This window comes from Streptomyces sp. SudanB25_2051 (assembly GCF_964272635.1).
GTDB lineage: Bacteria > Actinomycetota > Actinomycetes > Streptomycetales > Streptomycetaceae > Streptomyces.
This window is the reverse complement of record NZ_OZ186787.1, coordinates 1,412,056-1,527,398: the sequence shown is the minus strand read 5'-3', so window position 1 is coordinate 1,527,398 and position 115,343 is coordinate 1,412,056. Positions and strand designations below refer to the sequence as shown.

At 72.5% G+C, this 115,343-nt stretch carries 96 protein-coding genes and 1 tRNA gene (2 of these 97 only partly in view); 69 read left to right on the top strand and 28 right to left on the bottom strand.

Annotation, left to right across the window (positions count from 1 at the left end):
- From rsmH to ACSUPT_RS06675, 16 genes are all read left to right on the top strand, one after another.
- Positions 1 to 752, top strand: the 3' portion of a protein-coding gene (gene rsmH, locus ACSUPT_RS06750) for a 16S rRNA (cytosine(1402)-N(4))-methyltransferase RsmH (RefSeq protein WP_403503311.1). Its footprint begins 175 nt before the window's first position; 752 of the gene's 927 nt are visible here — the last part of the coding sequence; the start codon falls outside the window, past its left edge; the stop codon is at positions 750 to 752.
- Positions 749 to 1,519, top strand: coding sequence for a septum formation initiator family protein (locus ACSUPT_RS06745; RefSeq protein ID WP_436943690.1), 771 nt, complete (start codon positions 749 to 751; stop codon positions 1,517 to 1,519). Before rsmH ends, ACSUPT_RS06745 begins: the two co-directional genes overlap by 4 nt.
- A gap of 3 nt (positions 1,520 to 1,522) precedes the next feature.
- Positions 1,523 to 3,550, top strand: a complete 2,028-nt coding sequence (locus ACSUPT_RS06740; RefSeq protein WP_436943689.1) for a peptidoglycan D,D-transpeptidase FtsI family protein — start codon at positions 1,523 to 1,525, stop codon at positions 3,548 to 3,550.
- Between the two features lie 17 nt (positions 3,551 to 3,567).
- A complete protein-coding gene (locus ACSUPT_RS06735; protein ID WP_351965616.1) occupies positions 3,568 to 5,253 on the top strand; it encodes a UDP-N-acetylmuramoyl-L-alanyl-D-glutamate--2,6-diaminopimelate ligase in 1,686 nt (561 codons plus the stop codon).
- A gap of 4 nt (positions 5,254 to 5,257) precedes the next feature.
- The gene (locus ACSUPT_RS06730) at positions 5,258 to 6,688 is read left to right on the top strand and encodes a UDP-N-acetylmuramoyl-tripeptide--D-alanyl-D-alanine ligase (RefSeq protein WP_361657506.1); all 1,431 of its coding nucleotides are present in this window, start codon (positions 5,258 to 5,260) and stop codon (positions 6,686 to 6,688) included.
- Positions 6,685 to 7,755: a phospho-N-acetylmuramoyl-pentapeptide-transferase gene (gene mraY, locus ACSUPT_RS06725; protein WP_351965618.1), complete on the top strand. Its 1,071-nt coding sequence runs from the start codon at positions 6,685 to 6,687 to the stop codon at positions 7,753 to 7,755. Before ACSUPT_RS06730 ends, mraY begins: the two co-directional genes overlap by 4 nt.
- Entirely contained in the window at positions 7,737 to 9,218 is a 1,482-nt protein-coding gene (gene murD, locus ACSUPT_RS06720; RefSeq protein WP_436943688.1) for a UDP-N-acetylmuramoyl-L-alanine--D-glutamate ligase, read from the top strand. The genes mraY and murD overlap by 19 nt, the downstream gene beginning before the upstream one ends.
- A gap of 50 nt (positions 9,219 to 9,268) precedes the next feature.
- Positions 9,269 to 10,828, top strand: a complete 1,560-nt coding sequence (gene ftsW / locus ACSUPT_RS06715) for a putative lipid II flippase FtsW (RefSeq protein WP_436943686.1) — start codon at positions 9,269 to 9,271, stop codon at positions 10,826 to 10,828.
- Between the two features lie 6 nt (positions 10,829 to 10,834).
- On the top strand, positions 10,835 to 11,923 hold the full coding sequence (gene murG / locus ACSUPT_RS06710) for an undecaprenyldiphospho-muramoylpentapeptide beta-N-acetylglucosaminyltransferase (RefSeq protein WP_351965621.1): 1,089 nt from the start codon (positions 10,835 to 10,837) through the stop codon (positions 11,921 to 11,923).
- 30 nt (positions 11,924 to 11,953) lie between these two features.
- Positions 11,954 to 12,766: a cell division protein FtsQ/DivIB gene (locus tag ACSUPT_RS06705; RefSeq protein ID WP_436943684.1), complete on the top strand. Its 813-nt coding sequence runs from the start codon at positions 11,954 to 11,956 to the stop codon at positions 12,764 to 12,766.
- A 279-nt stretch (positions 12,767 to 13,045) separates the two neighbouring features.
- A complete protein-coding gene (gene ftsZ, locus ACSUPT_RS06700; protein WP_351965623.1) occupies positions 13,046 to 14,266 on the top strand; it encodes a cell division protein FtsZ in 1,221 nt (406 codons plus the stop codon).
- A 42-nt stretch (positions 14,267 to 14,308) separates the two neighbouring features.
- Complete coding sequence (gene pgeF / locus ACSUPT_RS06695; RefSeq protein ID WP_361657675.1) at positions 14,309 to 15,052, top strand: peptidoglycan editing factor PgeF; 744 nt, start codon at positions 14,309 to 14,311, stop codon at positions 15,050 to 15,052.
- 3 nt (positions 15,053 to 15,055) lie between these two features.
- Positions 15,056 to 15,775 carry a YggS family pyridoxal phosphate-dependent enzyme gene (locus ACSUPT_RS06690; protein ID WP_351965624.1) on the top strand — a complete coding sequence of 240 codons (720 nt, stop codon included), beginning with the start codon at positions 15,056 to 15,058 and terminating at the stop codon, positions 15,773 to 15,775.
- A 124-nt stretch (positions 15,776 to 15,899) separates the two neighbouring features.
- Positions 15,900 to 16,517, top strand: a complete 618-nt coding sequence (locus tag ACSUPT_RS06685; RefSeq protein ID WP_023589136.1) for a cell division protein SepF — start codon at positions 15,900 to 15,902, stop codon at positions 16,515 to 16,517.
- 66 nt (positions 16,518 to 16,583) lie between these two features.
- Positions 16,584 to 16,880 (top strand): YggT family protein, encoded by a 297-nt coding sequence (locus ACSUPT_RS06680; protein ID WP_023589137.1) that lies wholly within the window; start codon positions 16,584 to 16,586, stop codon positions 16,878 to 16,880.
- A gap of 49 nt (positions 16,881 to 16,929) precedes the next feature.
- Positions 16,930 to 18,003: a DivIVA domain-containing protein gene (locus ACSUPT_RS06675; protein WP_351965625.1), complete on the top strand. Its 1,074-nt coding sequence runs from the start codon at positions 16,930 to 16,932 to the stop codon at positions 18,001 to 18,003.
- A 188-nt stretch (positions 18,004 to 18,191) separates the two neighbouring features.
- Here the strand turns inward: ACSUPT_RS06675 and ileS are convergent, their stop codons facing one another.
- Positions 18,192 to 21,329 (bottom strand): isoleucine--tRNA ligase, encoded by a 3,138-nt coding sequence (gene ileS / locus ACSUPT_RS06670; protein WP_351965626.1) that lies wholly within the window; start codon positions 21,327 to 21,329, stop codon positions 18,192 to 18,194.
- Positions 21,330 to 21,886: 557 nt separating this feature from the next.
- Between ileS and ACSUPT_RS06665 the strand changes: the two genes are divergently transcribed.
- The 5 genes from ACSUPT_RS06665 to ACSUPT_RS06645 all read left to right on the top strand — a co-directional run bounded on the left by ACSUPT_RS06665 (position 21,887) and on the right by ACSUPT_RS06645 (position 27,148).
- Positions 21,887 to 23,314 (top strand): TraR/DksA family transcriptional regulator, encoded by a 1,428-nt coding sequence (locus ACSUPT_RS06665; RefSeq protein ID WP_436943681.1) that lies wholly within the window; start codon positions 21,887 to 21,889, stop codon positions 23,312 to 23,314.
- Positions 23,315 to 23,371: 57 nt separating this feature from the next.
- A complete protein-coding gene (gene lspA / locus ACSUPT_RS06660) occupies positions 23,372 to 23,932 on the top strand; it encodes a signal peptidase II (protein WP_351965628.1) in 561 nt (186 codons plus the stop codon).
- A 154-nt stretch (positions 23,933 to 24,086) separates the two neighbouring features.
- Entirely contained in the window at positions 24,087 to 25,028 is a 942-nt protein-coding gene (locus ACSUPT_RS06655; protein WP_351965629.1) for an RluA family pseudouridine synthase, read from the top strand.
- Positions 25,025 to 25,492, top strand: coding sequence for a GNAT family N-acetyltransferase (locus ACSUPT_RS06650; RefSeq protein ID WP_351965630.1), 468 nt, complete (start codon positions 25,025 to 25,027; stop codon positions 25,490 to 25,492). The genes ACSUPT_RS06655 and ACSUPT_RS06650 overlap by 4 nt, the downstream gene beginning before the upstream one ends.
- Positions 25,493 to 25,561: 69 nt before the next feature.
- The gene (locus ACSUPT_RS06645; RefSeq protein ID WP_365726838.1) at positions 25,562 to 27,148 is read left to right on the top strand and encodes a Na+/H+ antiporter; all 1,587 of its coding nucleotides are present in this window, start codon (positions 25,562 to 25,564) and stop codon (positions 27,146 to 27,148) included.
- A gap of 35 nt (positions 27,149 to 27,183) precedes the next feature.
- Here the strand turns inward: ACSUPT_RS06645 and ACSUPT_RS06640 are convergent, their stop codons facing one another.
- Positions 27,184 to 28,410 (bottom strand): mechanosensitive ion channel family protein, encoded by a 1,227-nt coding sequence (locus ACSUPT_RS06640; protein WP_361657532.1) that lies wholly within the window; start codon positions 28,408 to 28,410, stop codon positions 27,184 to 27,186.
- A gap of 37 nt (positions 28,411 to 28,447) precedes the next feature.
- Here ACSUPT_RS06640 and ACSUPT_RS06635 point away from each other — a divergent pair, with 37 nt between their 5' ends.
- The gene (locus ACSUPT_RS06635) at positions 28,448 to 29,017 is read left to right on the top strand and encodes a dienelactone hydrolase family protein (RefSeq protein ID WP_351965633.1); all 570 of its coding nucleotides are present in this window, start codon (positions 28,448 to 28,450) and stop codon (positions 29,015 to 29,017) included.
- Positions 29,018 to 29,233: 216 nt separating this feature from the next.
- On the opposite strand, the gene ACSUPT_RS06630 is transcribed toward ACSUPT_RS06635, so the two are convergent.
- The 7 genes from ACSUPT_RS06630 to ACSUPT_RS06600 form a co-directional block, all read right to left on the bottom strand.
- Positions 29,234 to 30,241: a zinc metalloprotease gene (locus ACSUPT_RS06630; RefSeq protein ID WP_351965634.1), complete on the bottom strand. Its 1,008-nt coding sequence runs from the start codon at positions 30,239 to 30,241 to the stop codon at positions 29,234 to 29,236.
- Between the two features lie 299 nt (positions 30,242 to 30,540).
- The gene (locus tag ACSUPT_RS06625; protein ID WP_351965635.1) at positions 30,541 to 32,202 is read right to left on the bottom strand and encodes an alkaline phosphatase D family protein; all 1,662 of its coding nucleotides are present in this window, start codon (positions 32,200 to 32,202) and stop codon (positions 30,541 to 30,543) included.
- 141 nt (positions 32,203 to 32,343) lie between these two features.
- A complete protein-coding gene (locus ACSUPT_RS06620) occupies positions 32,344 to 32,922 on the bottom strand; it encodes a hypothetical protein (protein WP_436943677.1) in 579 nt (192 codons plus the stop codon).
- A gap of 282 nt (positions 32,923 to 33,204) precedes the next feature.
- Positions 33,205 to 33,372: a hypothetical protein gene (locus ACSUPT_RS06615; RefSeq protein WP_404142377.1), complete on the bottom strand. Its 168-nt coding sequence runs from the start codon at positions 33,370 to 33,372 to the stop codon at positions 33,205 to 33,207.
- A 399-nt stretch (positions 33,373 to 33,771) separates the two neighbouring features.
- The gene (locus ACSUPT_RS06610) at positions 33,772 to 34,611 is read right to left on the bottom strand and encodes a DsbA family protein (protein WP_351965637.1); all 840 of its coding nucleotides are present in this window, start codon (positions 34,609 to 34,611) and stop codon (positions 33,772 to 33,774) included.
- A 68-nt stretch (positions 34,612 to 34,679) separates the two neighbouring features.
- Positions 34,680 to 35,357, bottom strand: coding sequence for a hypothetical protein (locus ACSUPT_RS06605; protein ID WP_361657543.1), 678 nt, complete (start codon positions 35,355 to 35,357; stop codon positions 34,680 to 34,682).
- Positions 35,358 to 35,431: 74 nt separating this feature from the next.
- A complete protein-coding gene (locus ACSUPT_RS06600) occupies positions 35,432 to 36,763 on the bottom strand; it encodes a DUF2252 domain-containing protein (protein WP_436943675.1) in 1,332 nt (443 codons plus the stop codon).
- 376 nt (positions 36,764 to 37,139) lie between these two features.
- Between ACSUPT_RS06600 and dnaE the strand changes: the two genes are divergently transcribed.
- Entirely contained in the window at positions 37,140 to 40,679 is a 3,540-nt protein-coding gene (dnaE, locus tag ACSUPT_RS06595; RefSeq protein ID WP_436943673.1) for a DNA polymerase III subunit alpha, read from the top strand.
- A 127-nt stretch (positions 40,680 to 40,806) separates the two neighbouring features.
- Here dnaE and ACSUPT_RS06590 read toward each other — a convergent pair whose 3' ends face one another.
- Positions 40,807 to 40,971: a hypothetical protein gene (locus ACSUPT_RS06590; RefSeq protein ID WP_361657548.1), complete on the bottom strand. Its 165-nt coding sequence runs from the start codon at positions 40,969 to 40,971 to the stop codon at positions 40,807 to 40,809.
- Between the two features lie 257 nt (positions 40,972 to 41,228).
- On the opposite strand from ACSUPT_RS06590, the gene ACSUPT_RS06585 reads away from it, so the two are divergent.
- The 4 genes from ACSUPT_RS06585 to ACSUPT_RS06570 all read left to right on the top strand — a co-directional run bounded on the left by ACSUPT_RS06585 (position 41,229) and on the right by ACSUPT_RS06570 (position 45,291).
- Positions 41,229 to 42,515, top strand: coding sequence for an NYN domain-containing protein (locus ACSUPT_RS06585; RefSeq protein ID WP_351967459.1), 1,287 nt, complete (start codon positions 41,229 to 41,231; stop codon positions 42,513 to 42,515).
- 83 nt (positions 42,516 to 42,598) lie between these two features.
- Positions 42,599 to 43,570: an ABC transporter ATP-binding protein gene (locus tag ACSUPT_RS06580; RefSeq protein WP_361657678.1), complete on the top strand. Its 972-nt coding sequence runs from the start codon at positions 42,599 to 42,601 to the stop codon at positions 43,568 to 43,570.
- A gap of 151 nt (positions 43,571 to 43,721) precedes the next feature.
- Entirely contained in the window at positions 43,722 to 44,540 is an 819-nt protein-coding gene (locus ACSUPT_RS06575) for an ABC transporter permease (protein WP_403499947.1), read from the top strand.
- A gap of 34 nt (positions 44,541 to 44,574) precedes the next feature.
- A complete protein-coding gene (locus ACSUPT_RS06570; RefSeq protein ID WP_399217369.1) occupies positions 44,575 to 45,291 on the top strand; it encodes a DUF2567 domain-containing protein in 717 nt (238 codons plus the stop codon).
- Between the two features lie 57 nt (positions 45,292 to 45,348).
- Here the strand turns inward: ACSUPT_RS06570 and ybaK are convergent, their stop codons facing one another.
- The 4 genes from ybaK to ACSUPT_RS06550 form a co-directional block, all read right to left on the bottom strand.
- A complete protein-coding gene (ybaK, locus tag ACSUPT_RS06565; protein ID WP_351967395.1) occupies positions 45,349 to 45,846 on the bottom strand; it encodes a Cys-tRNA(Pro) deacylase in 498 nt (165 codons plus the stop codon).
- A 146-nt stretch (positions 45,847 to 45,992) separates the two neighbouring features.
- Positions 45,993 to 46,733 (bottom strand): LON peptidase substrate-binding domain-containing protein, encoded by a 741-nt coding sequence (locus tag ACSUPT_RS06560; protein ID WP_351967396.1) that lies wholly within the window; start codon positions 46,731 to 46,733, stop codon positions 45,993 to 45,995.
- Between the two features lie 101 nt (positions 46,734 to 46,834).
- Complete coding sequence (locus ACSUPT_RS06555) at positions 46,835 to 47,815, bottom strand: hypothetical protein (protein WP_399217370.1); 981 nt, start codon at positions 47,813 to 47,815, stop codon at positions 46,835 to 46,837.
- Between the two features lie 188 nt (positions 47,816 to 48,003).
- The gene (locus ACSUPT_RS06550; RefSeq protein WP_351967462.1) at positions 48,004 to 49,599 is read right to left on the bottom strand and encodes an oxidoreductase; all 1,596 of its coding nucleotides are present in this window, start codon (positions 49,597 to 49,599) and stop codon (positions 48,004 to 48,006) included.
- Positions 49,600 to 49,944: 345 nt separating this feature from the next.
- Between ACSUPT_RS06550 and hisD the strand changes: the two genes are divergently transcribed.
- From hisD to hisF, 8 genes are read left to right on the top strand one after another with little or no spacing between them, the layout of a single operon-like run.
- Positions 49,945 to 51,264: a histidinol dehydrogenase gene (hisD, locus tag ACSUPT_RS06545; RefSeq protein WP_351967398.1), complete on the top strand. Its 1,320-nt coding sequence runs from the start codon at positions 49,945 to 49,947 to the stop codon at positions 51,262 to 51,264.
- Complete coding sequence (locus ACSUPT_RS06540; protein ID WP_351967399.1) at positions 51,261 to 52,373, top strand: histidinol-phosphate transaminase; 1,113 nt, start codon at positions 51,261 to 51,263, stop codon at positions 52,371 to 52,373. Before hisD ends, ACSUPT_RS06540 begins: the two co-directional genes overlap by 4 nt.
- Positions 52,370 to 52,963 carry an imidazoleglycerol-phosphate dehydratase HisB gene (gene hisB, locus ACSUPT_RS06535; protein WP_030492957.1) on the top strand — a complete coding sequence of 198 codons (594 nt, stop codon included), beginning with the start codon at positions 52,370 to 52,372 and terminating at the stop codon, positions 52,961 to 52,963. Before ACSUPT_RS06540 ends, hisB begins: the two co-directional genes overlap by 4 nt.
- Entirely contained in the window at positions 52,960 to 53,127 is a 168-nt protein-coding gene (locus tag ACSUPT_RS06530; protein WP_023589164.1) for a hypothetical protein, read from the top strand. Before hisB ends, ACSUPT_RS06530 begins: the two co-directional genes overlap by 4 nt.
- A 5-nt stretch (positions 53,128 to 53,132) precedes the next feature.
- Entirely contained in the window at positions 53,133 to 53,774 is a 642-nt protein-coding gene (gene hisH, locus ACSUPT_RS06525; protein WP_351967400.1) for an imidazole glycerol phosphate synthase subunit HisH, read from the top strand.
- Positions 53,775 to 53,816: 42 nt separating this feature from the next.
- On the top strand, positions 53,817 to 54,542 hold the full coding sequence (gene priA, locus ACSUPT_RS06520) for a bifunctional 1-(5-phosphoribosyl)-5-((5-phosphoribosylamino)methylideneamino)imidazole-4-carboxamide isomerase/phosphoribosylanthranilate isomerase PriA (protein WP_351967401.1): 726 nt from the start codon (positions 53,817 to 53,819) through the stop codon (positions 54,540 to 54,542).
- On the top strand, positions 54,539 to 54,946 hold the full coding sequence (locus tag ACSUPT_RS06515; protein WP_361657567.1) for a RidA family protein: 408 nt from the start codon (positions 54,539 to 54,541) through the stop codon (positions 54,944 to 54,946). The genes priA and ACSUPT_RS06515 overlap by 4 nt, the downstream gene beginning before the upstream one ends.
- Positions 54,943 to 55,713, top strand: coding sequence for an imidazole glycerol phosphate synthase subunit HisF (gene hisF, locus ACSUPT_RS06510; RefSeq protein WP_351967403.1), 771 nt, complete (start codon positions 54,943 to 54,945; stop codon positions 55,711 to 55,713). Before ACSUPT_RS06515 ends, hisF begins: the two co-directional genes overlap by 4 nt.
- Before the next feature lie 71 nt (positions 55,714 to 55,784).
- Here hisF and ACSUPT_RS06505 read toward each other — a convergent pair whose 3' ends face one another.
- Positions 55,785 to 56,171: a VOC family protein gene (locus ACSUPT_RS06505; protein WP_436943670.1), complete on the bottom strand. Its 387-nt coding sequence runs from the start codon at positions 56,169 to 56,171 to the stop codon at positions 55,785 to 55,787.
- A gap of 4 nt (positions 56,172 to 56,175) precedes the next feature.
- Positions 56,176 to 56,808, bottom strand: a complete 633-nt coding sequence (locus ACSUPT_RS06500; protein ID WP_351967405.1) for a TIGR03085 family metal-binding protein — start codon at positions 56,806 to 56,808, stop codon at positions 56,176 to 56,178.
- Positions 56,809 to 56,891: 83 nt separating this feature from the next.
- Here ACSUPT_RS06500 and hisI point away from each other — a divergent pair, with 83 nt between their 5' ends.
- The 11 genes from hisI (at position 56,892) to lgt (ending at position 66,192) form a co-directional block, all read left to right on the top strand.
- Positions 56,892 to 57,242 carry a phosphoribosyl-AMP cyclohydrolase gene (gene hisI, locus ACSUPT_RS06495; RefSeq protein WP_351967406.1) on the top strand — a complete coding sequence of 117 codons (351 nt, stop codon included), beginning with the start codon at positions 56,892 to 56,894 and terminating at the stop codon, positions 57,240 to 57,242.
- 11 nt (positions 57,243 to 57,253) lie between these two features.
- Complete coding sequence (locus ACSUPT_RS06490; RefSeq protein WP_351967407.1) at positions 57,254 to 58,741, top strand: anthranilate synthase component I; 1,488 nt, start codon at positions 57,254 to 57,256, stop codon at positions 58,739 to 58,741.
- Between the two features lie 15 nt (positions 58,742 to 58,756).
- The gene (locus ACSUPT_RS06485) at positions 58,757 to 59,422 is read left to right on the top strand and encodes a TIGR02234 family membrane protein (protein WP_436943669.1); all 666 of its coding nucleotides are present in this window, start codon (positions 58,757 to 58,759) and stop codon (positions 59,420 to 59,422) included.
- A gap of 127 nt (positions 59,423 to 59,549) precedes the next feature.
- Positions 59,550 to 59,801, top strand: coding sequence for an HGxxPAAW family protein (locus ACSUPT_RS06480; protein WP_351967409.1), 252 nt, complete (start codon positions 59,550 to 59,552; stop codon positions 59,799 to 59,801).
- A gap of 108 nt (positions 59,802 to 59,909) precedes the next feature.
- A complete protein-coding gene (locus tag ACSUPT_RS06475) occupies positions 59,910 to 60,464 on the top strand; it encodes a DUF2752 domain-containing protein (RefSeq protein ID WP_399217376.1) in 555 nt (184 codons plus the stop codon).
- Positions 60,465 to 60,580: 116 nt separating this feature from the next.
- Positions 60,581 to 61,390 carry an indole-3-glycerol phosphate synthase TrpC gene (trpC, locus tag ACSUPT_RS06470; protein WP_351967411.1) on the top strand — a complete coding sequence of 270 codons (810 nt, stop codon included), beginning with the start codon at positions 60,581 to 60,583 and terminating at the stop codon, positions 61,388 to 61,390.
- Between the two features lie 8 nt (positions 61,391 to 61,398).
- Positions 61,399 to 61,632, top strand: a complete 234-nt coding sequence (trpM, locus tag ACSUPT_RS06465) for a tryptophan biosynthesis modulator TrpM (protein ID WP_436943668.1) — start codon at positions 61,399 to 61,401, stop codon at positions 61,630 to 61,632.
- A gap of 199 nt (positions 61,633 to 61,831) precedes the next feature.
- Entirely contained in the window at positions 61,832 to 63,118 is a 1,287-nt protein-coding gene (trpB, locus tag ACSUPT_RS06460; RefSeq protein WP_351967412.1) for a tryptophan synthase subunit beta, read from the top strand.
- Positions 63,115 to 63,930: a tryptophan synthase subunit alpha gene (trpA, locus tag ACSUPT_RS06455; RefSeq protein WP_351967413.1), complete on the top strand. Its 816-nt coding sequence runs from the start codon at positions 63,115 to 63,117 to the stop codon at positions 63,928 to 63,930. Before trpB ends, trpA begins: the two co-directional genes overlap by 4 nt.
- Positions 63,931 to 63,993: 63 nt before the next feature.
- Complete coding sequence (locus ACSUPT_RS06450; RefSeq protein ID WP_436943666.1) at positions 63,994 to 64,950, top strand: DsbA family protein; 957 nt, start codon at positions 63,994 to 63,996, stop codon at positions 64,948 to 64,950.
- A 216-nt stretch (positions 64,951 to 65,166) separates the two neighbouring features.
- Positions 65,167 to 66,192, top strand: a complete 1,026-nt coding sequence (gene lgt, locus ACSUPT_RS06445) for a prolipoprotein diacylglyceryl transferase (protein WP_436943665.1) — start codon at positions 65,167 to 65,169, stop codon at positions 66,190 to 66,192.
- 64 nt (positions 66,193 to 66,256) lie between these two features.
- Here the strand turns inward: lgt and rbsK are convergent, their stop codons facing one another.
- On the bottom strand, positions 66,257 to 67,159 hold the full coding sequence (rbsK, locus tag ACSUPT_RS06440; RefSeq protein WP_436943664.1) for a ribokinase: 903 nt from the start codon (positions 67,157 to 67,159) through the stop codon (positions 66,257 to 66,259).
- Between the two features lie 174 nt (positions 67,160 to 67,333).
- Here rbsK and ACSUPT_RS06435 point away from each other — a divergent pair, with 174 nt between their 5' ends.
- The 5 genes from ACSUPT_RS06435 (at position 67,334) to ACSUPT_RS06415 (ending at position 76,194) form a co-directional block, all read left to right on the top strand.
- Positions 67,334 to 68,062, top strand: coding sequence for a VIT1/CCC1 transporter family protein (locus tag ACSUPT_RS06435; protein WP_404142343.1), 729 nt, complete (start codon positions 67,334 to 67,336; stop codon positions 68,060 to 68,062).
- A gap of 644 nt (positions 68,063 to 68,706) precedes the next feature.
- A complete protein-coding gene (gltB, locus tag ACSUPT_RS06430) occupies positions 68,707 to 73,269 on the top strand; it encodes a glutamate synthase large subunit (RefSeq protein WP_436943662.1) in 4,563 nt (1,520 codons plus the stop codon).
- The gene (locus tag ACSUPT_RS06425) at positions 73,262 to 74,722 is read left to right on the top strand and encodes a glutamate synthase subunit beta (RefSeq protein ID WP_351967419.1); all 1,461 of its coding nucleotides are present in this window, start codon (positions 73,262 to 73,264) and stop codon (positions 74,720 to 74,722) included. The genes gltB and ACSUPT_RS06425 overlap by 8 nt, the downstream gene beginning before the upstream one ends.
- Before the next feature lie 342 nt (positions 74,723 to 75,064).
- The gene (locus ACSUPT_RS06420; RefSeq protein ID WP_436943660.1) at positions 75,065 to 75,802 is read left to right on the top strand and encodes a VWA domain-containing protein; all 738 of its coding nucleotides are present in this window, start codon (positions 75,065 to 75,067) and stop codon (positions 75,800 to 75,802) included.
- Between the two features lie 17 nt (positions 75,803 to 75,819).
- Positions 75,820 to 76,194, top strand: coding sequence for a VOC family protein (locus ACSUPT_RS06415; RefSeq protein ID WP_351967421.1), 375 nt, complete (start codon positions 75,820 to 75,822; stop codon positions 76,192 to 76,194).
- Positions 76,195 to 76,387: 193 nt separating this feature from the next.
- Here ACSUPT_RS06415 and ACSUPT_RS06410 read toward each other — a convergent pair whose 3' ends face one another.
- Complete coding sequence (locus tag ACSUPT_RS06410) at positions 76,388 to 77,902, bottom strand: ankyrin repeat domain-containing protein (protein ID WP_436943658.1); 1,515 nt, start codon at positions 77,900 to 77,902, stop codon at positions 76,388 to 76,390.
- A 167-nt stretch (positions 77,903 to 78,069) separates the two neighbouring features.
- Complete coding sequence (locus ACSUPT_RS06405; protein ID WP_351967463.1) at positions 78,070 to 78,954, bottom strand: hypothetical protein; 885 nt, start codon at positions 78,952 to 78,954, stop codon at positions 78,070 to 78,072.
- A gap of 337 nt (positions 78,955 to 79,291) precedes the next feature.
- Between ACSUPT_RS06405 and ACSUPT_RS06400 the strand changes: the two genes are divergently transcribed.
- From ACSUPT_RS06400 to pepN, 3 genes are all read left to right on the top strand, one after another.
- Positions 79,292 to 80,065, top strand: coding sequence for a S1 family peptidase (locus ACSUPT_RS06400; RefSeq protein WP_351967423.1), 774 nt, complete (start codon positions 79,292 to 79,294; stop codon positions 80,063 to 80,065).
- Positions 80,066 to 80,408: 343 nt separating this feature from the next.
- Positions 80,409 to 80,873 carry a chorismate mutase gene (locus tag ACSUPT_RS06395; protein ID WP_351967424.1) on the top strand — a complete coding sequence of 155 codons (465 nt, stop codon included), beginning with the start codon at positions 80,409 to 80,411 and terminating at the stop codon, positions 80,871 to 80,873.
- 70 nt (positions 80,874 to 80,943) lie between these two features.
- Entirely contained in the window at positions 80,944 to 83,436 is a 2,493-nt protein-coding gene (gene pepN, locus ACSUPT_RS06390; RefSeq protein WP_436943655.1) for an aminopeptidase N, read from the top strand.
- A gap of 70 nt (positions 83,437 to 83,506) precedes the next feature.
- On the opposite strand, the gene ACSUPT_RS06385 is transcribed toward pepN, so the two are convergent.
- A complete protein-coding gene (locus ACSUPT_RS06385; RefSeq protein ID WP_436943653.1) occupies positions 83,507 to 85,318 on the bottom strand; it encodes a bifunctional metallophosphatase/5'-nucleotidase in 1,812 nt (603 codons plus the stop codon).
- Positions 85,319 to 85,447: 129 nt separating this feature from the next.
- Here ACSUPT_RS06385 and ACSUPT_RS06380 point away from each other — a divergent pair, with 129 nt between their 5' ends.
- Entirely contained in the window at positions 85,448 to 86,128 is a 681-nt protein-coding gene (locus ACSUPT_RS06380; protein WP_351967427.1) for an SIMPL domain-containing protein, read from the top strand.
- A 160-nt stretch (positions 86,129 to 86,288) separates the two neighbouring features.
- Positions 86,289 to 87,716: a pyruvate kinase gene (pyk, locus tag ACSUPT_RS06375; RefSeq protein ID WP_436943651.1), complete on the top strand. Its 1,428-nt coding sequence runs from the start codon at positions 86,289 to 86,291 to the stop codon at positions 87,714 to 87,716.
- A 3-nt stretch (positions 87,717 to 87,719) separates the two neighbouring features.
- Here the strand turns inward: pyk and ACSUPT_RS06370 are convergent, their stop codons facing one another.
- On the bottom strand, positions 87,720 to 88,481 hold the full coding sequence (locus ACSUPT_RS06370; protein ID WP_351967429.1) for a transcriptional regulator: 762 nt from the start codon (positions 88,479 to 88,481) through the stop codon (positions 87,720 to 87,722).
- Between the two features lie 110 nt (positions 88,482 to 88,591).
- Positions 88,592 to 88,664 (bottom strand) — tRNA-Leu (locus ACSUPT_RS06365).
- Positions 88,665 to 88,765: 101 nt separating this feature from the next.
- On the opposite strand from ACSUPT_RS06365, the gene ACSUPT_RS06360 reads away from it, so the two are divergent.
- From ACSUPT_RS06360 to ACSUPT_RS06335, 6 genes are all read left to right on the top strand, one after another.
- Positions 88,766 to 89,419 (top strand): ANTAR domain-containing response regulator, encoded by a 654-nt coding sequence (locus ACSUPT_RS06360; RefSeq protein WP_351967430.1) that lies wholly within the window; start codon positions 88,766 to 88,768, stop codon positions 89,417 to 89,419.
- A 544-nt stretch (positions 89,420 to 89,963) separates the two neighbouring features.
- Complete coding sequence (locus tag ACSUPT_RS06355; RefSeq protein WP_351967431.1) at positions 89,964 to 91,121, top strand: branched-chain amino acid ABC transporter substrate-binding protein; 1,158 nt, start codon at positions 89,964 to 89,966, stop codon at positions 91,119 to 91,121.
- A gap of 177 nt (positions 91,122 to 91,298) precedes the next feature.
- Complete coding sequence (locus tag ACSUPT_RS06350) at positions 91,299 to 92,222, top strand: branched-chain amino acid ABC transporter permease (protein WP_351967432.1); 924 nt, start codon at positions 91,299 to 91,301, stop codon at positions 92,220 to 92,222.
- Positions 92,219 to 93,589, top strand: coding sequence for a branched-chain amino acid ABC transporter permease (locus tag ACSUPT_RS06345; RefSeq protein ID WP_351967433.1), 1,371 nt, complete (start codon positions 92,219 to 92,221; stop codon positions 93,587 to 93,589). The genes ACSUPT_RS06350 and ACSUPT_RS06345 overlap by 4 nt, the downstream gene beginning before the upstream one ends.
- The gene (locus ACSUPT_RS06340) at positions 93,589 to 94,944 is read left to right on the top strand and encodes an ABC transporter ATP-binding protein (RefSeq protein ID WP_436943650.1); all 1,356 of its coding nucleotides are present in this window, start codon (positions 93,589 to 93,591) and stop codon (positions 94,942 to 94,944) included. The genes ACSUPT_RS06345 and ACSUPT_RS06340 overlap by 1 nt, the downstream gene beginning before the upstream one ends.
- Positions 94,945 to 95,018: 74 nt before the next feature.
- Positions 95,019 to 95,708 (top strand): ABC transporter ATP-binding protein, encoded by a 690-nt coding sequence (locus ACSUPT_RS06335; protein WP_351967464.1) that lies wholly within the window; start codon positions 95,019 to 95,021, stop codon positions 95,706 to 95,708.
- 63 nt (positions 95,709 to 95,771) lie between these two features.
- Here the strand turns inward: ACSUPT_RS06335 and ACSUPT_RS06330 are convergent, their stop codons facing one another.
- Together ACSUPT_RS06330 and ACSUPT_RS06325 are read right to left on the bottom strand one after the other, a co-directional pair.
- On the bottom strand, positions 95,772 to 96,260 hold the full coding sequence (locus ACSUPT_RS06330; RefSeq protein WP_351967435.1) for a PaaI family thioesterase: 489 nt from the start codon (positions 96,258 to 96,260) through the stop codon (positions 95,772 to 95,774).
- A gap of 80 nt (positions 96,261 to 96,340) precedes the next feature.
- Positions 96,341 to 98,623 (bottom strand): FdhF/YdeP family oxidoreductase, encoded by a 2,283-nt coding sequence (locus ACSUPT_RS06325; protein ID WP_436943649.1) that lies wholly within the window; start codon positions 98,621 to 98,623, stop codon positions 96,341 to 96,343.
- Positions 98,624 to 98,743: 120 nt separating this feature from the next.
- On the opposite strand from ACSUPT_RS06325, the gene polA reads away from it, so the two are divergent.
- Positions 98,744 to 101,455: a DNA polymerase I gene (gene polA, locus ACSUPT_RS06320; RefSeq protein ID WP_436943648.1), complete on the top strand. Its 2,712-nt coding sequence runs from the start codon at positions 98,744 to 98,746 to the stop codon at positions 101,453 to 101,455.
- A 285-nt stretch (positions 101,456 to 101,740) separates the two neighbouring features.
- Here the strand turns inward: polA and ACSUPT_RS06315 are convergent, their stop codons facing one another.
- Positions 101,741 to 102,571 (bottom strand): DUF4184 family protein, encoded by an 831-nt coding sequence (locus ACSUPT_RS06315; RefSeq protein ID WP_436943647.1) that lies wholly within the window; start codon positions 102,569 to 102,571, stop codon positions 101,741 to 101,743.
- A gap of 247 nt (positions 102,572 to 102,818) precedes the next feature.
- Here ACSUPT_RS06315 and ACSUPT_RS06310 point away from each other — a divergent pair, with 247 nt between their 5' ends.
- Positions 102,819 to 104,576 carry a lytic murein transglycosylase gene (locus tag ACSUPT_RS06310; RefSeq protein ID WP_436943645.1) on the top strand — a complete coding sequence of 586 codons (1,758 nt, stop codon included), beginning with the start codon at positions 102,819 to 102,821 and terminating at the stop codon, positions 104,574 to 104,576.
- A 221-nt stretch (positions 104,577 to 104,797) separates the two neighbouring features.
- On the opposite strand, the gene hrpB is transcribed toward ACSUPT_RS06310, so the two are convergent.
- Both hrpB and ACSUPT_RS06300 read right to left on the bottom strand, forming a co-directional pair.
- Positions 104,798 to 107,311 carry an ATP-dependent helicase HrpB gene (hrpB, locus tag ACSUPT_RS06305; RefSeq protein WP_436943643.1) on the bottom strand — a complete coding sequence of 838 codons (2,514 nt, stop codon included), beginning with the start codon at positions 107,309 to 107,311 and terminating at the stop codon, positions 104,798 to 104,800.
- Positions 107,312 to 107,315: 4 nt separating this feature from the next.
- Complete coding sequence (locus ACSUPT_RS06300; protein WP_351967440.1) at positions 107,316 to 108,188, bottom strand: class I SAM-dependent methyltransferase; 873 nt, start codon at positions 108,186 to 108,188, stop codon at positions 107,316 to 107,318.
- 414 nt (positions 108,189 to 108,602) lie between these two features.
- Between ACSUPT_RS06300 and rpsA the strand changes: the two genes are divergently transcribed.
- The 4 genes from rpsA (at position 108,603) to ACSUPT_RS06280 (ending at position 112,391) form a co-directional block, all read left to right on the top strand.
- Positions 108,603 to 110,102, top strand: a complete 1,500-nt coding sequence (gene rpsA, locus ACSUPT_RS06295; RefSeq protein WP_010474138.1) for a 30S ribosomal protein S1 — start codon at positions 108,603 to 108,605, stop codon at positions 110,100 to 110,102.
- Positions 110,103 to 110,314: 212 nt separating this feature from the next.
- Positions 110,315 to 111,256 (top strand): PAC2 family protein, encoded by a 942-nt coding sequence (locus ACSUPT_RS06290; RefSeq protein ID WP_351967441.1) that lies wholly within the window; start codon positions 110,315 to 110,317, stop codon positions 111,254 to 111,256.
- 104 nt (positions 111,257 to 111,360) lie between these two features.
- Positions 111,361 to 111,972, top strand: coding sequence for a dephospho-CoA kinase (coaE, locus tag ACSUPT_RS06285; RefSeq protein ID WP_351967442.1), 612 nt, complete (start codon positions 111,361 to 111,363; stop codon positions 111,970 to 111,972).
- Between the two features lie 50 nt (positions 111,973 to 112,022).
- A complete protein-coding gene (locus ACSUPT_RS06280) occupies positions 112,023 to 112,391 on the top strand; it encodes a tetratricopeptide repeat protein (RefSeq protein ID WP_361657643.1) in 369 nt (122 codons plus the stop codon).
- Between the two features lie 95 nt (positions 112,392 to 112,486).
- On the opposite strand, the gene ACSUPT_RS06275 is transcribed toward ACSUPT_RS06280, so the two are convergent.
- Positions 112,487 to 112,807 carry a DUF6343 family protein gene (locus tag ACSUPT_RS06275; RefSeq protein WP_351967444.1) on the bottom strand — a complete coding sequence of 107 codons (321 nt, stop codon included), beginning with the start codon at positions 112,805 to 112,807 and terminating at the stop codon, positions 112,487 to 112,489.
- A gap of 273 nt (positions 112,808 to 113,080) precedes the next feature.
- Between ACSUPT_RS06275 and ACSUPT_RS06270 the strand changes: the two genes are divergently transcribed.
- Positions 113,081 to 115,343, top strand: partial view of a DEAD/DEAH box helicase gene (locus ACSUPT_RS06270; protein WP_436943640.1) — the 5' portion only. 650 nt of this gene lie beyond the right edge of the window; 2,263 of the gene's 2,913 nt are visible here — the first part of the coding sequence; its start codon is at positions 113,081 to 113,083; the stop codon falls past the right edge of the window.

Genomic DNA, 115,343 nt, shown 5'->3' with positions numbered 1-115,343 from the left:
GCCTCGCCCCGTTCGGTGAGCGCGCCACGCTCGTCCACGCCGTGTACGACGAGCTGCCGGAGGTCCTCGACCGGCTCGGCGTCCCGCGCGTCCAGGGCGTGCTGTTCGACCTGGGCGTCTCCTCCATGCAGCTCGACGAGGCCGACCGGGGCTTCGCCTACGCGCAGGACGCGCCGCTCGACATGCGCATGGACCAGACGACCGGTGTCAGCGCCGCCGAGGTCCTCAACACCTACCCGCCCGGCGAGCTGGTCCGCATCCTGCGCGCGTACGGCGAGGAGAAGCAGGCCAAGCGGATCGTCGCCGCCATCGTCCGGGAGCGCGAGAAGGAGCCGTTCACCCGCAGCGCCCGGCTGGTCGAGCTGATCCGCGACGCCCTGCCGCAGGCCGCCAAGCGCACCGGCGGCAACCCGGCCAAGCGGACGTTCCAGGCCCTGCGCATCGAGGTCAACGGCGAGCTGGCCGTCCTGGAGCGGGCCATCCCGGCCGCCGTGAAGGCCCTGGCCGTCGGCGGGCGCATCGCCGTCCTGTCGTACCACTCGCTCGAAGACCGCCTGGTCAAGCAGGTGTTCGCGGCCGGCGCCGCCACCACGGCCCCGCCGGGGCTCCCCGTCGTGCCCGAGCGGTACCAGCCGCGGCTCAAGCTCCTGACGCGCGGCGCCGAACTTCCCACCGAGGAGGAGGTCGCCGAGAACCGCAGGGCCGCGCCGGCCCGGCTGCGCGGCGCGGAACGGATCAGGGAGGACGTGTGACGAAGGCAGGACCCCTGAAGGGGCGCGCGGCCCGGCTCACCCGGTTCATGCCGTCCGGGCCGAGCACCGCCGCCCGCACCCCCTTCGTCCTGCTCGTCGTCGTCCTCCTCGGCGGCGGGCTGATCGGGCTCCTGCTCCTCAACACCTCCCTCAGCCAGGGCTCCTTCAAGCTGACCGAGCTGAAGAAGAGGACCACCGAACTCACCGACGAGGAGCAGGCCCTCCAGCGGGACATCGACGCCCGCTCCGCGCCGGACGCGCTGGAGCGGCGGGCCCGCGAACTGGGCATGGTCCCCGGCGGCGGCCCCGCCTTCCTGGAACCGGACGGCACCGTCAAGGGCGTCCCGAGCCCGGCCCCCGCCGCCCCGGCCCCCTCCCCGGCCGGCGGCACCTGGCCCGGTACGGCCCCCTACCCGGCGGGCGCCCCGGTCCCGGCCCCCGGCCACGGCGCGCCCACGCCGTACGCCCCCGCTCCGTACGCCCCGGCCCCGCACCTCCAGGCGCCCACCGCCCAGCCGCAGGCCCCGGGCACCCAGCCCCAGCCGCAGCAAGCCCCCGGCGCCCAGCCGCAGCCCCAGACCCCGGGCACCCAGCCCCAGACCCCGGGCACCCAGCCCCAGGCCCCCGGCGCCCAGCCGCAGTACGCCCCCGGCGCCCAGCCGCAGCTCCAGGCCCCGGACCCGCTCCAGCCCCGTGGCGCGCCGGCCCGGGCCCCCGGAGCCGACCCCGCGACCCAGGCCCCCGACCCGACGCCCTCCGGCAGGTGAGCAGTGCCCTCCCAGGAACCTCCGCACCGCCGCGTCCCCCGGCCCTCCGCCGCCCGGCGCCCCTCCGGACGCACCCCCGGCAGCGCCCGTACGGGCGGCACCGCGCGCCCGCGTCCCGGGTCGGGCCAGGCGGCACCGCGCCCCGCCGCGCGCCGCCCCCGCCAGGCCCCGCCCCGGCCCCCCGCCCCGCGGCAGCTGCGCCTGGGCAGCCCCCGGCCCCGCCTCCGCCTGGTCAGCGTCGGCCTCACCCTCGTCATGCTGGCGTTCGTCGTGCGCCTCCTCCAGGTCCAGGCCGTCGACGCCGCCGCGTACGCCGCCAAGGCCGAGAAGAACCGCTACCTGAGCCACAAGCTGGCCGCCGAGCGCGGCGAGATCACCGACCGGTCCGGCATCGCCCTGGCCACCAGCGTCGACGCGTACGACATCACCGCCGACCCGAAGATGTTCACCCCGCAGGAGAGCAAGGTCCCCGACGCGCCGGAGCAGGCCGCCGCGCTCCTCGCGCCGATCCTCGGCAAGAACCCCGCCGACCTCGTCCGCACCCTCAAGTCCCCGCCCTCCCCCCGGTACGCCGTCCTCGCCCGCAAGCAGACCCCGCAGGTCTGGAACCAGATCAAGGACCTCAAGGCGCTGTTCGCCCGGAAGGCCCGCGAGGACAAGGCCAAGGGCGGCCCCGGCGTCAGCGTCCTCGCCGGGGTGCTCAGCGAGAAGAGCACCAAGCGGGTCTACCCGAACGGCTCGCTCGGCGCCGGGATACTGGGCTACGTCAACGCCGAGGGCCACGGCGCCGGCGGCCTGGAGTCGATGCTCGACCAGGAACTCGCCGGCCGGGACGGCAAGATCACGTACGCCCACTCCGGCGGCCGCCGCGTCCCCACCGCGCAGGCCCGCGAAACCCCGGCCGTCCCCGGTTCGGACATCGAGCTGACCATCGACCGCGACATCCAGTGGGCCGCCCAGAAGGCCATCAGCGAACAGGTCGCCGCCTCCCGCGCCGACCGCGGCTACGTCATCGTGCAGAACACCCGCACCGGCGAGGTCCTCGCCATGGCCAACGCCCCCGGGTTCGACCCCAACGACCTGTCGCAGGCCGACTCCGCCGCCATGGGCAACGCCGCGCTCCAGGACGCCTTCGAACCGGGCTCCACCGCCAAGGTGATGTCGATGGCCGCCGTACTGGAGGAAGGCGTCGCCACGCCCTCCACCCATGTCGTCGTCCCCAACCGGCTGCACCGGGGCGACCGGCTGTTCAAGGACGACATCGACCACCCCACCTGGTACCTGACGCTCAACGGCGTCCTCGCCAAGTCGTCCAACATCGGCACCATCCTCGCCACCGGACAGCTCGGCAAGAACCAGGCGGAGGCCAACCGGGTCCTCCACTCCTACCTGCGCAAGTTCGGCATCGGCAGCCCCACCGGCCTCGGCTACCCCGGCGAGACCTCCGGCATCCTCGCCCGCCCCGAGGAGTGGAACACCTCGCAGCAGTACACGATCCCGTTCGGCCAGGGCCTGTCCGTCAACGCCATGCAGGCCGCCTCCGTCTACTCCACCATCGCCAATGGCGGCGTCCGCATCGAGCCGACCCTCGTACGCGGCACCCGGGGCCCCGACGGCCGCTTCACGCCCGCGCCCGAACCGGCGAAGACGCGTGTCGTCAGCGAGAAGACCGCCAAGACCCTCGCCGCCATGCTGGAATCGGTCGTCGACGACCAGGAGGGCACCGGCACCAAGGCCGCCATCCCCGGCTACCGCGTCGCCGGGAAGACCGGCACGGCCAACCGCGTCGACCCCCAACTGGGCCGCTACAAGGGCTACACCGCGTCCTTCGCCGGCTTCGCGCCCGCCGACGACCCCCAGCTCACCGTCTACTGCGCCATCCAGAACCCCACCCGCGGCAGCTACTTCGGCGGCCAGATCTGCGGGCCCGTCCACAAGAAGGTCATGGAGTTCGCCCTCAAGACCCTGCACATCGCGCCGACCGGAGCACAGCCCCCGCGCATGCCGGTCACCTTCACACCCGGCAGCTGAGCCGAGGGGAGCCCCCAGTGACAACGATCACGCCCGACCCAGGGAACCGATCCGGCGCCGACGGCGATCCGGCGGCCTCATTTAGCCCGATCACGGGTGCGCCCGGTACGCTCACCGCCGTGCCACACCCTGATCAGTCCCCAGCAACCGACCAGGACGCCCCCGCGAAACAGCCGGGAGCGCCCCGTCCGGCCCACGTCCGCCCCACGCCGCTCGGCGAACTGGCGGCCCGCCTGGACGTCCCCGCTCCGCACGCGCCCGACCGGCCGTACGAGGGGCAGGTCACCGGCATCACCCACGACTCGCGGGCCGTACGGCCGGGAGACGTGTACGCCGCACTGCCGGGCGCCCGGCTGCACGGCGCCGACTTCGCCGCCCAGGCCGCCGACCTCGGAGCGGTCGCGATCCTCACGGACCCGACCGGAGCCGACCGCGCCGCCGCGACCGGCCTGCCCGTCCTCACCGTCGAGGACCCGCGCGGCCGTATGGGCGAACTCGCCGCCGACATCTACGGCCGCCCCGGCAGGGACCTGCTCCAGATCGGCATCACCGGCACCTCCGGCAAGACCACCACGGTCTACCTGGTCGAAGGCGGCCTCAAGGCGGCCGGACGCGCCCCCGGACTGATCGGCACGGTCGAGACCCGCATCGGCGACGAGCGCATCAAGTCCGAGCGGACCACCCCCGAAGCCACCGACCTGCAGGCCCTGTTCGGCGTCATGCGGGAACGCGGCGTCGAGGCCGTCGCCATGGAGGTCTCCAGCCACGCCCTCGTGCTCGGCCGGGTCGACGGCTGCGTCTTCGACGTCGCCGTCTTCAACAACCTCAGCCCGGAGCACATGGAGTTCCACTCCGGCATGGAGGACTACTTCCAGGCCAAGGCGCAGCTGTTCACCCCGCGCCGCTCCCGCCAGGGCGTCGTCAACTACGACGACCCCTACGGCAGGAGGCTCGTCACCGAGGCCACCGTGCCCGTGGTGACCTTCTCCGCCGACGGCGACCCGGACGCCGACTGGCGCGCCGAGGACGTCCGCCTCGGCCACCTCGGCAGCACCTTCACCATCGTCGGCCCCAAGGACGAGCGGATCAGCGCCCAGGCGCCGCTGCCCGGCCCGTTCAACGTCGCCAACACCCTCGCCGCCGTCGTCACCCTCGCCGTCGCCGGGATCGACCCGCAGACGGCCGCCGACGGCGTCGCCGCCGTGCCCGGCGTCCCCGGCCGCCTGGAGCGCGTCGACGCCGGCCAGCCGTACCTCGCCGTGGTCGACTACGCCCACAAGACCGACGCCGTGGAGTCCGTGCTGCGGACCCTGCGCAAGGTCACCGAGGGCAGGCTGCACATCGTCCTCGGCTGCGGCGGCGACCGCGACACCACCAAGCGCGGCCCCATGGGCGCCGCCGCCGCGCGCCTCGCCGACACGGCGGTGCTCACCTCCGACAACCCCCGTTCCGAGGACCCCCTCGCCATCCTCTCCGCCATGCTCGCCGGCGCCGCCGAGGTCCCCGCCCACGAGCGGGGCACCGTCCTCGTCGACGCCGACCGGGCCTCCGCGATCGCCACGGCCGTCGCCCGCGCACAGCCGGGCGACACCGTGCTCGTCGCGGGCAAGGGCCACGAGCAGGGCCAGGACATCGCAGGCGTGGTACGGCCCTTCGACGACCGCCAGGTCCTGCGGGAAGCCATCCAGAACAGTCAGGGATGAAGAAGTGATCGCCCTCTCCCTCACCGAGATCGCCGAAATCGTCGGCGGGCGGACGTACGACATACCGGACCCGGCGGCACAGGTCACCGGCTCCGTGGTCTACGACTCCCGCAAGGTCGAGCCCGGCAGTCTCTTCGCCGCGTTCTCCGGTGAGAACGTCGACGGACACGACTACGCCGAAGGCGCCGTCGCGGCGGGAGCGGTGGCCGTCCTGGCCACCCGGCCCGTCGGCGTGCCCGCGGTCGTCGTACCCGACGTCACCGCCGCCCTCGGCGCGCTCGCCCGCACCGTCGTCGAACGGCTCGGGACCACCGTCGTCGCCCTCACCGGCTCCGCGGGCAAGACCAGCACCAAGGACCTCATCGCGCAGCTCCTCCAGCGCCTGGGGCCCACGGTCTGGCCGGCCGGCAACCTCAACAACGAGATCGGCCTCCCGGTGACCGCCCTGCGCGCCACCGAGGAGACCCGCCACCTCGTCCTGGAGATGGGCGCCCGCGGCGTCGGCCACATCCGCTACCTCACGGAGCTGACCCCGCCGCGCATCGGCATCGTCCTCAACGTGGGCAGCGCCCACATCGGCGAGTTCGGCGGCCGCGAGCAGATCGCGCTGGCGAAGGGCGAACTCGTCGAGGCGCTCCCCCCGGCGGACCGGGGCGGCGTGGCCGTCCTCAACGCCGACGACCCGCTCGTGAAGGCCATGGCGTCCCGCACCAAGGCGCGCGTGGTCTTCTTCGGCGAGTCCGAGGAAGCGTCCGTACGCGCCGAAAATGTCCGACTCACGGCGACCGGACAGCCCGCATTCCGCCTTCACACACCCACCGGGTGCAGCGATGTGACCATGCGCCTGTACGGTGAGCACCACGTGTCGAACGCGCTCGCCGCGGCCGCCGTCGCCCATGAGTTGGGCATGCCCGTGCACGAGATCGCCGCCGCGCTCTCCGAGGCGGGCTCCCTCTCCCGCTGGCGCATGGAGGTCACCGAGCGTCCGGACGGTGTGACGATCGTCAACGACGCCTACAACGCGAACCCCGAGTCCATGCGGGCCGCCCTGCGCGCGCTCGCCGCCATGGGCGAGACCGCACGGGCCAAGGGGGGGCGCACGTGGGCGGTGCTCGGCCTGATGGCCGAGCTCGGCGACGAGGCGCTCGCCGAGCACGACGCGGTCGGACGGCTCGCCGTCCGGCTCAATGTCGGCAAGCTCGTCGCAGTCGGGGGCAGGGAAGCGTCCTGGCTGCAACTGGGCGCATATAACGAGGGTTCGTGGGGTGAGGAGTCGGTGCACGTGTCCGACGCGCAGGCGGCGATCGACCTGTTGCGCAGTGAACTGCGTCCGGGTGACGTCGTGCTGGTGAAGGCTTCCAGGTCGGTCGGGCTCGAGCGGGTCGCCCAGGCACTGCTCGAGAACACCACCGAGGGCGAGGTCGCCGGCCGATGAGGCAGATCCTCTTCGCGGGGGCCATCGGGCTCTTCCTGACCCTGATCGGTACGCCGCTGCTGATCAAGCTCCTGGCCCGCAAGGGATACGGGCAGTTCATCCGGGACGACGGCCCGCGCACGCACGGCAGCAAGAAGGGCACGCCCACCATGGGCGGCATCTCCTTCATCCTGGCCACGCTCATCGCGTACGCCCTGGCCAAGGTCATCACCGGCGAGGACCCGACGTACTCGGGCATCCTCGTGCTGTTCCTGATGGCCGGCATGGGCCTCGTCGGCTTCCTCGACGACTACATCAAGATCGTCAAGCAGCGCTCGCTCGGTCTGCGCGCCAAGGCGAAGATGGCCGGCCAGCTGATCGTCGGCATCGCCTTCGCCGTGCTCGCACTCCAGTTCTCCGACAAGCGCGGACTGGCCCCGGCGTCGACCAAGCTGTCGTTCATCACCGACTTCGGCTGGACCATCGGCCCGGTGCTGTTCGTCGTCTGGGCGCTGTTCATGATCCTGGCGATGTCGAACGGCGTGAACCTGACCGACGGCCTCGACGGCCTGGCCACCGGCGCGTCCGTGATGGTCTTCGGCGCGTACACCTTCATCGGGCTCTGGCAGTTCCAGGAGTCCTGCGCCAACGCCGAGACGCTCACCAACCCGAACGCCTGCTTCGAGGTGCGCGACCCGCTGGACCTCGCCGTGGTGGCCTCCGCGCTGATGGGCGCCTGCTTCGGCTTCCTGTGGTGGAACACCTCCCCCGCGAAGATCTTCATGGGCGACACCGGGTCGCTCGCCCTCGGCGGCGCCCTCGCCGGCCTCGCCATCTGCTCCCGCACCGAGCTGCTGCTGGCGATCCTCGGCGGCCTCTTCGTCCTGATCACCCTCTCGGTGGTCATCCAGGTCGGCTCCTTCCGGCTGACCGGCAAGCGCGTCTTCCGCATGGCGCCACTCCAGCACCACTTCGAACTCAAGGGCTGGTCGGAAGTCCTCGTCGTGGTCCGCTTCTGGATCATCCAGGGCATGTGCGTCATCGTGGGTCTGGGCCTCTTCTACGCGGGATGGGCAGCCGACAAGTGAGCAGCAACGCAGCGGACTGGCAGGGCAGGCGCGTCACCGTCGCCGGCCTCGGTGTGAGCGGCCTGCCCGCCGCCCGCGTCCTGCACCGCCTGGGCGCGCGCGTCACCGTCGTCAACGACGGCGACGACGAGCGCGCCCGCGCCCAGGCGGCCGAGCTGGAGGCCGAGGGCATCACGGTCCGGCTCGGGGACGGCACCGCATCCCCTGGCGGCTCCGCCGCGGGCCTCCCCTCCGGCACAGAACTGATCGTGACCGCCCCCGGCTGGCGCCCCGACAATCCGCTGTTCGCCGCCGCCGAGGCGGCCGGCGTCCCCGTCTGGGGCGACGTCGAACTGGCCTGGCAGCTGCGCGGCCTCGACGGCCGCACGCCCGCTCCCTGGCTCGCCGTCACCGGCACCAACGGCAAGACGACGACGGTCCGCATGCTCGCCTCCATCCTGGAGGCGGCCGGCCTGCGGACCGCCGCCGTCGGCAACATCGGCGTCTCCCTCCTCGACGCCGTGCTCGGCGACGAGGAGTACGACGTCCTGGCCGTCGAGCTCTCCAGCTACCAGCTGCACTGGGCGCCCAGCGTCCGCGCCCACTCGGCCGTCGTGCTCAACCTGGCCCCGGACCACCTCGACTGGCACGGCTCCATGGAGGCGTACGCCGCCGACAAGGGCCGGATCTACGAGGGCAACACCGTCGCCTGCGTCTACAACGCGGACGCCACCGACAAACCGTCGACCGAGGACCTGGTCCGCGAGGCCGACGTCGAGGAGGGCTGCCGCGCGATCGGCTTCACCCTCGGCACCCCCGGCCCGTCCCAGCTGGGCGTCGTCGACGACATCCTGGTGGACCGCGCGTTCGTCCCGAACCGCCAGAAGCAGGCGCAGGAGCTGGCGCAGGTCTCCGACGTGAACCCGCCGGCCCCGCACAACATCGCCAACGCGCTCGCCGCCGCGGCCCTCGCCCGCGCCTTCGGCGTGGAGCCGGCGGCGGTCCGCGAGGGCCTGCGCAACTTCCGCCCCGACGCCCACCGCATCGCGTTCGTCGCGGAGGTCGACGGGGTCGCGTACATCGACGACTCCAAGGCCACCAACACCCACGCCGCGGAGGCGTCGCTCGCCGCGTACGACCCGATCGTCTGGATCGCCGGCGGCCTCGCCAAGGGCGCCACCTTCGACGAGCTGGTCGCCCGCTCCGCCGGGCGGCTGCGCGGGGTCGTCCTGATCGGCGCGGACCGCGCGCTCATCCGCGAAGCCCTCGCGCGACACGCCCCGCAGGTGCCGGTGGTCGACCTCGACCGGACCGACACTGGGGCGATGGCGGCGGCGGTCTCGGAGGCGGCCCGGCTGGCCCGGCCCGGGGACACGGTGCTCCTCGCCCCGGCCTGCGCCTCGATGGACATGTTCGTCAACTACAACAAGCGGGGTGAGGCGTTCGAGGACGCCGTCCGCGCTCTCGCCGCCGGGGACGCCTGACCACCCGTCAGGTCCGGCGGCGCCGGACACGACTGGAGGGGACAGCGACCATGCCGGCCGACGACACCGCAGCCCCGGCGCCCGTCCGCGCACGGGCCCGGGCCGCCGCCGACCCGCTCGCCGCACGGCTGGTGGGGCGGGCCCGGCGCCTCGCGGACCCGATCCGCGGCGCCCTGCCGGGCCCCTGGGCGGCCGCCCTGGCCGGTGCGCCCGGCGCCGGGGCCCCGGGCGCCGGAACGCGCCCCCTGCCGGGCCTCGCCCTGCGCACCCGTACGACCGGCTCCCGCAAGGCCGCGCCCGCCCCGGGCGGCCGGTCGGTGCGCACGCGGCCGCCCGGCAAGCCCAGGCCGCCGCGCGGCGGCGGTGTGCGCGGACTGTACGAGCGGGCCCGCCGCGCCTGGGACCGGCCGCTGACGGCGTACTACGTGATCCTCGGCGCCAGCATGCTCATCACCGTGCTGGGCCTCGTCATGGTCTACTCGGCGTCGATCATCAAGGCGCTGGAACTGTCGCTGCCGGCCACCTACTTCTTCCGCAAGCAGTTCCTCGCCGCCGTCATCGGCGCCGCCCTGCTGTTGCTCGCCTCCCGCATGCCCGTCAGACTGCACCGCGCCCTGGCGTACCCGCTGCTCGTGGTGACCGTCTTCCTGATGGTCCTGGTGCAGGTGCCGGGGATAGGGCACGCGGTCAACGGCAACCAGAACTGGCTGTACCTCGGCGGCCCCTTCCAGCTGCAGCCCAGCGAGTTCGGCAAGCTGGCGCTGATCCTGTGGGGCGCCGACCTGCTGGCCCGCAAACAGGACAAGCGGCTGCTCACGCAGTGGAAGCACCTGCTGGTGCCGCTCGTGCCCGGCGCGTTCCTGCTGCTCGGGCTGATCATGCTGGGCGGCGACATGGGCACGGCGATCATCCTGACCGCCATCCTGTTCGGCCTGCTGTGGCTGACCGGCGCCCCCACGCGGCTCTTCGCCGGCGTGCTGGGCGTCGCCGCCGTCATCGGCGTGGCGCTCGTCCGGGGCAGCGCCAACCGCATGGCGCGGGTCGAGTGCCTGGGCGCCACGGACCCCGGACCGGGGGACGCCTGCTGGCAGGCCGTACACGGCATCTATGCTCTGGCGTCCGGCGGATGGTTCGGTTCCGGGCTGGGGGCGAGTGTGGAAAAATGGGGTCAACTCCCCGAACCGCACACCGACTTCATCTTCGCCATCACCGGGGAGGAACTGGGTCTGGCGGGGACGCTGTCGGTGCTCGCCCTCTTCGCGGCTCTAGGCTATGCGGGTATTCGCGTGGCCGGACGCACGGAGGACCCCTTCGTGAGGTACGCCGCGGGAGGTGTGACCACCTGGATCACGGCCCAGGCCGTGGTCAACATCGGTGCGGTGCTCGGCCTGCTGCCGATCGCCGGTGTCCCCCTCCCGCTGTTCTCCTACGGGGGCTCCGCCCTGCTGCCGACCATGTTCGCCGTCGGGTTGCTGATCGCCTTCGCGCGTGACGAGCCCGCCGCGAAAGCGGCCCTGGCCGGCCGGGAGCCCCGTTTCGGCGGCCGGACCGGGGTGAGTTGGATGTCGATGCGACGGCGCGTCAAGAAGCGCCCGTCCGGAGAGCGGTGAATTTCGGTGCATGTCGTACTCGCCGGCGGGGGGACCGCCGGCCACATCGAGCCCGCGCTCGCCCTCGCGGATGCCCTGCGCAGGCAGGACCCGACCGTGGGGATCACGGCCCTCGGCACGGAGCGGGGCCTGGAGACCCGGCTCGTGCCCGAGCGGGGCTACGAGCTGGCGCTCATCCCCGCCGTACCGCTGCCGCGCAAGCCCACCCCCGAGCTGATCACCGTTCCCGGGCGGCTGCGCGGCACGATCAAGGCCGCCGAGCAGATCCTGGAGCGCACCAAGGCGGACTGCGTCGTCGGCTTCGGCGGCTATGTGGCCCTGCCCGGCTATCTGGCCGCCAAGCGGCTCGGTGTGCCCATCGTCGTCCACGAGGCCAACGCCCGGCCCGGACTGGCCAACAAGATCGGCTCCCGGTACGCCTCCGCGGTCGCCGTCGCCACGCCGGACAGCAAGCTCCGCAACGCCCGCTACATCGGCATCCCGCTGCGCCACTCCATCGCGACCCTGGACCGCGCCCGGGTCCGCCCCGAGGCGCGCGCGGCGTTCGGGCTCGACCCCAACCTGCCCACGCTGCTGGTCTCCGGCGGCTCGCAGGGCGCCCGCCGCCTCAACGAGGTCGTCCAGCAGGCCGCCCCGGTGCTCCAGCGGTCCGGCATCCAGATCCTGCACGCGGTCGGTCCCAAGAACGAGCTGCCGCGCGTCGACAACATGCCCGGAATGCCGCCATATGTCCCGGTATCGTATGTGGACCGGATGGACCTCGCGTACGCCGCGGCCGACATGATGCTCTGCCGCGCCGGCGCGATGACCGTCGCCGAACTCTCCGCCGTCGGGCTCCCCGCCGCGTACGTCCCGCTGCCCATCGGCAACGGCGAGCAGCGGCTCAACGCCCAGCCGGTGGTCAAGGCCGGCGGCGGTCTGCTGGTCGACGACGCCGAGCTGACCCCCGAGTGGGTCCAGGGCAACGTCCTGCCCGTGCTCGCCGACCCGCACCGGCTGTACGAGATGTCCCGCGCCGCCGCCGAGTTCGGCCGCAGGGACGCCGACCAGCTGCTCGTCGGCATGGTCTACGAGGCGATCGCGGCGCGCCGGTAGGGCGGGCCCGGCTGAGGAAGGGCAGGGAGCATGGCCGGACCGACGACCGCCGAGCGCGGCGCCAAGGGGGCCGCGGGCGCGTCGCCGGGCCGGCCGGCCACCGGAAGGGGCCCGGAGCCCGGCGGGGGCGTGAGCCGCCTTTCCACGCGCCCCCGCGTCCTGCTCCTCGCCCTCGCCGCCCTCGCGCTCGCCGGCGGGGTCGTCTGGCTGCTCTACGGCTCCTCCTGGCTGCGCGTCGAACGCGTCTCCGTCTCCGGTACGCGGGTTCTGACGCAGGCCCAGGTGCGCGCCGCGGCGGCCGTGCCGGTCGGCGCCCCGCTCGCCTCCGTCGACACGGACGCGATCGAGGCGCGGCTGGTGCGCGCGCTGCCCCGGATCGACACGGTCGAGGTCGTCCGCTCCTGGCCGAACGGCATCGGTCTCGAAGTGACCGAACGGAAACCGGTTCTGATCGCTCAACACGGCGGAAAGTACGTCGAAGTGGACGCGAGCGGCGCCCGCTACGCCACGGTCGACAAGGCGCCCGCCGGGGTGCCGCTGCTCCACCTCGCCGCCGGGCGCTCGCCGAGCCTGCGCCGCTTCGGCGCGGACCGCCTGGCGGCCGAGGCGGTCGCCGTGGCGGCCGGGCTCCCGGACCGGATCCGCCGCGACCTCGAGGCCGTCCGCGTCCGCTCGTACGACTCCCTCACCCTGGAGCTGTCGGGCGGCCGCACGGTGTTCTGGGGGAGCGGCGACGAGAACGAGGCGAAGACCCGTGCGCTCCTCGCACTGATGAAGGCGGCACCCAAAGCGGGGCACTTCGACGTGAGTGCCCCGACGGCCCCTGCGGCGTCGCGGAGTTGACGCACATATGCGCTGGCCAGCACCCTGGTTGGTCAGCGCTATGGGTGATCACATAGGGTGAAAAGAAAAACGGGAGGTTCGGCGTGTTCGTTGAACGCGCGCCACTTGTCGACTTAGTGTCCTGTTCGGAAGAGTCCAGGGAGCAGGCACACTGGTAACCCTAAACTTCAACGTTAGGGTTTGGGTCGGCGATTCGGACCGTCCCTTCGGCATCCGCCGTCGCGGCGCGCCACGCAGCGCGCAGTGGCGGCACGTAACTCGAGGCGAGAGGCCTTCGACGTGGCAGCACCGCAGAACTACCTCGCAGTCATCAAGGTCATCGGTGTCGGCGGCGGTGGTGTCAATGCCATCAACCGAATGATCGAGGTCGGTCTCAAGGGCGTCGAGTTCATCGCCATCAACACGGACGCGCAAGCCCTGTTGATGAGCGACGCCGACGTCAAGCTGGACGTCGGCCGCGAACTCACCCGCGGCCTCGGGGCCGGGGCCAACCCGGCAGTCGGTCGCAAGGCGGCAGAGGACCACCGCGAGGAGATCGAGGAGGTCCTCAAGGGGGCCGACATGGTCTTCGTCACCGCCGGCGAGGGCGGCGGCACCGGAACCGGCGGCGCGCCCGTCGTCGCGAACATCGCGCGCTCCCTCGGCGCGCTCACCATCGGTGTGGTCACCCGCCCCTTCACCTTCGAGGGCCGGCGCCGCGCGAACCAGGCGGAGGACGGCATCGCCGAGCTCCGCGAAGAGGTCGACACCCTCATCGTCATCCCCAACGACCGGCTGCTGTCCATCTCGGACCGCCAGGTCAGCGTGCTGGACGCGTTCAAGTCCGCCGACCAGGTGCTGCTCTCCGGCGTCCAGGGCATCACGGACCTCATCACCACGCCGGGCCTGATCAACCTCGACTTCGCCGACGTCAAGTCGGTCATGTCCGAGGCCGGTTCCGCGCTCATGGGCATCGGTTCCGCCCGCGGCGACGACCGCGCGGTGGCCGCCGCCGAGATGGCGATCTCCTCGCCGCTCCTGGAGGCGTCCATCGACGGCGCCCGCGGCGTGCTGCTCTCCATCTCCGGCGGCTCCGACCTCGGCCTGTTCGAGATCAACGAGGCGGCCCAGCTGGTCAGCGAGGCCGCCCACCCCGAGGCCAACATCATCTTCGGTGCCGTCATCGACGACGCCCTCGGCGACGAGGTGCGGGTCACGGTCATCGCGGCCGGCTTCGACGGCGGCCAGCCGCCCGCCCGCCGCGACAACGTGCTCGGCGCCTCGGCGGCCAAGCGCGAGGAGCCGGCCGCCCCGGCGCCCCGCGCCTCCGAGCCCGCCCGCCCCGTGAGCGCGGGCCTCGGCACGGTCCCGGTCCGCGAGGAGGCCCCGGCCGCCCCGGCCGAGCCCGCCCCGGCCGTCGAGGCCGCGGTCCCGGCCGTCACGCCGCCCTCGATCCCGACGACCCGCCCGTACCCGGACAGCCAGGCGGAAGAGCTGGACGTCCCGGACTTCCTCAAGTGACGGCCGCGAAGTGACTCTGACGTGATAGAGCGGCACGACACCGTGGACGGCGCGCACTTCGCCTTCACCGACCGGTGGGGCGGGGTGAGCGCCGTTCCGTACGAGGAGCTCAACCTCGGGGGCGCCGTGGGCGACGACCCTGCCGCCGTACGGCAGAACCGGAAGCTCGCCGCCGAGCGCCTCGGCCTCGATCCGGCGCAGGTCGTCTGGATGCACCAGGTGCACGGCCGGACCGTCCACACGGTCGACGGACCCTGGCCGGCGGAAGCGGAAGTTCCGGAAGGTGACGCGGTCGCCACCGCCCGGCGGGGGCTGGCGCTCGCGGTCCTCACCGCGGACTGCGTCCCCGTCCTCCTGGCCGACCCGGTCGCGGGGGTCGTGGCCGCGGCCCACGCGGGACGGCCCGGCATGGTCGCCGGGGTCGTCCCCGCGGCGGTCGAGACCATGATCGCGCTCGGCGCCGAACCGTCCCGGATCGTCGCCAGGACCGGCCCCGCCGTCTGCGGACGCTGCTACGAGGTCCCGGCGGCCCTCCGCGAGGAGGTCGCCGCCGTGGAACCGGCCGCCCGGGCCGAGACGTCCTGGGGAACACCGGCGGTCGACGTGGTCGCCGGGGTCCACGCCCAGCTGGAGCGGCTGGGCGTTCGCGACCGGCGGGCCTCGGCGGTCTGCACCCGTGAGTCGCCCGATCACTTCTCGTACCGCAGGGACCGCACGACGGGGCGGCTCGCGGGATATGTCTGGCTTGACGGGGGGACCACCCGGCCCAGGGCCGGGGAAGGATAGGACATGACGGACCGTAGGACCGAACTCGCCGAAAACCTCGCGCGGGTGGAGGAACGTATCGCCGCGGCCTGCGCGGCGGCCGGGCGCGCACGCGAGGACGTGACCCTGATCGTGGTCACCAAGACCTATCCCGCGAGCGACGTCCGCATCCTCCATGAACTCGGCGTCCGCCATGTCGCGGAGAACCGCGACCAGGACGCGGCCCCCAAGGCCGCGGCGTGCGCCGATCTCGATCTGACATGGCACTTCGTCGGTCAGCTCCAGACCAACAAGGTGCGATCCGTGGCCGGTTATGCCCAGGTTGTGCAGTCGGTCGACCGATTGAAGCTGGTTTCCGCCCTCTCGGCGGCGGCCGACCGGGCCGGGCGCGAGCTGGACTGCCTGATCCAGGTGGCGCTCGACGCCGACGCCGGCGAGCGGGGCGCGCGCGGGGGCGTCGCGCCCGACGGCGTCGAGGAGTTGGCGGCCGCGGTGGACGACGCGCCCGGGCTCCGGCTCGGCGGTCTGATGACGGTCGCGCCGCTGGCCGGGGCGTACGCCGGGCGTCAACGTGCGGCGTTCGACCGGTTGATGGAATTGTCGGCACGCCTGCGCGCGACCCGTCCTGCTGCGACCATGGTGTCGGCGGGAATGAGCGCGGACCTCGAGGACGCCGTGGCGGCCGGGGCGACACATGTGCGCATCGGTACGGCGGTACTCGGAGTCCGTCCCCGGCTCGGGTAACGTCGCGAAGCAAGTCGGACCACAGTAGAAAATATGGTCATTTCCGCCAAATAGCGGACAGGCCCAGTGGATCGCGGGCGCGACCTGACGTTGCCGATCCACCACAGAGCGGAGGAATCGGAGAATGGCCGGCGCGATGCGCAAGATGGCGGTCTACCTCGGCCTCGTGGAGGACGATGGGTACGACGGCCGGGGATTCGACCCCGATGACGACTTCGAACCCGAACTCGAGCCGGAGCCCGAGCGTGACCGGCGCCACCACCAGCCGCCCCGGCAGGTGGAGCGCGAGGAGCCGGTCCGCGCGCCGGTAGCGCAACCTCCGGTTCAGCGCGAGCCCGTTCCGCTTCCCGCTGAAAGCGGACGACCCGCCCGAATCGCCCCCGTGGCGTCCATCACACCTGAACGCCCGAGCCTGGAGAAGAGCGCACCGGTGATCATGCCCAAGGTCGTGTCCGAGCGGGAGCCCTACCGCATCACGACGCTGCACCCGCGGACCTACAACGAGGCCCGTACCATCGGGGAACACTTCCGCGAGGGCACGCCCGTGATCATGAATCTCACGGAGATGGACGACACGGACGCGAAGCGACTTGTCGACTTTGCCGCCGGTCTCGTCTTCGGGCTGCATGGCAGCATTGAGCGAGTGACGCAGAAGGTGTTCCTGTTGTCGCCTGCTAACGTCGATGTCACGGCGGAGGACAAGGCCCGCATCGCAGAGGGCGGATTCTTCAACCAGAGCTGAGACACGACACCGGGAACGGCCCGGCCGAGAGGCCGGTAGAGAGAGCCAGGGGAGAGGGAACGCGGGATGGGTATCGCACTACAGGTGATCTACATCGCGCTGATGTGCTTCCTGATCCTGCTGATCTTCCGGCTGGTCATGCAGTACGTCTTCCAGTTCGCCCGTTCATGGCAACCCGGCAAGGCGATGGTGGTCGTCCTGGAGGCCACCTACACTGTCACCGATCCACCACTGAAGCTTCTGCAGCGGTTCATCCCACCGCTGCGTCTCGGGGGCGTGGCACTCGACCTGTCCTTCTTCGTTCTGATGATCATCGTCTACATCCTGCTCAACATCGTGGGTACCTTCGCGATGAGGGTGTGAGCGATACGGTCCTGCCGACTGCCGACGACTACGTAGAGGTGAAGAAGAGATGCCGCTGACCCCCGAGGACGTGCGGAACAAGCAGTTCACGACCGTCCGTCTCCGAGAAGGCTATGACGAGGACGAGGTCGATGCCTTTCTCGACGAGGTCGAGGCCGAGCTGACCCGCCTGCTCCGGGAGAACGAGGACCTGCGCGCGAAGCTGGCCGCCGCGACGCGCGCCGCCGCGCAGAACCAGCAGCAGCAGGCGATGCGCAAGCCCCCGGAGCAGCAGGAGCGCCCGGTCGGCCCCGGCGGTCCGGGGGGCCCGGTGCCCGCCGCCATATCGGGTCCGCCGGTCCAGCAGCAGCCCCCGCAGATGGGTCCCCCCCAGCTGCCCGGTGGTGCTCCTCAGCTGCCGGCCGGTCCCAGCCACGGCGGACCGCAGGGTCCGCACGGCCCCGGCCCCATGCAGGGCGGCCCCATGGGCGGCCCGATGGGCGGACCCATGGGTGGTCACGGTCCGGGGATGCCCCAGCAGGGGCCCGGCGGCGACAGCGCTGCGCGCGTTCTGTCGCTTGCCCAGCAGACTGCCGACCAGGCGATCGCGGAGGCCCGCTCCGAGGCCAACAAGATCGTCGGTGAGGCCCGTTCGCGCGCCGAGGGCCTGGAGCGGGACGCCCGCGCCAAGGCCGACGCGCTGGAGCGGGACGCGCAGGAGAAGCACCGCGTCGCGATGGGCTCCCTGGAGTCCGCCCGCGCCACGCTGGAGCGCAAGGTCGAGGACCTGCGCGGCTTCGAGCGCGAGTACCGCACGCGTCTGAAGTCGTACCTGGAGAGCCAGCTGCGCCAGCTGGAGAGCCAGGGCGACGAGTCGCTGGCCCCGCCGCGCACGCCGTCCGCCGCTCCGTCGCTGCCGCCGTCTCCGTCGATGGCGTCGGCCGGTGCGAACGGCCCGTCGTACGGCGGCAACCAGCAGATGGGCCAGGGCCCGTCGATGGGCGGCCCCTCGTACGGCGGCCAGCAGCAGATGTCGCCGGCGATGACGCAGCCGATGGCACCGGTGCGGCCCCAGGCCCCGCAGCCGATGCAGCAGGCCCCGTCGCCGATGCGCGGTTTCCTCATCGACGAGGACGACAACTAGGAGCCGAAGGCAGTCGGCGAAGGGCCGGGCCCGGAACACACGTTCCGGGCCCGGCCCTTTTGGCGCGTCCGTACCACCCGGTGGGAGACCGCGTGCCGGGCCCACCGGAAAGCCCCGGCCACAGGTGGCCGGGGCTTTCGGCCGCCGGGGCGCGGGCCCCGGGCGGGGGGCTCGCGCCGGGCGGGGGCTTACGCCTTGCGGAGGCGGAAGGTCAGGGACAGCGCCTCGTCGGTGAACGGCTCGCCGTACGACTCGTCGCCCTCGCCCTGCGCGAAGTCCGTGGCGAGGACCTCCTCCGCGATGAGCGCCGAGTGCTCCGCCAGCGCGGAGGCGACCTCCTCGTCCGTCGACGACCAGCGCAGCGCGATCCGGTCCGCGACGTCGAGGCCGCTGTTCTTCCGCGCCTCCTGGATCAGCCGGATCGCGTCGCGCGCCAGGCCGGCGAGCCGCAGCTCCGGGGTGATCTCCAGGTCGAGCGCCACGGTCGCACCCGCGTCGGAGGCCACGGACCAGCCCTCGCGCGGGGTCTCCGTGATGATGACCTCCTCCGGAGTGAGCGTGATGGTCTCGCCGTTGACCTCAAGCGTCGCCTCGCCGGAGCGCAGCGCCAGCGACAGCGCGGCGGCGTCGGCGGCCGCGATGGCCTTGGCGACGTCCTGGACGCCCTTGCCGAAGCGCTTGCCGAGCGCCCGGAAGTTCGCCTTCGCCGTCGTGTCGACCAGCGAGCCGCCGACCTCGGACAGGGACGCCAGCGACGAGACGTTCAGCTCCTCGGTGATCTGCGCGCGCAGCTCCGGCGAGAGCGCCTCGAAGCCGGCCGCGGCGACCAGCGCCCGTGACAGCGGCTGGCGGGTCTTCACCCCGGACTCGGCGCGCGTGGCGCGGCCCAGCTCGACCAGCCGGCGCACCAGCGCCATCTGCTGCGACAGCGCCGGGTCGATCGCCGACAGGTCCGCCTCGGGCCACGTCGACAGGTGCACCGACTCGGGCGCGCCCGGCGTCACCGGCACGACCAGGTCCTGCCAGACGCGCTCGGTGATGAACGGCGTCAGCGGGGCCATGAGCCGCGTGACGGTCTCCACGACCTCGTGGAGGGTGCGCAGCGCGGCCTTGTCGCCCTGCCAGAAGCGGCGCCGGGAGCGGCGCACGTACCAGTTCGACAGGTCGTCGACGAACGCGGACAGCAGCTTGCCGGCGCGCTGGGTGTCGTAGGCCTCCAGCGCCTGCGTCACCTGGTCGGTCAGCGCGTGCAGCTCGCTGAGCAGCCAGCGGTCGAGGACCGTGCGCTCGGCCGGGGCCGGGTCGGCGTCGGTGGGCGCCCAGCCCGCGGTGCGGGCGTACAGCGCCTGGAAGGCGACCGTGTTCCAGTACGTGAGGAGCGTCTTGCGGACGACCTCCTGGATCGTGCCGTGGCCGACGCGGCGGGCCGCCCACGGGGAGCCGCCGGCCGCCATGAACCAGCGGACGGCGTCGGCGCCGTGCTGGTCCATCAGCGGGATCGGCTGGAGGATGTTGCCCAGGTGCTTGGACATCTTCCGGCCGTCCTCGGCGAGGATGTGGCCGAGGCAGACGACGTTCTCGTACGACGACTTGTCGAAGACGAGCGTGCCGACCGCCATCAGCGTGTAGAACCAGCCGCGGGTCTGGTCGATGGCCTCCGAGATGAACTGCGCCGGGTAGCGCTTCTCGAACAGCTCCTTGTTCTTGTACGGGTAGCCCCACTGCGCGAACGGCATGGAACCAGAGTCGTACCAGGCGTCGATGACCTCCGGTACGCGCGTCGCCGTGAGCGAGCAGCCCTCGTGGGTGCAGCCGAACGTGACGTCGTCGATGTACGGCCGGTGCGGGTCGAGGCCCGACTGGTCGGTGCCGGTCAGCTCGGTCAGCTCGGCGCGGGAGCCGACGCAGGTGAGGTGGCCCTCCTCGCAGCGCCAGATCGGCAGCGGCGTGCCCCAGTAGCGGTTGCGGGAGAGCGCCCAGTCGATGTTGTTGTTCAGCCAGTCGCCGAAGCGGCCGTGCTTGACGGAGCCGGGGAACCAGTTGGTCGCCTCGTTCTCGGCGAGCAGGCGGTCCTTGACGGCGGTGGTGCGGATGTACCAGGACGGCTGCGCGTAGTACAGCAGGGCCGTGTGGCAGCGCCAGCAGTGCGGGTAGCTGTGCTCGTACGCGATGTGCTTGAACAGCAGGCCGCGGGCTTCCAGGTCGGCGGTGAGCGCCTCGTCGGCCTTCTTGAAGAACACGCCGCCGACGAGCGGGACGTCCTCCTCGAAGGTGCCGTCGGGGCGGACCGGGTTCACGACCGGCAGGCCGTAGGAGCGGCACACCTTGAGGTCGTCCTCACCGAAGGCGGGCGCCTGGTGGACCAGGCCCGTGCCGTCCTCGGTGGTGACGTAGTCGGCGTTGACCACGAAGTGGGCGGCCTCGGGGAACTCCACCAGCTCGAAGGGGCGCCGGTAGGTCCAGCGCTCCATCTCGGCGCCGGTGAAGGTCTGCCCCGTGGCCTCCCAGCCCTCGCCGAGGGCCTTCTCCAGCAGCGGCTCGGCGACGACGAGCTTCTCGTCGCCGTTCGTGGCGACGACGTACGTCACCTCGGGGTGCGCGGCGACCGCCGTGTTGGACACGAGCGTCCAGGGGGTCGTCGTCCACACCACCAGCGACGCCTCGCCGGCGAGCGGGCCCGAGGTCAGCGGGAAGCGGACGTACACCGACGGGTCGACGACCGTCTCGTAGCCCTGTGCCAGCTCGTGGTCGGACAGGCCCGTGCCGCAGCGGGGGCACCAGGGGGCGACGCGGTGGTCCTGGACCAGCAGGCCCTTGTTGAAGATCTCCTTCAGCGACCACCAGACCGACTCGATGTACTCGGGGTCCATGGTCACGTACGCCTCGTCGAGGTCGACCCAGTACCCCATGCGGGTCGTCAGCTCGGCGAAGGCGTCGGTGTGGCGGAGCACCGACTCGCGGCACTTGGCGTTGAACTCGGCGATGCCGTACGCCTCGATGTCCTTCTTGCCGGAGAAGCCGAGCTCCTTCTCGACGGCCAGCTCGACGGGCAGGCCGTGGCAGTCCCAGCCGGCCTTGCGGGCCACGTGGTAGCCGCGCATGGTCCGGAAGCGGGGGAACACGTCCTTGAAGACGCGGGCCTCGATGTGGTGGGCGCCCGGCATGCCGTTGGCCGTGGGCGGGCCCTCGTAGAAGACCCACTCGGGGCGGCCCTCTGATTGTTCGAGGCTCTTGGCGAAGACCTTGTTCTCGCGCCAGAAATCGAGCACGGCGTGCTCGAGCGCGGGCAGGTCGACCTGGGCGGGTACCTGGCGGTACTGCGACATCGGCTCCTCCGGCGGACAGGTTCGTCGTTCCGTCGGAGGGACGAGAGCGCGTGCTCCCGCGGTACCACCCTCCTTGGCGCCGGGCACGTCTGGCCCGGGGCCCCCTCATTCGGGTCGCGAAGCCGGTTCTACTGACCTTGCGCCGGCGGGCTGGGCCCACGGTCCAAGGCGTTCTTCCGGCAGCTCCGGGGTGATGCTTCACATCGGGCTCGCCCCCGGGCTCTCACCGTCCCCGGGTCGCTCATGGCTGCGTGCGACGCTACTGGTCCCCATCCACGCCTTTCGCTTCCTCACAGTGTACGGGCCTGCGCCGACACGGCCGACACGTTTTCCGGGCGCCGGACCCGCGCCGACTGGGCCGAATGGCCCTGGGGCGCGTGTGCGCCGCGGGGACGGAGCGGCGGGGCCGGTGGCCGGGCGGTGCGGCGGGCGGGCTCGCCTGGTCGGGTACCGGGTGTCCGGTACGGGCGGCGTGCCCCGTTGCCGAGGGGCTGGAGTCGATTTATCGTCCCAGCACGATTCGCGAGCAAGATCACAATATGTGAAGGGGCCGCGGCATGGTGGCGAAGAAGACCGCCGTCGACGAGACGGCGTCCCGGCAGGAGCGGTCCCCCCGCGAGACGGCCACCACCGAGGCGACGGCGGGGGAGCGGTCCCGTACGGCCTCCGCGAAGAAGGCCCCGGCCCGGAACCCCGTGGTGGGTGGGCCTGCCGGGGAGGGCGCCGGGCCCGGCCCGGGGAAGGTCTCCGTACGGAAGGCGGCCTCGAAGACGTCCGCCAAGAAGGCGCCCGCCAAGAAGGCCGCAGCGGCGAAGAAGGCGCCCGCCGGCAAGGCCGCTGCCGAGCCGCGTGAGGAGCCGCAGCTCGCGGAACCGGGGCCCAAGGAGCTGGCGGCGGAAGAGGCGACGCCCGCCGGCGAGGCGACCGCGAAGAAGACCGCGGCGAAGAAGGCCCCCGCGAAGAAGACCGCAGCCGGGCCTGCGGCGAAGAAGACCGCAGCCAAGAAGACCGCAGCGAAGAAGACGGCCGCGAAGAAGACGGCCGCGAAGAAGACGGCCGCGAAGAAGACGGCCGCCAAGAAGACGGCCGCGAAGAAGACCGCCTCTCAGGAGCCGTCGGCCGGGCAGCCGCCCGCCCAGGAGCCGTCGGCCGGTGAGGGCGCCGCCGGAAAGCCGGCCGGCCGGACGACTGCCGGGGCGGCGCCGGGCAAGAAGGGCAAGGCGGCGGCCGCGAAGGCCCGGGCCGCCGCCGAGCCGGGCCACGGGGCACCGGCAGCGGAGGAGTCGGCCGCCGGTGGGGCGTCCGGCGCGGCGGCGAGCGGCGGGCCGTCCGGCGACGTGCCCGGCGGGGCAGGCCCCCGGGGGGCCGCCGCCGGGAAAGTGCCGCCGGGGGTGTCCGGAGGCGCTCGGGCGGGTAAAGCGGCTGGGGCCGCTCGTACGGGTGGGAAGACGGCCGCCGCGGGTGCGGCCGACGGCGAACAGACAGGAGCCATGACGGTGGCAGCGAAGAAGACGGCGGACGTGACCACGGAGGCCGGTGCGGGCGGGGCGGCCGTGCCCACGGCCCGCGGGGTCGCCGAGGCGGCGCCCGAGGAGCTCGCCGTACGGCCGGGCGAGGAGCCGTGGACGCCCGAGGAGGTCGCGGAGGCCCGCGCCGAGCTGGAGGGCGAGGTGCGCCGTCTCCAGGAGGAGCTGGCCGCGTCCGAGGCGGCCCTCTCCGGGCTGATGCGGGACTCCGGTGAGGGCGCCGGGCACGACGAGGCCGACACGGGCACCAAGAACATCACGCGCGAGCACGAGATGGCCCTCGCCGCGAACGCCCGCGCGACCCTGGAGCAGACCGAGCACGCGCTGCAGCGGCTGGACGCGGGGACGTACGGGCTCTGCGAGGTCTGCGGCAAGCCCATCGGCAAGGCGCGCATGCAGGCGTTCCCCCGCGCCACGCTGTGCGTGGAGGACAAGCAGAAGCAGGAGCGGCGCGGCTGACCCGTACGTGTGTGCCGTACCCTCGTCACAGTCAGGTACCTAGGTTGAGGGACTCACGTGACAGAGGCGGAGCACGGCATCGGTACGCCGGACGTTGACGACGAGGCCGGGGCGCCCGCCGAGCGGCCCAGGGGCCGGCGCAGGGTCGTGGCGCTCCTGGCCGTCGCGATCGTCGCCTACCTGCTGGACCTCGGCAGCAAGATGCTGGTCGTGGCGAAGCTGGAGCACCACGACCCGATCGTGGTCATCGACGGCCTGCTGAAGTTCGAGGCCGTACGGAACCCTGGTGCCGCCTTCGGCATCGGCGAGGCGTTCACCGTCGTCTTCACCGTGATCGCGGCGGCCGTGATCGTCGTGATCATCCGGCTGGCGCGGAAGCTGTACAGCCTGCCGTGGGCCATCGCGCTGGGCCTGCTGCTCGGCGGCGCGCTCGGCAACCTCACGGACCGGATCTTCCGCGCGCCCGGCGTCTTCGAGGGCGCGGTGGTCGACTTCATCGCGCCGGCCCACTTCGCGGTGTTCAACCTCGCGGACTCGGCGATCGTCTGCGGCGGCTTCCTCATCGTGATCCTCTCCTTCAAGGGCCTGGACCCCGACGGGACCGTCCACAAGGACTGAGCCGGGCCCGACCGCGGGACCGAACCGCAATGGTCCGCGCGGCCCCGGTGTGGCCGCCCGCGGGGTCCCCCGCCGCCGCCCCCGGTGGCCGTGTGCCGGCGGAGTTGTCCACAGGCCCGACCGCGCGGGTCCGCCGACAAGGCATACTCGACGGGTGAGCACGATTCCCGAGATCCGTACGCTGCCCGTTCCCGACGGCCTGGAAGGCGAGCGCGTCGACGCCGCCATCGCCCGCATGTTCGGCTTCTCCCGCACCAAGGCGGCCGAGCTGGCCTCCGCAGGGAAGGTCCTGGTCGACGGCTCGGTGGTCGGCAAGTCCGAGCGGGTCACGGGCGGTGCCTGGCTCGAGGTCGAGATGCCCGGCGCGCCCGCCCCCGTGCAGATCGTCGCCGAGCCCGTCGAGGGCATGGAGATCGTCCATGACGACGACGACATCGTGGTCATCGTGAAGCCGGTCGGCGTCGCCGCCCACCCCAGCCCCGGCTGGACGGGCACGACCGTGATCGGCGGTCTCGCCGCCGCCGGGTACCGCATCTCCACCTCCGGCGCCGCCGAGCGCCAGGGCATCGTGCACCGCCTCGACGTGGGCACGTCCGGTCTGATGGTCGTCGCCAAGTCGGAGCGGGCCTACACGCTGCTGAAGGCCCAGTTCCGCGAGCGCGTCGTGGACAAGCGCTACCACGCGCTGGTGCAGGGCCACCCCGACCCGCTGAGCGGCACCATCGACGCCCCCATCGGCCGCCACCCGAACCACGACTACAAGTGGGCGGTCACCGCCGAGGGCAAGCCGTCCGTCACGCACTACGACCTCATAGAGGCCTACAGGGCCGCGTCCCTGCTGGACATCAAGCTGGAGACGGGCCGCACGCACCAGATCCGCGTGCACATGTCGGCCCACCGGCACCCGTGCGTGGGCGACCTCACCTACGGCGCCGACCCGACGCTCGCCAAGCGGCTGCGCCTCACCCGCCAGTGGCTGCACGCCGTGCGCCTCGGCTTCGAGCACCCGTCGGACGGCCGGTGGGTCGAGTTCGAGAGCGGCTACCCGGCCGACCTCCAGCACGCCCTGGACACCATCGCGGCGGAGAGCGCGTGAGCACCTACGAGATCCGCGAGGCGGTGGGCGACGAGGACCGGAAGGCCGCCTTCTCGGTCCGCCGGGAGGTCTTCGTCGTCGAGCAGGGCGTCCCCGAGGAGATCGAGTACGACGCGCTGGACGCGACCGCCGTGCACCTGCTGGCGGTCCGCGCCGCCGACGGCACCCCGCTCGGCACGGGCCGGCTGCTGTACGGGCCGGACGCCGCCGACCGCACGGGCGGCGAGGACGGCGTGGGCGCGCTCGGCCGGCTCGCCGTGACCCGTGCCGCACGCGGGCTCGGCGTGGGCGCCGCGCTCGTCCGGGCCATCGAGGAGGCGGCGCGGGCACGCGGCCTCAAGGCCGTCGACCTCCACGCCCAGACCCACGCGCTCGGCTTCTACGAGCGGCTCGGCTACGAGGCGTACGGCCCGGAGTTCCCCGACGCCGGAATACCCCACCGGGCGATGCGCCGCACCCTCTGACCGGGGCCCTCCCATGGCAGGGTGGAGGCCCTGACCTGGTGTTCCCGAGCGGGCGGAGGGCGACGCGCCGTGGACCAGCTGGCCCTGCTGCTCGCGCTGCTGCTCGGCGCCGTGCTGACCGTCCCGCTCGGTGACCGGCTCGGGCTGCCCGCGCCGGTCCTGATGACCCTCCTCGGGGTCGTCCTGGCGCTGCTGCCGTTCGTCCCGGACGTGGACATCCCGCCCGAGCTGATCCTGCCGCTCGTCCTGCCGCCGCTGCTGTACGCGACCGTGCAGCGCACCTCGTGGCGGCAGTTCACGGCGAACATCCGGCCGATCCTGCTGCTCGCGGTGGCGCTCGTGCTGGTCACGACGGCCGCCGTCGCCGCCGTCGCGCACACGGTCGTGCCCGGGCTGCCCATCGCCGCCGCCGTCGCGCTGGGCGCGCTGGTCGCCCCGCCCGACCCGGTCGCCGCCACCGCCGTCGCCGGGTCCGTGGGCCTGCCGCGCCGCCTCGTCTCCATCCTGGAGGGCGAGGGACTGTTCAACGACGTGACGGCCATCGTCGTCTACCACGTGGCGGTCGGCGCCGTCGTCGCCGGGACCTTCTCGTGGACGGGCGCCGGGGTGGAGCTGCTGCTGTCCGCCGTCGTGGCCCTCGCCACCGGACTGGTCCTCGGCAAGCTGGGCGGACGGCTGGCGGGCGCGCTGGACGACCCGACGCTGCGGACCGGGCTGACCCTGCTGCTGCCGTTCGCCGCGTACGCGCTCGCCGAGGAGCTGCACGGCTCGGGCGTCCTCGCCGTCCTGGTCACGGCGCTCGTGCTGGCCGGGCACACCCTGGACCCGGACGACGTGACGGGCCGGCTGGCGGGCCGCACCTTCTGGGAGATCGTCGACACGCTGGTCACCGGTGTCGCGTTCGGCCTCGTCGGTCTGGAGCTGAGCGCCGTGGTCCGGCTGGCCGAGGGGCGCGAGGCGCGGATGCTGGGCTGGGGCGCCCTCGTGGTCGTCACCGTCGTCGCCGTGCGGCTGCTGTGGCTGCTGCCCGCCACCTGGCTGGCGAAGCGGCTGCACCGGCCCGGCGTGTCGGCCGAGGAGATCCCGGTGAGCTGGCGGGAGGCCGTCGTCATGTGGTGGTCGGGCATGCGCGGGGTCGCGTCGGTCGCGCTGGCGCTGGCCATCCCGCTCACCACGGACGCCGGGGACGCCTTCCCCGGGCGGGACGAGATCCTGTTCGTGGCCTTCTGCGTGATCATGGCGACGCTGGTGGTGCAGGGCCTCACCCTGCCCTGGCTGGTCGGCCGGCTCGGCGTGCGCGCCGACAGCGACGCGGAACGGCGGCTGGAACGGGACCTCGCGCTGCGCGCCACCCTCGCCGCCAAACGGCGCCTCGCGGAGCTCCAGCGGGCCGAGGACCTGCCCGACGAGCTGGTGGACCGGCTGCGGCGGCTGGCGTTCGACATCGGGGCGCGGATCAGCCCCGACATGGTCGACGAGGAGCGGCGCGCGGCGTACGAGCGGCGGGCGCGGCGGCTGGAGACCGTCCACCGCCTCCAGAACGACATGCTGTCGGCGGCCCGGCGCGAGGTGCTGGCCGCCCGCACCGAACCGGGCGCCGACCCCGAGGTGGTCGACCGGGTGCTGCATCAGCTGGATGTGCGCAGCCTGCGCTGAGGCGGCGGGGCTGCGGCAGGGGCGCGGCCGGGCCCTCAGGCGGGCCGGCGCGGCGAGGCGCCGTGGGTGCCGGACCGGCGTGGCGTGCCGTCCAGGCGGGTGGGGCGGCCGTCGTCCCGTACGGGAGGAAGGGCGCCGTCCCGGTGGCCGGCCTCCTTCCGGTCGGCGGCCGGCTCCCGGTCGCGGCCCCGGTCGCGGGGCGCGTCCTCGTCGCGGGCCGCCTCCCGGTCGGGGGCGACCGTCGTGGCGACGCGGGGCAGGGCGTACGGGTGGTGCTCGTACAGCCAGGCGATCAGCTGCTCGCGCACCTCGCAGCGCAGGTTCCACACGTCGTCCGCGTTGCGCGCGGTGACCACGGCCCGGACGACCATGGTGCTCGGGGTCGTGTCCGTGACGACCAGCGACCAGGCGCGGCCGTCCCAGTCGGGGGACCGCTCCAGCAGCTCGCGCAGCCGCTCGCGCATCAGGCCGACGGGCGCGGCGTGGTCCAGGTGGAAGTAGACGGTGCCGGTGATCTGGGCGCCGCCGCGCGACCAGTTCTCGAACGGCTTGCTGGTGAAGTACGAGACGGGCATGGTCAGCCGGCGCTCGTCCCAGGTCCGTACGGTGAGGAAGGTCAGCGTGACCTCCTCGACCACGCCCCACTCGCCGTCCACGACCACGGTGTCGCCTATCCGCACCATGTCGCCGAACGCGATCTGGAAGCCGGCGAAGACATTGCTCAGCGTGGACTGGGCCGCCACGCCGGCGACGATGCCGATGATGCCCGCGGAGGCCAGCATCGACGTGCCGACGGCCCGGAAGTCGGGGAACGTCAGCAGCATCGCGGCGACCGCGACCACCCCCACCACGGCCGTGACGATCCGCATGATGAGCGTCACCTGCGTGCGGACGCGGCGCAACCGGTCGGGGTGCCGGGTCGTCGCGGCGTACCGCGCGTACGTCGCCTCGACGACCGCCGCCGCGATCCGCACCACCAGCCAGGCGCTCGCCCCGATCAGCACCAGGGTCAGGGCGCGGCCGATGCCCACCTCGTGGTCCTGGATGATCTCCCAGGCCGTCTCCCGGTAGGCGCCGCGCAGCAGCCCGGCCAGCATGACCATCTGCAGCGGTATCCGGCAGCGGCGCAGCAGCCCCCACAGGGGGGTCTCGGGATGGCGGCAGTCGGCGCGTCTGAGCGTCATGTCGGCCAGCCAGCCGACGAAGAGGGTCAGGGCGACCGACCCACCGAGGACGATCAACGGGCGCAGTGCGTTCTCCATGTCTCCGAACTCAGGGCGGTGATGACACGATGACCGGATGGAGATCATGCTTTTCCACTCGGCCTACGGACTCCGCCCGGCCGTGCACGCGGCCGCGGACCGGCTGCGTGCCGCCGGGCACCAGGTGCACGTGCCCGACCTGTACGAGGGGCAAACCGCCGGGAGTGCCGAGGAGGCCATGGCGCTCAGGGACCGGATCGGCTGGGAGGAGTCGGCCCGGCGGGCGGTGGCGGCAGCCGCGCCGCACTCGGACCGCGGGCTGGTGTACGCGGGGATCTCGCTGGGCGCCGCGCTGGCCCAGACGCTGGCCGTCGCCGACGAGAAGGCGCGCGGGCTGCTGTTGCTGCACGGCACGTACGAGGTGCCCGAGGGCGCGTCGGTGGACGGGCTCCCGGTGCAGCTGCACGTGGCCGACCCGGACCCGTTCGAGCCGGACGACTGGCTCAACACCTGGTATCTGGAGCTGGGGCGGGCCGGCGCGGAGATCGAGGTGCACCGCTACCGGGGCGCGGGGCACCTGTACACCGACCCGGAGCTGGACGACTACGACGCCGAGGCGGCCGAGCTGACCTGGGCGGCCTCGCTGGAGTTCCTCGCCGGGCTCTGAGGGGACGGGCCCTCATGTGCCGGACCGGGGCGCTCATGTGCCGGGCCGGGGCGCCTTCGTGGAGCGGTGTCGCCCGCCATCGTGGAGCGGTGTGCACCCGCCCCGTGGAGCGGGCGCGGGGCAGACGCGCAGGGGCACGGTGTCGCCTTCCGGCCACACCGTGCCCCTCGTCACATCCGGTCCGCGCCGCCCTCACGGGCGGCGGCGGTCACGGGGTCAGGCCGCGCGGTACGCGGTCCAGTGGTCCTGCATCCGCTGCACCTGGCCCGCGGTGAACTGGTACATGCAGGAGTCGTACGTGTAGTCCATGAAGTTGTGGATCGGGTCCACACCGGCCAGGCGGGCGCAGGAGTCGCGGCCGGTCGGGCACTCGTACGCCGGGGACTTCTCGGCGGCGGTGTCGGCGACGTAGTCGCCCTGGCCGCTGCAGCCGCCCTGGAAGGTGTGGTACAGGCCCATCCAGTGGCCGACCTCGTGGGTGCCGGTGTCGCCCTGGTTGTAGTTGGCGGCCGAGCCGCCGGGCAGCGACGCGTCGAGGACGACGACGCCGTCCATGGACGGGTTGGACTTGTAGGAGGACGGGAAGGTCGCCCAGCCGAGCAGGCCGCCGCTGAGGTTCGCGGTGTAGAAGTTCAGCGCGTTCGCGCCGCCCTGACGGAGAGTGGTCTTCATGGCCTTCTCCTCGGCGGAGCCGGAGGAGAGGTTGTACCAGGCGGCGTTGTCCGTGTAGGTGGTGCCGGCCAGCGTGAACTGGAAGCCGGAGGCGGTGTTGCCGGTGCCCTGGCCGCCGAAGGCGGAGTTCAGGACGTTCATCTGGTTGTTGATGTCCGTGGCGGACAGCTTGCCCTTGGTGCCGTCGTGGATGACGTGGAAGTACACCGGGATGGTGACCGAGACGGCGGCGGCGTCGAAGCGGCCGCTGTCCAGGCCCTTGGCCTTGGCGGCCTTCAGCTTCTTCTGGAGGTCGGCCTCCATGGCCTGCGCCTTGGCGGCGGAGACCTCGTTGGGCTCGTGCTCGTGGATGCCGCCCGACGGGCGCGACTCACGCGCGTGGGCGCTCGCGCCCGTCTCCTCGACGCACTCCTCGCCGGCGGCGGCCAGCGGCGCGGTGGCGGCGACACCCGTCGGGGCGGAGAACGGGAACAGCGCCAGCGTTCCGGCCAGCATCGCCGTGCCGAGCACGCGGCGGTGCGTTCTCGGAGATATACGGACAAGAGCACGCATTCGTGACTCCTCGCGGGGGGCTGTGGGGAGGGCCTTCCTCGCCACCGCCGGGGAGATTACGTGGCCATGTCAGAAGTCGAGGAGAAGTGTTCCGGCCCAATCAATCCTTGAGGAGATGGAGGCGGGCGGGCGAAATCCTTCGGTCCGTCCCGGTGGTTGAGACTCGAACGTAACGAAGGGGCCGACGCGAGCGGGCGGTGTGTCCGGATTCGATCTACGAAACACACCGCCCGCCACACGCCTGTGATCTTCAGTTAACAGAACCAGGTTGGCTGAAAATCGCCCTTGCGGTCATCTCATCACACCGGCGTGTACACCCGCTCGACCTTCTGCGTTCCACTCAGCGTCCGGTACGAGCGCGTCCACTTGGCCGACGCGTTCGGGTTCGTACGGTCGGAGAGCACGAAATAGTCCATCTGGGAGCGCTCGGGCGTCACGTCCAGCACGCCGTACCCGTGGTGGTCCATGTCGATCCAGTGCACGTGCCGGTTGGCCGCCTTCAGCGCGGCGGCGGCGACCACGGAGGCGGTGTTGGCCGGCACCTTGAGGATGTCGTCGAGGTTGTCCGAGGTCACCGACGTGACGACGAACTCGGTCGCGGCGGACGGCGACTTGGGGTACGTGGCGGCCGTGACCGGTACGTCGTTGGCCCACGCCATGTGGATGTCGCCGGTGAGGAAGACGGTGTTGCGGACGCCCCGGTCCTGGAGGTGGGCGAGCAGCTCGCGCCGGTCGTCCGTGTAGCCGTCCCACTGGTCCACGTTGATGGCGAGCCCGCCCGTCGGCAGGCCCAGCAATTCGGCCACCGGCTTCAGCAGGTGCGCGGGGAGGGAGCCGAAGGCGACCGGCGAGATCATCACGGACGTGCCGACCAGCCGCCAGGTCGCGTCCGAGGACGCCAGTCCTGCCTTCAGCCAGTCGAGCTGGGCGCGGCCGGCGATCGTGCGCTCGGGGTCGTCGACCGCGCCGCTGCCGGTCGACGCCTGCTGGGAGCGGAACGAGCGCAGGTCCAGCAGGTGCAGGTCGGCCAGCCTGCCGTAGCGCAGCCTCCGGTAGACGGTGCCCTCGGTGGAGGTGCGCACGGGCATCCACTCGAAGTACGCGCGCTTCGCGGCCGCCATGCGCGCGGCCCAGTCGCCCTCGGCGCCGGGCGTGTGGTTGTCCGCGCCGCCCGACCACGTGTCGTCGGCGAACTCGTGGTCGTCCCAGATCGCGATCACCGGATGCGCGGCGTGCAGCGCCTGGAGGTGGGCGTCCGACTTGTACGTGGCGTGGCGCAGGCGGTAGTCGGCGAGGGTGACGATCTCGTGGCGCGGCTCGTGCGGGCGCAGTACGCGGTCGGTCTTCGGGTACGCGCCGGTGCCGTACTCGTATATGTAGTCGCCGAGGTGGAGGACGGCGTCCAGGTCGGTGCGGGCGGCGAGGTGGCCGTACGCCGAGAAGTGGCCGGCCTCCCAGTTGGCGCAGGACACGACGCCGAACCGGATGCCCGGCGTCGCGTCGTCGTACGCGGGCGTCGTGCGCGTCCGGCCGGTCGGCGAGACGCCCTCGGCGCCGGGCGCCCCGGCGGTGAACCGGAACCAGTAGGACGTCGCCGGCCGCAGCCCGCGGACGTCCACCTTGACGGTGTGGTCGCTCCCGGCGCTCGCGGTGACCGCGCCGCGCGCGACGGTCCGGGTGAAGGCTCTGTCCTCGGCGACCTCCCATCTCACCTCCGTGTCGGCGCCCTTGCCGGAGCCGGGGAGCGCGTCGGGGGAGGGGGTGACACGGGTCCACAGCAGGACCCCGTCGGGGAGCGGGTCACCGGAGGCGACGCCGTGGAGGAAGGCGGGGGACTGGACGGCCGCGACGGCGGCGGCCGCACCCGAGACGAGCGCGGTCCCGGCGACGGCGGAGACGGCGGCGGCCTTGACGACGGTGCGCCGGGTGGGGGCGGTGTGAGTGAGGTTTCGACTGGTCACGGCGGAGCAGACTACCTGTCACATTACTTACTGGTAAGCGTCAAGTGCCGCTGTTTGGCGGGAAGTTGTCCACTCTTTCCGTCATTGAAACGGAACGGCCCACTCCACCCCCGAGGGGGCCGTTCGCGGTGCTGGCCGGTTTCACTCCGGCAACGCGTCCAGGACCCGCCCCCGCGAGAGACGCGGCAGCGATTCGGGGAAGCTCCGGGGCTCCCGGCACTCACCGGCCCGGTAGGCGTGCCGCGCCAGCTGGTAGGCGAAGTCCACGAGAATCTCCCGCAGTTCGTCGCCCTTGGCGCGGGTGGGGCCGACTGTGCTCGCGTCCACGATCAGATGGTTCGCCGGCAGCTCACTCCTGGGCGGCACGCACGGCACGTATACGGAGGCGTAGTCGGGTGCCAGTGACAGGGCGCGGATGTCTCCGGAGGAGACCTCGATGGCGCCTTCCTCGTCGCGCTTCGGGAGGTGGTACTCGTACCAGTTCTTCGGTTCGCCGTCGCCTGTCTGGGCGTCCGCGACAAGAATGGAATCACCGCTGGTCTGCACGGAGCAGCGAAACGTGAACCCGTGCATCCCCTGTTCCAGACGCCCACGCTCCTTCGCGGAACGCGCACTCGGCAGGGCGCGGGCCGCGAGGTCCCGATCCACCGCCCCCGCGCAAGGGCGCTCCGGCAGGCGGTCGACGCCCTTGGTGAAGATCTCCACATAACCGAAGGTCACCCCAGCGACTAGACTGAGGGCAATTACTGTCGTTCTCGTCCTCTTTTTGTATCGGCCGGTTTCCAAGAATTTCCCCCTCCGGCTCTGGTCAAGCACTGGGCCGCTTGTACAAGGTTCTGTCAAGCGCGCCGTCGCTTTGGCGCCTTCCGTTAACCGGTCTACGGCCATGCCGGAAACGCCCCCGAAGTAGCCACTCGCGATAGCCCCGATTACGGCGCCTGCCAAATCGTATGTGGGACTAGAGCAGCGGCTCGAGCGCTGATTCGGCATCCATGGCGGCCTTCACGCGGACAAGGCACTGTTTCCCACAGCTGCAAGGTCTTGCTGATTGACCTTCAGGTCTCCCGCAACGCCTCCCCCGGACGGCTGGGGCTCGAGCATGTTCAGGCGCATCTGTTCGGACCTGGCACGTGCTTCGGCTTTCAACTTTTCCCACTCGTCCCACGCCATGCAGTGGACTCCTTCCCCCCGTGTGAGTGGATGAGTTGGACCATTGTTATCCAACAGCAAGAAGGCATCACACGGCCGTGGCTGGAACGGCACCTACCAAGAGAGCTCGACGAAGGCTTGTTGCGGCGAGGGAGTCACGCTCGGGTCTGACACCGGCGGTCCGCCGTCGTGCCGATTCGGCGGCGCACGTGCAGTTTCGTGTGAGACCTGGCGTGGCACCTGCGCCGCAGCAAGGCCACGCACCAGTGCCAGATCTGGCGTCAAGAAGATGGCGTGCAGACAGCGAGTCGTCGGCTTCCAGCCACACGGAAAGGGACGGGGGCTGCCGGAAGCTCACGCACGCCGGCACAAAAGAAGGCCGCCCGCGCCGAGGGGCGGGGCGGCCGGGGGCGGGGGCGGTCAGCCCTTCAGGGCCTTCTCGATGGCCTGGGTGAACTCCGGGGCCGTCATCGGGGCGTTCTTGCCGCCCGCGTCCGTGACGAGCTTGCCGTCCATCTTCAGGGTCGGGGTGCCCTTGACGCCGCTCTTGTCGAACGTCTCCGACATCTTCAGCGCCCAGGCGTCGAAGGTGCCGTCCTCGACGTTCTTCTCGAACGCCGCGTTGTCCTTCAGCTCCGGGACCGAGTCGGCGATCTTCAGGATGTAGGAGTCCTTGGCGAGTTCGTCCTTGGACTCCTCCGGGTGGAACTTCGCCGAGTACATCGCGGCCTTGAACTTCATGAAGGCCTCCGGGCTGACGTCGAGCGCCGCGCCCAGGGCGGAGAGGGCGTTCTTGGACCCCTCGCCGAACGAGCCGACCTTGTTCTCGCTCATGGCGTCGCCGTCGAGGAAGGTCGCGCCCACGTACTGGATCTTGTACTTGCCCGCCTCGACGTCCTTCTCGATGAGCGGGCCGACCTGCTGCTCGAAGACCGCGCAGACCGGGCAGCGGGAGTCCTCGAAGACCTGGAGCGTCTTCTTCGCCGAGGGCTTGCCGATCACGACCGTGGTGCCGTTCTCGCCGGTCGTGTTCTTCGGCGCCTTCACGCTCTTGACGTCCTTCGCGGCCTCCCACGCGGACGGCTTGTTGGCCTGGACGACGGCGTAGCCGATGCCGCCCGCGAGGCCGAGCACGGCGACGATGGAGGCGGCGACGGTGATCTGCCGGCGCATCTTGTCCCGCTTGGCCTGGCGCTCGCGCTCCTCCCGCAGCCGTTCGCGGGCCGCCGCCTTGTTGGCCTTGCTGTTGCGTGCGCTCATGGTGGTGTGTTCTCCGTGTGTGGGGTGATCACCGCGCGGTGATCGGTGGTCGAAGGGGGCTGTGCTGCTCAGGCGGTCGCGAGCCCGGGCGGCGGTCCCCTCCGGCCGACGGAGTGCACCAGCAGGCGCGTCCTCGGAGCCGTACGGCGGCCGGTGGCCGCGCGCGGCACCGGCCGCGGCGCGAGCCCCCGCGCCGTCGCCACCGCCCACGCCACCAGCAGCGGGCGGAACGCCGACGAGCCGGCCGCCCGCAGCACCCGCGCCAGCGCCGCCTCGCCCCGCCGCAGCCAGGCGGCGGCGACCAGGCCGACCGTGATGTGCGCGGCGAGGAGCAGCCACGGCACCGCCGGGTCGCCGGAGTGCAGCACCGCGGCCGCCGCGCTCTCCGGCACGGCGACCCCTGGCAGGGGGGTACCCACGGCGTCACCGCACAGCACGTCCACGCCGACCGCCCGCAGCGAGCCGGCGACCGGGCCGCCCGACGGGCCGTAGCAGGTGTGCTGGCCGGCCGTGAACACCGTGTCCGCCGCCAGCTCCAGCGGGACCAGCAGACCGGCGATCGGCCAGAACCCCCGCTCCCGCCCTGCCAGCGCGTACGCCACGGCGAACACCGCGGCCGCGACCAGCAGGACCGCGGTCAGCGGCAGCGGCACCCGGGACAGCAGCACATGGGAGGCGACGGACAGCGTCACGACGAGTGCCGTGAAGATCGCCGCCCGTACCCCCCTCAGCTGGGTCCCGGTCATGTCGTCCATCGTCCGAGAGTGTGCCATGACAGGGCGTAAGCGGTCCCTAAAAGATGATGATCAGCGGAATGAGGTCAGCGGAGCCCCGGAATCCGGCCGTTGCGGAACAGGTCCACGAAGATCTGGTGGTCCGCCCGCGCCCGCGCCCCGTACGTGTGCGCGAAGTCCACCAGCATCCCGGTGAACCCCTCCTCGTCGGCGGCTATCGCCGCGTCGATGGCCCGCTCCGTGTTGAACGGGACCAGCGAGTGGCCGCTCTCGTCGTCCGCCGCCGCGTGCATCGTCGCCGTCGCCCGGCCCAGGTCCGCCACCGTCGCGGCCATCTCCTCCGGGTCGTCGATGTCCGACCAGTCCAGGTCCACCGCGTACGGCGAGACCTCCGCGACCAGCTGCCCCGCGCCGTCCAGCTCCGTCCACCCCAGCCACGGGTCGGCGTGCGCCTGCAGGGCCCGCTGCGAGATCACCGTCCGGTGCCCCTCGTGCCGGAAGTACCCCCGCACCGCCGGGTCCGTCACATGCCGGGAGACCGCCGGGACCTGCGCCTGCTTCATGTAGATCACCACGTCGTTCTCCAGGGCGTCGCTGTTGCCCTCCAGGAGGATGTTGTACGACGGGAGGCCGGCCGACCCGATGCCGATCCCGCGCCGCCCCACCACGTCCTTCACCCGGTACGAGTCCGGGCGGCCCAGGCTGGAGGGCGGCAGCGTCTCCAGGTACCCGTCGAACGCGGCCAGCACCTTGTACCGGGTCGCGGCGTCCAGGTCGATCGCGCCCCCGCCGGGGGAGAAGCGGCGCTCGTACTCCCGGATCTCCGTCATCGTGGCCAGCAGCCCGAACCGGGTCAGCGACCTGGCCTCCCGCAGCGCGCTCAGCAGCGCCCCCTCGGCCGTGTCCAGCGTGAACGGCGGCACCTCCTCGTCGCGGGCGCCGGCCGCCAGGGCGTGTATGCGCTCCCGGTACGCCGCCGCGCACAGCCGCACCAGCGTGGTGATCTGGTCGTCGCCGAGCGCCTTCGCGTACCCCAGCAGCGCCAGCGAGGCGACCAGGCGCTTGAGGTCCCAGGTGAAGGGGCCGACGTACGCCTCGTCGAAGTCGTTGACGTTGAACACCAGCCGGCCGTTGGCGTCCATGTACGTGCCGAAGTTCTCCGCGTGCAGGTCGCCGTGGACCCAGACCCGGCCGGTCCGCTCGTCCAGGTACGGACCGCCCTCCCGCAGCTCCCCTTCGAGGTCGGCGTAGAAGAGGCAGGCGGAGCCCCGGTAGAAGGCGAAGGCGGAGTGCGCCATCTTCCGGAACTTGACCCGGAACGCCGCCGGGTCGGCCGCGAGGAGCTCCCCGAAGGCGGTGTCGAACACGGAGAGGATCTGCTCGCCGCGCTCCTGGGCGGTGGGCTGCGGGACCGGCATCGCGGGGTGCCTCCTGACACGCGCACACCACAGCGTGGCGTGCATGACAAAACGGACGGGTGTTCCGACCGCTCCAACGCTCGGGCCCGCCCCCGAGTGCCCGCCCCCGCGAGGCGCCCGCCACGCCTTCGGGGCCCGGCGCCACGGCCGCCCGCCATGCCCATGGGCCCGCCCCCACGGCCGCCCGCCACGCATCCCGGGACCCGTCCGCCACACCCGCCCGCCGCGCCTCGGGGCCCGCCCGCCGCGCCACGCCGGGGCCCCTCGTACCCGGCCCGCCGCCCCCCGCGGCGGAGCCCGGTTGTCAGTGGGGGGCCGTAGACTTCCGAGTCGTCCCCGATCCCTTCCGACGCTCCCGACCCCGGAGGCCGCAATCGTGTCGAAGCCGCCGTTCACGCACCTCCACGTGCACACCCAGTACTCCCTGCTGGACGGTGCCGCGCGGCTGAAGGACATGTTCAACGCGTGCAACGAGATGGGCATGACGCACATCGCCATGTCCGACCACGGCAACCTGCACGGGGCGTACGACTTCTTCCACTCGGCCCGGAAGGCCGGGATCACGCCGATCATCGGCATCGAGGCGTATGTCGCGCCCGACTCGCGGCGCAACAAGCGCAAGGTCCTGTGGGGCCAGCCGCACCAGAAGCGCGACGACGTCTCCGGCTCCGGCGGTTACACCCACAAGACGATCTGGGCGTACAACAACACCGGACTGCACAACCTCTTCCGCCTCTCCTCCGACGCGTACGCCGAGGGCTGGCTGCAGAAGTGGCCGCGCATGGACAAGGAGACGATCTCGAAGTGGTCGGAGGGGCTCGTCGCCTCCACCGGCTGCCCGTCCGGCGAGGTGCAGACCCGGCTGCGGCTCGGCCAGTTCGACGAGGCCCTCAAGGCCGCCTCCGACTACCAGGACATCTTCGGCAAGGAGCGGTACTTCCTGGAGCTGATGGACCACGGCATCGAGATCGAGCGCCGGGTCCGCGACGGCCTGCTGGAGATCGGCAAGAAGCTCGGCATCCCGCCGCTGGTCACCAACGACTCGCACTACACCTACGCCCACGAGGCCGGCGCGCACGACGCGCTGCTGTGCATCCAGACCGGCAAGAACCTCTCCGACCCCGACCGCTTCAAGTTCGACGGCACGGGCTACTACCTGAAGTCGACCGAGGAGATGTACGCCATCGACTCCTCGGACGCCTGGCAGGAGGGGTGCGCCAACACCCGGCTGGTCGCCGACATGGTCGACCTGACCGGCATGTTCGAGAAGCGCGACCTCATGCCGAAGTTCGACATCCCCGAGGGCCACACGGAGGTCAGCTGGTTCCGCGAGGAAGTCCAGCGCGGCATGCACCGCCGCTTCCCGGGCGGCATCCCGGAGGACCGCCAGCGGCAGGTCGAGTACGAGATGGACGTCATCATTCAGATGGGGTTCCCGGGGTACTTCCTCGTCGTCGCCGACTTCATCATGTGGGCGAAGAACCAGGGCATCGCGGTCGGCCCCGGCCGGGGCTCCGCGGCCGGCTCGATCGTGGCGTACGCGCTGGGCATCACCGACCTCGACCCGATCCCGCACGGCCTGATCTTCGAGCGGTTCCTCAACCCCGAGCGCGTCTCCATGCCCGATGTCGACATCGACTTCGACGAGCGCAGGCGCGTCGAGGTGATCAGGTACGTCACGGAGAAGTACGGCGCCGACAAGGTCGCCATGATCGGCACGTACGGCACCATCAAGGCCAAGAACGCGATCAAGGACTCCGCGCGGGTGCTGGGCTACCCGTACGCGATGGGCGACCGGATCACCAAGGCCATGCCCGCCGACGTCCTCGGCAAGGGCATCCCGCTCTCCGGCATCACCGACCCCTCGCACCCCCGCTACAGCGAGGCGGGCGAGGTCCGCGCGATGTACGAGAACGAGCCGGACGTCAAGAAGGTCATCGACACCGCGCGCGGCGTGGAGGGCCTGGTCCGGCAGATGGGCGTGCACGCCGCCGGCGTGATCATGTCCAGCGAGACCATCACCGAGCACGTCCCCGTCTGGGTGAGGCACACCGACGGCGTCACCATCACCCAGTGGGACTACCCGAGCTGCGAGTCGCTCGGCCTGCTGAAGATGGACTTCCTCGGCCTGCGCAACCTCACGATCATGGACGACGCCGTCAAGATGGTGAAGGCGAACAAGGGGATCGACATCGATCTCCTGAGCCTCCCGCTCGACGACCCCACGACCTTCGAGCTGCTCCAGCGCGGCGACACGCTCGGCGTCTTCCAGTTCGACGGCGGGCCCATGCGGTCCCTGCTGCGGCTGATGAAGCCGGACAACTTCGAGGACATCTCCGCCGTCTCGGCCCTGTACCGGCCGGGCCCGATGGGCATGAACTCGCACACGAACTACGCGCTGCGCAAGAACGGCCAGCAGGAGATCACGCCGATCCACCCGGAGCTGGAGGAACCGCTCCGCGAGGTCCTGGACGTCACCTACGGCCTGATCGTCTACCAGGAGCAGGTCCAGAAGGCCGCCCAGATCATCGCCGGGTACTCGCTCGGCGAGGCCGACATCCTCCGCCGCGTCATGGGCAAGAAAAAGCCCGAGGAGCTGGCGAAGAACTTCACCATCTTCCAGGCCGGCGCCCGGAAGAACGGCTACAGCGACGAGGCCATCCAGGCGCTGTGGGACGTGCTGGTCCCCTTCGCCGGCTACGCCTTCAACAAGGCCCACTCCGCCGCGTACGGACTCGTCTCCTACTGGACGGCCTACCTCAAGGCCAACCACCCCGCCGAATACATGGCGGCCCTCCTCACCTCCGTCAAGGACGACAAGGACAAGTCGGCGGTCTACCTCAACGAGTGCCGCCGCATGGGCATCAAGGTCCTCCCGCCCAACGTCAACGAGTCCGAGGCGAACTTCGCGGCCCAGGGCGACGACGTCATCCTCTTCGGCCTCTCCGCCGTGCGGAACGTCGGCACCAACGTCGTCGAGTCGATCATCAAGTGCCGCAAGACGAAGGGGAAGTACTCCTCCTTCCCCGACTTCCTGGACAAGGTCGAGGTCGTCGTCTGCAACAAGCGCACCATCGAGTCGCTGATCAAGGCCGGCGCCTTCGACGAGATGGGCCACACCCGCAAGAGCCTCGTCGCCCACCACGAGTCGATGATCGACAACGTGGTCGCGGTGAAGCGCAAGGAGGCCGAGGGGCAGTTCGACCTCTTCGGCGGCATGGGCGAGGAGGGCGGCGACGAGCCCGGCTTCGGGCTCGACGTGGAGTTCTCCGACATCGAGTGGGAGAAGTCCTACCTGCTCGCCCAGGAGCGCGAGATGCTCGGCCTGTACGTCTCCGACCACCCGCTGTTCGGCATCGAGCACGTGCTGTCCGACAAGACCGACGCGGCGATCTCCCAGCTCACCGGCGGCGAGCACGCGGACGGCGCGGTCGTCACCATCGGCGGCATCATCTCCGGCCTCCAGCGGAAGATGACCAAGCAGGGCAACGCCTGGGCCATCGCCACGGTCGAGGACCTGGCCGGCTCCATCGAGTGCATGTTCTTCCCCGCCACCTACCAGCTGGTCTCCACCCAGCTGGTCGAGGACACGGTCGTCTTCGTCAAGGGCCGCCTCGACAAGCGCGAGGACGTGCCCCGGCTCGTCGCCATGGAGCTGATGGTCCCCGACCTGTCGTCGGCGGGCACCAACGCGCCGGTCGTCCTCACCATCCCCACGGTGAAGGTCACCCCGCCCATGGTCAGCCGCCTCGGAGAGATCCTCAGCCACCACAAGGGCAACACCGAGGTGCGGATCAAGCTCCAGGGCCCGCGCAAGACCACGGTCCTGCGCCTCGACCGGCACCGCGTCCAGCCGGACCCGGCGCTCTACGGCGACCTGAAGGTCCTCCTCGGCCCGTCCTGCCTGGCCGGCTGAGGCGCCCTCGCCCGGCGGGGCGGCGCGCATCGGCGCCGTCCCCCGCGGGCGCCCGCACGCGGAAGGGGCGCGCCCGTCGTCACGGGCGCGCCCCTTCCGTATGACCCGCGGTCACACGGCGGCCGCGTCAGTTGTGGCCGAACCTCTTCTGCCGGCCCTTCTGCGCGACGTCCGCGGGCGTCACCTGGGTCGCCCGCTGCTCCGCCTGCCGCTCCATCGACGTGTCGTGGGCCTGCTGGGCGCCGCGCTCGCCCTGTCGCTGCTGACGCTCGGTCTTCTTGTTCTTGGCCATGGTGGTGCCTCCTGTGGGATGTGGGGGCCAGGACCGCGACCAGACTCACATACCGGTATGGGGCGCGCATTTTGGATCATTGCGGACCGTAGTCGTGGATCATGCAGGAGGCCCGTAGTCAGAACGCGCCGGAGGCACTACGGTGAGGCGCCACGCCGATGATCGTGCTCCGGCCGTTAAGAACCCGGCAGTCGGGCAGACTCGAAGGAAACCCGAAGCAACTCCGATCCCGAGGTTCCCGAAAGAGGGTGGAACACGTGGACCGCTGCGTCGTGCTCGTGGACGCCGGCTATCTGCTCGGCGCCGCCGCCAGCCTGCTGGCGGGGGAGCCCGCCCGCTCCCGGATCACCGTCGACCACTCCGCCCTCATCCAGGGGCTGCGGGAACGGGCCGAGGCCGACACGGCCCAGCCGCTGCTCCGTATCTACTGGTTCGACGGCGCCCCCGACCGCGTCCCCCAGCCGGAGCACCGCCGACTGCGCGTCATGCCCCGCGTGACCGTCCGGCTCGGCGCCCTGACCCGCAGCGACGGCCGCTGGGCCCAGAAGGGCGTCGACGCCGCCATGCACGCCGAGCTGACCGAGCTCGCCCGCAACCGCGCCTGCTCCGACATCGTCCTCGTCACCGGCGACGGCGACCTCCTGCCCGGCCTGATGTCCGCCAAGGAGCACGGCGTCGCCGTCCACCTGTGGGCCGTCCAGGCCGCCGACGGCGACTACAACCAGTCCGAGGACCTGGTGGCCGAGGCCGACGAGCGCCGCGTGCTCGACCGCGCGTGGATCACCCGCGCCGTACGGGCGAAGGACCTCACCGGGCCGTGCGCCCCGCCCCCCGCGCCGCGCCCCGAGATCGCCGCCATCCTCGCCGCGCCGCTCCCCGAGGCCGCGCTCGCCGCCGCCGAACGCTCCTCCTCCACGTCGGCCGCCGCGCTCGCCGACACCGCGGCTCCCGCCCCCGCCCCGGCCGGCGCGGCCACCACCGCGACCGCCCCGGCCCCCACCAACGGCAGCGGCCCCACCACCGCCCCCTCCGGCGCGGCGCGCGGCGTCCCCACCCCCAAGGACCTCGCGGGACTGCGCAGCGCCGCCCACCAGAACACCCAGCCCGCCGGACCCGCCAACGCCACCCTGCGCTGGTCGTCCGACCGCGGCTGGATCGACCGGCCCGGCGGCGCCCTCGGCGAACCGCCCGAGACCGCGTCGCTGCCCACCCTCGCCCAGCTCACCAGCGCCGAGCAGCGCTGGGCCGACCGCGAGGAGGACATCACCACGGTCGGCGGCGACCCGTTCGAGGTCGGCCAGGTGTTCGCCCGCCGCTGGATGGAGCGGCTCCCCGAGCAGAGCCACGTCCAGAAGCTGTCCGCGATGTACCCGCGCATCCCGCACCGCATCGACGGCGAACTCCTCCGCTACGCCGCCCGGTTCGGCCTGCTCGCCCATAAGGACGACCAGATCGACGAACACGACCGGTACGCGATCCGGGCGGGCTTCTGGCGCGAGATCGACGTCCGCGCGGCCGCCGGGAACCCGTCGGCGGGGGAGTAGCGGCACGGGCCGCGGGCCGCGCTGCGCCGCCCCGCGCGCGATCCGGGGTCCGCGACCCCTTAGGCTCATCCCTCGTGAGTACGGTGTGCGTGGTGCGGGATCTGGTGAAGACGTACCCCGCCGCGCGCGGCGGGCGCGGCAGGCCCGCGACACCCGAGGTACGGGCCACCGACGGGGTCAGCCTGGAGGTGCGGGGCGGCGAGATCTTCGGGCTGCTCGGCCCCAACGGCGCCGGCAAGTCCACCCTCGTACGCCAGCTCACCGGCCTGATGCGGCCCGACTCCGGCACCGTCGAGGTCCTCGGCCACGACCTGGTCCGCCACCCGGACCGCGCCGCGCGGCTCATCGGCTACCTCGGCCAGGAGTCCACCGCGCTCGACGAGCTGACCGTCGCCCTCGCCGCCGAGACGACCGGCCGCCTGCGCGGGCTGACCGCGCGCGACGCCCGCGCCGCGCGCGACGCCGTCCTCGACGAGCTGGGCATCGGCGAACTCGCCGCCCGGCCGCTGAAGAAGCTGTCCGGCGGCCAGCGCCGCCTCGCCTGCTTCGCCGCCGCCCTCGTCGGCGAGCGCCCGCTGCTCGTGCTCGACGAGCCGACCACCGGCATGGACCCGATGGCCCGCCGCGCCGTCTGGGCCGCCGTCGACCGGCGCCGCGCCGAACACGGCGCGACGGTGCTGCTGGTCACCCACAACGTGATAGAAGCGGAGACCGTCCTCGACCGCGTCGCGGTCCTGGAGCGCGGCCGGGTCATCGCCTGCGACACCCCGGCCGGGCTGAAGGAACGCGTGGCCGGCGAGGTGCGCGTCGACCTGGTCTGGCGCGAGCGGGCGCCGCTGGACGTCCCCGAGGTGGCCGCCCTGCGGGCGCTCGCCCGCGAGTCGGGCCGCCGCTGGGTGCTGCGCCTGGCCCCGGACGAGGCGCGCGCGGCGGTCGCGGCGGTGACGGGCGGCGAGGCCTTCGCGGCGCTGGACGACTTCACGCTCGCCACGCCGAGCCTGGAGGACGTGTACCTCGCCCTCGGCGGCGAGGCGAAGGGACTGGTCAAGTCGTGAACGCGGGGCGACGCGACGCCACGGTGCCCGGCGGGGACCCGCGCGCGTCCGGACCGCCGGCGCGCGCGGCGGCCGGTACGGGACAGACGCGCGGCGCCGGACAGGGCGCCGGGGCTGAGAACGGGAGTGGGAAACGGTGAGCACCCTGCCTGTGGAGGCGCTCTCGACGGGGACCGTCCGGACGGCCGCCGCCGGGGCGGAAGGCGACCTGGCCGCCGCGCCCCTCGCCCCCCGCGCCCGGCTGCTGCCGGCGCTCGCCGCCGTGTACCGGGCGCAGCTGTCGCGTGCCCGGGTCGCCCGCATCCCGCTGCTGTTCGTCGCGACCTTCCAGTCCGTCGGGATCATGGTCCTGATGCGCGGGGTCGTCGACGGCGGCGCCGAGGCCCGCGCGGTCGTCGCCGGCTCGTCCGTCCTCGTCGTGGCGTTCGTCGCGCTGAACCTGCTCGCCCAGTACTTCGGGCAGCTCCGGGCGAGCGGCGGCCTCGACCACTACGCCACGCTGCCCGTGCCGCCCGCTGCGGTGGTGCTCGGCGCCGCCGGGGCGTACGCCTCCTTCACGGTGCCCGGGACGGTCGTCACGGCCGTCGCCGGTTCGCTCCTCTTCCAGCTGCCGCTCACCCACCTGTGGGTCCTCGCGGCGGTCGTCCCGCTCGCCGGGGCGGCCCTCGCCGGGCTCGGCGCGGCGCTCGGCCTGCTGGCCCCCCGCCAGGAGCTGGCCACGCTGCTCGGCCAGCTCGGGATGTCGGCGGCGCTGCTGCTGGGCGTCCTGCCGGCCGACCGGCTGCCCGGACCGATCGGCTGGGCGCGGGACCTGCTGCCCTCCACGTACGGGGTGGAGGCGCTGGCCCGGACCTTCGACGCGCACCCGGACTGGGCGGCCGTCGCCCTGGACCTGTCGGTGTGCGCCGCCGTCGGGGTGGCCTCCCTGGCCGTCGCCACCTGGGCGTACCGTCGCGCCGCCGTCCGGTGAGGCGGCGCCGGGCGGCGCCTGGCACGATGACAGGGTGACCGCACCTCTTCCACCGTCCCACCAGCCCCCGAGTGAGCACGTGCCGAACGACGCCGCCGCCCCCAGCACCCCTCCGCACGGCGACACGCCGGGCGGAGCCTCCGCGTGGCCACCGCCCGCGCCCGCGTACCGCCACGCGAAGGGCGAGGAGACGGTGCCGGACACGGCGGCCGAGGTGCGCCAGGGCGCCGTGGTGCTGCTCGCGGTGGCGATCGCCGGGAACGTCCTCGGACTGCTGTGGCTGTGGCTCGCGCCGCGCATCCCGCTCGTGTCGGACGGCCGGTCGGTGCTGCTGACGGAGTCGGAGGCGGAGCACGCGGTCGGCGCGGACGGCGTGTTCATCCTGCTGGGCCTGGCGTTCGGCGCGGTCAGCGCGCTCGCCGTGTTCCTCTTCCACCGGCGGGGCGGTGTCGCCGTGGTGGCCGGCCTCGCCCTGGGCGGGCTGATCGGCTCCGTACTGGGCTGGGGCACCGGCACGCTGCTGGGCCCGACCCACGACGTGGTCGCCCGGGCGCGGCAGGTCGGGGAGGGCGTCCCCTTCGACGCGCCGCTGGAACTCCAGGCGTACGGCGCGCTGCTGGCGTGGCCGATCGCCGCGATGGTGGTCCACCTGGGGCTCACGGCGCTGTTCGGCCCGCGCGACCCCGAGCCGGAGTGGGACGTCAGCCCGTACGGCCCGCCGCCCGCGCCGGGGGACGCGCCCCGCGACTGAGCGACGGGCCCCGGTGCCGCGGGGCCCGCCGGAGGGGTGCGCCGGGGCGCGGGCGCGTCAGGCCCGGCCGATGGGGGCGATGACGGCGCCCGTCAGCTCCGCGAGGTGCGCCGGGGACAGCTCGACCTCCAGACCGCGCCGCCCCGCCGACACGCAGATCGTCTCGTGCCGCGACGCGGAGGCGTCCAGCACGGTCGGCAGCTTCTTGCGCTGGCCCAGCGGGGAGATGCCGCCCCGCACATAGCCGGTCGTCCGCTCGGCCGCCGCCGGGTCGGCCATCGTGGCGCGCTTCCCGCCGACCGCCGCGGCCAGCGCCTTCAGGTCCAGCTGGCCCGCGACCGGCACCACCGCGACGGTGAGGGCTCCGTCGACGTCGGCGACCAGCGTCTTGAACACCCGGTCCGGGGAGACGCCGAGCGCCTCCGCGGCCTCCTCGCCGTACGAGGGCGAGGCCGGGTCGTGCGCGTACTCGTGCACGGTGAACGGCGTACCGGCGGCGGTCAGCGCCACCGTCGCCGGGGTGCCGCCCGACTGCTTCTTCGTCTTCTTCGCCACGTGGCTGTCCCTCCCGCGTCCGTCCATGCCTGTCGCAGGCCCGCGCGCCCCGGGCCGTCGGAGCCCGCGCGCCCCGGGCCGTCGGAGCCCGCGCGCCGCGGGCCCGTCGGAGCCGGCGTCGGCCCGGGCCCGCACCACCCGCCGCGTCAGTTCGGGCTCGTCGGAGCCCGCGTCAGCTCGGCCGCCGGCAGCGACGGCAGATGGCGCAGCACCGCCGTCTCCGAGCGCAGCAGCCGCAGCTCCTCGCGCAGCCGGGTCGCCGTGTCGGGCGCCTGGAGCAGCCGCTGCTTCGCCGGGGTGTCCAGCACGGCGGCGGCCGCCACCAGGTAGGACACGACCGACGGCTCGTCGGGCAGCTCGGCACCCGTCGCGAGCGTCCGCTCCCGCGCTCCCGCCAGCCGCTTCTGGTACTGGCGGAACGCCCGCAGCACCCCCTCGGCGAGCGCGCCGGCGCCCTCGCCCTGCCGCTCCTCCAGCTCCTCCAGCTCCGCCGTGAGGAACGGGCCGCTCGCGTCCACCGACAGGATCTTCACCCGTGTCGTCCCGGTGGCGAGGACCTCGAACGTGCCGTCAGGGCGCTCCCGGATGGTCGCCGCGTCGGCGACGCAGCCCACGCGGTGGAACGCCTTGGCCGGGTCGGGGCCGAAGCCCGCGGCGGGACCACGCTCCGGCAGCGCCGTCGGGTCGGGCATTCCCGGCGCGGTCGGCGCCACCTCGTGGCCGTCGCGGATGGCGACGACGGCGAAGCGGCGCGGCTGCGACTCGTCCGTCTTCAGCAGTTCGCGCATCATGGCGCGGTACCGCTCCTCGAAGACGTTCAACGGCAGCACGAGGCCCGGGAAAAGCACCGCGTTCAGCGGGAAGAGGGGCAGGCGAGCGGTGGTCACAGCGGTCAAGCCTAATGGCCGCCCGCCGCGCGCGTCCGGCCGCCCGCACACCGGGACCGCCCGCCGCGCCCGCGCGCGCCGCGCACACCCCCGTACGCGCCTCAGCGCCCCCCGCGCACCACCGCGCGCCGGGTCAGCTCGCGGGCCTCCAGGAACCGCCCCAGCGGGTCACCGCCCTCGCCCGCCGTCGCCGACCAGGGGAACGACGTGGCCCGCGCCCCGATGAGCCGGAACTGCTCCAGGGCGGCCGCCCACCGGTGCCGCGCCATCAGCACGTACGCCAGCAGGTTGCGGACCTCCGCCGGCCAGGGGTGGCCCACCGGATAGCGCGCCGACAGCTCGACCGCCACGTCGGCCGCGGCGTCCAGCCGCGCCCCCGGCACCCCGTTCCCGCCGCCGCCGACCAGCTGCGCGTACGCCGCCCGCAGCGGCAGCGCCCGTACCAGCGAGCCGGGCAGCGAGTCGAACGCGGCGGCCTCCGCGAAGTCGAAGCACTCCCGGTGCGAGCCGTACCAGCGCGCCGACAGGTACTCCAGCGCCGCCACATGGCAGCCGTGGTGGTGCGAGGAGCGGCGCACCGCCTGCTCCCACAGCGCCTCGAACAGCGCACCGGGCACCTCGCTGCCCCGCGCGTGGTCCAGCGCGATCCGCCACGGCACCGGGTCCAGCGGCGCCGCCCGCGCCGCCGCGTGGACCATCGGCTCGACCTCCCGCAGCAGCTCCGCGCGGGCGGGCGACGCCCAGGCGCGGTCCACGGCCAGCTGCGCCGCCACCAGCAGCGCGTCCGGGTCGTCGGGCGCGTCCGCCCGCCACGCGGTCAGCCAGTCGCCCCGGCTGCGGGCGAACGCGGCGAGGCGCACCGCGTACTGGTCGCGGTACTCCCACTCGGCGGCGTCCCGGGTCGCCGCCAGCAGCCGGGCGGCCGGAATGTGATCCCCCAGAGCGGCGGCGACCAGGGCGGGACCGAGCCTGTCGTCCGGTGCGTCCAGCAGCACGGAGCCGTCCGGCGGCAGCCCGTCGCGGGGCGGCTGACCAGGCCGGACCGTGCGCGCGTTGCCCAGCAGGGCGCGGAGCAAAGACATGGTGCCGCCCATTGAAAACCGCAGGTCGGAGCGGCGCCAGTAGCAGAGTGTGAAGCTTTGGTAGCGGCGGGAAGGTTGTCCTGCCGAACGTCAAGAGGCGGTAAAGAAAAAGGCGGCGCGGGGACGGAAGGGGACACCCCGCACCCGCGCCGCCCCCTCTCGGGGGACCGGGCGCGCCCCGCGCCCGGTCAGCTCCGCCGCAGCAGCCGCGACGCGCCGGCCGCCACCGCCGTGGCCAGAATCCATCCCACCAGGATCAGCACCGTCGACAGCCACTGCCACGGTGTGGACAGCCGCCAGTACCCCTCCTGCCCCAGATTGATCACCGGCAGCAGCAGGTCCAGCGTGTACAGCACCGCGTCCCACTGCGGGAACTCGTCCTTCTTGATGGGCCTCGGCTCGTAGAAGGAGAAGGCCAGCGCCCCCGCCGCCCACAGCACGGCCATCCACACCGCCGCGCGCCCCGGCCGGTAGCCGTACGCCACCGTCCAGTCCTGGAGGTAGCCCCACATCTTCGCGGCGAGCGGCAGCGTCTCGCGGCGCCGCCGCTGCTTGGCCAGCAGCACCTCGCGGGCGTCGGCGTCCTCCCCGCACCCGCGCAGCACGGCCGCCAGCCGCTCGTACGGCTCCGGGGCGTACTCCGGTGTCGCCGCCGCCACCCACTCCAGCCGCCGCGCCAGCGGGAAGTGCCCGTACGGCACCAGGTTCTCGTACACGAACCCGCTGATCGCCAGGCCGCCGGGGCCCGGCCAGCTGGCCGCCTGGTCCACCAGCGTGACGACCTTCGCGCCGTTCAGCACCACCCGGCCCTCCTCCGGCCGCTCGCAGTTGAACCGCAGCTCGGGAGTGACGATCCTGCGCAGGCTCAGCTCCTCCTTGCGCGCCGACGCCATCACGAACCGCGCCTGGTGGAGGTCGACCGCGTCCCCGAACCGCCCGTCGTCCAGCCGCACCCCGCCCCGGCACTCGAAGGGCCGCATCCGCGTCCCGCGCATCGGCGTGTTGACGTCGCCCAGCCCGTACGGCGGTGTCGCGCCCAGGTGGTCGCCCTGGCCGCCCACCGAGTCGCTCACCCACGCGCCCGTCAGATACAGCGTCCGCTCGACGCTCAGCTGCGGGGCGTTCAGCGCCCGCCGCCCCTCAGCGCCCCGCAGCCGGCTGCCGCGCAGGCTCAGCGACACCCCGACCTTCGCGCCGCGCATGCTGAACTCGCCGTACGTCTCGATCAGCTCGGCCTGCAGGTCCTGCGCCACCGACATGCCGTCCGCGACGATCGCCCTGCCGCGCCGGTCCGGCTGCACATGGATCTGGCTGATCAGCAGGTCCGTGCCGATCTGCGCGTCCGTCAGCCGCACCCCCCGCTCCACCCGGCAGCGCGGCAGGTGCAGATCGCCCTCCGTGTGCAGCCGGGCCGCCTCCAGCCGGGGGATCGCGCAGCCGACCATCCGCAGCGTCGTGAACCGGGACTCCGGCAGCACCACCTCGTCGTCGAAGACGCACCCCTGCAGCTCCACGTACGGCGCGACCGTCCCGCCCGCCAGATCCAGCCGCCCCGTGATCCGCGCCCCGCGCAGCTTCAGCGCCGAGACGCGCCCGGCGAGCGCGGGCGGCCCGTCCAGCAGCAGCCGCGCCACCACCCGGGCCCGGACGCACCGCTCGTGCGGCCACGCGCGCGGCGCGAACGGGTCGTCCAGCACCGGATGGCCCGACCGCAGGTCGTACCAGGCGCCGATCCGGAAGGCCTGCCACATCCCCAGCTCGGCGGGGCTGAGGTCACCGGGCATCCCGTCGTCGTCACGCCCGTCGTCGCCGTGCCCGGCGTCGCCGTGCCCGTCACCGGCCGGCCCGCCCCGGAGCCCGCCGGCCGTCCCGGCCTGCCGCGCGGCGGGCAGCCCGCCGCCCGGAACGCGCGGATCGCGGTGGAGTTCGTCGTCCTGGAGGCCGTCGCGGTTCTCGTGCGGCTCGGTCAATGCCGCCCCCCTCGCTTCCCCTGGTCGTACGGCTGTTCTTCCCGCTGAGTGACGGACTGAACGCTAACGGTCAGGTGTGACATCCAGTGGGTGGTGTGGCGTGTATCAGCCAGTGATACGGACGGCCGGAGCCGGGAGCCCGTCTGCGAGAATTGACCTGTGATCTCACGAATCGATCTGCGAGGCGACGCCCTGCCGACCGGCGGCGCCCTGCGCGACCTGCTGCCCCGTGCCGAGTTCGACGTGGAAGCCGCCCTGGAGAAGGTGCGGCCCATCTGCGAGGCCGTGCATCATCGGGGCGACGCGGCGCTGATCGAGTTCGCCGAGCGCTTCGACGGCGTCACCCTCGACCAGGTGCGGGTTCCGGCCAGTGCGCTGACCCGCGCCCTGGAGGAGCTGGACCCGGCCGTCCGCGCCGGCCTGGAGGAGTCCATCCGGCGCGCCCGGATCGTCCACCGCGAGCAGCGCCGTACGACGCACACGACCCAGGTCGTCCCGGGCGGCACCGTCACGGAGAAGTGGGTCCCCGTCGAGCGCGTCGGCCTGTACGCGCCGGGCGGCCGTTCGGTCTACCCCTCGTCCGTGGTCATGAACGCCGTACCGGCGCAGGAGGCCGGTGTCGGGTCCATCGCGCTCGCCTCCCCGCCGCAGAAGGAGTTCGGCGGCCTGCCGCACCCGACGATCCTCGCCGCCTGCGCGCTCCTCGGCGTGGACGAGGTCTACGCCGTCGGCGGCGCCCAGGCCGTCGCCATGTTCGCGTACGGCACGGAGACCTGCGCCCCCGCGAACATGGTCACCGGCCCCGGCAACATCTGGGTCGCCGCCGCCAAGCGGTACTTCACCGGCCGCATCGGCATCGACACGGAGGCCGGCCCCACCGAGATCGCCGTCCTCGCCGACGCGACCGCCGACCCCGCCCACGTCGCCGCCGACCTGATCAGCCAGGCCGAGCACGACCCGCTCGCCGCCGCCGTCCTGGTCACCGACTCCGTCGAGCTGGCCGACGCCGTGGAGCGCGAGCTGGAGCCGCAGATCGCCGCGACCAAGCACGTCGAGGACCGCATCCTGCCCGCCCTGCGCGGCAGGCAGTCCGCGATCGTCCTGGTCGACGGTCTCGACGAGGGCCTGCGGGTGGTCGACGCGTACGGCGCCGAGCACCTGGAGATCCAGACCGCCGACGCCGCCGCCGTCGCCGAGCGCGTCCGCAACGCCGGGGCGGTCTTCGTCGGCCCCTGGTCGCCGGTCTCCCTCGGCGACTACTGCGCCGGCTCCAACCACGTCCTGCCCACCGGCGGCTGCGCCTGCCACTCCTCGGGCCTGTCCGTCCAGTCCTTCCTGCGCGGCATCCACATCGTGGACTACACCCGCGACGCGCTCGCCGAGGTCGCCCACCACGTGGTCACCCTCGCCGAGGCGGAGGACCTCCCGGCGCACGGCGCCGCCGTGAAGGCGCGGTTCGGATGGAAGGTGCCGCGGTGAGCGACATCCGCATCGACGACCTGCCCATCCGCGACGAGCTGCGCGGCAAGTCGCCCTACGGCGCGCCCCAGCTCGACGTCCCCGTACGGCTCAACACCAACGAGAACCCGTACCCGCTGCCCGAGCCGCTCGTGGAGCGCATCGCCGAGCGCGTCCGCGAGGCAGCCCGGCACCTCAACCGCTACCCCGACCGCGACGCCGTCGAGCTGCGCACCGAGCTCGCCCGCTACCTCACCCGCACCACCGGCCACGAGGTCGGCCCGGCGCAGGTGTGGGCGGCCAACGGCTCCAACGAGGTCCTCCAGCAGCTGCTGCAGACCTTCGGCGGCCCCGGCAGGACCGCGCTCGGCTTCGAGCCCTCGTACTCCATGCACGGGCTGATCTCCCGGGGCACCGGCACCGGCTGGATCTCCGGACCCCGCCGCGACGACTTCGGCCTCGACGCCGACGCCGCCGCGCGGGCCATCGCCGAGCACCGCCCCGACGTGGTGTTCATCACCTCGCCCAACAACCCCACGGGCACCGCCGTCGACGCCGAGACGGTCCTCGCCCTCCACGACGCCGCCCAGGCGGCCAAGCCGTCCCTGGTCGTCGTCGACGAGGCGTACGTCGAGTTCAGCCACCGCCCCTCGCTGCTCTCCCTCATCGAGGGCCGCCCCCACCTGGTGGTCTCCCGCACCATGTCCAAGGCGTTCGGCGCCGCCGGGCTCCGCCTCGGCTACCTGGCCGCCCACCCGGCCGTCGTGGACGCCGTCCAGCTGGTCCGCCTCCCGTACCACCTGTCCGCCGTCACCCAGGCCACCGCGCTCGCCGCGCTCGAACACACCGATACGCTGCTGGGGTACGTCGAGCACCTCAAAGCGGAACGCGACCGGCTCGTCACGGAGCTGCGCGCCACCGGCTACGAGGTCACCGAGTCCGACGCCAACTTCGTCCAGTTCGGACGCTTCGAGGACGCCCACGCCATGTGGCGGGCCATCCTCGACCACGGTGTCCTGGTCCGCGACAACGGCGTACCGGGCTGGCTGCGGGTCACCGCGGGCACCCCACAGGAGAACGACGCGTTCCTGGACGCGGTTCGCGCCATTCGGAAGGAGCAGAGCTCATGAGCCGCGTAGGACGGGTCGAGCGCACCACCAAGGAAACCTCCGTCGTCGTCGAGATAGACCTCGACGGCACCGGCAAGGTCGACGTCTCCACCGGCGTCGGCTTCTACGACCACATGCTCGACCAGCTCGGCCGCCACGGGCTGTTCGACCTGACCGTCAAGACCGACGGCGACCTGCACATCGACTCGCACCACACGATCGAGGACACCGCCCTCGCGCTGGGCGCCGCCTTCAAGCAGGCCCTCGGCGACAAGGTCGGCATCTACCGCTTCGGCAACTGCACGGTCCCGCTGGACGAGTCCCTCGCCCAGGTCACCGTGGACCTCTCCGGCCGCCCGTACCTGGTGCACACCGAGCCCGAGAACATGGCGCCGATGATCGGCTCGTACGACACGACGATGACCCGGCACATCCTGGAGTCGTTCGTCGCGCAGGCCCAGATCGCGCTGCACGTCCACGTCCCGTACGGGCGCAACGCCCACCACATCGTGGAGTGCCAGTTCAAGGCGCTCGCCCGCGCCCTGCGCTACGCCTCCGAACGCGACCCGCGCGCCGCGGGCATCCTGCCGTCCACGAAGGGCGCCCTGTGACCGGGCTTTCGACCGTCCTGATCGTCGTCGGCCTGTTCCTGGCCGGCGGCGTGTACTCCTTCACCCGGCAGAAGATGCCCAAGGGCGTCATCGTCCTGCTGGCCGTCGCCTCCGGGATGTGCCTCCTCGCCGGCGTCCTGAGGATTCAGGGAATCTGGGAATGACCCTCATGAACACCACGAAGAAGGTCGTCGTCTTCGACTACGGCTTCGGCAACGTCCGCTCCGCCGAGCGCGCCCTCGCACGCGTCGGCGCCGACGTCGAGATCACCGGCGACTACGACAAGGCGATGAACGCCGACGGCCTCCTCGTCCCCGGCGTCGGCGCCTTCTCCGCCTGCATGGCCGGTCTGAAGGCCGCCCGCGGCGACTGGATCGTCGGCCGCCGCCTGTCCGGCGGGCGCCCCGTCATGGGCATCTGCGTCGGCATGCAGATCCTCTTCGAGCGGGGCGTCGAGCACGGCGTCGAGACCGAGGGCCTCGACGAGTGGCCCGGCACGGTCGGCCCGCTCAAGGCGCCCGTCATCCCGCACATGGGCTGGAACACCGTCGAGGCGCCCGAGGACAGCGAGCTGTTCGCCGGGGTCGACCCGGACGAGCGGTTCTACTTCGTCCACTCGTACGCCGTCACCGACTGGTCCTTCGAGACCGGCAACCCCGCCCTGCGCGCCCCCCGGGTCACCTGGTCCACGCACGGCGAGCGGTTCGTCGCCGCCGTCGAGAACGGCGCCCTGTGGGCGACCCAGTTCCACCCGGAGAAGTCCGGCGACGCCGGGGCCCAGCTGCTGACCAACTGGCTCAAGACCTTCTGACCGCCCTCCTCCCCATCCCGCTGAGAGGCCAGGACCCCACAGATGACCACGCTCGAACTCCTCCCCGCCGTCGACGTCAGGGACGGCCAGGCCGTCCGCCTCGTCCACGGCGAGTCCGGCACGGAGACGTCCTACGGCTCCCCGCTGGAGGCGGCGCTGGCCTGGCAGCGCGCGGGCGCCGAATGGCTCCACCTGGTGGACCTCGACGCCGCCTTCGGCACCGGCGACAACCGCGACCTGATCGCGGAGGTCACCCGCGCCATGGACATCAAGGTCGAGCTGTCCGGCGGCATCCGCGACGACGCCTCGCTCGCGGCCGCCCTCGCCACCGGCTGCACCCGCGTCAACCTCGGCACCGCCGCCCTGGAGACCCCCGAGTGGGTCGCCAAGGTCATCGCCGAGCACGGCGACAAGATCGCCGTCGGCCTCGACGTGCGCGGCACCACCCTGCGCGGCCGCGGCTGGACCCGCGACGGCGGCGACCTGTACGAGACGCTGGAGCGCCTCAACAAGGAGGGCTGCGCCCGGTACGTCGTCACCGACATCGCCAAGGACGGCACCCTCCAGGGCCCGAACCTGGACCTCCTGCGAGACGTCTGCGCCGCCACCGACCGGCCCGTCGTCGCCTCCGGCGGCGTGTCGTCCCTCGCCGACCTGCGCGCCATCGCCGAGCTCGTCCCGCTGGGCGTCGAGGGCGCCATCGTCGGCAAGGCCCTGTACGCGAAGGCGTTCACCCTGGAGGAGGCCCTCGCGGCGGTGGCCGGATGACCGGCGCCGTACGCAAGGTCGTCACCGGCGCGCCCTGGGAGGAGCAGTTCGGCTACTCCCGCGCCGTGGAGCTGCCCGGCGGCCTCGTCCTCGTCTCCGGCTGCACCTCCGTCGTGGACGGCGCCATCGTGGACGGCGGGCCGTACGAGCAGGCCGTCAACTCCTTCAACGTGGCGTTCGACGCGCTCGGGCAGCTCGGGCTCGGCCCCGCGGACGTGGTCCGCACCCGCATGTACCTCACCCACGCGCGGGACGTGGAGGAGGTCGGCCGCGCCCACAAGGAGCTGTTCGACGCCGTGCGCCCCGCAGCGTCGATGATCATCGTCTCCGGCTTCGTCGACTCCCGGCTCCTGGTGGAGGTCGAGGTCGAGGCGTACCGCACGAACGGAGGTGCCGCGTCATGACCCTCGCGGTACGTGTCATCCCCTGCCTGGACGTGGACAACGGCCGCGTCGTCAAGGGCGTCAACTTCCAGAACCTCCGCGACGCCGGCGACCCCGTCGAGATGGCCAAGCTGTACGACGCCGAGGGCGCCGACGAGCTGACCTTCCTCGACATCACCGCGTCGTCCGGCGACCGGGAGACCACCTACGACGTGGTGCGCCGCACCGCCGAGCAGGTGTTCATCCCGCTCACCGTCGGCGGCGGCGTCCGCACCGCCGACGACGTGGACCGGCTGCTGCGCGCCGGCGCGGACAAGGTCGGCGTCAACACGGCCGCCATCGCCCGGCCCGAGCTGATCCGGGAGATCTCGGAGCGGTTCGGCAGCCAGGTCCTCGTGCTGTCCGTGGACGCCCGCCGCTGCCCCGAGGGCACCAGCACCCCCTCCGGGTTCGAGGTCACCACGCACGGCGGACGCCGGGGCACCGGGATCGACGCCGTCGAGTGGGCGCACCGCGCCGCCGGACTGGGCGCGGGCGAGATCCTGCTCAACTCCATGGACGCCGACGGCACCAAGGACGGCTACGACACGGCGATGATCGCCGCAGTCCGCGCCCAGGTCTCCGTCCCCGTGATCGCCTCCGGCGGCGCCGGCAAGCTGGACCACTTCCCGCCCGCCATCGACGCGGGCGCGGACGCCGTGCTCGCCGCGTCCGTGTTCCACTTCGGCGACCTGCGGATCGGCGAGGTCAAGACCGCGCTGCGCGAGGCCGGCCACCCCGTCCGCTGAGCCACGGGGGCCTCACGCCCCGCCGCCGCCCGTCCCCGCGCCCGCGCGGCCGTACGGGCGGCGGACCGGCCTCAGCCCGCCGACTGGGCCAGCTGGATCAGGTTGCCCACGGTGTCGTCCAGGACGGCCGTCAGCACGGGCCCCTGCTCCCGCGGCTCCTGCGTGAAGACGACGCCCCGCCCGCGCAGCCGCTCGTACTCCGCGCGCAGATCGTCCACGCCGAAGACGATGCACGGCAGCCCCGCCTCCCGCAGCGCCTTCGTGTACTGGCGGGCGATCGGGCTGTCACCCGGCTCCAGCAGCAGCTCCACGTCCTGGCCCGGCGCGCCCACCGTGACGAACAGCGCGCCGCCCAGGTCGATGCGGGTACGGGTCTCGAAGCCCAGGACGTCCGTGTAGAAGGCGTGCGCCTTCTCCTCGTCGTCCACGTACACGTTGGTCATCGCGATCCTGATCACGGCCTCAGACTCCCAGGCCCGCCTCCAGCACCCGCGCCACCGCCTCCTTGTCCCCGTCCAGCTCCACCCGCGCGGCCCCCTGCCGCCCGTACAGGAACAGCGTCAGCTCACCGGGCTCACCGGTCACCGTCACCACCGGCGTGCCCCGGCGCGCCACGGCCGTCCGGCCGTCCGGGCGCCGCACCACCAGCCCGACGGGGCAGCGGCGCGCCACCAGCCGGGCCAGCTTCTCCAGCCGCGCCCACAGCGCGTCCGCGAACACCGGGTCCAGCTCGCGCGGCGTCCAGTCGGCCTGCGCCCGCCGCACGTCCTCGGCGTGGACGTAGAACTCCACCGTGTTCGCGCCCTCGTCGACCTGCTTGATCGAGAACGGCGACAGCCGCGGCGGCCCCGACCGGATCAGCTGCACCAGCTCCTCGTACGGCTTCGCGGCGAACTCCGCCTGCACCCGTTCCAGCCGGTCCCGCAGCGGCCCCAGCAGCACACCGGCCGCGGCGTCCGGCCGGCGCTCCCGCACCACCACGTGGGCGGCCAGGTCGCGGGTGGTCCAGCCGTCGCAGAGCGTCGGCGCGTCGGGGCCCGCCGCCTCCAACAGATCGGCCAGGAGCAGTCGTTCACGCTTGGCATGGGTGGACATGCCCGCCAGCGTACGGGGGCCCGCACCGGTCCGCCCAGTGGACACCGCCCGGAGCGCCCCCCGCCACCCGGCACAATGGCGTCATGAGCAGCAATCTGGACCCGGCCATCGCCGCCCGCCTCAAGCGCAGCCCCGACGGGCTGGTCCCCGCCATCGCCCAGCAGTACGACACCGGCGAGGTGCTGATGCTCGGCTGGATGGACGACGAGGCCCTGCACCGCACGCTCACCACCGGCCGCTGCACCTACTGGTCCCGCAGCCGCCGCGAGTACTGGGTCAAGGGCGACACCTCCGGGCACGTCCAGCACGTCAAGTCCGTCGCCCTCGACTGCGACGCCGACACGCTGCTCGTCAAGGTCGACCAGGTCGGCGCCGCCTGCCACACCGGCGCCCGCACCTGCTTCGACGCCGACGTGCTGCCCCTCGCCGAGTAGGGTCGGGCGCCATGGACCTCGACACCTTCCGCAAGCTGGCGGCCGACCGCCGAGTGATCCCCGTGAGCCGCCGCCTCCTCGCGGACGGCGACACCCCGGTCGGCCTCTACCGCAAGCTGGCCGCGCAGCGCCCCGGCACCTTCCTCCTGGAGTCCGCCGAGAACGGCCGCTCCTGGTCGCGGTACTCCTTCGTGGGCGTCCGCAGCTCCGCCACCCTGACCGTACGGGACGGGCAGGCCCACTGGCTGGGCGTGCCGCCCGTCGGCGTCCCCGTCGACGGCGACCCCCTGGAGGCCCTGCGCGCCACCGTCGAGGCCCTGCACACCCCCAGGGACCTCGCCTCCGGCATGCCGCCCTTCACCGGCGGCATGGTGGGCTACCTCGGCTACGACATCGTCCGCCGCCTGGAGCGCATCGGCGACCACGGCACCGACGAGCTGGCCCTGCCCGAGCTGACCATGCTCCTCACCTCCGACCTGGCCGTGCTCGACCACTGGGACGGCACGGTCCTGCTGATCGCCAACGCGATCAACCACAACGACCTCGACACCGGCGTGGACGAGGCCTACGCGGACGCCGTCGCCCGGCTCGACGCGATGCAGGCCGACCTCACCAAGCCCGCCGAGTCCGCCCCCGCCGTCCTGCCGCCGTCGGAACTGCCCGGCTACACCGCCCGCTGGGGCGGCGAGGCGTACCAGGACGCCGTCGAGGACATCAAGGAGCGCATCCGCGCCGGCGAGGCCTTCCAGGTCGTCCCGTCGCAGCGGTTCGAGACGCCCTGCACGGCGAGCGCCCTGGACGTCTACCGGGTCCTGCGCGCCACCAACCCGTCCCCGTACATGTACCTGCTCCGCTTCGACGGGTTCGACGTCGTCGGCTCCAGCCCCGAGGCGCTGGTCAAGGTCGAGGACGGGCACGCCATGGTCCACCCGATCGCCGGGACCCGCCCGCGCGGCGCCACCCCGCAGGAGGACCAGGCCCTCGCCGACGAGCTGCTCGCCGACCCCAAGGAGCGCGCCGAGCACCTCATGCTCGTCGACCTCGGCCGCAACGACCTGGGCCGCGTCTGCGAGCCCGGCTCCGTCGAGGTGGTCGACTTCATGTCCATCGAGCGCTACTCGCACGTCATGCACATCGTGTCCACGGTGACCGGCCGGGTCGCGGAGGGACGCACCGCGTTCGACGTGCTGACCGCCTGCTTCCCCGCCGGGACCCTGTCCGGGGCGCCCAAGCCGCGCGCCATGCAGATCATCGAGGAGCTGGAGCCCAGCCGCCGCGGCCTGTACGGCGGCGCCGTCGGCTACCTGGACTTCGCCGGCGACTCGGACACCGCCATCGCCATCCGCACCGCCCTGCTGCGCGACGGCACGGCGTACGTCCAGGCGGGCGCGGGCGTCGTCGCCGACTCCGACCCGGCCGCCGAGGACATGGAGTGCCGCAACAAGGCCGCCGCGGTCCTCCGCGCCGTCCACACCGCCAACCGGATGAACCGCGTCTGAGGCGCATGGGGGATAGTGGGGTACGTGAGTGCCGCATCCGTACCCCAGCCCCGTGCCACCGGCCGCGGCGAGGCGGTGACCGCCGGAAGCGGCCGCCGCAGCCTCGCCGCCGCCCTCCTCCTCGGCGCCCTCGGCTCCGCCGTCGTCCTCCTCGCCTCCGGCCGCACCTGGACCGAGGGCCGCGTCACCGGCGTCGGCGGCACGGTCGCGTTGGAGGCCGCGGGCGGTGACGTCACCGGCGCGCCCACCGGCCTGGCCGTCGTCGGGCTCGCCGCCCTCGTCGCCGTCCTCGCCACCCGCGGCACGGGCCGCCGCGTCGTCGCCCTGCTGCTCGCCCTGAGCGGAGCCGGAGCGGCCGCCGCCGCGCTGATCGGCGCCCACGACAGCGCCGCCCTCGACGCGCGGGCCGCGCTCACCACGGGCGACACCGCCGCGCGCGCCTCCGCCCTCACCCAGACGGCCTGGCCCTATGTGACGGCCGCCGCCGCCCTGCTGATCCTCGCCGCCGGACTCCTCGCCCTGCGGTACGGCAGCGCCTGGCCCGCCATGTCCGGCCGGTACGAACGCGACGGCGCCCCCCGCGCGCCCCGCTCCCGCGCCGCCCGCGCCAGCGACCCCGACCGGCCCGAGGAGCTGTGGAAGGCCCTGGACCGGGGCGAGGACCCCACGGACGCCACCTGACCGGGGCCTTCCGACGCGAGCGGCCCACCCCCGGATCACCGCGCACCCGCGCGTGCGGGACAATGAGCGTGAGCGTCCGCACTCGGCGGGGCCTCACCACAGAGCGACATTCAACGAGGAGCAACTCATGGCGGGCAGCGCCCACGGACACACCCCGGCCGCCTGGACCGGTGTCACCATCTCCTTCATCGGCTTCTGCATCGCCGGTGTCTTCATGGTGGCGGCCAACCCGCTCGGCTTCTGGGCCGGAATGGCCGTCGTCGTCCTCGGCGGTGTCGTCGGTGCCGCGATGAAGGCCGCGGGGCTCGGCCAGCCGAAGGAGTCCCGCGAGCAGCTCGAGGCGCGCTCCGCCGCGGGCCGCGCGCAGGCCGCCTCCTGACACCCGTACGGCCCTGACCCCCGCTCGGAGACGAGAAGCGGTCAGACACGAGGCGCGGTCCGGCCCTGCCGGGCTGCGCCTTTCCGTATGAGCGGCGACAATCGGCGGGTGGACGCCACGACCCCGCCCCCCGCGCACCCGGAGCCGCGCCTCGCCGGCCCCCTCCCGCCCGCGCCCGCCGAAGGCCCCGCCCGCCCGGCGCCTCCCGCCGACGCCGCACACCCCGCGCACGCCCCGTACGCCCTCTACGCGCCCCCGCCGCCGCGCCCTTTGCACCGGCGGCTCCTGGCGCCGCTGGCCACCCTGACGGGGGCCGCCGCGGCCTTCGCGTACGTCGGCGCCGTCGACCCGAACGAGCCCGGCCACTACCCGGTCTGCCCGCTGCTGCGCTACACGGGCCTGTACTGCCCCGGCTGCGGCGGGCTGCGCAGCGCCCACGCCTTCGTCCACGGCGACCTGCCGGCCGCCCTCGGCGCCAACGCCATGGCGGTGGCGGGCTTCGCCGCCTTCGCCGTGTTCCTGGCCTACTGGCTCGTCAGCGCGGTGCGCGGGCTGCCCGTACGGCTCAATCCGCGGCCCCTGACGCTCTGGCTCGCCGGAGGGGTCTGGGCCGTCTTCTCCGTGGTGCGCAACCTGCCCTTCGGCTCCGCGCTCGCCCCCTGAAAAGCCCAGGTCACAGCCGAGGCGTCAACCGGATGCGGACGATGTCCCCACCTCCGGATACCATCGAGGGTGTCTGGCTTGATCAAACATCACCCTCCCGAAAGGGGGCCTCTCGCGTGAGTGTGCTCGACGAGATCATCGACGGCGTGCGCGCCGACCTCGCAGAGCGACAGGCGCGGGTCTCCCTCGACGAGCTCAAGGAGCGGGCCGCCAAGGCCCCCCAGGCCCGCGACGGCGCCGCCGCCCTGCGTGGCGAGGGCGTCAAGGTGATCTGCGAAGTCAAGCGTTCCAGCCCGTCCAAGGGCGCCCTGGCCGCCATCGCCGACCCCGCCGGACTCGCCGCGGACTACGAGGCGGGCGGCGCGGCCGTGATCTCCGTCCTCACCGAGCAGCGGCGCTTCGGCGGCTCCCTCGCCGACCTGGAGGCCGTCCGCGCGCGCGTCGACGTGCCGGTCCTGCGCAAGGACTTCATCGTCACCGCGTACCAGCTGTGGGAGGCCCGCGCGTACGGCGCGGACGTCGCCCTGCTGATCGTCGCCGCCCTGGACCAGCCCGCGCTGGTCTCGCTGATCGAGCGGGCCGAGTCCATCGGGCTCACCCCGCTCGTCGAGGTCCACGACGAGGAGGAGGTCGCCCGGGCCGTCGACGCCGGCGCCCGGGTCATCGGCGTCAACGCCCGCGACCTGAAGACCCTCAAGGTGGACCGCTCCACGTTCGAGCGCGTCGCACCGGAGATCCCGTCCCACATCGTGAAGGTCGCCGAGTCCGGTATCCGCGGCCCGCACGACCTGATCGCCTACGCCAACGCCGGCGCCGACGCCGTCCTGGTCGGCGAGTCGCTGGTGACCGGCCGCGACCCGAAGGCCGCCGTGGCCGACCTGGTCGCCGCCGGCGCCCACCCGGCGCTGCGGCACGGGCGGGACTGAGCGCCGCCGTGCCCACGCCCGCCACCCCCGTCACCCCGGTCGCGGCCAGGCCGCGAGCGGCCGCGGCCACGCCCCCGGAGGCGTACGCCCGGCTCGCCCGCGGCTGCCGCCCCCGGGGCTGCCGCGCGCCCGCGCGGCGGGTGCACGGCCGGCGGGTGCGGTATGTGATCGGCTCGGAGCCCGGCCAGGTCAACGGCATGCGATGGCGCCCCTCACGGGGCGCGGGGAACACGACCGCCTGACGCGTTCGCGCCGGGCCGCCGCCGACGACGGCGTTGACCGCCGTCGGCCACCGTCCGACGGCCTCGATCCGCCGTAGGCGACCGCCCGGCGGCCTCGAGCGCCGCCGGCCACCGTCCGACGGCCTTGAGCGCCGACGGCCGGCCGTTCCCGCCCCCACGGCGTCTGTGTCCATCCACACTCACCGTGAGGTCATTCCGCATGTCCAGCGAGTTCTTCGTACCCGACCCCGAAGGCAGCGTCCCGAACGCCGAGGGCTACTTCGGCGCGTTCGGCGGCAAGTTCATCCCGGAGGCGCTCGTCGCCGCCGTGGACGAGGTCGCCGTCGAGTACGACAAGGCCAAGTCCGACCCCGAGTTCGCCCGAGAGCTCGACGACCTGCTCGTCCACTACACCGGCCGCCCCAGCCCCCTGACCGAGGTGCCCCGGTTCGCCGAGCACGCCGGCGGAGCCCGGATCTTCCTCAAGCGCGAGGACCTGAACCACACCGGCTCCCACAAGATCAACAACGTGCTGGGGCAGGCCCTCCTCACCCGGCGCATGGGCAAGACCCGCGTCATCGCGGAGACCGGCGCCGGCCAGCACGGCGTCGCCACCGCCACCGCCTGCGCCCTGTTCGGCCTCGACTGCACCATCTACATGGGCGAGATCGACACGCGGCGCCAGGCACTCAACGTGGCCCGCATGCGGATGCTCGGCGCCGAGGTCATCGCCGTGAAGTCCGGCAGCCGCACCCTGAAGGACGCCATCAACGAGGCGTTCCGCGACTGGGTCGCCAACGTCGACCACACCCACTACCTCTTCGGCACGGTCGCCGGCCCCCACCCGTTCCCCGCGATGGTCCGCGACTTCCACCGGGTCATCGGCGTCGAGGCCCGCCGCCAGATCCTGGAGCGCGCCGGGCGGCTGCCCGACGCGGCCGTGGCCTGCGTCGGCGGCGGCTCCAACGCCATCGGCCTGTTCCACGCGTTCATCCCCGACGGGGACGTCCGCCTCGTCGGCTGCGAACCGGCCGGCCACGGCGTGGAGACCGGCGAGCACGCCGCCACCCTGACCGCCGGCGAGCCCGGCATCCTGCACGGCTCGCGCTCGTACGTCCTCCAGGACGACGAGGGCCAGATCACCGAGCCGTACTCGATCTCCGCCGGCCTGGACTACCCCGGCATCGGCCCCGAGCACGCCTACCTCAAGGACAGCGGCCGCGGCGAGTACCGCGCCGTCACCGACGACGCCGCCATGCAGGCCCTGCGCCTGCTCTCCCGCACCGAGGGCGTCATCCCGGCCATCGAGTCCGCGCACGCCCTCGCCGGAGCCCTGGAGGTGGGCCGCGAGCTCGGCCCGGACGGGCTGATCGTCGTCAGCCTCTCCGGCCGGGGAGACAAGGACATGGACACCGCCGCCCGCTACTTCGGGCTGTACGACACGGACGCCGAGGTCGCCGCCGACGAGGCCGGCACCACCGCCGAGATCGAGGGGGACGCCAAGTGAGCGGCAACATCCGACTGCTGGAGGAGACCCTCGCCGCCGCGAAGGCCGAGGACCGGGCCGCGCTCATCGCGTACCTCCCGGCCGGCTTCCCCACCGTGGACGGCGGCATCGAGGCGGTCAAGGCCGTGCTCGACGGCGGCGCCGACGTCGTCGAGGTGGGCCTGCCGCACAGCGACCCGGTCCTGGACGGCCCCGTCATCCAGACCGCCGACGACATCGCCCTGCGCGGCGGCGTGCGGATCGCCGACGTGATGCGCACGGTCCGCGAGGCGTACGAGGCCACCGGCAAGCCGGTCCTCGTCATGACGTACTGGAACCCGATCGACCGGTACGGCGTCGAGCGGTTCACCGCCGAGCTGGCCGAGGCGGGCGGCGCCGGGTGCATCCTGCCCGACCTGCCCGTCCAGGAGTCCGCCCTGTGGAGGGAGCACGCCGGGAAGCACGGCCTCGCCACCGTCTTCGTCGTCGCGCCCAGCAGCAAGGACGAGCGGCTCGCCACCATCACCGCCGCCGGCTCCGGCTTCGTCTACGCCGCGTCCCTCATGGGCGTCACCGGGACCCGCGAGTCCGTCGGCGAGCAGGCCGCAGACCTGGTGCGCCGTACCCGCGCCACCACGGAGCTGCCGGTCTGCGTCGGCCTCGGCGTGTCCAACGCCGCGCAGGCCGCCGAGGTCGCCTCCTTCGCGGACGGCGTCATCGTCGGCTCCGCCTTCGTCAAGCGCCTCCTCGACGCCGGCGACCAGGCGGCCGGAATCGCCGCCGTACGGGAACTGGCGGGCGAACTGGCGCGGGGTGTGAAGCGCGGCTCGTAACCCGTACGGGTGGATGTGGAACCGGGGAGGCGCGGACGTGCCTCCCCGGTTCGTTGCTTGGGCGTGAACGAGAAGAACAGGGCAGCAAAGCGGAGCGCGCGCGAGCGGCTCCAGATCGAACGCGAGCGCGAGCGGGCCCGCGAGAAGCGCCGCCGCCTGGTGCTGGTGACGGCCGCCGTCGCGGGCGTGCTGGGCCTCGCCGCCGTCGTCGGCGTCATCGCGGCGAACACCGGCGGCAAGGGCGACACCTCCGGCAAGGGCCCGGTGACCGCGCCGACCGGCGCCACCGGCGAGGACCAGCTGATCATCCCCGTCGGCGCGTCGGACGCCCCCGCCACGCTCACCGTGTGGGAGGACTTCCGCTGCCCCGCCTGCGCCATGTTCGAGAACAACTTCCGCGACACGATCCACGAGCTGGAGGCCGCGGGGCAGCTGCGGACGGAGTACCGGCTCGCCACGATCATCGACGGCAACATGGGCGGCAGCGGCTCGCTCAACGCGGCGAACGCCGCGGCGTGCGCGCAGGACGCCGGGAAGTTCAGCGCCTACCACGACGTGCTGTTCGCCAACCAGCCGCAGGAGGCCGACGACGCCTTCGCCCAGGACGCCAAGCTGTTCGAGCTGGCGGCGAAGGTGCCGGGCCTCGACACACCGGCCTTCCGCACCTGCGTCGCCGAGGGCACGCACGACGGCTGGGTCAACGCGTCGAACGAGGCGTTCGGCGAGGGCGGCTTCCGGGGCACGCCCACGGTGCTGCTGAACGGCGAGTCGATCTTCCCGACGAAGGGGAACGAGCAGATCTCCCCGGCGAATCTGAAGAAGTGGGTCGCGGAGGCGAACAAGGGCAAGAAGCCCGGCACGGCGTTCCCGACCACGGGAGCCTCCCCGTCGGCGCCGGCGTCGCCGTCGGCTTCCGCGTCGGCGCCCGGGCAGGGGGCGGAGTCGTCCTCGGGCGGTGGCGACGCGGCGGAGTCGGACACCGGCTCGGGCCCGGGCTTCGGCGCGGACCCGGCGTACTGAGGCGCCGCCCCCGCCGCCGGGGGAGCGCGGCGGGGGCGCCGGGCAGCCGGGCGGAGCCGGGGGCCCCGCGCGGCGGGTCTTCGCGGGGTGCCGGGCAGTCCGCGGTGGGCGGGTCTTGACCGGGCTGCCGGGCGGGTGGAACCGGTCCGGCGTTATGCAGTCTTTGCCGGGCGGGTGACCCGGTCACGGGCCGGGCACGGTAGCGTCGGTGGTGCCATGGACCTTGCCTACATTCCCAGCCCGTCGACCGGTGTGATCAACCTCGGACCGGTACCGCTGCGCGGCTATGCCTTCTGCATCATCATCGGTGTCTTCGTCGCCGTCTGGTACGGCAACAGGCGCTGGATCGCCCGGGGCGGCACCGCCGGCACCGTGGCCGACATCGCCGTCTGGGCGGTTCCGTTCGGACTGGTCGGCGGCCGGCTGTACCACGTCATCACGGACTACCAGCTCTACTTCAGCGAGGGCCGGAACTGGGTGGACGCGTTCAAGATCTGGGAGGGCGGCCTCGGAATCTGGGGCGCCATCGCGCTCGGCGCGGTCGGCGCCTGGATCGGCTGCCGCCGCCGGGGCATCCCGCTCCCCGCGTACGCCGACGCCATCGCCCCGGGCATCGCCTTCGCCCAGGCCATCGGCCGCTGGGGCAACTGGTTCAACCAGGAGCTGTACGGCCGGCCCACCGATCTGCCGTGGGCGCTGGAGATCAGCGAGGGCGTGAACCGCGAGGGCGGGCTCTACCACCCGACCTTCCTGTACGAGTCGCTGTGGTGCGTCGGCGTCGCCCTGCTGGTGATCTGGGCCGACCGCCGGTTCACGCTGGGCCACGGCCGGGCCTTCGCCCTGTACGTCGCCGCCTACTGCGCGGGGCGCGGCTGGATCGAGTACATGCGCGTGGACGACGCCCACCACATCCTGGGCCTGCGCCTGAACGTGTGGACGGCGATCATCGTGTTCCTGCTGGCCGTGACGTACATCGTGCTGTCGGCGCGCAAGCGGCCCGGCCGCGAGGCCGTCGTGGAGCCCGCGGCGGCGAAGGCGGCGGCGGAGAAGGCCGCCGGGGGCACCGAGGAGGCGGCCGAGACCGGCGCCGCCGAGTCCGGCGCCTCGAAGGCGGACCTCACCAAGCCCGACGCGGACAAGACCGGCGACAAGACCGGCGCGGAGAAGCCCGGCGACCAGCCCGAGGCGGACGAGGCCGCCGATACGGCGGACGCCGGGGCCAAGGCGCCGCAGAAGTCGTAACCGCGTCCGACCGCGAGGAGCGGCCGCCGGGACCAGCGAGGGTCCGGGCGGCCGCTCCGCCGTTTCAGAGGGCGTCGATCTCGGCGCGGTGCGGCATCGAGGACGACGCCCCGGCCCGCCCCACCGACAGCGACGCCGCCGCCGACGCCCACGCCAGCGCGTCCGGCACGGGCCTGCCCTCCCCGAGCGCCACGGCGAGCGCCCCGGTGAACGTGTCCCCGGCCGCCGTCGTGTCCACCGCCCGCACCCGCCGCGCCGGCACGGTCACCGGGTCGGCACCCCGCGCCACGTACAGGCAGCCGGCCGCGCCGAGCGTCACGACCACCACCGGCACGTCCCGCAGCAGCTCCTCGGCGGCCGCGCGCGGGTCGGCGACCCCGGCCAGGGTGGCCGCCTCGTGCTCGTTGGGCACCAGCAGGTCGACCAGCGCGAGCAGCTCGCGCGGCAGCGGCTGGGCGGGAGCGGGCGTCAGCACCGTACGGACGCCATGGCGCCGGGCGGCCTGCGCGCCGGCCCGTACGGCGTCGAGCGGCAGCTCCAACTGGAGCAGCAGCGCGTCCGACGCGGCGATGCGCGCCTCGTCATGCGGGGTGATCCCGGTGACCGAGGCGTTGGCGCCGGGCACCACGACGATGGCGTTGGCCCCTTCGTCGTCGACCACGATGTGGGCGGTGCCGGACGGGCCGTCGGCCGTGCGCAGCAGGCTCGTATCGACGCCGGACTCGTCGAGGGCGTCCCGCAGGCGGGTGCCGAAGTCGTCGGAGCCGACCGCGCCGATCATCGACACCCGGGCGCCCGCGCGGGCCGCCGCGACGGCCTGGTTGGCGCCCTTGCCGCCGGGAACGGTGCGGAACTCGCGTCCCGTGACGGTCTCGCCGAGCCGGGGCGCCCGGGGCACATAGGCGACGAGGTCCATGTTCGTGCTGCCCAGCACGGTGATGCGGGCCGGTGTCCGAGTGCGCGTCATGCCGGAAATTCTCCACCCGGCCGGGGCCCGCCGTCCCCGGTACGCGCCCTGCGGGCAGGTGTGGTGACCCTTACTAAGTAAAGCCTGCCTTGCTGGCGCGCCCCTTACATCGAGCGTAGTTTCGAAGGTGATCGGAACGGCGCGGGGTCGCCCGCGTGGAGCAAGGGGAGAGCTGTGTCCATCATCGAGACCGAGGCCGCACTGCACGTCGCCCACCGCGACAACCACACGCACCGCGATGTGAACGGCGGCTGGCTGCGCCCCGCGGTGTTCGGCGCGATGGACGGACTGGTCTCCAACCTGGCGCTGATGACCGGTGTGGCGGGCGGCGCGGTGTCGCAGCAGACCATCGTGATCACCGGCCTGGCGGGCCTCGCGGCCGGAGCGTTCTCCATGGCGGCCGGCGAGTACACGTCCGTCGCCTCGCAGCGGGAGCTCGTCCAGGCGGAGCTGGACGTCGAGCGGCGGGAGCTGCGCAAGCACCCGGTGGACGAGATGGAGGAGCTGGCCGCCCTGTACGTGGCGCGCGGGGTGGAGCCGCGGCTCGCCCGCGAGGTGGCCATGCAGCTGTCCCGCGACCCGGAGCAGGCGCTGGAGATCCACGCCCGCGAGGAGCTGGGCATCGACCCGGACGACCTGCCGTCGCCGCTGGTCGCGGCCGCCTCGTCGTTCGGCTCGTTCGCGCTGGGCGCCCTGCTGCCGGTCCTGCCGTACCTGCTGGGCGCGACCGCGCTGTGGCCGGCTGTGCTGCTGGCGCTGGCCGGACTGTTCGCGTGCGGCGCGCTCGTGGCGCGGGTGACGGCGCGCAGCTGGTGGTACAGCGGCGTGCGGCAGCTCGCGCTCGGCGGCGCGGCGGCGGCCGTGACGTACGCGCTGGGCAGCGCCTTCGGGGCGGTGCTCTGAGGCGAGTGCGGTCGGGCCGCGCCCGACACGCGGGGCCCGCGCGGTCCGCGGGGCGGTACGGGATGCCGGGGGCGTACGGGGCGGTTCGGGACGCGGTGCGTGCAGGTGCGGCGAGCTGCGGGGGCGCGGGGGGTCCGGGACCACAGCGCCGGAGCGGCGCGGGGGAGTGGCGGGAGTCGGGCGCTTCCGGGACCGGGTGCTTCCCCGGGCAGGGGTGCGGGGGCGCCCGGCGGAGTGCGGGGCGGCGGGCGGCGGGTTACCGTCGGATTGCCGGGATGTTGTGACGTACGTCCCGGTAGCCCAAACGGCCGACGGGTGGGACACTATGCAAGCCACCACATAGGTAGCCGATACCCGGCGGTTTCGACTCCCCCATCCCTGGGCATCAGTCGGGAGCGCCGCGGGCAATGAAGCCCGCCTCCCCAGACAGAACCGCAGGACCGCAGGACACCATCCGTGTCCCCTCCGCTCTGTCCCCCCAAACCCCGCACCACAGCGGCCTCACGCCCCCGTGGTGTCCGCATGCTGGAATGTGCTTTCCGGTTTCCGAGAAGCATTCCATCATGTAACCTGCACGAAATTTCGCGAGGGCCAACGTCGTCCCTCGGCACACGCAACATGCCACGACGACGACGGGAGAGCCGATGCGTTCCGACGCCTGGTCGCCCATGGACAGTCGCCCCGCTCCGCAGGGGATGTACGACCCCCGCAACGAACACGACGCGTGCGGCGTCGGGTTGGTGGCCACCCTCACCGGTGTCCCCACGCACGAGCTGGTCGAGCAGGCGCTGACCGTACTGCGCAACCTGGAGCACCGCGGCGCGACCGGCTCCGAACCCGACTCCGGTGACGGCGCGGGCATCCTCCTCCAGGTCCCCGACGCGTTCCTGCGCGAGGTCGCCGGATTCCCCCTCCCCGAAGCCGGTTCGTACGCCGTCGGCACGGCCTTCCTCCCCGAGGACACCGCGGACGAAGCCGTCTCACGCATCGAGACGCTCGCCGCCGATGAGGGCCTCACCGTCCTCGGCTGGCGCGAGGTCCCCGTCACCCCCGGGCTCCTCGGCGCCACCGCCCGCGCCACCATGCCGGCCTTCCGCCAGCTGTTCGTCTCCGACGGCGGCGCCAGCAGCGGCATCGACCTGGACCGCAAGGCGTTCGGCCTGCGCAAGCGCGCCGAACTGGAGCTGGGCGTCTACTTCGCCTCCCTCTCCGCCCGCACCCTCGTCTACAAGGGCATGCTCACCACCGGGCAGCTGGAGCCGTTCTTCCCGGACCTGTCCGACCGCCGCATCGCCAGCGCGCTCGCCCTGGTCCACTCCCGGTTCTCCACCAACACCTTCCCGAGCTGGCCGCTCGCCCACCCGTACCGCTTCGTCGCCCACAACGGCGAGATCAACACGGTCAAGGGCAACCGCAACTGGATGCGCGCCCGCGAGTCCCAGCTCGTCTCCGACCTGTTCGGCGAGAAGGAGCTGGAGCGGATCTTCCCGATCTGCACCCCCGACGCCTCCGACTCGGCGTCCTTCGACGAGGTCCTCGAACTCCTCCACCTCGGCGGGCGCTCCCTGCCCCACGCGGTGCTGATGATGGTCCCCGAGGCGTGGGAGAACCACGACTCCATGGACCCCGCCCGGCGCGCCTTCTACCAGTACCACTCCACGATGATGGAGCCCTGGGACGGCCCCGCCTGCGTCACCTTCACCGACGGCACCCAGATCGGCGCCGTCCTCGACCGCAACGGCCTGCGCCCCGGCCGCTACTGGGTCACCGACGACGGCCTCGTCGTCCTCTCCTCCGAGGTCGGCGTCCTCGACATCGAGCCCGGCAAGGTCGTCCGCAAGGGCCGCCTCCAGCCCGGCCGGATGTTCCTCGTCGACACGGCCGAGCACCGCATCATCGAGGACGACGAGATCAAGGCGAAGCTCGCCGCCGAACACCCCTACCAGGAGTGGCTGGAGAGCGGGATCATCGAGCTCGGCGACCTGCCCGAGCGCGAGCACATCGTCCACACCCACGCCTCCGTCACCCGCCGCCAGCAGACCTTCGGCTACACCGAGGAAGAGCTGCGCGTCATCCTCGCGCCCATGGCCCGCACCGGCGCCGAACCGATCGGCTCCATGGGCACCGACTCGCCCATCGCCGCGCTCTCCGAGCGGCCGCGCCTGCTGTTCGACTACTTCACGCAGCTGTTCGCGCAGGTCACCAACCCGCCGCTGGACGCCATCCGCGAGGAGCTCGTCACCTCGCTGATCTCCTCGCTCGGCCCGCAGGGCAACCTGCTGGAGCCGACCGCCGCGTCCTGCCGCAGCGTCACCCTGCCCTTCCCGGTCATCGACAACGACGAGCTGGCCAAGCTCATCCACATCAACGCCGACGGCGACATGCCCGGCATGACCGCCGTCACCCTCTCCGGCCTCTACCGCGTCTCCGGCGGCGGCGAAGCGCTCGCCGCCCGCATCGCGGAGATCTGCGCCGAGGCCGACGCCGCCATCGAGGACGGCGCCCGCCTGATCGTCCTGTCCGACCGGCACTCCGACGCCGAGCACGCGCCGATCCCGTCGCTGCTGCTCACCTCGGCCGTCCACCACCACCTCATCCGCACCAAGCAGCGCACGCAGGTCGGCCTGCTGGTCGAGGCCGGCGACGTCCGCGAGGTCCACCACGTCGCGCTGCTCATCGGCTACGGCGCCGCCGCCGTCAACCCGTACCTCGCCATGGAATCCGTCGAGGACCTCGTCCGCGCCGGCACGTTCATCGAGGGCATCGAGCCCGAGCAGGCCATCCGCAACCTCATCCACGCCCTCGGCAAGGGCGTGCTGAAGGTCATGTCGAAGATGGGCATCTCCACCGTCGCCTCCTACCGCGGCGCCCAGGTCTTCGAAGCCGTCGGCCTGGACCAGGACTTCGTCGACACCTACTTCAACGGCACCTCCAGCAAGATCGGCGGCGCCGGACTCGACGTCATCGCCAAGGAGGTCGCCGCCCGGCACGCCAAGGCGTACCCGGCCAGCGGCATCGCCCCGGCCCACCGCACCCTGGAGATCGGCGGCGAGTACCAGTGGCGCCGCGAGGGCGAGCCGCACCTGTTCGACCCGGAGACGGTCTTCCGCCTCCAGCACGCCACGCGCGCCAAGCGGTACGACATCTTCAAGAAGTACACCGAGCGGGTCAACGAGCAGTCCGAGCGGCTGATGACGCTGCGCGGCCTGTTCGGCTTCACCTCCGACCGGCCCTCGATCCCGATCGAGGAGGTCGAGCCGGTCAGCGAGATCGTCAAGCGGTTCTCCACCGGCGCCATGTCGTACGGCTCCATCTCCCAGGAGGCGCACGAGACCCTCGCCATCGCCATGAACCAGCTGGGCGCCAAGTCCAACACCGGCGAGGGCGGCGAGGACCCCGAGCGCCTGTACGACCCCGCCCGCCGCTCGGCCATCAAGCAGGTCGCCTCCGGACGGTTCGGCGTCACCAGCGAGTACCTGGTCAACGCCGACGACATCCAGATCAAGATGGCCCAGGGCGCCAAGCCCGGCGAGGGCGGCCAGCTGCCCGGCCACAAGGTGTACCCGTGGGTCGCCAAGACCCGGCACTCCACGCCCGGCGTCGGCCTCATCTCCCCGCCGCCGCACCACGACATCTACTCCATCGAGGACCTGGCCCAGCTGATCCACGACCTCAAGAACGCCAACCCGGCCGCCCGCATCCACGTGAAGCTGGTCTCCGAGGTCGGCGTCGGCACGGTCGCGGCCGGCGTGTCCAAGGCCCACGCGGACGTCGTCCTCATCTCCGGCCACGACGGCGGCACCGGCGCCTCCCCGCTCACCTCGCTGAAGCACGCGGGCGGCCCCTGGGAGCTCGGCCTCGCCGAGACCCAGCAGACCCTGCTGCTCAACGGGCTGCGCGACCGGATCGTCGTCCAGACCGACGGCCAGCTCAAGACCGGCCGCGACGTCGTCATCGCCGCGCTGCTCGGCGCCGAGGAGTTCGGCTTCGCCACCGCCCCGCTCGTCGTCTCCGGCTGCGTCATGATGCGCGTCTGCCACCTGGACACCTGCCCGGTCGGCATCGCCACGCAGAACCCGGTGCTGCGGGAACGGTTCTCCGGCAAGCCCGAGTTCGTCGTGAACTTCTTCGAGTTCATCGCCGAGGAGGTCCGCGAGCTCCTCGCCGAGCTCGGCTTCCGCACCCTCGCCGAGGCCGTCGGCCACGCCGAACTCCTCGACACCACCCGCGCCGTGGACCACTGGAAGGCCCAGGGCCTCGACCTGGCCCCCCTCTTCCACGTCCCCGACCTGCCCGAGGGCGCCGTCCGCCACCAGGTCACCACCCAGGACCACGGCCTGGAGAAGGCCCTCGACAACCAGCTCATCGAACTGGCCGCCGACGCGCTCGGCGCCGCCACCGCCGAGGAAGCCCGGCCCGTCCGCGCCCAGCTGCCCATCCGCAACATCAACCGCACGGTCGGCACCATGCTCGGCCACGAGGTCACCAAGCGGTTCGGCGGCAAGGGCCTGCCCGACGACACCATCGACATCACCTTCACCGGCTCCGCCGGCCAGTCGTTCGGCGCGTTCCTGCCGCGCGGCGTGACCCTCCGCCTGGAGGGCGACGCCAACGACTACGTCGGCAAGGGCCTGTCCGGCGGCCGGATCGTCGTCCGCCCCGACCGGGCCGCCGACCACCTGGCCGAGTACTCCACCATCGCCGGCAACACCATCGCGTACGGCGCGACCGGCGGCGAGATCTTCCTGCGCGGCCGCACCGGCGAACGCTTCTGCGTCCGCAACTCCGGCGCCCTGGTGGTCTCCGAAGGCGTCGGCGACCACGGCTGCGAGTACATGACCGGCGGCCACGCCGTCGTCCTCGGCGAGACCGGGCGGAACTTCGCGGCCGGCATGTCCGGCGGCATCGCCTACGTCGTCGACCTCGACCCGGACAACGTCAACTCCGGGAACCTGCCGGCCGTCGAACCCCTCGACGACACCGACAAGGCATGGCTGCACGACGTGGTGCGCCGCCACCACGAGGAGACCGGCTCCACCGTCGCCGAGAAGCTCCTCGCCGACTGGTCCGTCGCCGCGGACCGCTTCAGCAAGATCATCCCGACCACGTACAAGGCAGTGCTCGCCGCCAAGGACGCCGCCGAGCGGGCCGGTCTCTCCGAGACCGAGACCACCGAGAAGATGATGGAGGCGGCGACCAATGGCTGACCCCAAGGGCTTCCTGACCACCGGGCGCGAAGGCGCCCAGAGCCGCCCGGTGAGCGAGCGCGTCAAGGACTGGAACGAGGTCTACGTCCCCGGCTCCCTGCTGCCGATCATCAGCAAGCAGGCGTCCCGCTGCATGGACTGCGGCATCCCGTTCTGCCACAACGGCTGCCCCCTCGGAAACCTCATCCCCGAGTGGAACGACTTCGCCTACCGCGAGGACTGGGGCGCCGCCTACGAGCGGCTGCACGCCACCAACAACTTCCCGGAGTTCACCGGGCGGCTGTGCCCCGCCCCCTGCGAGGCGGCGTGCGTGCTCGGCATCAACCAGCCGGCCGTCACCATCAAGAACGTCGAGGTCTCGATCATCGACAAGGCGTGGGAGTCCGGCAACGTCACCCCGCAGCCGCCCGAGCGCCTCTCCGGCAAGACCGTCGCCGTCATCGGCTCGGGCCCGGCCGGGCTCGCCGCCGCCCAGCAGCTCACCCGCGCCGGCCACACGGTCGCCGTCTACGAGCGCGCCGACCGCGTCGGCGGCCTGCTCCGCTACGGCATCCCCGAGTTCAAGATGGAGAAGCGGCACATCAACCGCCGCATCGAGCAGATGCGCGCCGAAGGCACCCGCTTCCGCACCGGCGTCGAGATCGGCCGCGACCTGAAGGCCACCGACCTGCGCAAGCGGTACGACGCCGTCGTCATCGCCGCCGGCGCCACCACCGCCCGCGACCTGCCCGTCCCCGGCCGCGAGCTCAAGGGCATCCACCAGGCGATGGAGTACCTGCCCCTCGCCAACAAGGTGCAGGAGGGCGACTTCGTCACCCCGCCCATCACCGCCGAGGGCAAGCACGTCGTCGTCATCGGCGGCGGCGACACCGGCGCCGACTGCGTGGGCACCGCCCACCGCCAGGGCGCCCTGTCCGTCACCCAGCTGGAGATCATGCCCCGGCCGGGCGAGGAGCGCGCCCCGCACCAGCCGTGGCCGACCTTCCCCATGCTGTACAAGGTCACCTCGGCCCACGAGGAGGGCGGCGAGCGGATCTACTCCGTCTCCACCACCCACTTCGAGGGCGACGAGGACGGCAACGTTCAGTGGCTCCACCTGGTGGAGGTAGAGTTCGTGGACGGCAAGCTCACGCAGAAGCCCGGCACCGAGCGGAGGATCCCCGCCCAGCTGGTCACCCTCGCGATGGGCTTCACCGGCACCGACGTCAAGAACGGCCTGGTCGAGCAGTTCGGCCTGGAGCTCGACGAGCGCGGCAACATCGCCCGCGACGCCGAGTTCCAGACCAACGTGCCGGGCGTCTTCGTCGCCGGTGACGCCGGCCGGGGCCAGTCGCTCATCGTCTGGGCCATCGCCGAGGGCCGCTCCGCCGCCCGCGGAGTGGACCGGTACCTGACCGGAGCCAGCGACCTGCCGGCCCCGATCCGGCCGACGGACCGCGCCCTGACGGTCTGACCGGCCACCCGCCGACGGTCTGACCGCCGGCGCGCGACGATCCCATCGTCGCGCGCGACGGCCCGGCCACGGCCACGGCGTACGACGGCTCCGGCCGCCGGCGCCCCACAGCGTCCCGTACAACGGCGTGCGGAACACAGCAGCGCCTGCCACGTCCCCGACCGGACCCGGCAGGCGCTGCGCCCTATCCCGGCGGCGCCCGGCGCCCAGCGCCCCGTACTCCCCCACGCCCCCCGCGCGGCACCTCCCCGTGGCGTACCGTCGTGCGCAGACAGCACCACGTCACACGCGGTGCCGCACCGCACGGCGCACCGGGCGCGGACGGCATCCGGGGGGAGCACCATGGCCATCGACCTCCGCAAGATCGAGCAGACCGCGCCCGCGCTGGTCGACCTCTACAAACGCGCCGGCGTCTCCCTGCGCAAGCACGGACTGGAGGGGCAGCGCGCCGCGGTCTACCTGGTCGTCGACCACTCCGGCTCGATGCGCCCCTACTACCGGGACGGCAGCGTCCAGGCACTCGCCGACCGGGTCCTCGGCCTCGCCGCGCACCTGGACGACGACGGGCGCGTCCCGGTCGTCTTCTTCTCCACCGACGTGGACGCCGTCACCGAGATCGGACTCGCCGACCACCAGGGCCGGATCGAACGCGTCACCGCGACCCTCGGCCACATGGGGAAGACCAACTACCACACGGCCATGGACGCCGTCATCGACCACTACCTCGACAGCGGCGCGACCGCCCCGGCGCTCGTCGTGTTCCAGACCGACGGCGGCCCGAACAACAGGCCGCTGACGGAGAAGTACGTCTGCAAGGCGGCCCGGCTGCCGATGTTCTGGCAGTTCGTGGGCTTCGGCGACCCCGGCAGCAGCCAGTTCGACTTCCTGCGCCGCCTGGACGAACTGCCCGTACCGCAGCGCAGGCCCGTCGACAACGCCGGATTCTTCCACGCCGGGAAGGACCCGCTCCGCGTCCCCGACGACGTCCTCTACGACCGGCTGGTGGGGGAGTTCCCGGCCTGGCTCGCGGCCGCGCGCGCCCTCGGGAACGCCGCAATGCCGGTGCCGACCGGCGCGTGAAGTGGCAGGGTGGGGCCATGAGTTCACTGGTGAGGCACATGACCGTCGACTGCGCCGACGCATACCGGCTGGCGTCCTTCTGGTCGGCCGTCCTGGAGGCGCCCCTCGCGGACGACGACCACCCCGGCGACCCGGAGGCGCTGGTCCAGGCGCCGGGCGTCGGCCTGCTCTTCGTGACCGTCCCCGAGAAGAAGACCGTCAAGAACCGGCTGCACCTGGACCTCCAGCCGCAGGACCGCACCCGCGACGAGGAGGTCGAGCGCATCCTCGCCCTCGGCGCCACCCTCGTCTCGGACCAGCGCCGCCCGGACGGCACGGGATGGGCGGTCCTGGCGGACATCGAAGGCAACGAGTTCTGCGTGGAACGCAGCGCCGCCGAACGCCACCCCTGACCCCCGCCCTCCCCATGGCGGCACGGCCCGACCACGCCGCGCCCCAGGCCAGGCACCGCGCCTGCCCGTGCCCCGCGCACGGCGGTAGGGCCCACGCCACCCACGGCGGCAGGGCCCCGCGCGGCCGCACGGGCTGCCGCCGTGTCCCGCGGCGCCCGCCGCGCCGGAGCCGGCCGGTCCGGACCCCGGCCCGTCAGGCGCGGCGGCGGGGCAGCGCGGACTCCAGACGACGGCGGAGCGACCCGTCGCGTACGTGCTCCAGCGCACCCAGCGCCACCGCGTACGCCCGCCCGTCCGGATCCGCCGACACCAGCAGCGCCTCCAGCGCCGGCACCGCCCGTACGTCCCGCCGCACCGCCAGCCCCCGCGCCGCCTCCGCCGCCACCAGCGGATCCGGCGACCGGTCCTCCAGCCGCGCGGCCAGCGCACCCCGCACGGTGGGGGAGTCGTCCTGCCCCACCGCCAGCGCGTGCACCGCCGCCGCCCGCACCCCCGCGTCCCCGTCACGCGCCAGCGCCACCAGCGCCGCCACCCCCTCCCGATGCCCCTCGGGCACCAGCCCCGTCACGGCCACGGCCACCCCGCGCCGCACCCGCGCGTCCGGGTGCACCGCGTGCCGCAGCACGTCCGGCAGCACCGACGCGTCCCCCTGCGCCCCCAGCGCCCGCACCACCGCCAGCACCACATCCGCCTCCCGCACCTCACGCGCCAACTCCCGCAGCACCGGCACCGCCCGCGCCGCGAACACCCCCGCCCGCCCGCTCCCCGACGCCGTCAACCGCGCCAGCACCTCCGCGCCGAACGCCTGCCGCAACGGCTCACCACCCCCGCACCACGCGGCCGCCGCCACGAACGTCTCCTCGTCCCCGCGCCGCCCCAACGCCTCCGCCGCCTCCACCCAGTCGTCCAGCGACGGATCACCGCACCGCAGCGCCCGCCCCGCCACCTCGTCGAACGGCGGCCGCTCACCCGACGCCACCTCCAGCAGCGTCGCGATGGCCGCATGCCCCGTCTGCTGCTCACGCCCCGCCACCGGCACCCCGCCCCGCAACACCTCCACCACCAGCGTCACCCCGCCCTCCTCCGGAATGCGCCGCACCACCGTCTCCACCCCCACCCCGTACGACTCCTCCAGCGCCTCCCGCAAAAAGCCCTCCACGTCCCGCCCCAGCCACGCCCGCGCCTCGGCCAACGCCTCCTCACACCCCGGCGCCCCCCGCTCCAGCAGCGCCCGCACCACCGGCACCGACCCGCGCCGCGCCGCCGCCACCAGCGGCACCGCCCCGTCCGGGCCCGGCGCGCCCGCGTCGGCGCCGTACTCCAGCAACACCCGCACCGTGTCCGCGTACCCCTGCCGCACCGCCCACGCCAGTGCCGTGAACCCGAACTCCTCCCGCTCGTCCGGCCACGCGCCCGCCGCCAGCAGCGCCCGCACCACCTCCGTGCGGCCGTGGCACGCCGCACCGCACAACGGCAGCTCACCACCGCCCTCGCCGCTGCCGCGCCCCGGATCGGCACCCGCCGCCAGCAGCAGCCGCACGATCCCGGCACGTCCGGCGACCGCGGCCGTGTACAGGGCGGTACCGCCGTCCTCGTCGGTCGCCTCCGCGGGCGCGCCCGACCGGAGCAGCCGCACCACGGCGTCCTCGTCCCCTCCGTGGACGGCCTCGAACAGATCTTCGTGAACAGGGGCGGGCACCATCGTCATACCCCGACCCTCACCCGTACGCCGCCCGCCCGCAAGCAAGCACACCCCCGAACAGACCCCTCACCCCCCGGCCACCACCCCCGCGACGTGCCGCGTCACGTGTCCTCTCACGTGCCGCGTCACGTGTCGCCTCACGTGCCGTGTCACGTGTCGCCTCACGTGCCGCGTCACGTGTCGCACTCCAGCACCGTCCGGCACAGCCCGCACCGCGCCCGCACCCGCCCCCGCACCGGGACCCGCACCCGCTGCCGGCACGTCGGACACGGGAACGACACCCGCAACCCGCCCCCACCGGCGCCCCCGCCCTCGAACGCGTACCCCGCCCCCGCCGGCGCCGCCGCCGACGGGTCACCCTCCGCGTACCGCCGCCGCTCCTTCGCGTACCGGTGCCGCCCCGCCCAGCCCGCCGCCACCAGCGGGGGCCGCCGCTCGTCGCGCTCCGCCTCCTGCAGGCCCCGCTCGTACGCCCGGTACGCCTGCGGGCTGGTGAACCACGGCGACGGGTCCTCGCCGAACACCCGCGCCCGCTTGGCCAGCACGTACCCGAACTCCTCCGGTGTGAGGTAGCCGAGCTTCTGGCTGGACACGGCGTCCTCCCGGTAGGCGTCGAGCAGCAGCCACCCGGCGCCCAGATACGTCGTCGCGGTGTCCGTGAGGATCTCGTTGTCCCGCGTGCCGGGGAAGGCGAGCCCCAGGCGGTGCAGCAGCACATGGGTGATCTCGTGCGCGAGGGCGGCGCCGATGTCCCGGCGGTGCGTACGGAACCGGTCGTTCAGCTCGATGAAGTACTCCGGCCCGGCCGCCAGTTCCACGCTCGCCGCGTGCTCCATGGACCGGAAGCTCACGATCATCCGCGCCTCCGGCAGCCGCAGCTGCCGCACGAGGGCCGTGGCCACCCGGTGGGCGCCCAGGTGCAGATCGTCCGTGTCGGCGAAGGCCACGTCGGCGGGGGCGACACTGCCGGCGTACGCGTACAGGCCCTCGGGGGAGACCCGCCGGTAGAGCGCCGTGATCGCCGCCCGGACCGTGCCCAGGTGCGGGAAGCCGTGCACGACGTCCCCACCCGGCCGCCCCGCCCCGCCATCAGGCCCCGCCGTACCGCCGGCCGGCCGCCCCGCGCCGCGGCCCGTCCCGCCGCCCGGCCGCCGCACGCCGCCGCCCGGCCCGTCCGTCCCGCCCGCGCTGCCGTCCGTCACGTCCCGTACCCCCAAGTACGACGCCGAGCCCCCTTCCACAGTACGGCCGCCCCGGCGGGCGTGGCCGAAAAGACAGGCTTGTGAGCCGCGTGCGGACCTCCGGATAATCCCCTCCAAGCTTTGACGGGCACATGTCACCCAGGCGTGGACCCACCCACCCTCAAAGCCTCAACCCCCCACGGAAGGCAGGCAGTTGAAGAAGACACTGGTACGTGCCCTCAAGAGATTCGCCGCAGCCGGCGCCGTCGTGCTCGCCGCCGTCAGCCTCCAGCCCACCTCCGCCTCCGCCGCCCCCGCGCCCGTCGTCGGCGGTACCCGCGCGGCCCAGGGGGAATTCCCCTGGATGGTCCGGCTCTCCATGGGCTGCGGCGGCTCCCTGCTCACCCAGCAGATCGTCCTCACCGCCGCCCACTGCGTCAGCGGCTCCGGCAACAACACCAGCATCACCGCCACCGCCGGCGTCGTCGACCTCCAGAGCACCTCCGCGATCAAGGTCCGCTCCACCAAGGTCCTCCAGGCCCCCGGCTACAACGGCTCCGGCAAGGACTGGGCCCTGATCAAGCTCGCCCAGCCGATCAACCTCCCCACCCTCAACATCGCCACCACCACCGCCTACAACAGCGGCACCTTCACCATCGCCGGCTGGGGCGCCAACCGCGAGGGCGGCAGCCAGCAGCGCTACCTCCTCAAGGCCCAGGTCCCGTTCGTCTCCGACGCCACCTGCAAGCAGTCGTACAGCGAACTCATCCCCTCCGAGGAGCTCTGCGCCGGCTACACCAGCGGCGGCGTCGACACCTGCCAGGGCGACTCCGGCGGCCCCATGTTCCGCCGCGACGCCAACGGCGCCTGGATCCAGGTCGGCATCGTGAGCTGGGGCTACGGCTGCGCCCGCCCCAACTACCCGGGCGTCTACACCGAGGTCTCCACCTTCGCCTCCGCCATCAAGTCGGCGGCCGCGACCCTCTGAGCCCCGACGCGTACGCGGCCGCCCCGCGGCACCCCTGACGCGCACGCCCCCAGCCACCACCCGAGGCAGGCCCCCACCCGGCGGGCCTGCCTCCGCACATCCCCACCCCACCCGCACCCACGAGAAATCCCCCACCCGCACCCACGAGAAGACCCCCGCACCACGAGAAACCGCCACCCCACCCGCACCACGGGAAGACCCCCCACCCACGAGCAAGCCCCCGCCCCACCACACCCACGAGAAACCCCACCACACCTGCCCGAAGGCCCCCACCCGCCCATCCCCGTGACCGCATCCCGAACACAGCCGTCCCACCCCCCGCACCCCGTCTAAGCTCGCGGACATGAGCAGCGACACCCACGACGCGCACGGCCCGGAGCACGGCCACGACCCCGCCGGCATCGACCACTCCGTCCTCGCCGAGCTGACGCGCCTGCGCGAAAGCATCGACAACATCGACGCCGCCGTCGTCCACATGCTGGCCGAGCGGTTCAAGTGCACCCAGCAGGTCGGCCTCCTCAAAGCCCGGCACCACCTGCCGCCCGCCGACCCCGCACGCGAAGCCCGCCAGATCGCCCGCCTCCGCCAGCTCGCCGAGACCGCCCGCCTCGACCCGGCATTCGCGGAGAAACTGCTCAATTTCATCATCGCCGAAGTAATCCGCCACCACGAGCGCATCGCCGTCGAACCCGACACCCCCACCCCCGCCAACCCCACCCCCGACACCCACCACAAGACCCCCGAAACCACCCCCACCGACACCACCCACCCCACCCCCGACACCACCCCCGGCGCACCCCGCGCCTGACGCGCCCCCCAACTGACGCTTACAGCAGAACCCGCTCCCCCACAGCGCCGCCATCAGGCAGCATGACCCCATGCCCGTACTGACGCGCGAAGAGGCGCAGACCCGAGCCAGGCTCCTGGACGTCCACCGCTACACCATCGACCTCGACCTCACCACCGGCGACGACACCTTCGACTCGACCACCCTCATCGAGTTCACCGCCCTCGCCGCCGGTGACACCTTCGTCGAACTGAAACCCGCCACCCTGCGCGGCGCCACCCTGGACGGGCAGCCCCTCGACCCCACCACCCTGGACGACAACCGGCTCCCCCTCACCGGCCTCACCCCAGGACGCCACGAACTCCGCGTCGACACCGCCATGCGCTACTCCCGCACCGGCGAAGGCATGCACCGCTTCACCGACCCCACCGACGGCGAGACCTACACCTACACCCAACTCTTCCTCGACGACGTCCAACGCGTCTTCCCCGCCTTCGACCAACCCGACCTCAAAGCCGCCTTCGACGTCACCGTCACCGCCCCCGACCACTGGACCGTCCTCGCCAACGGCATCACCACCCGCCAAAGCGACGGCCGCTGGAAAGCCGCCACCACCCCCCGCATCTCCACCTACCTCGTCGCCGTAGCCGCCGGCCCCTGGCACAGCATCCGCACCGAACACGCCGGACTGCCCTTCGCCATCCACTGCCGCCGCAGCCTCGCCCCCCACCTCGACGCCGACGCCAACGAAATCCTCGACGTCACCCGCCGCTGCTTCGACCGCTACCACGAGAAGTTCACCGAGCCCTACCCCTTCGACTCCTACGACCAGGCGTTCGTCCCCGAATTCAACGCCGGCGCCATGGAGAACCCCGGCCTCGTCACCTTCCGCGACGAATTCGTCTTCCGCTCCGCCGTCACCATCGCCGAACGCCAGACCCGCGCCATGGTCATCGCCCACGAAATGGCCCACATGTGGTTCGGCGACCTCGTCACCCTCACCTGGTGGGACGACATCTGGCTCAACGAGTCCTTCGCCGAATACATGGGCTACCAGACCGTCAACGAAGCCACCACCCGCTACCCCGACACCTGGATCAACTACGGCATCGCCCGCAAATCCTGGGGCTACGACGCCGACCAGCGCCCCTCCACCCACGCCGTCGCCCCCGACCCCGACGCCGTCCCCGACACCGCCTCCGCCCTCCTCAACTTCGACGGCATCTCCTACGCCAAGGGCGCCTCCGCCCTCCGCCAACTCGTCGCCTGGATGGGCGAAAAAGAATTCCTCGCCGGCATCAACAACCACTTCGCCCGCCACAAATTCGGCAACGCCACCCTCGCCGACTTCATCGACAACCTTGCCGGCGCCACCGACCGCGACGTCCACGCCTGGGCCGACGCCTGGCTCCGCACCACCGGCATCGACACCCTCACCGCCGACGTCACCACCCAACCCGGCCGCTGGACCCTCACCCTCCACCACGACGGCACCCGCCCCCACCGCGCCACCATCGGCGTCTACGACCACGACCTGGTCGACCGCCGCACCCTCGTCCTACGCGAACGCTACGAAACCGACATCCCCCAAACCACCCCCGAAACCCGCCCCGGCACCCGCCCCGCCCTCATCCTCCCCAACGAACACGACCTCACCTACGCCAAGATCCGCCTCGACGACACCTCCCTCGAAACCACCCTGCGCGGCATCTCCGGCGTCCCCGACCCCCTCACCCGCGCCGTCCTGTGGAACACCCTGCGCGACATGGTCCGCGACGGCGACCTCGACCCCAACGACTACCTCACCACCGCCGACGCCCACCTCCCCGAAGAAACCGACGTCACCCTCGTCGACAGCGTCCTCGGCTTCGCCATCCACCAGATCGCCGACCGCTACCTCCCCACCGACCAGCGCACCACCGCCCGCACCACCCTCACCCACCTCACCCGCGACCTCATCCGCCGCACCGAAGACGGCGAAAACCCCGGCCTCCGCCTCACCGCCGTACGCCACTACATCGACACCACCGACCACACCGGCACCCTCCACGCCTGGCTCACCGACGGCGCCGTCCCCGGCGGCCCCGACCTCGACCCCGAACTCCGCTGGCGCATCCTCAAGCGCCTCGCCGTCCTCGGCGCCACCGACGAAGCCACCATCGCCGCCGAACTCGACCGCGACCCCAGCGCCACCGGCCAGGAAGGCGCCGCCCGCTGCCGCGCCGCCCTCCCCACCCCCGAAGCCAAAGCCACCGCCTGGGACCGCATGTTCCACGACGACACCCTCTCCAACTACCTCTTCAACGCCACCGCCGAAGGCTTCTGGCAACCCGAACAGACCGACCTCCTCACCCCCTACATCCCCCGCTACTACCCCGAAGCCACCGCACTCGCCGCCCGCCGCGGCCCCGCCATCGCCACCGCCGCCGGCCGCCACGCCTTCCCCAGCTACACCATCACCCACGAAAACCTCCGCCTCGGCGACGAACACCTCGCCACCGCCGACCTCACCCCGGCCCTCCACCGCCAGCTCACCGACCGCCTCGACGACCTCCGCCGCGCCCTCCGCGTCCGCGAAAGCTGACCCCCCCCACCCACACAAAGCGCCCCCGGCGGAACACCAACCACCGGGGGCGCACCACATCCACCCCCCACTAGAACACCGGCACCCCCGCACGCGTCAGCCGCCACCCCACCGAAGCGAACTCCGCCGGGTCCAGCACACCCTTCGCCCGCACCCACTGAATGATCGTATTGCGGATCTCATCCGAATTCGCCCACACCTGCTTCGCCCCCGCCACATGCGGAAACGCCCCACCACCACTCGCCCGGTAGTTGTTCACCGCCAGCACGAACTCCCGCGCCGGATCCACCGGCACACCCTCGAACGACAGGTTCACAATCCGCGACCCCACCGGCTGCGCGATATCGATCTCGTACGACAGCCCGTACACCGCGTCATAGTTGTAATCCGGAGTCCCCTCCGCATTCGTCAGCCGCGCCGGATCCACCGGCTCACCCGGAGCCACCCGCGCGTAATACTTCGCCGAATACTCCAGATAATCCTTCAACTGCGCACCCGTCAGCACACGCGCCTCCAGCGTGTTCTCGAACGGATACAGCCCCGCCGCGTCCCGGATCGTGATCTCACCCGCCGGAATCGCCGCCGACCGCGAGAAACACGACGCCTGCGACAACACCGGCAACCCCGCCCACGCCGTCCCCGCCAACGCCGCCCGCACCGTCTCCGCCTGCACATGACTGATCAGATCGATGATCGGCTCATCCCGCCAAGGCGCCCGCGCCGTCGACATCTCCACCGGAGAAGAACCGATCACCTGATTGACGTACGCCACCACCTTCTGGTGCTCATCCGCCAGCAACGAGACAATCGCCGGGTCCTCCTCCACGGTGTTCGAGTTCAACACCCGAGCGGAAACCCGCTCCACCCCCCAGCGACCCCGCGACCACACCAGCTCGAAGTCGAACAACGTCAACCGCTGCCCCCACTTCAACGGCTCCGACAAAACGACCTCCTTACCGGTCGCCTTGTTCACCACCCGGTACTCCGCGATCTCCGTGTGCGCATGCCCCACCAGAATCGCGTCGATCCCCGGCACCTGCTCCGCCACCAACGCCGCCGCATTCTCCACATACGGCAACTGATCCCCATACGACGACGTACCACTCGACCCCGAATGCGCCGACACCACCACCACATCCGCACCCATCGACCGAAGCCGCGGCACCCAGTACGCCGCCTGCTCCTCCAACCCCGGAAACACCATCTTCCCGGCCACATGCGCCTTGTCCCAGATCGCGATCCCCGGATTCGTCAACCCCAGCACCGCCACCCGGACATCCCGCCCACACGGCGTCCGCAACCGATGCACGCTGTACGGAGGAAACGCCGGCCGCAACGTCTTCGCATCCAACGCATTCGCCCCCAGCAACGGGAACGCACACTGCTCCTCGAACTTCCGCAGCAACGGAATACCGTAATTGAACTCGTGGTTCCCCAACGCGGCCGCGTCATACCCGATCGCGTTCATCGCCTGCGCCACCGGATGCACCGGACCGCTCTCCGCGGTGATCGGATCCACCTTCGCGTAGTAATACGACAGCTGCGTCCCCTGAATCGTGTCACCCGCGTCGATCAGCAGCGTATTCCCACGCCCCCTCTCCGCCCGCACCCGATTCACCAACGTCGAAATCTTCGCCAGACCCACATCGTTGTGCGCCTTGTCGTCGAACTCCCGGTCCGTGAAGTAATCCCAGTTGAAAACATGACCATGCAGATCCGTCGTCCCCATCACCGTGAACGAGTACCGCTTCGACGACCCCTTCACCGCCGCCCCCGCCGGAACCACCGCCCCAGCCGCGGACACCGACCCCGCACCCGTCACCGCCACACCAGCCCCCACCACAGCAGACCGCCCCAGAAACGACCTACGGTTCAGCGCCATACGAACTCCCCTTAACGCTCCAGTGCACAACGCGCGTAGACACGACGCGCGTAGATTCTGGACCACCCCCACCCAGCCCGAACAGCCCCACCAGGTTTCAATCCGATGACCACGTGCCAAAGACACCCCATGAACACCCCCCAAACCCCACAACCCCAACCCCACCCCCACCTCACCGTCCGCGGCGAAGCCCACATCGAAACCGACCCCGACCTCGCCCACATCGGCATCACCCTCACCGCCCGCGGCACCGACCCCCACACCACCCTCAACGACCTCACCCAACGCAACAACACCGCCATCAACCTCATCCGCAACTACGGACCCGCCCTCCACAACCTCCACACCACCAACCTCACCCTCACCCCCCAACTCACCCGCCACGGCCGCGACGAACACATCCACACCCACCACGCCACCACCCACCTCACCGCCACCCTCAACGACTTCACCACCCTCAACGAACTCATCACCCACCTCACCGACATCCCCCTCACCACCATCGACGGCCCCTGGTGGACCCTCCACCCCACCTCACCCACCCACACCCAAGCCCGCCAACAAGCCCTCACCAACGCCATCCAACGCGCCCGCGACTACGCCCACGCCCTCGGCACCCAACTCCACACCCTCGTCGAACTCGACGCCACCACCCCCGACCACACCCCCTACCCCGGCCCCACCCACCGCCTCGCCTTCACCACCGAAACCACCCAAGCCACCCCACCACCCCTCGACCTCCAACCCCAACGCCAAACCATCACCGCCACCATCACCGCCCGCTTCACCCTCCACCCACCCACACTCTGAAACACCACCCCCACCCAACCGGCCACACCCCCCGGCACACCGCTCATCAGAGCAACCCACCGCACACTTCAACACCTGACAACAACCCGCCACCAAAAGGAGGTTGACCCTTCACCCACACCCAACCCCCTACCAGACAGTAACGCCCTAGGGTCAAACCATGCGCCGAGCCAAAATCGTCTGCACCCTGGGCCCAGCCACCCACACATACGACCAGATCAAAGCGCTCACCGAAGCCGGAATGGACGTAGCCCGCCTCAACCTCAGCCACGGCACCCACGCCGAACACGAAGAACGCTACGCCCACATCCGCAAAGCCGCCGAAGAAACCGGCCGCAACATCGGCATCCTCGCCGACCTACAAGGCCCGAAGATCAGACTCGCCACCTTCCACGAAGGCCCCGTACTCCTCGAACGCGGCGACCACTTCACCCTCACCACACGCCCCACCCAAGGCGACCGCCACCACTGCGGCACCACCCACCACAACCTCCCCGCCGACGTCACCCCCGGCGAACACATCCTCATCGACGACGGCCGCGTCACCCTCCAAGTCACCACCATCGACGGCCCCGACGTCCACACCCGAGTCCTCGAAGGCGGCCTCGTCTCCGACCACAAAGGCCTCAACCTCCCCGGCACCACCGTCACCGTCCCCGCCCTCTCCGACAAAGACGAACACGACCTCCGCTGGGCCCTCCGCACCGGCGCCGACATCATCGCCCTCTCCTTCGTCCGCACCGCACAGGACATCAAAGACGTCCACCGCATCATGGACGAAGAAAACCGCCACATCCCCGTCCTCGCCAAAATCGAAAAACCCCAAGCCGTCCACAACATCGACGACATCGTCGCCGCCTTCGACGGCATCATGATCGCCCGAGGCGACCTCGGCGTCGAAATGCCCCTCGAACACGTCCCCATCGTCCAAAAGCGCGCCATCAAACTCGCCAAGCGCAACGCCAAACCCGTCATCGTCGCCACCCAGATGCTCGACTCCATGATCGACAACAGCCGACCCACCCGAGCCGAAGCCAGCGACGTCGCCAACGCCGTCATCGACGGCACCGACGCCGTCATGCTCTCCGGCGAAACCAGCGTCGGCCGCCACCCCGTCGAAACCGTCCGCACCATGAGCCGCATCATCACCGCCGCCGAGGAAGACCTCCTCACCGCCGGCCTCCGCCCCCTCAACGAACACAACAAACCCCGCACCCAAGGCGGCGCCGTCGCCCGCGCCGCCGCCGAACTCGGCGACTTCCTCCACGCCACCTACCTCGTCGCCTTCACCCAGTCCGGCGACACCGTCCGCCGCCTCAGCCGCTACCGCTCACCCATCCCCCTCCTCGCCTTCACCCCCGACCCCGCCACCCGCTCCCGACTCGGCCTCACCTGGGGGGTCGAAGCCTTCCTCGGCCCCCACGTCGACTCCACCGACGCGATGGTGGCCCAGGTCGACGAGCACCTCCTGCGCAGCGGCCGCTGCCGCCCTGGAGACACCGTCATCATCACCGCCGGCTCCCCGCCCGGAGTCCCCGGCACCACCAACATGGTCCGCGTCCACCACATCGGCGAAGCCGTCCGCTGACCGCTAGTACTTCGCTCCGACATGGGCGTCCATCAAACCGACGGACGCCTTCCGGGCGACGGAGACGGTGTCGGCCCTGGTGTAGGTCCACGCGACCCCCAGGGCGTCGAGCGTGTCGGTGTACAGCCGCCGGATGTCGTCGGACTTGTTGGTGAAGAAGTACCGGGGGTACTCGTACCGCTTCCGCTCACCGGCGACGAGCCGCGTGGTCCAGTTGGTGACCCGGCACCCGTCGGAGTGGATCAGTCCCCGGACGAACTCCCACGGATACGCGTCGACGATGTCCTGCTGCCAGTCCTCCAGGATGATCCGCCGCGCATGCTTCGGCCCCGCGCCGTGCTGGGGGAAGAGGCACGTCCAGTGCTTGCTTGACGCAGTCACGGATACGTACCCCTGGGCATGTACGCGATAGACGCTGTTGCGCGGCCGTACCGCTCGGACGGCGGCCTCGCACGCACTGATCAATCCTGGCCAGGCATTCGCGCACGCGATGCGGAGATACGCCACGCCCCTCCGGTGCTCGCTGATGCAGCCGTCTCCCAGATAAAGCCCGAGAAGGTAGGCGTAGGCGACTGGATCGGGCGGAGGTCCGGGCTCGTCGCAACAGCGAGGGCAGGCCGCACCTTGGCTTTCCTTGGGCGTGACTCGTATCTGCCAGGACCGCAGGGCTGCGCGCGATATGCCGGTCTCGATGCTGACCGAGTTCAGACTGCGACCCTGGGCGACGAGAGCAAGGGCTCGGCGGCGCGTTCGTATGTCGTACACACGGATGAGGCTTGCGTGCCTGAAGCGGTGGCGGCCTGGAAAACTGCGGCATTGCCGCTATCGAGTGACCAGAGCCACGGAAATTCGTGACCATGGAACCTTTGGAAAAGTACCCCGGGTGGGATTCGAACCCACGCTGGATGGTGTTTGAGACCATTGCCTCTACCGCTGGGCTACCGGGGCATCCTTCGAAACCAAGGTCACGAGGGGCCCTTGTGATTCCTACCTTACAGGAGCTAGGTAGGCTCAGGGGGAGCTGTACCTGTAGCCAACTAGGAGCCTCCGTGACCGCGCCCGAGTCGCCCCAGCCCGTCGCCGACGACGACCAGTCGCACGTCCCGCCGCTGACGACCCGCGTCGTCATCGCCGAGGACGAGGCCCTCATCCGCCTCGACCTCAAGGAGATGCTCGAGGAGGAGGGGTACACCGTCGTCGGTGAGGCGGGCGATGGCGCCCGGGCCGTCGAGCTGGCCCGCGAGCACCGGCCCGATCTCGTGATCCTGGACGTGAAGATGCCGGTCCTGGACGGGATCTCCGCCGCGGAGAAGATCGCCGGCGAGTCGATCGCGCCGGTGCTGATGCTGACGGCGTTCTCGCAGCGCGAGCTGGTGGAGCGGGCGCGGGACGCGGGTGCGATGGCGTATCTGGTGAAGCCGTTCAGTAAGAGCGATGTCGTTCCGGCGATCGAGATGGCGGTGTCGCGGTTCGCGGAGCTGCGGGCGCTGGAGAAGGAGGTCGCCGATCTCGCGCAGCGTCTGGAGACGCGGAAGCTGGTGGATCGGGCGAAGAGTGTGCTGCAGACGCAGTACGGCTTGTCCGAGCCGGCGGCGTTCCGGTGGATTCAGAAGACGTCGATGGATCGGCGGATGTCGATGCAGCAGGTGGCCGAGGCGGTCATCGAGGATGCTGAGGAGAAGAAGGCCGCGAAGGGTCAGTGATCCGGGGCCCTGGGGGGCTCTGGGTGCGACTTGCGGGTCGCGTGTGGGTTGTGGGGTGTGCCCTCGGCCTGGTGTTCGCTCTCTTGTTGTGGGGGCGGGTGTCGGGTCGGGGGCTTTGTCGTTGGCGGCCGGGGGTGCTGGGGGTGCTGGCGGGGCTGGAGGTGGCTGGTTGTGGCCTGTGGTGGTTGTGGTGCGGTTGTGGTTTGTGGTGGGGGTGGTGCTGGGGTGTGGGGGTGTTGGGGGGTGTGGGGTGCGGGGGTGTCGTGAGGTTTGGCGGGTTTTAGGGGTTGTTTGGGGGGTGTGGGGTGTGAGTGTGGAGATCATGTGTGTGTCGATGGGTTGTCCGCTGGGCGGTAAGGAGTGTTCTGTTTCCGGCGCATGACCCAGGTCACAGGGCGATCACACATCTCTCGGTCATCTATCCGACGAGCTGAACAGACGATTACATTCCCCGCACACCGCACGGATTGGCGGTGTCATGTGGGGAAGTTGTTCGAACTTCCTGCCTACACAAGATCGTTCGGGCGGCTCCAGGGAGTGCGTTGTGCTGAACAAAACCATCGTCAGGCTGGCGGTTCCGCTGGTTGTCGGTGCTCTTGCGTTGACCGGGTGCAGCGACTCGGGTGCTGACGGTGACACGATCAAGATTGCTTTCCAGGGGCCGCTGTCGGGTGACAACGTGGCGCTCGGGGAGAACGAGCAGAACGGTGTGAAGCTGGCGATCGACCAGGCGAACGCCAAGGGCGATCTGGGCTTCAAGCTCGAGTACGTGGCGTCGGACGACCAGGGCCTGCCGGACAAGGCGACGGCCGCCGCGCAGAAGGTCATCGACGACGAGAGTGTCGTCGCGGTGGTCGGCCCGGCGTTCTCGGGTGCGACGAACACGGCTTCGCCGCTGTACGCGGAGGCGGGGCTGGTGACGGTGTCGCCGTCGGCCACGAACCCTTCCCTGACCGACCCGAAGAACCAGTTCACGAGCCTGCTGCGCGGTGTGCCGAACGACAGCATGCAGGGTGCGGGCATGGCGACCTACTACGCCAAGAAGCTGAAGGCGAAGAAGGTCTACCTGCTCGATGACAAGACGGACTACGGCGCGGGTCTGGCGGGTGTCGCGGAGAAGGGTCTGAAGGCCGCGGGCATCGAGGTGCTGCGGAAGTCGGTTCCGCAGAAGACGCCGGACTACTCGGCGACGGCGAAGGATGTCGTCAACTCGAAGGCCGACGCGCTGATTTACGCGGGTTACTACCAGGACGCCGCGCCGTTCGCGAAGAAGCTGAAGGAGGCCGGCTACAAGGGTGCGGCCATCTCCGGTGACGGTACGAACGACGTGAAGTTCATCGAGCTGGCGGGTGACGCGTCGGAGGGCTGGTTCCTGACGTGCCCGTGCACGGACGCGACGGTCGAGGCGGGGACGAAGAAGTTCGCCGCGGACTACCAGAAGGCGTTCAACCGGGCGCCGGGTACGTACTCGGCCGAGTCGTACGACATCACGAACATGATCATCGAGCAGATCAAGGCCGCCAAGGGGAAGGTGGACCGCGAGTCTCTGCGGGACGCTCTGAAGAAGGCCAGCTACAAGGGTCTGACGAAGACGTTCTCGTTCGATGAGAACGGTGAGTTCAAGGGTACGGACGTGTACCTGTACCAGGTGAAGGGCGGCAAGATCGCCTACCAGGGGAACATCAACCAGCTGGCCGGCTGAGTCCGCAGCTGAAAGCCAGGTGCTCGGGGGTCGGGAGGCGCTGGTCTTCCGGCCCCTGCCTGGTATCGGGGTTCCTTGGGTGGTTCCCCTCCTTGTTTGATCCGCTTGTTCCGCCGCGGGCCGTCGGAGCGCTATGAGCGCCCGGTTCCGCCCGGTTCCCACAAGGAAGTCTCTTCCATGTCCCTTCAGGAATTCTGGGACTATCTCGTCCTAGGTGTGATGCTCGGCTCGTTGTATGCCGTCATCGCCATCGGTTATACGCTGGTGTACGGCGTTCTCCAGCTGATCAATTTCGCGCACAGCGAGGTTTTCATGCTGGGCGCGTACGGCAGTCTCATCGTTCTTCAGCTTCTCGATCCGGGTGACAGTCCTTCGGCGTTGGCGTCGATCGGTTTTGTCGCGATGGCGATGGCCGGTTCGGCCTTGTTCGGTGGTGTGACGGCGTACGGGTTGGAGAAGGTGGCGTACCGGCCGTTGCGCCGGCGTGGTGCTCCTCGTCTGATCTTCCTGATCACGGCGATCGGTGCGTCGTTCTTCCTGTACAACCTGGCGGGGAAGCTGTTCGGGCGTGACCCGTTGACGCTGCCGGACATGTACGAGAACCGTGATGTGTTCAGCGTTTTCGGTGCGGGTGTGAACATCACGCAGATGCTGCAGTTCTTGACGGCTGTGGTGATGATGGTCGGCCTGGATCTGCTGGTGAACCGGACGAAGCTCGGCAAGGGTATTCGGGCGGTGGCGCAGGACGCCGAGGTGGCGTCGTTGATGGGTGTGGACATCGACCGGGTGATTTCCCGGACGTTTGTGATCGGTGGTGTGCTCGGTGGTGTGGCGGGGTTCTTGTTCGCGAACTTGAACCAGGTGTCGTACACGATGGGCTTCATTCCGGGTATCACGGCGTTCGCGGCGGCTGTGGTGGGTGGTATCGGCAATATCCGCGGTGCGATGGCGGGCGGTGTGCTGATCGGTGTCGTGGAGACGATGACGGTGCCGTTGCTCGGTGACGAGTGGCGGAGTGTTTCCGCGATGGTGGTTCTGATTCTGGTGCTGATGTTCCGTCCGATGGGCATCCTCGGTAAGCAAGTGGGGAGGGCGGCATGAGCGCGGTGGAGTCTTCCGTGAAGGATGTGGCGTCCGCGGCGAGCAGGCTGCGTCGTACCGCCTGGTATCAGCAGCCTCGTTTCACGCGGCTGTGGGCGATGCTGGCGCTGGGTGTGCTGCTGGCGTTGGTGACGGGTGAGCAGGGCACGACCCGGGACATCTTCTTCTCGATCGAGGGGTCGTTGCTCGGGGCGAACCTGTGGGTGTGCCTGGCGTTGACGGTGGGCGTGTGGGCGTTGCGGGAGTTCGCGGCGTCGCCGATCAAGGGTGTGCTGGGGCTGGCGAAGTCGGCTGTGGCGGGTCCTGGTGGTGCGGTGCGTGACCGTGTGCAGGGTGATGCGCGGTTGCGTTGGGGTCTGATCGGGCTGGCGTTGGTGCTGGCGCTGGTGGTGCCGTCGATGCTGCCGCGGATGTGGCAGACGGTGCTGGTGGATCAGATCGCGATTTTCGCGCTGCTGGCGATCGGTCTGAATGTGGTGATCGGCTGGGCCGGTCTGCTGGATCTGGGGTTCTTTGCGTTCTTCGCGGTGGGTGCGTATTCGACGGCGTTCTGGACGGGGCGTCTGCCGATTGAGCCGCCGGTGGAGCTGAATCCTTTCTGGGTGATTCCGATCGCGGTGGTGACGTGTCTGATTACGGGTGTGCTGCTGGGTGCGCCGACGCTGCGGTTGCGTGGTGACTATCTGGCGATCGTGACGCTGGGCTTCCACGAGATTATTTATCTGGTGGCGAAGAACGCGGATGGTCTGACGGGTGGTCCGCAGGGTGCTCGGTTGATTCCGGACTTCTCGTTCGATTTCGCCGGTATCTCTTACAAGTGGTCGATCGATCCGCTGCCGTACTGGTATCTGCTGGTGTTCTTCATCGTGCTGGTGATCGTGCTGTTCTCGCGGCTGGAGCACTCCCGGGTGGGCCGGGCGTGGACGGCGATTCGTGAGGACGAGATCGCGGCGGCGGCGAATGGTGTGGACACGGTGCGGTTCAAGCTGATGGCGTTCGCCATCGGTGCTTCGACGTCGGGTGTGGCCGGGGTGATCTTCACCAGTAAGTACGGTTACATCAATCCCGAGGTGTTCCCGCTGCTCCAGTCGATTCTGATCCTGGCGTATGTGATCTTCGGCGGGATGGGTTCGATTCCGGGTGTGCTGCTGGGTGCTGCCGCGCTGGTGTGGCTGCCGGAGGCGCTGAAGGACTATGTGGATCCGTCGGACCGGTATCTGTACCTGGGTGCGCTGCTTGTGATCATGATGATTTACCGGCCTCAGGGCATCTGGCCTTCGCGTCGTCGTCAGCGTGAGCTGAAGATGGCGGAGGAGGGCCTCGGTGACGCGGACGCGATGTCCGAGCCGGCGGGAGGCAAGGCCTGATGAGCACTGAAGTGACGAGTGCGGTTGCCGATGACCTGGTGCTCCAGGTGACGGATGTGACGCTGCGGTTCGGCGGGTTGACGGTTCTCGACAAGGTGAACATGTCGATGCGCCGGGGCGAGGTGCTCGCGGTGATCGGTCCGAACGGTGCGGGGAAGACGTCGTTCTTCAACTCGCTGACGGGTGCGTACACGCCTCAGGAGGGGAAGATCGCGTTCCTGCCGAAGGGCGGGGGCGAGAGGTCGCTGCTGGGCAGCAAGCCGCATCTGGTGAACCGGGCGGGTGTGGCGCGGACGTTCCAGAACATCCGTCTGTTCTCGGCGTTGACGGCGCTGGAGAACGTGAAGATCGCGGCGGAGACCCGGCTGAAGGCGGGCCCGGTGTCGATCATGCTGGGGCTTCCGAGTGCGCGGCGGGCGGAGCGGGAGAGCGACGAGCGCGCTCACCGGCTGCTGAAGTTCGTGGGTCTGGAGGACAAGCTGAACGAGATCGCCGGGAGCCTGAGCTACGGCGATCAGCGGAGCCTGGAGATCGCCCGGGCGCTGGCGACGGAGCCGCAGGTGCTGCTGCTGGACGAGCCGGCGGCGGGGACGAACCCGACGGAGAAGCTGGAGCTGGAGCAGCTGATCCGGCGGATCAACGCGGAGCTGGGCGTGAGCGTGCTGCTGATCGAGCACGACATGCGTCTGGTGATGTCGGTCGCGGACCGGGTGATGGTGCTGAACTTCGGCAAGAAGATCGCCGAGGGTACGCCGAGTGAGGTGCAGCAGCATCCGGCGGTGATCGAGGCGTACCTGGGTACGTCGGCGGAGGACGCGGAGGCGGTGCGCCACGCGGTCGAGGAGGCGGCGGAGGCGTCCGCCGAGCCGGTGGCCGAGGAGGGGTCCCGTACGGAGGAGTCCGGCGCGGCCGGCTCCGAGGTGGACGGCTCCGAGGTGGACGCTGCGGCCGCGGGTGACGCCTCGGCCGAGGCGGACGCGGGTGCTGACGTCGTCGACGGGGACGCGGAGGCCGGTGCGGCTGACGGCGATGCGGCCGGTGCCGCCGCGGACGCCGACGGTTCGACTGACTCCGACGAGGCCGGCGCCGACGCGGACGCGGACGACGCGGACACGGACGGCGCCGACGCGGACGACGCAGGCACGGACGGCCCGGACACGGACGACGCGGACGCGGACGGCCCGGGGCCGGATGGCGCCGACTCGGCCGGCGCCGGTTCGGACGAGTCGTCCCGTACGGCCGGTGCCGACGCGGACGCCGACGGCGCCGCGGATGCCGACGGCGGGGCGGACGGGGTCAAGGGGTCGGGCGGCGCGGGCCGTGCGGCGCGGAGTGACGAGGAGAGCGGCCAGTGAGCACGACGGCACAGCTGCGGAAGGACTCCGGCGACGCCGGTACCCCGGACGCCCCGCTGCTCGAACTGCGGGGTATGCGGGTGTTCTACGGTGCCATCGAGGCGCTGAAGGGCATCGACCTGACGGTCGGCAAGGGTGAGATCGTCGCCCTGCTGGGCGGTAACGGCGCGGGCAAGACGACGACGCTGCGCACGGTGTCCGGGATGCTGCAGCCGCGGCACGGCGAGGTGCTGCTGCGGGGCGAGCGGATCGACGGCATCAAGTCGCACGAGCTGGTCCGGTTCGGCATCGGGCATGTGCCGGAGGGCCGGCGGGTCTTCGCGACGATGACGGTGCTGGAGAACCTGGAGATGGGGGCCTACAAGTTCTCGTCCGTGGACTCCGGCGACCTGGACCGGGTGTTCACGCTGTTCCCGCGGCTCGCGGAGCGGCGTTCGCAGCAGGCGGGCACGCTGTCGGGCGGTGAGCAGCAGATGCTGGCGATCGGGCGTGCGCTGATGGGCCGGCCGGAGCTGCTGCTGCTGGACGAGCCGTCGATGGGTCTGGCGCCGCTGATCGTGCAGCAGATCTTCGAGATCATCAAGGAGATCAACGACCAGGGCACGACGGTGCTGCTGGTGGAGCAGAACGCCACGCAGGCGCTGGCGCTGGCGAACCGGGGCTATGTGCTGGAGACCGGTTCCGTGGCGATGTCCGGTCCGGCGGGTGAGCTCCTGGCGGACGGGCGGATCCGGGCGGCGTACCTCGGTGAGGGTGCGGCCTGATCCGTAGGCGCGGGGCCGTGAGGGCGCCGGGTCCCCGTGGTGGGGGCCCGGCGCTCTCGTGTGTCAGGAGGTGGCGGGGAGGAGGGCGGCGTCGGCGGGGCCGGCGTCGCGGAGCATGCAGGTGAGGCGTGCGGTGCAGACCCGCTTGTCGTGTTCGTCGGTGATGACGATGTCGTAGGTGGCGGTGGAGCGGCCGCGGTGGACGGGGGTGGCGGTGCCGGTGATGAGGCCGGAGCGTACGCCGCGGTGGTGGGTGCAGTTGAGGTCGACGCCGACGGCGATCTTCTTGGAGCCGCCGTGGAGCATGGCGCCGACGGAGCCGAGGGTTTCGGCGAGGACGGCGGAGGCGCCGCCGTGGAGGAGGCCGTAGGGCTGGGTGTTGCCTTCGACGGGGAGGGTGCCGACGACGCGGTCGGCGGAGGCTTCGAGGATTTGCAGGCCCATGCGGTTGCCGAGGTGGCCGGCGGAGAAGAGGGCGGGCAGGTCGACGCCGAGCGCGGCGTACTCGTCGATGACCTCTTGCGGGAACTTGGTGGGGGTCTGCTCGCCCATGGGGCCGGAACTCCGTTCGTCGTCGTACGGCTGTCCTGCTGGTGCCGGTGGTGGCGCCGGTGCTGCTGCTGAGCGAACGCTCAGTCGGCCGGTGATTGTTCCAGACGGACGATGACGGACTTGCTGGCGGGGGTGTTGCTGATGTCGGCGGTGGCGTCGAGGGGGACCAGGACGTTGGTCTCGGGGTAGTAGGCGGCGGCGCAGCCGCGGGCGGTGGGGTAGTGGACGACGCGGAAGCGGGGGGCGCGGCGTTCGACGCCGTCGGTCCATTCGCTGACGAGGTCGGCGTACGAGCCGTCGGCGAGTCCGTGTTCGCGGGCGTCGTCGGGGTGGACGAGGACGACGCGGCGGCCGCCCTTGATGCCGCGGTAGCGGTCGTCGAGGCCGTAGACGGTGGTGTTGTACTGGTCGTGGGAGCGGAGGGTCTGCAGGAGGAGGCGGCCCTCGGGGACCTTGGGGTATTCGACGGGGGCGGCGGTGAAGTTGGCTTTGCCGGTGGCGGTGGGGAAGCGCCGTTCGTCGCGGGGGGCGTGGGGGAGGGCGAAGCCGCCGGGGTTGGCGGCGAGGCGGGCGTTGAAGTCCTCGAAGCCGGGTACTACGCGCGCGATGCGGTCGCGGATGGTGGCGTAGTCGTTCTCGAACCGCTCCCACGGGGTGGTGGAGGCGGGTCCGAGGACGGCGCGGGCCATGCGGGCGACGATGGCGGGTTCGGACAGCAGGTGGGGGCTCGCGGGCGGCAGGTTGCCGCGGGAGGCGTGGACGAGGCCCATGGAGTCCTCGACGGTGACGAACTGGCGGCCGGAGGCCTGGATGTCGCGGTCGGTGCGGCCGAGGGTGGGGAGGATCAGCGCGCGGGTGCCGGTGACGACGTGGGAGCGGTTGAGTTTGGTGGAGACGTGGACGGTGAGGCGGGCGCGGCGCATGGCGGCTTCGGTGACGTGGGTGTCGGGGGTGGCGGCGACGAAGTTGCCGCCCATGGCGAAGAAGACCTTCGCCGTGCCGTCGCGCAGGGCCTGGATGGAGCGGACCACGTCGTAGCCGTGGTGGCGGGGGGAGGTGATCCCGAATTCCTTGTCGAGGGCGTCGAGGAACGCGTCGGAGGGGCGTTCGAAGATGCCCATGGTGCGGTCGCCCTGGACGTTGGAGTGGCCGCGTACGGGGCAGACGCCGGCGCCGGGGCGGCCGATGGCGCCGCGCAGCAGGAGCAGGTTGACGACCTCGCGGATGGTGGGCACGGAGTGCTTGTGCTGGGTGAGGCCCATGGCCCAGCAGACGATGGTGCGGCGTGAGGCGAGGATCATGCGCAGGGCGCGTTCGATGGCGTCGCGGGTGAGGCCGGTCGCGGTGAGGGTCTCGTCCCAGTCGGCGGCGCGGGCGGCGGCGGCGAACTCCTCGAAGCCGTGGGTGTGGGCGCGTACGAATTCCTCGTCGACGGCGCCTTCGGTGTCCAGGATCAGCTTGTTGAGGAGGCGGAAGAGGGCCTGGTCGCCGCCGATGCGGATCTGGAGGAACAGGTCGGTGAGGGCGGCGCCCTTCAGCAGGCCCTTGGGGGTCTGCGGGTTCTTGAACCGTTCCAGTCCGGCTTCGGGCAGCGGGTTGACGGAGATGATGCGGGCGCCCGCGGCCTTGGCCTTCTCCAGCGCGCTGAGCATGCGGGGGTGGTTGGTGCCGGGGTTCTGTCCGGCGACGATGATCAGGTCGGCCTGGTGGAGGTCGTCGAGGGAGACGCTGCCCTTGCCGACGCCGAGGGTTTCGGTGAGGGCGGAGCCGGACGACTCGTGGCACATGTTGGAGCAGTCGGGCAGGTTGTTCGTGCCGTACTCGCGGGCGAACAGCTGCAGCAGGAACGCCGCCTCGTTGCTGGTGCGGCCGGAGGTGTAGAACAGCGCCTCGTCGGGGGAGCCGAGCGCGGTGAGCTCCTCGGCGATGATCGCGAAGGCCCGGTCCCAGGTGATCGGCTCGTACCGGTCGCCGCCCTCGGGCAGGTACACGGGGTGGGTGATGCGGCCCTGCTGGCCGAGCCAGTAGCCGCTGCGGCCGGCGAGGTCGGACAGCGGGTGGGCGGCGAAGAACTCGGGGGTGACGCGGCGCAGCGTGGCCTCTTCGGCGACGGCTTTGGCGCCGTTCTCGCAGAATTCGGCGAGGTGCCGCTTGTCGCCTTCGGGCCAGGCGCAGCCGGGGCAGTCGAAGCCGTCCTTCTGGTTGACCTTGAGGAGGGTGCGGGCGGTGCGGGCCACGCCCATCTGGGTGTGGGAGGCGCGCAGGCCGTGGACGACGCCGGGCAGGCCGGCGGCCGAGTGCTGGGCGGGCGACACCTGGGGGGCGTCCTGGACGGGGTCCCCCGCGGGCGGTTTGCTGGCCATGGCGCACTCCCTCGTCTCGCCGTACGTGTGTCCACGTGTCTCCCACGATCCTGTCATGAGGGGGTGGCGGGGTGTGAGGGCCGTCCGGCGTTGTCAGTGCGGCGTGGCAGGATCGTGTACGTGGCTGAGACAGCATCGAAGAAGACCGCACAAGACCGTCCGCGCCTGCTCCTCATGGACGGGCACTCCCTGGCGTACCGGGCGTTCTTCGCGCTGCCCGCGGAGAATTTCACGACATCGAGCGGGCAGACGACCAACGCCGTGTACGGCTTCGCGTCGATGCTGGCGAATACGCTGCGCGACGAGGCGCCCACGCATTTCGCGGTGGCGTTCGACGTGTCCCGCAAGACATGGCGTTCCCAGGACTTCCCCGAGTACAAGGCGAACCGTTCGGCGACGCCGGACGAGTTCAAGGGGCAGGTGGAGCTGATCGGCGAGCTGCTGGACACGATGAACGCGGTCCGGTTCGCCGTGGAGGGGTTCGAGGCGGACGACATCATCGCGACGCTGGCCACGCAGGCGGAGGCGGCCGGCTTCGAGGTGCTGATCGTCACCGGTGACCGGGACTCGTTCCAGCTGGTGTCGGACCACGTGACGGTGCTGTATCCGACGAAGGGCGTCTCGGAGCTGACCCGGTTCACGCCGGAGAAGGTGCGGGAGAAGTACGGGCTGTCGCCGAGCCAGTACCCGGACTTCGCGGCGCTGCGCGGCGACCCGTCGGACAATCTGCCGGGCATCCCCGGTGTGGGTGAGAAGACCGCCACGAAGTGGATCAACCAGTTCGGTTCGTTCCAGGAGCTGGTGGAGCGGGCCGACGAGGTGAAGGGCAAGGTCGGGCAGGCGCTGCGCGACCACTTGGAGTCGGTGAAGATGAACCGGCACCTGACGGAGCTGGTGCGGGACGTCGAGCTGCCGAAGGCGGTCGCGGACCTGGAGCGCGCCCCGTACGACCGGGCGGCGCTGAAGGGCTTCCTGGAGGTGCTGGAGATCCGCAACCCGAGCCTGCGGGAGCGGCTGCTCGCCGTGGACCCGGGCGCGGCGGAGGAGGAGGCGCCCGCCCCGGCCGCCGGGGTGGAGCTGGACGGCGCGGTGCTGGGCTCGGGCGAGCTGGCGCCGTGGCTGGAGCGGCACGGGGCCGGGCCGCTGGGCCTGGCGACGGTGGACTCCTGGGGGCTCGGTGTCGGCAGTGTCGCCGAGGTGGCCCTGGCGGCGGCGGACGGCGCGGCGTGCTGGTTCGACCCGTCGCGGCTGGACGAGGCCGACGAGCGGGCGTTCGCCGCGTGGATCGCGGACCCGTCCCGCCCGAAGGTCCTGCACAACGCGAAGGCCGCCATGCGGGTCTTCCCCGAGCACGGCTGGAGCGTCGCCGGGGTCACGATGGACACGGCGCTCGCCGCGTACCTGGTGAAGCCGGGCCGCCGCTCCTTCGCGCTGGACGCCCTCGCCGTCGAGTACCTGGGGCGTGAGCTGGCGCCGCCGTCGGCCGCCGACGGGCAGCTGGCGTTCGGCGCGGACGACACGGCGGAGGCCGACGCGCTGATGACGCAGGCCCGCGCGGTCCTCGACCTGGGCGAGGCGTTCACGGCGCGCCTGGAGGAGGTCGGCGCGACGCGGCTGCTGCACGAGGTGGAGCTGCCCACGTCGGAGCTGCTGGCCCGGATGGAGCGGCACGGCATCGCCGCGAACCGTCCGCACCTGGAGGCGATGGAGCAGCAGTTCGCCGGCGCGGTCCAGCAGGCGGTGAAGGAGGCGCACGCCTCGGTCGGCCACGAGTTCAACCTGGGGTCGCCCAAGCAGCTCCAGGAGGTCCTGTTCGGCGAGCTGAACCTGCCGAAGACCAAGAAGACCAAGACCGGCTACACGACGGACGCGGACGCGCTGGCCTGGCTGGCCGCGCAGACCGAGCACGAGCTGCCCGTGATCATGCTGCGCCACCGGGAGCAGGCCAAGCTCCGCGTCACGGTGGAGGGCCTGATCAAGACGGTCGCCGCGGACGGCCGGATCCACACGACGTTCAACCAGACGGTCGCCGCGACCGGCCGCCTGTCGTCCACGGACCCGAACCTGCAGAACATCCCGGTCCGCACGGACGAGGGCCGCGCCATCCGCCGGGGCTTCGTCGTCGGTGAGGGCTTCGACGCCCTGATGACCGCCGACTACAGCCAGATCGAGCTGCGCGTCATGGCGCACCTGTCGGAGGACGAGGGCCTCATCGAGGCGTTCACCTCCGGTGAGGACCTGCACACGACGGTCGCCTCGCAGGTGTTCGGCGTGGACAAGTCGGCGGTCGACGCCGAGATGCGCCGCAAGATCAAGGCCATGTCGTACGGGCTGGCGTACGGGCTGTCCGCGTTCGGCCTGTCGCAGCAGCTGAACATCGAGGCCGCCGAGGCGCGCGCCCTGATGGACACGTACTTCGAGCGCTTCGGCGGGGTGCGGGACTATCTGCGCCGCGTCGTGGACGAGGCCCGCGCGACCGGGTACACGGAGACGATGCTCGGCCGCCGCCGCTATCTGCCGGACCTGAACAGCGACAACCGGCAGCGGCGCGAGATGGCCGAGCGGATGGCGCTGAACGCCCCGATCCAGGGCACGGCCGCCGACATCGTGAAGGTCGCCATGCTCAAGGTCGACCGCGCGCTCACCGAGGCCAGGCTGACCTCGCGGATGCTGCTCCAGGTCCACGACGAAATCGTGCTGGAGCTGGCGCCGGGCGAGCGGGAGCGGGTCGAGGAGATCGTCCGCCGCGAGATGGCGTCGGCGGTCGAGCTGCGGGCACCGCTGGACGTGTCCGTGGGCGTCGGCCCCGACTGGGAGTCCGCCGCGCACTGACGCATCGGCCGCCCGGAGGCCGGGCCCGGCCTTTGGTGGGGCCTGGGCCGGGCCTTTGGTGGGCCCGGCGGGGGAGCGGTGCGGGGTGCCGCTCTCAGGGGCGGCAACGCGCCGGGCGGGCCGCACCGCCTCCGGGGTGCCGGGGCGCATGCCGCACCGTACGGGCCGGGGGCGCCCCACAGGAGGCGCGCCGGGCCGCTCCGCATCGGCGCCTCGCGGGCCCGCACCGCACCGGCGCCCCCCGGCCCGCACCGCACCCGCGCGCACGGTCCAAGCGCCCGGCGCTCAGCCTTGGGGCGCCGTGACCGACCGGAGCCGCATCCCCGCCCCGTACAGGAAGATCCCCATCGCCAGCCCGGCCCCGGCGCCGAAGCACGCGGTCGGGATGATGTCCAGGGGCGTCTCGATCCGCCCCCAGTACGCGGAGAAGCGCGCGCACCGGTGCGCGACCCCCACCGCCACGCACCCCGCGAGCAGCCCCCCGGCCAGCCACCGCCCGCGCCGCGTCAGCCCCGGCCGCACCGCGTCGACCGCGCCCGCCGCCTCGGCCCGGTCCGCGGGCACCCGGCGCAGCGCCCCGTACCCGAACCACACGAGGACGGCCAGCGCCAGCGCGGACCCGCCGTACTGGGCGTACAGGTACAGCGGGAAGCCCGCCACGAGGTCGCCCAGCACCGGCAGCACCCGTACGCCCCACCGGTCGGCGTGCGTGAACAGGTCCCACACGACATGGGTCGCCGCCCCGACGACCGCCGACAGGTAGAACCACACCGCCAGCGCCCACGGGCGGCGCTCGCGCCACGGCCGGCCCCGCAGCACCGTGTACACCCGGCCACGCCACCGCCCCGGCAGCAGCGCCACCAGCGGCTCACGGACCATCAGCCACAACGCCGTCAGCAGCGCGGTCACCAGCGGGTCCACGGCCAGCACCCCGAGCGGGCTGTGCGTCACATTCCCGAACGTCATGGCTCCCGGCACGACACTGTCCGCGAAGTACGTCATATCGGGCGACATCGACCCCATGACCAGTGCCGAGGCGACGAGCGGGCCGCGCGCGGCGCCGGACCGGCGTATCCCCGGCAGCACGGCGGCGGCATGGCTGAGCGTGAACGGCATGAGTGACGGCCCCCCGGTACATATGCTCCCAAACATGAACCCGGTCAGTATCAGTCATCGTCCGATCGATATGTGACACCGTCAGGTCCGAGAGCGCCGCAAGGACGACCGGTGACGAAACCGTGAAAAGCGGTCACCGCGCGGTGTGGTGAGGTCCCGAGTTGACGTAGGGTCGCCTGTGCCGCGCACCGGGGCGCGCGGCAGAGGTCATCGGCGCCGACGGGCGCCACCGGGGAGGGACATACGCATGGCAGCGCATATCCGCCATCGACTGCGCAAGGGCGCCACCACGACCGCGGTCGCCGCAGCGGCCGTGGCCGCGCTCTCGGCATCACAGGCACCGGGCGCCACCCCCGCCACCGCCGGCGGCCAGCCGGCCGGTGACGCGACACCGCCCACCGCGGGCACCACCGCGACCGGCGACTCGCCCTACTACACCGACCTGCCGCCGCTGAACACCCCGAACCCCGTGGGGCCCGGCGACGGACCGGTCGTGACCGGCCCCGCCGAAGCGGGCATCCCGGCCACCGTGCTCGCCGCGTACAAGAAGGCCGAGCAGCACGTCAGGACGATCCGGCCGAACTGCAACCTGCCGTGGCAACTCCTCGCCGGCATCGGCAAGGTGGAGTCCGGCCAGGCCCGCGGCGGCCGCGTCGACGCCGACGGCACCACCCTGTCGCCCATCCTGGGCCCCGTCCTCAACGGCAACGGCTTCGCCAACATCAGCGACACCGACGACGGCGCCTACGACGGCGACAGCCGCTACGACCGCGCCGTCGGCCCCATGCAGTTCATCCCGTCCACCTGGGCCACCTGGGGCCAGGACGCCAACGGCGACGGCCGCAAGGACCCCAACAACATCTACGACGCCGCCCAGGCCGCGGGCATGTACCTGTGCGCCAACAACCGCGACCTGGCCGTCAAGGCCGACCTGGACCGGGCGATCCTCAGCTACAACCAGTCCCGCGAGTACCTGCGCACGGTCCTGTCCTGGTTCGAGTTCTACAAGCGCGGCACCCACCAGGTCCCGGACGGCACCGGCGTGCAGCCCGTCGACCGCAGCGACTCGCGCACCCCGGGCCGCCCCGGCTACACCCCGCTCCCGACGGTCGTCCCGTCGCCCTCGACCACGCCGTCCACCGGCTCCAAGCCGGGTACGGGCACGGGCACGACCCCCGCGCCGCAGCCGGGCACGACCACCCCGCCGCCCAGGCCGGCCCCGGTCGAGACGGTCCCGGCGCGGCCCACGCCCCCGCCGACCACCCCGACCCCCAGCCCGACCCCGACGCCCACGCCCGCGACGCCCGCCGAGCGCGTCAACCGCATCGTGGACGCCGGCACCGGCACGCTCACCGCCCCCGCCGGCACCGAGTTCACGGGCCGCCCGTCCGTCGTCGCCCGCGACGCCTGGAACAACGCGGTCGCCCAGGCGCCGGTCCGGTTCGAGATCACCGGCGACACCGACGCCCGCTTCGCCGACGGCACCACCGCGGTCACCGTCACCGCCGGCAGCGACGGCACCGCCACCGCCCCCGCCCTGCGGGCCGGCGAGAAGACCGGCCAGTTCACCGTCCGCGCCACCGTGCCCCAGCGCCCGACCGTCGCCGCCGTCGCCTTCACCGCGACCGTCACCACCGGCGCCGCCGACACGCTCACCCGGACCGGCGACACGGCGCTGACGGCCACGGCGGAGGGCGAGTTCACGCAGCGGCTCACCGTGAAGGCCACCCGCAAGGGCGCCGCCGTCTCCGGCACCACCCTGACCGCCACCATGGTCACGACCGCCGCCGACGGCACCCACGCGCCCAGCGACAAGGGCCCGTACTTCAAGGACGCCGACGGCAACCCGCTCCGCACGCTCACCGGCCTGACGACCGACGCGAACGGCGTCCTGCAACTGCCGGCGATGTACGCGGACGGCCAGACCGGCACGTTCCAGCTGCGCCTCACCGCGAAGGGCGGCGCGACCCTCATCGTCGAACTGAAGGTCACCGCCCCGGCCTGACCCGCCCAGCACCCCGACGGCCCGCCCCTCGCACACGACGAGGAAGGCGGGCCGTCGCCGTACGACCACCACGGCGAGCCCCCGCCACAAGAGCCCCGCAGCGGATCCCCGCCGCTGAACACGGCGGGCAGCCCCGGGCAACCCGGCAGCAGAGCCGAGAAACACCGCAGCCCCGCGCCCGCCGGGCAGGCCGCCGCCCCCCCGCCCGCCGGGGCAGCGCCTCAGCGCCGCGGGTTCGTACGCCGTGTCGCCGTGGCCGCCGACGGGTCCTCCGGCCAGGGGTGCTTCGGGTACCGGCCGCGCAGCTCCGCCCGCACCGCCCGGTAGCCGTCCCGCCAGAACGACTCCAGGTCCGCCGTGACCGCGGCGGGCCGCCCCGCGGGCGACAGCAGATGCACCAGTACGGGCACCCCCGCCACCCGCGGTGTGCTCGCCAGCCCGAACATCTCCTGCAGCTTCACCGCGAGCACCGGCTGATCGCCCCCGTACTCGACGCGGACCCGCGAGCCGCTCGGCACCTCGATCCGCTCCGGCGCCAGCTCGTCCAGCCGTGCCGCCTCACCGCCCGCCCACGGCAGCAGCCGCCGCAGCGCCTCGCCGGCGTCGATCCGCGCGAGCCCGGCCCGCCGCCGCGCCGCCGACAGCTCCGGCTCCAGCCACTCCCCGGCCCGCTCCACCAGCGCCTCGTCCGACACGTCCGGCCACGGCGCCCCCACCACCCGGTGCACGAACGCCAGCCGCTCCCGCAGCCGCACCGCGTCCGGCGACCAGCGCAGCAGCCCGACGCCCTCCCGCCGCAGCCCCTCCAGCAGCGCCTCCCGCACGAGCGCGGGCACGGCGTCCGCGAGCGGCCGTACGGCCAGGTCGACCGCGCCCAGCCGCTCCACGGACCGCGCCACGACGTCACCGTCCCGCCACCGCACCTCGTCACCGGCCACCAGCAGATGCCCGGCGGCGAGCCGCGCGGTGTCCTCGTCGCACACGGCGGCGAGCCGCACGCGGGCCGACGCGGAATGCGCGGGCCGGTCGGCCACGGCCACCGCCAGCCACGGAGCCGACCGCAGCCCCGACTCCGGGCCCACCTCGGCCCCGGTCCCCGACACCATCAGGAAGGAGCCGCCACCCCGCGCCCGGGCCACCCGCTCCGGAAACGCCAGAGCGACCACCACCCCGGCGGCCACGTCGTCCGACACGCCCCCGGCACCACCGGAGGCACCGACCGCCCCCGTGATCTGCCGCTCCAGGCGCCCCGCCTCCCGACGCCACCGCGCCCCGTACGCGTCGCCGCCCCGCCGCGCGGCCCGCCACGCGCCGGCCACGTCGTCCCCGTACGCGCGGGGCGGCTCCTCGCCCAGCAGCGCCACCAGCTCCGCGGCGCGCCGCGCGCCCACCAGCGGCGCACCGTCCAGCAGCGCCCGCGCCAGCCGGGGGTGCAGGCCCAGCCGCGCCATCCGGACGCCCCGCCGCGTCACCCGCCCGGCGGCACCGCCGCCACCGGTGCCCCGCGCCTCCACCGCGCCGATCGCCTCCAGCACGGACCGCGCCGCCGCCATCGCACCCGCCGGCGGAGCGTCCAGCAGCGCCAGGCCGGAGGCGTCCGGGTCGCCCCACGCCGCGGCCTGCAAGGCGAACCCCGTCAGGTCCGCCACCTGGATCTCCGGCGCCGGGAACGCCGGCAGCCGCCCGTCCTCCGCCTCCGACCAGCAGCGGTACACCGCGCCCGGCGCCTCACGGCCCGCGCGCCCCGCCCGCTGCCGCGCCGACGCCCGCGACGCCCGTACCGTCGCCAGAGCGCTCAGCCCTCGGGCGTGGTCCACGCGCGGCTCCCGCGCCAGGCCCGAGTCGACCACGACCCGCACCCCCGGCACCGTCAGCGACGACTCGGCCACCGCCGTCGCCAGCACGACCCGCCGCCCGCGCCCCGGCGACAGCACCGCCTCCTGCACGGCGGCGGGCGCCCGGCCGTGCACCTGGAGCACCTCCACCCCGCGCAGGTCCGCGAGCATCCCCGCCACCCGGGCGATCTCGCCCACACCCGGCAGGAAGCACAGCACGTCACCGTCGCGCTCGGCCAGCGCCCGCCGCACCACCGCCGCGACATGCGCCAGCAGCGCCGGGTCCACGAACATCCCGTGCGCCGGCCGCACCGGCCCGCCCGGCGGCGCCCACACGACCTCGACGGGATACGCGGTGCCCGCGGCCTCCACGACCGGCGCGCCGCCCAGCAGCCGCGCCCACCCCTCGGCGTCCGTCGTCGCCGACGCGGCCAGCAGCCGCAGCTCCGGCCGCAGCGCCGCCCGTACGTCGAGCAGGAACGCCGCCACGGTGTCCGCGTCCAGATGCCGCTCGTGGCACTCGTCCAGCACCACCACGTCCACCCCGGCGAGCTCCTGGTCCCGCTGGAGCCGCTGCAGCAGCACCCCGGTCGTCACCACCTCGACGACCGTCTCCCGCGACACGACCCGCTCGCCGCGCACCGTGAACCCGACCCGGCCGCCCACCTCCTCGCCCAGCAGCCACGCCATCCGCCGCGCGGCTCCCCGCGCCGCGATCCGCCGGGGCTCGGCCACCACGACCCGCGCGCCCCGCTCCGCCAGCGCCAGCGGCACGAGCGTCGTCTTGCCGGTACCGGGCGGCGCGCACAGCACCGCCGCCCCGTGCCCGTCCAGTGCCCGCCGCAGCTCCGGCAGGGCGTGCCGTACGGGAAGCCGCTCCCGCTCCTCCTCGCGGATCACCCGGTCACGCGCCCCGCTCGCCCCGGCCGCCGCGCCCGCCGGAAGCGTCCTGCCCGCCGGCGCCGGCCGCCTCGTCCCGCTCGCACACGAAGATCGCCGTGCCGGGGAGGAGGTTGCCGCGCAGCGGGGACCAGCCGCCCCACTCCTGGCTGTTCCACGCCGGCCACTCCGGCTCCACCAGGTCCACCAGCCGGAACCCGCCCGCGACCACGTCCCGCACCCGGTCGCCGAGCGTCCGGTGGTGCTCCACGTACACCGCGCGCCCCTGCTCGTCCTGCTCCACGTACGGCGTGCGGTCGAAGTACGAGGCGGCCACCGTCAGCCCCTCCGGCCCGGGCTCGTCGGGGAACGCCCAGCGGATCGGGTGCGTCACCGAGAACACCCACCGGCCGCCCGGCCGCAGCACCCGCCGCACCTCCCGGAACACCCGCACCGGATCGGCGACGAACGGCACCGCCCCGTACGCCGAGCACGCCAGGTCGAAGGACCCGTCCCGGAACGGCAGCGCCCCCGCGTCCGCCTGCACCAGCGCCAGGCCGTCCGCGCCGATGCGCAACGCGTGCTGGAGCTGCCGGTGCGACAGGTCCAGCGCCACCGGCCGGGCGCCCTCGGCCGCCAGCCAGCGCGAGCACTGCGCCGCGCCCGCGCCGATCTCCAGCACGTCCAGGCCGCTCAGCGAACCGGCCGGGCCCAGCAGCCGGGCCTCCGCCTCGTCCAGTCCCTCGGGGCCCCACACGAACCGGTCGTCGCCGAGGAAACCGCCGTGCTCGCTCTGGTACTCGTCGGCGTTCCGGTCCCACCAGCCGCGGCTGGCCCGGCTGCTCTCCGCGTCGCCCGCGTCACGGCGGGTGGCCTCGGGCTCGTAGTCTTGGATCATCTCGTCCGTCGTTGTAGTTTGCGCACTGCGCGCGCTCCGGGCGCCGCGGAAGCGACTGCCCGCGCGCCACGGCGCGCATGGCGTGCGCCCCGGCGTGTCACCGGCGCTTTACGGCCAGGACGGCCTGCGCCAAGCTTAGTTGTGCCGGGTATGCGGGATTCCGCCCCGGGTGGGCGCCTTCGCGCATTGACCATGCCCCCCGGCGCCCGTATGCTAAAGGTTGCGCTGCGGGCCTGCGCGCCTCAGACGGAGCAGGCCGCGCTCGCATCTGTTGTATGTCCCCTCGGTTGTCGAGGCGCCATCCGGTCATCCGGTGAGGCGCTTCCTTGGCTGTCCGGCTTCTGCAGCTGCGATACGGGCTCTCGGCGTAGCAGTACCTACGACTTCAATGTCCGTACCGGAGCCCTTTCCCACATGACGAGCAGCACCGAGACCACCGCCACCACCCCGCAGGTTGCGGTCAACGACATCGGTAACGAGGAAGCCTTCCTCGCAGCGATCGACGAGACGATCAAGTACTTCAACGACGGCGACATCGTCGACGGCGTCATCGTGAAGGTCGACCGGGACGAGGTCCTGCTCGACATCGGTTACAAGACCGAAGGTGTCATCCCGAGCCGCGAGCTCTCGATCAAGCACGACGTCGACCCGAACGAGGTCGTCAAGGTCGGCGACGAGATCGAGGCCCTGGTCCTTCAGAAGGAGGACAAGGAAGGCCGCCTGATCCTCTCGAAGAAGCGCGCCCAGTACGAGCGTGCCTGGGGCACCATCGAGAAGATCAAGGAAGAGGACGGCATCGTCACCGGCACCGTCATCGAGGTCGTCAAGGGTGGTCTCATCCTCGACATCGGCCTCCGTGGCTTCCTGCCGGCCTCCCTCGTCGAGATGCGCCGTGTCCGCGACCTCCAGCCGTACGTCGGCAAGGAGCTCGAGGCCAAGATCATCGAGCTGGACAAGAACCGCAACAACGTGGTCCTGTCCCGCCGTGCCTGGCTGGAGCAGACCCAGTCCGAGGTCCGCCAGACGTTCCTCACGACCCTCCAGAAGGGTCAGGTCCGCTCCGGCGTCGTCTCCTCGATCGTCAACTTCGGTGCCTTCGTGGACCTGGGTGGCGTCGACGGTCTGGTCCACGTCTCCGAGCTGTCCTGGAAGCACATCGACCACCCGTCCGAGGTCGTCGAGGTCGGCCAGGAGGTCACGGTCGAGGTCCTGGACGTCGACATGGACCGCGAGCGCGTCTCCCTGTCGCTGAAGGCGACGCAGGAGGACCCGTGGCAGCAGTTCGCCCGCACGCACCAGATCGGCCAGGTCGTCCCGGGTAAGGTCACGAAGCTGGTTCCGTTCGGCGCGTTCGTCCGCGTGGACGAGGGCATCGAGGGTCTGGTCCACATCTCCGAGCTGGCCGAGCGCCACGTGGAGATCCCGGAGCAGGTCGTCCAGGTCAACGACGAGATCTTCGTCAAGGTCATCGACATCGACCTCGAGCGCCGCCGCATCAGCCTCTCGCTGAAGCAGGCCAACGAGTCCTTCGGTGCCGACCCGGCGTCGGTCGAGTTCGACCCGACCCTGTACGGCATGGCCGCGTCCTACGACGACCAGGGCAACTACATCTACCCCGAGGGCTTCGACCCGGAGACCAACGACTGGCTGCCGGGCTACGAGGCCCAGCGCGAGGCGTGGGAGACCCAGTACGCCGAGGCGCAGCAGCGCTTCGAGCAGCACCAGGCCCAGGTCATCAAGTCCCGCGAGGCCGACGAGGCCGCCGCTGCCGAGGGTGGCTCCGCCGCCCCCGCCGGTGCCGGCGCCCCGACCGGTGGCTCCTACTCCTCGGAGTCGGACGACAACTCCGGCGCCCTGGCGTCGGACGAGGCGCTCGCCGCCCTCCGCGAGAAGCTGGCCGGCGGCCAGAGCTGAACGGCTCTGCACCGACCCGCTAGTTCCTAGCCGGTAACACCGAGGCCCGCCCCCAGCAGGGGGCGGGCCTCGGTGCGTTCCGGACAGCGCGCCGCCTGCCGCCGTCGCCGTTCCGGCCAAAGGTCCCGAACCGGCCCTGACACGGGCCCGGGCGGGAATGCCCGCGGGCCGTGGCACGTTGTTCCGGGGGAACACGAGGAGGAGCGGTAATCGTGCTTGATCCGCAGGACTTGTACGCATGGGAGCCGAAGGGCCTGGCAGTCGCCGACATGGCGCTGAGCCAGGAATCGGCCGGCCTGATCATGCTCTATCACTTCGACGGATACATCGACGCGGGAGAGACCGGCGAGCAGATCGTCGACGGCCTCCTGGAGTCCCTCCCGCACCAGGTCGTGGCCCGCTTCGACCACGACCGCCTGGTCGACTACCGGGCCCGCCGCCCGCTGCTCACCTTCCGACGCGACCGCTGGACCGCCTACGACACCCCGGCCATCGAGCTGAGGATCGTCCAGGACGCCACCGGCGCGCCGTTCCTGCTGCTGTCCGGGCCCGAGCCCGACGTCGAGTGGGAGCGCTTCGCCGCCGCCGTGCGGCAGATCGTGGAGCGGCTCGGCGTGCGCCTCTCCGTCAACTTCCACGGCATCCCCATGGGCGTCCCGCACACCCGCCCCGTCGGCCTCACCCCGCACGGCAACCGCGCCGACCTCGTACCGGGCCACCGCACCTCGTTCGACGAGGCGCAGGTCCCCGGCAGCGCCGTCGCCCTGGTCGAGTACCGGCTGATCGAGGCGGGGCACGACGTGCTGGGCGTCGCCGCGCACGTCCCGCACTACGTCGCCCGCTCCACCTACCCCGACGCGGCGCTCACCGCCCTCGAGGCGATCACGGCCGCGACGGGCCTGGTCCTGCCGACCGTCGCGCACCAGCTGCGCACCGCCGCGCAGCGCACCCAGACCGAGATCGAGCGCCAGATCGGCGAAGGCGACGAGGAGCTGGTCGCCCTGGTCAAGGGCCTGGAGCACCAGTACGACGCGCTGGCGGGCGTGGAGACCCGCGGCAGCCTCGTCGCCGAGCCCGTGGACCTGCCGTCCGCCGACGAGATCGGCCGGGAGTTCGAGCGGTTCCTGGCCGAGCGCGAGGGCGACACGCCCTAGCGGACCGACACCGGCCGCCGTACCGGGGGCGCCCGGTCGGCGGCCCCGGCGGCCGCACCGGGCCGGTCGGCGGCCGCCACGGTCGAGCCCCTAAGCTTCCGCACATGCTGACCGTAGGCCTGACCGGCGGAATCGGCGCCGGCAAAAGCGAGGTCTCCCGCCTCCTCGTCTCGTACGGCGCCGTCCTCGTCGACGCCGACAGGATCGCCCGCGAGGTGGTCGAGCCCGGCACGCCCGGGCTCGCCGCCGTCGTCGAGGCGTTCGGCCCCGACATCCTCACCGCGGAGGGCGCCCTGGACCGTCCCAGGCTCGGGTCCGTCGTCTTCGCCGACCCCGAGCGCCTCGCCGTCCTCAACGGCATCGTCCACCCCCTCGTCCGCGCCCGCTCCGAGGAGCTCCAGGCCGCCGCCGCGCCCGACGCCGTCGTCGTCCACGACGTGCCGCTGCTCACCGAGAACGGCCTCGCCCCGCTCTACGACGTCATCGTGGTCGTGGAGGCGTCCACCGGGACCCGGCTCGAACGGCTCGTACGCCTCCGCGGCATGACCGAGTCCGAGGCCCGCGCCCGCATGGCGGCCCAGGCCACCCCCGAGCAGCGCCGCGCAATCGCCGACTACGTCATCGACAACGACGGCCCCCTCGACGCCCTGGAAGCCCAGGTCCGGAAGGTCTGGGAGGAGCTGGCGGCCCGCGCCGCCCGCACGCCCGCGGAATAGGCCGCCCGCGGGGAATGTTGAACGGCCGCAGCAACGGGAAGGATGCGACCGTGCCCGACAGCAACCCGGAAACCCATGTCATCGACTACCGGGCGGCCGAGCAACTGCTCGCCGCACGGGACCCGCGCGGTGCCGTCAAGCTGCTCGACTCGGTGATCGCCGCCCATCCGGAGAACACCGCCGCACGCCTCCTGCGCGCCCGCGCGTTCTTCGCCGCCGCCCAGCTGCGCCCCGCCGAGCTCGAGTTCGAGCTGGTCCTGGAGCGCGAGCCGGACAACGCCTACGCGCACTTCGGGCTGGCCCGCACCCTCCAGCGGGCCGGCCGCCCCCAGCACGCCAGGCGCCACTTCCGGCTGGCCGCCGCCCTCGACCCGAAGCCCGAGTACGTGGAGGCGGCCCGCTTCGACGCCCCGGAGTGACGCCCCGGCGGTGAGCCCCGGGCGGGACACCTGACGGGAACGCCCGTCCCCGGCCGGCGCCGTGCGACCGGCCGGGTCTCCCGTGGTCCGGCGCGCTACCGCAGGCGCTTGCGGCCCGTGGGCGGGCCGCCGCGCCACCGTCCGGGGCGTCCGGATCCGCCGGGGCGGTAGGGCTCGTACGGGGGGATGTCGCGGCCCGGCTGGTAGCGGGGGCCCTGCCGCATATGGCGCACGATCATCGCCACGTCGACGGCCACCACCAGCAGCAGCACCCCGCAGGCGACCGCCCAGCCCGTGCGGCCCGCCCACGCGAACGCGACGGTCCCGGCGAGGGCCCACAGCAGGCCCCACACCCCGAGGCCCAGCCGCAGCCGCAGCGGGCTCCGTGCGGTGACCGGTTCGTTTCCACTGCGCATGGTCATCGTTCTCCCGACTCATGGGTACCCGGGAACCGCCTCCCGACCCCGCAGGACCGGCGAACCGCCCCGGTCCCTGGAGCGACGGACCACCACCCCGGCCCCGGAGCGGTGCACCGCCCGGCCGCGGTGGAGCCCCGGCCGACCCGGGCGCGACGCCCCCCGGACCGCGGGCCACGCGGGCGCCAGGGCCCGTTGTCAGACCCCCGCCGTAAGGTCGGTGATGCACAGGACCCGACCGCCGGGGGACACGTCAGGGGAGGTGACCGGCTCATGAGCGACGACACGCCGCGTGCGCGCGCCCCGCACGGCTGCGCCGCCGTGTTCCTGCCCGCCGCCCTGCCCCGCGACGGCCGCGTCGCCTTCTGGTCCCCGGACGGCTCCCCGCTGCCGGCCGCCCCACCGCCCGCCCAGGCGGCCCCGCCCGAGCCCGCCCCGGCTCCGAGGCCTGGCGTGCCCGCCCCGGCTCCGAGGCCCGGCGTGCCCGTCCCGCCGTGGGAGGCCGGCACGCTCACCGTCGTACGGCCCCACGGCGACGGCGTCCGCAGCCGCCGGGTTCCCGCGCTGCTGCTGCCCGTCGCCGACGCCCTGCCGCTGCTGGCCGCCGCCCGCCACGACCCGCACGCCCATCCCGCCACCGCCTGCTGGGGCGCGGCGGCGCTGCACGGACTGCACCTCGTCGCCCGTGGCCGCCTGCTGCCCGGCCTGACCGCAGACGACCTCGACGCGTGGCGGGCCGGCCCGCTGGACGCCGACGACATCGCCCACCTGCGGGCCGTCGCCGCCGCCATGCCGTACGAGGCGCACGCCGTGCCCGTCGAGGGCCGCAAGCCGCTCCGGTTGCCGGAGCCCGAGGCGCTCGTGCGTGCCTTCCTCGACGCCGTGGCCGACAGCCTGCCGCGCAGCCCCGCGGCCGCGTTCGCCGCCGGGGCGCCGTTCGCCGCGCGGGAGCCGCAGCGGCTGCCCCACGCGCGCGCGTGGGCCGCCGAGGCCGCCGCCGGCATGGACGCGGGCGTCCGCGTCTCGCTGCGCCTCGACCTCTCCTCGTACGAGCTGTTCGACACGGCCCCCGAGGGCGGTGACGAGCGGCGGGCCGCCGCCGCGGTCGTCCAGGTGCACAGCCTCGCCGACCCCGCCCTCGTCCTCGACGCCGCCGACGTGTGGGCGGGCGACGGGGACCGGCACCTCGGGCCCCGCGCGCGTGTGGACGCCGTCCTCGCCCTGCGCCGCGCCGCCCGCGTCTGGGCGCCGCTCGGCCGGCTCCTGGAGCGCTCCGTGCCCGACGTCCTCGCCCTCACCGAGGACGAGCTGTACGAGCTGCTCGGCCCCGCCGCCGCCCGCCTCGACGCGGCCGGCGTCACCGTGCACTGGCCGCGCGAGCTGGCCCGCTCCCTCACGGCAGCCGCCGTCGTCCGGCCCGCGCCCGGCTCCGCCACGGACGGCACGGCCTTCTTCGACAGCGCCGGCCTGCTCCGCTTCGACTGGCAGCTCGCCCTCGACGGAGACCCGCTGACCGAGCGGGAGATGGACGCCCTCGCGGAAGCCCACCGCCCCGTCGTGCGGCTCCGCGACCGCTGGGTCGTCGTCGACCCCGCCCTCGTCCGCAAGGCCCGCAAGCGGCAGCTCGGCCTGCTGGAGCCGGTCGACGCGCTCGCCGCCGCCCTCACCGGCACGGCGGAGGTCGACGGCGAGACCGTTCCCGCCGTCCCCGTCGGCGCGCTCGCCGCCCTGCGCGACCGGCTCACCGCAGGGCCCGCCCCCGCCCAGCCGCCGCCCGGCCTCGCCGCGACCCTGCGCGACTACCAGCTGCGCGGACTGGCCTGGCTCGACCTGATGACCTCCCTCGGCCTCGGCGGCTGCCTCGCCGACGACATGGGCCTCGGCAAGACCGTCACGCTCATCGCCCTCCACCTGCGCCGCGCCCGCGAGGAGCCGACCCTCGTCGTCTGCCCCGCCTCCCTCCTCGGCAACTGGCAGCGCGAGATCCGCCGCTTCGCGCCGGGAGTGCCCGTCCGCCGCTTCCACGGCGCCGCCCGCACCCTCGACGGCGTCGAGGGCGGGTTCGTCCTCACCACGTACGGCACGATGCGCACCAGCGCCGCCCGGCTCGCCGCCCAGCCCTGGGGCATGGTCGTCGCGGACGAGGCCCAGCACGTGAAGAACCCGTTCTCCGCCACGGCGAAGGCGCTGCGGACCATCCCCGCACCCGCGCGCGTGGCGCTCACCGGCACGCCCGTCGAGAACAACCTCTCCGAGCTGTGGGCCCTCCTCGACTGGACCACGCCAGGGCTCCTCGGCCCGCTCAAGGCGTTCCGCGCCCGGCACGCCCGCGCCGTCGAGAACAGCGAGGAGATCGAGAACGAGGAGGCCGTCGAGCGGCTCGCCCGGCTCGTCCGCCCGTTCCTGCTGCGCCGGCGCAAGTCCGACCCAGGCATCGTCCCCGAGCTGCCGCCCAAGACCGAGTCCGACCACCCTGTGCCCCTCACCCGCGAGCAGGCGTCCCTCTACGAGGCCGTCGTCCGCGAGACCATGTCCG

Bases quoted from the DNA above. Each gene is read 5' to 3' on its own strand.
- mraY (WP_351965618.1), top strand. From the start codon at position 6,685: ATGAGGCAGATCCTCTTCGCGGGGGCCATCGGGCTCTTCCTGACCCTG.
- murD (WP_436943688.1), top strand. From the start codon at position 7,737: ATGGGCAGCCGACAAGTGAGCAGCAACGCAGCGGACTGGCAGGGCAGG.
- ftsW (WP_436943686.1), top strand. From the start codon at position 9,269: ATGCCGGCCGACGACACCGCAGCCCCGGCGCCCGTCCGCGCACGGGCC.
- ACSUPT_RS06705 (WP_436943684.1), top strand. From the start codon at position 11,954: ATGGCCGGACCGACGACCGCCGAGCGCGGCGCCAAGGGGGCCGCGGGC.
- ACSUPT_RS06690 (WP_351965624.1), top strand. From the start codon at position 15,056: ATGACGGACCGTAGGACCGAACTCGCCGAAAACCTCGCGCGGGTGGAG.
- ACSUPT_RS06685 (WP_023589136.1), top strand. From the start codon at position 15,900: ATGGCCGGCGCGATGCGCAAGATGGCGGTCTACCTCGGCCTCGTGGAG.
- ACSUPT_RS06680 (WP_023589137.1), top strand. From the start codon at position 16,584: ATGGGTATCGCACTACAGGTGATCTACATCGCGCTGATGTGCTTCCTG.
- ACSUPT_RS06675 (WP_351965625.1), top strand. From the start codon at position 16,930: ATGCCGCTGACCCCCGAGGACGTGCGGAACAAGCAGTTCACGACCGTC.
- ileS (WP_351965626.1), bottom strand. From the start codon at position 21,329: ATGTCGCAGTACCGCCAGGTACCCGCCCAGGTCGACCTGCCCGCGCTC.
- ACSUPT_RS06665 (WP_436943681.1), top strand. From the start codon at position 21,887: ATGGTGGCGAAGAAGACCGCCGTCGACGAGACGGCGTCCCGGCAGGAG.
- ACSUPT_RS06640 (WP_361657532.1), bottom strand. From the start codon at position 28,410: ATGGAGAACGCACTGCGCCCGTTGATCGTCCTCGGTGGGTCGGTCGCC.
- ACSUPT_RS06635 (WP_351965633.1), top strand. From the start codon at position 28,448: ATGGAGATCATGCTTTTCCACTCGGCCTACGGACTCCGCCCGGCCGTG.
- ACSUPT_RS06630 (WP_351965634.1), bottom strand. From the start codon at position 30,241: ATGCGTGCTCTTGTCCGTATATCTCCGAGAACGCACCGCCGCGTGCTC.
- ACSUPT_RS06615 (WP_404142377.1), bottom strand. From the start codon at position 33,372: ATGGCGTGGGACGAGTGGGAAAAGTTGAAAGCCGAAGCACGTGCCAGG.
- ACSUPT_RS06610 (WP_351965637.1), bottom strand. From the start codon at position 34,611: ATGAGCGCACGCAACAGCAAGGCCAACAAGGCGGCGGCCCGCGAACGG.
- ACSUPT_RS06605 (WP_361657543.1), bottom strand. From the start codon at position 35,357: ATGACCGGGACCCAGCTGAGGGGGGTACGGGCGGCGATCTTCACGGCA.
- ACSUPT_RS06600 (WP_436943675.1), bottom strand. From the start codon at position 36,763: ATGCCGGTCCCGCAGCCCACCGCCCAGGAGCGCGGCGAGCAGATCCTC.
- ACSUPT_RS06590 (WP_361657548.1), bottom strand. From the start codon at position 40,971: ATGGCCAAGAACAAGAAGACCGAGCGTCAGCAGCGACAGGGCGAGCGC.
- ACSUPT_RS06555 (WP_399217370.1), bottom strand. From the start codon at position 47,815: ATGTCTTTGCTCCGCGCCCTGCTGGGCAACGCGCGCACGGTCCGGCCT.
- ACSUPT_RS06550 (WP_351967462.1), bottom strand. From the start codon at position 49,599: ATGCCCGGTGACCTCAGCCCCGCCGAGCTGGGGATGTGGCAGGCCTTC.
- hisB (WP_030492957.1), top strand. From the start codon at position 52,370: ATGAGCCGCGTAGGACGGGTCGAGCGCACCACCAAGGAAACCTCCGTC.
- hisH (WP_351967400.1), top strand. From the start codon at position 53,133: ATGAACACCACGAAGAAGGTCGTCGTCTTCGACTACGGCTTCGGCAAC.
- priA (WP_351967401.1), top strand. From the start codon at position 53,817: ATGACCACGCTCGAACTCCTCCCCGCCGTCGACGTCAGGGACGGCCAG.
- ACSUPT_RS06515 (WP_361657567.1), top strand. From the start codon at position 54,539: ATGACCGGCGCCGTACGCAAGGTCGTCACCGGCGCGCCCTGGGAGGAG.
- hisF (WP_351967403.1), top strand. From the start codon at position 54,943: ATGACCCTCGCGGTACGTGTCATCCCCTGCCTGGACGTGGACAACGGC.
- ACSUPT_RS06500 (WP_351967405.1), bottom strand. From the start codon at position 56,808: ATGTCCACCCATGCCAAGCGTGAACGACTGCTCCTGGCCGATCTGTTG.
- hisI (WP_351967406.1), top strand. From the start codon at position 56,892: ATGAGCAGCAATCTGGACCCGGCCATCGCCGCCCGCCTCAAGCGCAGC.
- ACSUPT_RS06490 (WP_351967407.1), top strand. From the start codon at position 57,254: ATGGACCTCGACACCTTCCGCAAGCTGGCGGCCGACCGCCGAGTGATC.
- ACSUPT_RS06480 (WP_351967409.1), top strand. From the start codon at position 59,550: ATGGCGGGCAGCGCCCACGGACACACCCCGGCCGCCTGGACCGGTGTC.
- trpB (WP_351967412.1), top strand. From the start codon at position 61,832: ATGTCCAGCGAGTTCTTCGTACCCGACCCCGAAGGCAGCGTCCCGAAC.
- lgt (WP_436943665.1), top strand. From the start codon at position 65,167: ATGGACCTTGCCTACATTCCCAGCCCGTCGACCGGTGTGATCAACCTC.
- rbsK (WP_436943664.1), bottom strand. From the start codon at position 67,159: ATGACGCGCACTCGGACACCGGCCCGCATCACCGTGCTGGGCAGCACG.
- gltB (WP_436943662.1), top strand. From the start codon at position 68,707: ATGCGTTCCGACGCCTGGTCGCCCATGGACAGTCGCCCCGCTCCGCAG.
- ACSUPT_RS06425 (WP_351967419.1), top strand. From the start codon at position 73,262: ATGGCTGACCCCAAGGGCTTCCTGACCACCGGGCGCGAAGGCGCCCAG.
- ACSUPT_RS06420 (WP_436943660.1), top strand. From the start codon at position 75,065: ATGGCCATCGACCTCCGCAAGATCGAGCAGACCGCGCCCGCGCTGGTC.
- ACSUPT_RS06415 (WP_351967421.1), top strand. From the start codon at position 75,820: ATGAGTTCACTGGTGAGGCACATGACCGTCGACTGCGCCGACGCATAC.
- ACSUPT_RS06410 (WP_436943658.1), bottom strand. From the start codon at position 77,902: ATGACGATGGTGCCCGCCCCTGTTCACGAAGATCTGTTCGAGGCCGTC.
- ACSUPT_RS06395 (WP_351967424.1), top strand. From the start codon at position 80,409: ATGAGCAGCGACACCCACGACGCGCACGGCCCGGAGCACGGCCACGAC.
- pepN (WP_436943655.1), top strand. From the start codon at position 80,944: ATGCCCGTACTGACGCGCGAAGAGGCGCAGACCCGAGCCAGGCTCCTG.
- ACSUPT_RS06385 (WP_436943653.1), bottom strand. From the start codon at position 85,318: ATGGCGCTGAACCGTAGGTCGTTTCTGGGGCGGTCTGCTGTGGTGGGG.
- ACSUPT_RS06380 (WP_351967427.1), top strand. From the start codon at position 85,448: ATGAACACCCCCCAAACCCCACAACCCCAACCCCACCCCCACCTCACC.
- pyk (WP_436943651.1), top strand. From the start codon at position 86,289: ATGCGCCGAGCCAAAATCGTCTGCACCCTGGGCCCAGCCACCCACACA.
- ACSUPT_RS06350 (WP_351967432.1), top strand. From the start codon at position 91,299: ATGTCCCTTCAGGAATTCTGGGACTATCTCGTCCTAGGTGTGATGCTC.
- ACSUPT_RS06345 (WP_351967433.1), top strand. From the start codon at position 92,219: ATGAGCGCGGTGGAGTCTTCCGTGAAGGATGTGGCGTCCGCGGCGAGC.
- ACSUPT_RS06340 (WP_436943650.1), top strand. From the start codon at position 93,589: ATGAGCACTGAAGTGACGAGTGCGGTTGCCGATGACCTGGTGCTCCAG.
- ACSUPT_RS06335 (WP_351967464.1), top strand. From the start codon at position 95,019: ATGCGGGTGTTCTACGGTGCCATCGAGGCGCTGAAGGGCATCGACCTG.
- ACSUPT_RS06330 (WP_351967435.1), bottom strand. From the start codon at position 96,260: ATGGGCGAGCAGACCCCCACCAAGTTCCCGCAAGAGGTCATCGACGAG.
- ACSUPT_RS06325 (WP_436943649.1), bottom strand. From the start codon at position 98,623: ATGGCCAGCAAACCGCCCGCGGGGGACCCCGTCCAGGACGCCCCCCAG.
- ACSUPT_RS06315 (WP_436943647.1), bottom strand. From the start codon at position 102,571: ATGCCGTTCACGCTCAGCCATGCCGCCGCCGTGCTGCCGGGGATACGC.
- ACSUPT_RS06310 (WP_436943645.1), top strand. From the start codon at position 102,819: ATGGCAGCGCATATCCGCCATCGACTGCGCAAGGGCGCCACCACGACC.
- ACSUPT_RS06300 (WP_351967440.1), bottom strand. From the start codon at position 108,188: ATGATCCAAGACTACGAGCCCGAGGCCACCCGCCGTGACGCGGGCGAC.
- rpsA (WP_010474138.1), top strand. From the start codon at position 108,603: ATGACGAGCAGCACCGAGACCACCGCCACCACCCCGCAGGTTGCGGTC.
- coaE (WP_351967442.1), top strand. From the start codon at position 111,361: ATGCTGACCGTAGGCCTGACCGGCGGAATCGGCGCCGGCAAAAGCGAG.
- ACSUPT_RS06275 (WP_351967444.1), bottom strand. From the start codon at position 112,807: ATGCGCAGTGGAAACGAACCGGTCACCGCACGGAGCCCGCTGCGGCTG.